121 protein-coding genes, 2 rRNA genes, 2 pseudogenes and 1 riboswitch (1 of these 126 only partly in view) are annotated in these 113,919 nt (G+C 42.5%); of the genes and pseudogenes, 98 read left to right on the forward strand and 27 right to left on the reverse strand.

Annotated elements, in window-relative coordinates; genetic code table 11:
* Together BQ5796_RS00005 and rrf are read left to right on the forward strand one after the other, a co-directional pair.
* A 23S ribosomal RNA gene (locus BQ5796_RS00005) occupies positions 1-276 on the forward strand; the annotation flags it as partial.
* Between the two features lie 113 nt (positions 277-389).
* A 5S ribosomal RNA gene (gene rrf, locus BQ5796_RS00010) occupies positions 390-505 on the forward strand.
* Positions 506-1,609: 1,104 nt separating this feature from the next.
* On the opposite strand, the gene BQ5796_RS00015 is transcribed toward rrf, so the two are convergent.
* Positions 1,610-2,050, reverse strand: coding sequence for a hypothetical protein (locus tag BQ5796_RS00015; protein WP_071458390.1), 441 nt, complete (start codon positions 2,048-2,050; stop codon positions 1,610-1,612).
* Between the two features lie 2 nt (positions 2,051-2,052).
* The gene (locus BQ5796_RS00020; protein WP_071458391.1) at positions 2,053-2,235 is read right to left on the reverse strand and encodes a hypothetical protein; all 183 of its coding nucleotides are present in this window, start codon (positions 2,233-2,235) and stop codon (positions 2,053-2,055) included.
* A 158-nt stretch (positions 2,236-2,393) separates the two neighbouring features.
* Between BQ5796_RS00020 and BQ5796_RS00025 the strand changes: the two genes are divergently transcribed.
* The 13 genes from BQ5796_RS00025 to purD all read left to right on the forward strand — a co-directional run bounded on the left by BQ5796_RS00025 (position 2,394) and on the right by purD (position 15,880).
* The gene (locus BQ5796_RS00025) at positions 2,394-2,591 is read left to right on the forward strand and encodes an NETI motif-containing protein (RefSeq protein WP_071458392.1); all 198 of its coding nucleotides are present in this window, start codon (positions 2,394-2,396) and stop codon (positions 2,589-2,591) included.
* Between the two features lie 132 nt (positions 2,592-2,723).
* Positions 2,724-2,825, forward strand: a riboswitch (purine riboswitch).
* 149 nt (positions 2,826-2,974) lie between these two features.
* A complete protein-coding gene (purE, locus tag BQ5796_RS00030) occupies positions 2,975-3,463 on the forward strand; it encodes a 5-(carboxyamino)imidazole ribonucleotide mutase (RefSeq protein WP_071458393.1) in 489 nt (162 codons plus the stop codon).
* Positions 3,447-4,607, forward strand: coding sequence for a 5-(carboxyamino)imidazole ribonucleotide synthase (gene purK / locus BQ5796_RS00035; RefSeq protein ID WP_071458394.1), 1,161 nt, complete (start codon positions 3,447-3,449; stop codon positions 4,605-4,607). The genes purE and purK overlap by 17 nt, the downstream gene beginning before the upstream one ends.
* Positions 4,607-5,899 (forward strand): adenylosuccinate lyase, encoded by a 1,293-nt coding sequence (gene purB / locus BQ5796_RS00040; protein ID WP_071458395.1) that lies wholly within the window; start codon positions 4,607-4,609, stop codon positions 5,897-5,899. The genes purK and purB overlap by 1 nt, the downstream gene beginning before the upstream one ends.
* Positions 5,900-6,039: 140 nt before the next feature.
* Positions 6,040-6,765, forward strand: a complete 726-nt coding sequence (gene purC, locus BQ5796_RS00045) for a phosphoribosylaminoimidazolesuccinocarboxamide synthase (protein WP_071458396.1) — start codon at positions 6,040-6,042, stop codon at positions 6,763-6,765.
* Positions 6,753-7,007, forward strand: a complete 255-nt coding sequence (gene purS, locus BQ5796_RS00050) for a phosphoribosylformylglycinamidine synthase subunit PurS (protein ID WP_071458397.1) — start codon at positions 6,753-6,755, stop codon at positions 7,005-7,007. Before purC ends, purS begins: the two co-directional genes overlap by 13 nt.
* A complete protein-coding gene (gene purQ, locus BQ5796_RS00055; RefSeq protein WP_071458398.1) occupies positions 7,004-7,690 on the forward strand; it encodes a phosphoribosylformylglycinamidine synthase subunit PurQ in 687 nt (228 codons plus the stop codon). Before purS ends, purQ begins: the two co-directional genes overlap by 4 nt.
* The gene (purL, locus tag BQ5796_RS00060) at positions 7,674-9,890 is read left to right on the forward strand and encodes a phosphoribosylformylglycinamidine synthase subunit PurL (RefSeq protein ID WP_071458399.1); all 2,217 of its coding nucleotides are present in this window, start codon (positions 7,674-7,676) and stop codon (positions 9,888-9,890) included. Before purQ ends, purL begins: the two co-directional genes overlap by 17 nt.
* Positions 9,875-11,287 carry an amidophosphoribosyltransferase gene (purF, locus tag BQ5796_RS00065; RefSeq protein ID WP_071458400.1) on the forward strand — a complete coding sequence of 471 codons (1,413 nt, stop codon included), beginning with the start codon at positions 9,875-9,877 and terminating at the stop codon, positions 11,285-11,287. The genes purL and purF overlap by 16 nt, the downstream gene beginning before the upstream one ends.
* A 128-nt stretch (positions 11,288-11,415) precedes the next feature.
* Positions 11,416-12,459, forward strand: coding sequence for a phosphoribosylformylglycinamidine cyclo-ligase (gene purM / locus BQ5796_RS00070; protein ID WP_071458401.1), 1,044 nt, complete (start codon positions 11,416-11,418; stop codon positions 12,457-12,459).
* Entirely contained in the window at positions 12,456-13,043 is a 588-nt protein-coding gene (gene purN / locus BQ5796_RS00075; RefSeq protein WP_071458402.1) for a phosphoribosylglycinamide formyltransferase, read from the forward strand. The genes purM and purN overlap by 4 nt, the downstream gene beginning before the upstream one ends.
* Positions 13,040-14,575: a bifunctional phosphoribosylaminoimidazolecarboxamide formyltransferase/IMP cyclohydrolase gene (gene purH / locus BQ5796_RS00080; RefSeq protein ID WP_071458403.1), complete on the forward strand. Its 1,536-nt coding sequence runs from the start codon at positions 13,040-13,042 to the stop codon at positions 14,573-14,575. The genes purN and purH overlap by 4 nt, the downstream gene beginning before the upstream one ends.
* Positions 14,576-14,599: 24 nt before the next feature.
* Positions 14,600-15,880 carry a phosphoribosylamine--glycine ligase gene (purD, locus tag BQ5796_RS00085; RefSeq protein WP_071458404.1) on the forward strand — a complete coding sequence of 427 codons (1,281 nt, stop codon included), beginning with the start codon at positions 14,600-14,602 and terminating at the stop codon, positions 15,878-15,880.
* A gap of 722 nt (positions 15,881-16,602) precedes the next feature.
* Here the strand turns inward: purD and BQ5796_RS00100 are convergent.
* Positions 16,603-16,869, reverse strand: a complete 267-nt coding sequence (locus BQ5796_RS00100) for a YgaP family membrane protein (protein WP_071458407.1) — start codon at positions 16,867-16,869, stop codon at positions 16,603-16,605.
* A 140-nt stretch (positions 16,870-17,009) separates the two neighbouring features.
* Here BQ5796_RS00100 and BQ5796_RS00105 point away from each other — a divergent pair, with 140 nt between their 5' ends.
* The 7 genes from BQ5796_RS00105 (at position 17,010) to BQ5796_RS00135 (ending at position 26,579) form a co-directional block, all read left to right on the forward strand.
* On the forward strand, positions 17,010-18,749 hold the full coding sequence (locus BQ5796_RS00105; protein WP_071458408.1) for an adenine deaminase C-terminal domain-containing protein: 1,740 nt from the start codon (positions 17,010-17,012) through the stop codon (positions 18,747-18,749).
* 50 nt (positions 18,750-18,799) lie between these two features.
* Positions 18,800-19,816, forward strand: coding sequence for a DUF3048 domain-containing protein (locus BQ5796_RS00110; RefSeq protein WP_071458409.1), 1,017 nt, complete (start codon positions 18,800-18,802; stop codon positions 19,814-19,816).
* Between the two features lie 102 nt (positions 19,817-19,918).
* Positions 19,919-20,230 carry a YerC/YecD family TrpR-related protein gene (locus BQ5796_RS00115; protein WP_071458410.1) on the forward strand — a complete coding sequence of 104 codons (312 nt, stop codon included), beginning with the start codon at positions 19,919-19,921 and terminating at the stop codon, positions 20,228-20,230.
* Between the two features lie 148 nt (positions 20,231-20,378).
* Positions 20,379-21,071 (forward strand): heptaprenylglyceryl phosphate synthase, encoded by a 693-nt coding sequence (gene pcrB, locus BQ5796_RS00120; protein ID WP_071458411.1) that lies wholly within the window; start codon positions 20,379-20,381, stop codon positions 21,069-21,071.
* A 23-nt stretch (positions 21,072-21,094) separates the two neighbouring features.
* The gene (gene pcrA, locus BQ5796_RS00125) at positions 21,095-23,344 is read left to right on the forward strand and encodes a DNA helicase PcrA (protein WP_071458412.1); all 2,250 of its coding nucleotides are present in this window, start codon (positions 21,095-21,097) and stop codon (positions 23,342-23,344) included.
* 24 nt (positions 23,345-23,368) lie between these two features.
* Positions 23,369-25,375, forward strand: coding sequence for an NAD-dependent DNA ligase LigA (gene ligA, locus BQ5796_RS00130; protein ID WP_071458413.1), 2,007 nt, complete (start codon positions 23,369-23,371; stop codon positions 25,373-25,375).
* A gap of 13 nt (positions 25,376-25,388) precedes the next feature.
* A complete protein-coding gene (locus tag BQ5796_RS00135) occupies positions 25,389-26,579 on the forward strand; it encodes a CamS family sex pheromone protein (RefSeq protein WP_071458414.1) in 1,191 nt (396 codons plus the stop codon).
* 423 nt (positions 26,580-27,002) lie between these two features.
* On the opposite strand, the gene BQ5796_RS00140 is transcribed toward BQ5796_RS00135, so the two are convergent.
* A complete protein-coding gene (locus BQ5796_RS00140) occupies positions 27,003-27,785 on the reverse strand; it encodes a 2OG-Fe dioxygenase family protein (protein ID WP_083412995.1) in 783 nt (260 codons plus the stop codon).
* A gap of 912 nt (positions 27,786-28,697) precedes the next feature.
* Here BQ5796_RS00140 and pruA point away from each other — a divergent pair.
* The 6 genes from pruA (at position 28,698) to gatB (ending at position 36,105) form a co-directional block, all read left to right on the forward strand.
* The gene (pruA, locus tag BQ5796_RS00145; RefSeq protein ID WP_071458415.1) at positions 28,698-30,245 is read left to right on the forward strand and encodes an L-glutamate gamma-semialdehyde dehydrogenase; all 1,548 of its coding nucleotides are present in this window, start codon (positions 28,698-28,700) and stop codon (positions 30,243-30,245) included.
* A gap of 408 nt (positions 30,246-30,653) precedes the next feature.
* The gene (gene aceA / locus BQ5796_RS00150; RefSeq protein WP_071458416.1) at positions 30,654-31,937 is read left to right on the forward strand and encodes an isocitrate lyase; all 1,284 of its coding nucleotides are present in this window, start codon (positions 30,654-30,656) and stop codon (positions 31,935-31,937) included.
* A 352-nt stretch (positions 31,938-32,289) separates the two neighbouring features.
* On the forward strand, positions 32,290-32,745 hold the full coding sequence (locus BQ5796_RS00155) for a YueI family protein (RefSeq protein ID WP_071458417.1): 456 nt from the start codon (positions 32,290-32,292) through the stop codon (positions 32,743-32,745).
* Between the two features lie 160 nt (positions 32,746-32,905).
* On the forward strand, positions 32,906-33,196 hold the full coding sequence (gene gatC / locus BQ5796_RS00160) for an Asp-tRNA(Asn)/Glu-tRNA(Gln) amidotransferase subunit GatC (RefSeq protein WP_071458418.1): 291 nt from the start codon (positions 32,906-32,908) through the stop codon (positions 33,194-33,196).
* Positions 33,197-33,210: 14 nt separating this feature from the next.
* On the forward strand, positions 33,211-34,665 hold the full coding sequence (gatA, locus tag BQ5796_RS00165; protein WP_071458419.1) for an Asp-tRNA(Asn)/Glu-tRNA(Gln) amidotransferase subunit GatA: 1,455 nt from the start codon (positions 33,211-33,213) through the stop codon (positions 34,663-34,665).
* Between the two features lie 12 nt (positions 34,666-34,677).
* Entirely contained in the window at positions 34,678-36,105 is a 1,428-nt protein-coding gene (gatB, locus tag BQ5796_RS00170) for an Asp-tRNA(Asn)/Glu-tRNA(Gln) amidotransferase subunit GatB (RefSeq protein ID WP_071458420.1), read from the forward strand.
* Positions 36,106-37,465: 1,360 nt separating this feature from the next.
* Here gatB and putP read toward each other — a convergent pair.
* Positions 37,466-38,959 (reverse strand): sodium/proline symporter PutP, encoded by a 1,494-nt coding sequence (putP, locus tag BQ5796_RS00175; protein ID WP_071458421.1) that lies wholly within the window; start codon positions 38,957-38,959, stop codon positions 37,466-37,468.
* 334 nt (positions 38,960-39,293) lie between these two features.
* Here putP and BQ5796_RS00180 point away from each other — a divergent pair, with 334 nt between their 5' ends.
* The 3 genes from BQ5796_RS00180 (at position 39,294) to BQ5796_RS00190 (ending at position 42,422) form a co-directional block, all read left to right on the forward strand.
* Positions 39,294-40,208: a diacylglycerol kinase gene (locus BQ5796_RS00180; RefSeq protein ID WP_071458422.1), complete on the forward strand. Its 915-nt coding sequence runs from the start codon at positions 39,294-39,296 to the stop codon at positions 40,206-40,208.
* Between the two features lie 135 nt (positions 40,209-40,343).
* Positions 40,344-40,895 carry a cysteine hydrolase family protein gene (locus BQ5796_RS00185; protein ID WP_083412996.1) on the forward strand — a complete coding sequence of 184 codons (552 nt, stop codon included), beginning with the start codon at positions 40,344-40,346 and terminating at the stop codon, positions 40,893-40,895.
* 60 nt (positions 40,896-40,955) lie between these two features.
* Positions 40,956-42,422: a nicotinate phosphoribosyltransferase gene (locus BQ5796_RS00190; RefSeq protein ID WP_071458424.1), complete on the forward strand. Its 1,467-nt coding sequence runs from the start codon at positions 40,956-40,958 to the stop codon at positions 42,420-42,422.
* Positions 42,423-42,489: 67 nt separating this feature from the next.
* Here BQ5796_RS00190 and BQ5796_RS00195 read toward each other — a convergent pair whose 3' ends face one another.
* Positions 42,490-42,669, reverse strand: coding sequence for a hypothetical protein (locus BQ5796_RS00195; RefSeq protein ID WP_071458425.1), 180 nt, complete (start codon positions 42,667-42,669; stop codon positions 42,490-42,492).
* A 137-nt stretch (positions 42,670-42,806) separates the two neighbouring features.
* On the opposite strand from BQ5796_RS00195, the gene BQ5796_RS00200 reads away from it, so the two are divergent.
* From BQ5796_RS00200 to BQ5796_RS00235, 9 genes are all read left to right on the forward strand, one after another.
* Positions 42,807-43,184 (forward strand): DUF5412 domain-containing protein, encoded by a 378-nt coding sequence (locus BQ5796_RS00200; protein ID WP_071461078.1) that lies wholly within the window; start codon positions 42,807-42,809, stop codon positions 43,182-43,184.
* Positions 43,185-43,207: 23 nt separating this feature from the next.
* Positions 43,208-43,393: a hypothetical protein gene (locus BQ5796_RS00205; protein ID WP_071458426.1), complete on the forward strand. Its 186-nt coding sequence runs from the start codon at positions 43,208-43,210 to the stop codon at positions 43,391-43,393.
* A 121-nt stretch (positions 43,394-43,514) separates the two neighbouring features.
* Positions 43,515-45,647: a DNA helicase RecQ gene (gene recQ / locus BQ5796_RS00210; RefSeq protein ID WP_097678006.1), complete on the forward strand. Its 2,133-nt coding sequence runs from the start codon at positions 43,515-43,517 to the stop codon at positions 45,645-45,647.
* A gap of 38 nt (positions 45,648-45,685) precedes the next feature.
* Positions 45,686-47,068 (forward strand): 23S rRNA (uracil(1939)-C(5))-methyltransferase RlmD, encoded by a 1,383-nt coding sequence (rlmD, locus tag BQ5796_RS00215; protein ID WP_071458428.1) that lies wholly within the window; start codon positions 45,686-45,688, stop codon positions 47,066-47,068.
* A 758-nt stretch (positions 47,069-47,826) separates the two neighbouring features.
* Entirely contained in the window at positions 47,827-47,955 is a 129-nt protein-coding gene (locus tag BQ5796_RS18610) for a hypothetical protein (protein WP_282956843.1), read from the forward strand.
* A gap of 225 nt (positions 47,956-48,180) precedes the next feature.
* The gene (locus BQ5796_RS00220) at positions 48,181-48,396 is read left to right on the forward strand and encodes a hypothetical protein (protein ID WP_071458429.1); all 216 of its coding nucleotides are present in this window, start codon (positions 48,181-48,183) and stop codon (positions 48,394-48,396) included.
* Between the two features lie 36 nt (positions 48,397-48,432).
* Entirely contained in the window at positions 48,433-48,885 is a 453-nt protein-coding gene (locus BQ5796_RS00225; protein ID WP_071458430.1) for a hypothetical protein, read from the forward strand.
* Entirely contained in the window at positions 48,882-49,067 is a 186-nt protein-coding gene (locus BQ5796_RS00230) for a hypothetical protein (protein WP_071458431.1), read from the forward strand. The genes BQ5796_RS00225 and BQ5796_RS00230 overlap by 4 nt, the downstream gene beginning before the upstream one ends.
* 98 nt (positions 49,068-49,165) lie before the next feature.
* Positions 49,166-49,486, forward strand: a complete 321-nt coding sequence (locus tag BQ5796_RS00235; protein WP_071458432.1) for a hypothetical protein — start codon at positions 49,166-49,168, stop codon at positions 49,484-49,486.
* 980 nt (positions 49,487-50,466) lie between these two features.
* On the opposite strand, the gene BQ5796_RS00245 is transcribed toward BQ5796_RS00235, so the two are convergent.
* Positions 50,467-50,712, reverse strand: a complete 246-nt coding sequence (locus BQ5796_RS00245; protein WP_071458434.1) for a hypothetical protein — start codon at positions 50,710-50,712, stop codon at positions 50,467-50,469.
* Between the two features lie 262 nt (positions 50,713-50,974).
* On the opposite strand from BQ5796_RS00245, the gene BQ5796_RS00250 reads away from it, so the two are divergent.
* The 8 genes and pseudogenes from BQ5796_RS00250 to BQ5796_RS00285 all read left to right on the forward strand — a co-directional run bounded on the left by BQ5796_RS00250 (position 50,975) and on the right by BQ5796_RS00285 (position 59,627).
* Positions 50,975-51,412, forward strand: a complete 438-nt coding sequence (locus BQ5796_RS00250) for a helix-turn-helix domain-containing protein (protein WP_071458435.1) — start codon at positions 50,975-50,977, stop codon at positions 51,410-51,412.
* 81 nt (positions 51,413-51,493) lie between these two features.
* Positions 51,494-52,057 (forward strand): hypothetical protein, encoded by a 564-nt coding sequence (locus BQ5796_RS00255; protein WP_071458436.1) that lies wholly within the window; start codon positions 51,494-51,496, stop codon positions 52,055-52,057.
* Between the two features lie 1,263 nt (positions 52,058-53,320).
* Positions 53,321-54,049 carry an IS21-like element helper ATPase IstB gene (gene istB, locus BQ5796_RS00265; protein ID WP_071458437.1) on the forward strand — a complete coding sequence of 243 codons (729 nt, stop codon included), beginning with the start codon at positions 53,321-53,323 and terminating at the stop codon, positions 54,047-54,049.
* 49 nt (positions 54,050-54,098) lie between these two features.
* A pseudogene (locus BQ5796_RS18615) lies at positions 54,099-54,221 on the forward strand (TnsA endonuclease N-terminal domain-containing protein); the annotation flags it as partial.
* Positions 54,198-54,524, forward strand: a complete 327-nt coding sequence (locus BQ5796_RS00270; RefSeq protein ID WP_071458438.1) for a TnsA endonuclease C-terminal domain-containing protein — start codon at positions 54,198-54,200, stop codon at positions 54,522-54,524. The pseudogene BQ5796_RS18615 and the gene BQ5796_RS00270, both read left to right, overlap by 24 nt.
* An 18-nt stretch (positions 54,525-54,542) precedes the next feature.
* Positions 54,543-56,639, forward strand: coding sequence for a cell envelope integrity protein TolA (locus BQ5796_RS00275; protein ID WP_071458439.1), 2,097 nt, complete (start codon positions 54,543-54,545; stop codon positions 56,637-56,639).
* Positions 56,632-58,122 (forward strand): ATP-binding protein, encoded by a 1,491-nt coding sequence (locus BQ5796_RS00280; protein ID WP_071458440.1) that lies wholly within the window; start codon positions 56,632-56,634, stop codon positions 58,120-58,122. The genes BQ5796_RS00275 and BQ5796_RS00280 overlap by 8 nt, the downstream gene beginning before the upstream one ends.
* Positions 58,122-59,627, forward strand: a complete 1,506-nt coding sequence (locus BQ5796_RS00285) for a TnsD family Tn7-like transposition protein (protein WP_071458441.1) — start codon at positions 58,122-58,124, stop codon at positions 59,625-59,627. The genes BQ5796_RS00280 and BQ5796_RS00285 overlap by 1 nt, the downstream gene beginning before the upstream one ends.
* Positions 59,628-59,712: 85 nt before the next feature.
* Here the strand turns inward: BQ5796_RS00285 and BQ5796_RS00290 are convergent, their stop codons facing one another.
* From BQ5796_RS00290 to BQ5796_RS00300, 3 genes are read right to left on the reverse strand one after another with little or no spacing between them, the layout of a single operon-like run.
* On the reverse strand, positions 59,713-60,588 hold the full coding sequence (locus tag BQ5796_RS00290) for a hypothetical protein (protein ID WP_071458442.1): 876 nt from the start codon (positions 60,586-60,588) through the stop codon (positions 59,713-59,715).
* Entirely contained in the window at positions 60,585-61,526 is a 942-nt protein-coding gene (locus tag BQ5796_RS00295) for an MvdC/MvdD family ATP grasp protein (RefSeq protein ID WP_071458443.1), read from the reverse strand. The genes BQ5796_RS00290 and BQ5796_RS00295 overlap by 4 nt, the downstream gene beginning before the upstream one ends.
* Positions 61,523-61,726 (reverse strand): hypothetical protein, encoded by a 204-nt coding sequence (locus BQ5796_RS00300; protein WP_071458444.1) that lies wholly within the window; start codon positions 61,724-61,726, stop codon positions 61,523-61,525. The genes BQ5796_RS00295 and BQ5796_RS00300 overlap by 4 nt, the downstream gene beginning before the upstream one ends.
* A 319-nt stretch (positions 61,727-62,045) precedes the next feature.
* Between BQ5796_RS00300 and BQ5796_RS00305 the strand changes: the two genes are divergently transcribed.
* From BQ5796_RS00305 to BQ5796_RS00350, 9 genes are all read left to right on the forward strand, one after another.
* On the forward strand, positions 62,046-62,420 hold the full coding sequence (locus BQ5796_RS00305; protein ID WP_071458445.1) for a hypothetical protein: 375 nt from the start codon (positions 62,046-62,048) through the stop codon (positions 62,418-62,420).
* A gap of 129 nt (positions 62,421-62,549) precedes the next feature.
* Entirely contained in the window at positions 62,550-62,723 is a 174-nt protein-coding gene (locus BQ5796_RS00310) for a Fe3+ hydroxamate ABC transporter substrate-binding protein (protein ID WP_071458446.1), read from the forward strand.
* 55 nt (positions 62,724-62,778) lie between these two features.
* Positions 62,779-63,846 carry a DUF1835 domain-containing protein gene (locus tag BQ5796_RS00315; protein WP_234969279.1) on the forward strand — a complete coding sequence of 356 codons (1,068 nt, stop codon included), beginning with the start codon at positions 62,779-62,781 and terminating at the stop codon, positions 63,844-63,846.
* 12 nt (positions 63,847-63,858) lie between these two features.
* Positions 63,859-64,341 carry a hypothetical protein gene (locus BQ5796_RS00320; RefSeq protein WP_071458447.1) on the forward strand — a complete coding sequence of 161 codons (483 nt, stop codon included), beginning with the start codon at positions 63,859-63,861 and terminating at the stop codon, positions 64,339-64,341.
* Between the two features lie 36 nt (positions 64,342-64,377).
* On the forward strand, positions 64,378-65,031 hold the full coding sequence (locus BQ5796_RS00325; RefSeq protein WP_071458448.1) for a hypothetical protein: 654 nt from the start codon (positions 64,378-64,380) through the stop codon (positions 65,029-65,031).
* 602 nt (positions 65,032-65,633) lie between these two features.
* A complete protein-coding gene (locus BQ5796_RS00335) occupies positions 65,634-65,972 on the forward strand; it encodes a hypothetical protein (protein ID WP_071458450.1) in 339 nt (112 codons plus the stop codon).
* Positions 65,973-66,006: 34 nt separating this feature from the next.
* The gene (locus BQ5796_RS00340; RefSeq protein ID WP_071458451.1) at positions 66,007-66,519 is read left to right on the forward strand and encodes a YcxB family protein; all 513 of its coding nucleotides are present in this window, start codon (positions 66,007-66,009) and stop codon (positions 66,517-66,519) included.
* Positions 66,516-66,905 carry a DUF5071 domain-containing protein gene (locus BQ5796_RS00345; RefSeq protein WP_071458452.1) on the forward strand — a complete coding sequence of 130 codons (390 nt, stop codon included), beginning with the start codon at positions 66,516-66,518 and terminating at the stop codon, positions 66,903-66,905. The genes BQ5796_RS00340 and BQ5796_RS00345 overlap by 4 nt, the downstream gene beginning before the upstream one ends.
* An 18-nt stretch (positions 66,906-66,923) precedes the next feature.
* On the forward strand, positions 66,924-67,355 hold the full coding sequence (locus BQ5796_RS00350; RefSeq protein WP_071458453.1) for a DUF4279 domain-containing protein: 432 nt from the start codon (positions 66,924-66,926) through the stop codon (positions 67,353-67,355).
* A 484-nt stretch (positions 67,356-67,839) separates the two neighbouring features.
* Here BQ5796_RS00350 and BQ5796_RS00355 read toward each other — a convergent pair whose 3' ends face one another.
* A complete protein-coding gene (locus tag BQ5796_RS00355) occupies positions 67,840-68,511 on the reverse strand; it encodes a DUF3885 domain-containing protein (RefSeq protein ID WP_071458454.1) in 672 nt (223 codons plus the stop codon).
* An 85-nt stretch (positions 68,512-68,596) separates the two neighbouring features.
* Here BQ5796_RS00355 and BQ5796_RS17605 point away from each other — a divergent pair, with 85 nt between their 5' ends.
* The 11 genes from BQ5796_RS17605 to BQ5796_RS00410 all read left to right on the forward strand — a co-directional run bounded on the left by BQ5796_RS17605 (position 68,597) and on the right by BQ5796_RS00410 (position 78,534).
* A complete protein-coding gene (locus BQ5796_RS17605) occupies positions 68,597-69,292 on the forward strand; it encodes a hypothetical protein (RefSeq protein WP_083412998.1) in 696 nt (231 codons plus the stop codon).
* 31 nt (positions 69,293-69,323) lie between these two features.
* Complete coding sequence (locus BQ5796_RS00365) at positions 69,324-69,701, forward strand: CPCC family cysteine-rich protein (protein ID WP_071458455.1); 378 nt, start codon at positions 69,324-69,326, stop codon at positions 69,699-69,701.
* Between the two features lie 43 nt (positions 69,702-69,744).
* Complete coding sequence (locus BQ5796_RS00370; RefSeq protein WP_071461080.1) at positions 69,745-70,176, forward strand: DUF4275 family protein; 432 nt, start codon at positions 69,745-69,747, stop codon at positions 70,174-70,176.
* Between the two features lie 68 nt (positions 70,177-70,244).
* Positions 70,245-71,012, forward strand: coding sequence for an SIR2 family NAD-dependent protein deacylase (locus BQ5796_RS00375; RefSeq protein WP_071458456.1), 768 nt, complete (start codon positions 70,245-70,247; stop codon positions 71,010-71,012).
* Positions 71,013-71,113: 101 nt separating this feature from the next.
* Positions 71,114-72,136: a hypothetical protein gene (locus BQ5796_RS00380; protein WP_071458457.1), complete on the forward strand. Its 1,023-nt coding sequence runs from the start codon at positions 71,114-71,116 to the stop codon at positions 72,134-72,136.
* Positions 72,137-73,309: 1,173 nt separating this feature from the next.
* Complete coding sequence (locus tag BQ5796_RS00385; RefSeq protein WP_234969280.1) at positions 73,310-73,882, forward strand: DarT ssDNA thymidine ADP-ribosyltransferase family protein; 573 nt, start codon at positions 73,310-73,312, stop codon at positions 73,880-73,882.
* A gap of 33 nt (positions 73,883-73,915) precedes the next feature.
* A complete protein-coding gene (darG, locus tag BQ5796_RS00390; RefSeq protein WP_071458459.1) occupies positions 73,916-74,953 on the forward strand; it encodes a type II toxin-antitoxin system antitoxin DNA ADP-ribosyl glycohydrolase DarG in 1,038 nt (345 codons plus the stop codon).
* A 171-nt stretch (positions 74,954-75,124) separates the two neighbouring features.
* A complete protein-coding gene (locus BQ5796_RS00395; RefSeq protein ID WP_071458460.1) occupies positions 75,125-75,832 on the forward strand; it encodes a B3/B4 domain-containing protein in 708 nt (235 codons plus the stop codon).
* 89 nt (positions 75,833-75,921) lie between these two features.
* On the forward strand, positions 75,922-76,632 hold the full coding sequence (locus tag BQ5796_RS00400) for an AAA family ATPase (protein WP_071458461.1): 711 nt from the start codon (positions 75,922-75,924) through the stop codon (positions 76,630-76,632).
* Between the two features lie 119 nt (positions 76,633-76,751).
* Positions 76,752-77,183 (forward strand): VOC family protein, encoded by a 432-nt coding sequence (locus BQ5796_RS00405; protein ID WP_071458462.1) that lies wholly within the window; start codon positions 76,752-76,754, stop codon positions 77,181-77,183.
* A gap of 367 nt (positions 77,184-77,550) precedes the next feature.
* Positions 77,551-78,534, forward strand: coding sequence for a DUF4003 family protein (locus BQ5796_RS00410; protein ID WP_159430962.1), 984 nt, complete (start codon positions 77,551-77,553; stop codon positions 78,532-78,534).
* Between the two features lie 181 nt (positions 78,535-78,715).
* On the opposite strand, the gene BQ5796_RS00415 is transcribed toward BQ5796_RS00410, so the two are convergent.
* Complete coding sequence (locus tag BQ5796_RS00415; RefSeq protein ID WP_234969359.1) at positions 78,716-79,528, reverse strand: hypothetical protein; 813 nt, start codon at positions 79,526-79,528, stop codon at positions 78,716-78,718.
* A gap of 414 nt (positions 79,529-79,942) precedes the next feature.
* On the opposite strand from BQ5796_RS00415, the gene BQ5796_RS18620 reads away from it, so the two are divergent.
* From BQ5796_RS18620 to BQ5796_RS00425, 3 genes are all read left to right on the forward strand, one after another.
* Positions 79,943-80,074 (forward strand): hypothetical protein, encoded by a 132-nt coding sequence (locus tag BQ5796_RS18620; protein WP_282956844.1) that lies wholly within the window; start codon positions 79,943-79,945, stop codon positions 80,072-80,074.
* Between the two features lie 116 nt (positions 80,075-80,190).
* Positions 80,191-80,481, forward strand: coding sequence for a hypothetical protein (locus BQ5796_RS00420; RefSeq protein WP_141769912.1), 291 nt, complete (start codon positions 80,191-80,193; stop codon positions 80,479-80,481).
* Positions 80,482-80,523: 42 nt separating this feature from the next.
* Positions 80,524-80,814: a hypothetical protein gene (locus tag BQ5796_RS00425; protein WP_141769913.1), complete on the forward strand. Its 291-nt coding sequence runs from the start codon at positions 80,524-80,526 to the stop codon at positions 80,812-80,814.
* Between the two features lie 127 nt (positions 80,815-80,941).
* Here the strand turns inward: BQ5796_RS00425 and BQ5796_RS00430 are convergent, their stop codons facing one another.
* Positions 80,942-81,430, reverse strand: coding sequence for a GNAT family N-acetyltransferase (locus BQ5796_RS00430; protein ID WP_071458467.1), 489 nt, complete (start codon positions 81,428-81,430; stop codon positions 80,942-80,944).
* 366 nt (positions 81,431-81,796) lie between these two features.
* On the opposite strand from BQ5796_RS00430, the gene BQ5796_RS00435 reads away from it, so the two are divergent.
* The 8 genes and pseudogenes from BQ5796_RS00435 (at position 81,797) to BQ5796_RS00460 (ending at position 89,612) form a co-directional block, all read left to right on the forward strand.
* On the forward strand, positions 81,797-83,722 hold the full coding sequence (locus BQ5796_RS00435; RefSeq protein ID WP_071458468.1) for an endonuclease MutS2: 1,926 nt from the start codon (positions 81,797-81,799) through the stop codon (positions 83,720-83,722).
* Between the two features lie 93 nt (positions 83,723-83,815).
* Positions 83,816-83,944, forward strand: coding sequence for a hypothetical protein (locus tag BQ5796_RS18625; protein WP_282956845.1), 129 nt, complete (start codon positions 83,816-83,818; stop codon positions 83,942-83,944).
* 188 nt (positions 83,945-84,132) lie between these two features.
* Positions 84,133-84,276, forward strand: a complete 144-nt coding sequence (locus BQ5796_RS17995; protein WP_159430963.1) for a hypothetical protein — start codon at positions 84,133-84,135, stop codon at positions 84,274-84,276.
* A 360-nt stretch (positions 84,277-84,636) separates the two neighbouring features.
* Positions 84,637-85,440 carry an EcsC family protein gene (locus BQ5796_RS00440; RefSeq protein ID WP_071461081.1) on the forward strand — a complete coding sequence of 268 codons (804 nt, stop codon included), beginning with the start codon at positions 84,637-84,639 and terminating at the stop codon, positions 85,438-85,440.
* 48 nt (positions 85,441-85,488) lie between these two features.
* Positions 85,489-85,740 (forward strand): DNA polymerase beta superfamily protein, encoded by a 252-nt coding sequence (locus BQ5796_RS00445; protein WP_071458469.1) that lies wholly within the window; start codon positions 85,489-85,491, stop codon positions 85,738-85,740.
* A 559-nt stretch (positions 85,741-86,299) separates the two neighbouring features.
* The gene (locus BQ5796_RS00450; RefSeq protein ID WP_071458470.1) at positions 86,300-87,292 is read left to right on the forward strand and encodes an ADP-ribosylglycohydrolase family protein; all 993 of its coding nucleotides are present in this window, start codon (positions 86,300-86,302) and stop codon (positions 87,290-87,292) included.
* Positions 87,293-87,309: 17 nt separating this feature from the next.
* Positions 87,310-88,701: pseudogene (locus BQ5796_RS00455) on the forward strand (purine-cytosine permease family protein).
* A gap of 2 nt (positions 88,702-88,703) precedes the next feature.
* Entirely contained in the window at positions 88,704-89,612 is a 909-nt protein-coding gene (locus BQ5796_RS00460; RefSeq protein WP_234969281.1) for a PfkB family carbohydrate kinase, read from the forward strand.
* Positions 89,613-89,718: 106 nt separating this feature from the next.
* Here the strand turns inward: BQ5796_RS00460 and BQ5796_RS00465 are convergent, their stop codons facing one another.
* Positions 89,719-90,159, reverse strand: coding sequence for a cell wall hydrolase (locus BQ5796_RS00465; RefSeq protein ID WP_071458471.1), 441 nt, complete (start codon positions 90,157-90,159; stop codon positions 89,719-89,721).
* Between the two features lie 411 nt (positions 90,160-90,570).
* On the opposite strand from BQ5796_RS00465, the gene arcD reads away from it, so the two are divergent.
* The 5 genes from arcD to BQ5796_RS00485 all read left to right on the forward strand — a co-directional run bounded on the left by arcD (position 90,571) and on the right by BQ5796_RS00485 (position 94,514).
* Positions 90,571-91,992 (forward strand): arginine-ornithine antiporter, encoded by a 1,422-nt coding sequence (gene arcD, locus BQ5796_RS00470; RefSeq protein WP_071458472.1) that lies wholly within the window; start codon positions 90,571-90,573, stop codon positions 91,990-91,992.
* 41 nt (positions 91,993-92,033) lie between these two features.
* The gene (locus BQ5796_RS00475; protein ID WP_071458473.1) at positions 92,034-93,155 is read left to right on the forward strand and encodes an aminotransferase; all 1,122 of its coding nucleotides are present in this window, start codon (positions 92,034-92,036) and stop codon (positions 93,153-93,155) included.
* A gap of 169 nt (positions 93,156-93,324) precedes the next feature.
* Positions 93,325-93,630, forward strand: a complete 306-nt coding sequence (locus BQ5796_RS00480; RefSeq protein ID WP_071458474.1) for a hypothetical protein — start codon at positions 93,325-93,327, stop codon at positions 93,628-93,630.
* Positions 93,631-93,825: 195 nt separating this feature from the next.
* Positions 93,826-94,002: an HAD family hydrolase gene (locus BQ5796_RS17205; protein ID WP_083413001.1), complete on the forward strand. Its 177-nt coding sequence runs from the start codon at positions 93,826-93,828 to the stop codon at positions 94,000-94,002.
* Positions 93,999-94,514 carry a hypothetical protein gene (locus BQ5796_RS00485; protein ID WP_071458475.1) on the forward strand — a complete coding sequence of 172 codons (516 nt, stop codon included), beginning with the start codon at positions 93,999-94,001 and terminating at the stop codon, positions 94,512-94,514. The genes BQ5796_RS17205 and BQ5796_RS00485 overlap by 4 nt, the downstream gene beginning before the upstream one ends.
* Positions 94,515-94,579: 65 nt before the next feature.
* Here BQ5796_RS00485 and BQ5796_RS00490 read toward each other — a convergent pair whose 3' ends face one another.
* Positions 94,580-94,936, reverse strand: coding sequence for a hypothetical protein (locus BQ5796_RS00490; RefSeq protein ID WP_071458476.1), 357 nt, complete (start codon positions 94,934-94,936; stop codon positions 94,580-94,582).
* A gap of 313 nt (positions 94,937-95,249) precedes the next feature.
* Between BQ5796_RS00490 and BQ5796_RS00495 the strand changes: the two genes are divergently transcribed.
* Positions 95,250-95,834, forward strand: coding sequence for a hypothetical protein (locus tag BQ5796_RS00495; protein ID WP_071458477.1), 585 nt, complete (start codon positions 95,250-95,252; stop codon positions 95,832-95,834).
* Between the two features lie 73 nt (positions 95,835-95,907).
* Here BQ5796_RS00495 and BQ5796_RS00500 read toward each other — a convergent pair whose 3' ends face one another.
* The 3 genes from BQ5796_RS00500 to BQ5796_RS00510 form a co-directional block, all read right to left on the reverse strand.
* The gene (locus BQ5796_RS00500) at positions 95,908-96,573 is read right to left on the reverse strand and encodes a DUF3885 domain-containing protein (protein WP_234969360.1); all 666 of its coding nucleotides are present in this window, start codon (positions 96,571-96,573) and stop codon (positions 95,908-95,910) included.
* A gap of 30 nt (positions 96,574-96,603) precedes the next feature.
* Complete coding sequence (locus tag BQ5796_RS00505) at positions 96,604-97,002, reverse strand: GyrI-like domain-containing protein (RefSeq protein ID WP_071458478.1); 399 nt, start codon at positions 97,000-97,002, stop codon at positions 96,604-96,606.
* A 177-nt stretch (positions 97,003-97,179) separates the two neighbouring features.
* Complete coding sequence (locus BQ5796_RS00510) at positions 97,180-97,716, reverse strand: NADPH-dependent FMN reductase (protein ID WP_071458479.1); 537 nt, start codon at positions 97,714-97,716, stop codon at positions 97,180-97,182.
* A 221-nt stretch (positions 97,717-97,937) separates the two neighbouring features.
* On the opposite strand from BQ5796_RS00510, the gene BQ5796_RS00515 reads away from it, so the two are divergent.
* The 3 genes from BQ5796_RS00515 (at position 97,938) to BQ5796_RS00525 (ending at position 99,094) form a co-directional block, all read left to right on the forward strand.
* A complete protein-coding gene (locus BQ5796_RS00515; protein ID WP_071461084.1) occupies positions 97,938-98,489 on the forward strand; it encodes a hypothetical protein in 552 nt (183 codons plus the stop codon).
* Positions 98,490-98,622: 133 nt separating this feature from the next.
* Positions 98,623-98,838 (forward strand): DUF1659 domain-containing protein, encoded by a 216-nt coding sequence (locus tag BQ5796_RS00520; protein ID WP_071458480.1) that lies wholly within the window; start codon positions 98,623-98,625, stop codon positions 98,836-98,838.
* Positions 98,839-98,875: 37 nt separating this feature from the next.
* The gene (locus BQ5796_RS00525; protein ID WP_071458481.1) at positions 98,876-99,094 is read left to right on the forward strand and encodes a DUF2922 domain-containing protein; all 219 of its coding nucleotides are present in this window, start codon (positions 98,876-98,878) and stop codon (positions 99,092-99,094) included.
* 507 nt (positions 99,095-99,601) lie between these two features.
* Here the strand turns inward: BQ5796_RS00525 and BQ5796_RS00530 are convergent.
* Positions 99,602-99,919: a hypothetical protein gene (locus BQ5796_RS00530; RefSeq protein WP_141769914.1), complete on the reverse strand. Its 318-nt coding sequence runs from the start codon at positions 99,917-99,919 to the stop codon at positions 99,602-99,604.
* Between the two features lie 69 nt (positions 99,920-99,988).
* Here BQ5796_RS00530 and BQ5796_RS00535 point away from each other — a divergent pair, with 69 nt between their 5' ends.
* From BQ5796_RS00535 to BQ5796_RS00545, 3 genes are all read left to right on the forward strand, one after another.
* On the forward strand, positions 99,989-101,074 hold the full coding sequence (locus BQ5796_RS00535) for a Tle-like phospholipase domain-containing protein (RefSeq protein ID WP_071458483.1): 1,086 nt from the start codon (positions 99,989-99,991) through the stop codon (positions 101,072-101,074).
* A gap of 219 nt (positions 101,075-101,293) precedes the next feature.
* Positions 101,294-101,482: a hypothetical protein gene (locus BQ5796_RS00540; protein WP_071458484.1), complete on the forward strand. Its 189-nt coding sequence runs from the start codon at positions 101,294-101,296 to the stop codon at positions 101,480-101,482.
* A 191-nt stretch (positions 101,483-101,673) separates the two neighbouring features.
* The gene (locus BQ5796_RS00545) at positions 101,674-101,892 is read left to right on the forward strand and encodes a DUF2922 domain-containing protein (RefSeq protein ID WP_071458485.1); all 219 of its coding nucleotides are present in this window, start codon (positions 101,674-101,676) and stop codon (positions 101,890-101,892) included.
* Between the two features lie 143 nt (positions 101,893-102,035).
* Here BQ5796_RS00545 and BQ5796_RS00550 read toward each other — a convergent pair whose 3' ends face one another.
* The 4 genes from BQ5796_RS00550 to treP all read right to left on the reverse strand — a co-directional run bounded on the left by BQ5796_RS00550 (position 102,036) and on the right by treP (position 106,687).
* On the reverse strand, positions 102,036-102,713 hold the full coding sequence (locus tag BQ5796_RS00550; protein ID WP_071458486.1) for an SOS response-associated peptidase: 678 nt from the start codon (positions 102,711-102,713) through the stop codon (positions 102,036-102,038).
* 93 nt (positions 102,714-102,806) lie between these two features.
* Positions 102,807-103,520 (reverse strand): trehalose operon repressor, encoded by a 714-nt coding sequence (gene treR, locus BQ5796_RS00555; RefSeq protein WP_071458487.1) that lies wholly within the window; start codon positions 103,518-103,520, stop codon positions 102,807-102,809.
* 13 nt (positions 103,521-103,533) lie between these two features.
* A complete protein-coding gene (treC, locus tag BQ5796_RS00560) occupies positions 103,534-105,201 on the reverse strand; it encodes an alpha,alpha-phosphotrehalase (RefSeq protein ID WP_071458488.1) in 1,668 nt (555 codons plus the stop codon).
* A 61-nt stretch (positions 105,202-105,262) separates the two neighbouring features.
* Complete coding sequence (treP, locus tag BQ5796_RS00565; RefSeq protein WP_071458489.1) at positions 105,263-106,687, reverse strand: PTS system trehalose-specific EIIBC component; 1,425 nt, start codon at positions 106,685-106,687, stop codon at positions 105,263-105,265.
* A 342-nt stretch (positions 106,688-107,029) separates the two neighbouring features.
* Between treP and BQ5796_RS00570 the strand changes: the two genes are divergently transcribed.
* From BQ5796_RS00570 to BQ5796_RS00580, 3 genes are all read left to right on the forward strand, one after another.
* Entirely contained in the window at positions 107,030-107,245 is a 216-nt protein-coding gene (locus BQ5796_RS00570; RefSeq protein WP_071458490.1) for a DUF1659 domain-containing protein, read from the forward strand.
* Between the two features lie 37 nt (positions 107,246-107,282).
* Entirely contained in the window at positions 107,283-107,501 is a 219-nt protein-coding gene (locus BQ5796_RS00575; protein WP_071458491.1) for a DUF2922 domain-containing protein, read from the forward strand.
* 74 nt (positions 107,502-107,575) lie between these two features.
* On the forward strand, positions 107,576-107,719 hold the full coding sequence (locus tag BQ5796_RS00580) for a YvrJ family protein (protein ID WP_071458492.1): 144 nt from the start codon (positions 107,576-107,578) through the stop codon (positions 107,717-107,719).
* Between the two features lie 62 nt (positions 107,720-107,781).
* Here BQ5796_RS00580 and BQ5796_RS00585 read toward each other — a convergent pair whose 3' ends face one another.
* The 4 genes from BQ5796_RS00585 to BQ5796_RS00600 all read right to left on the reverse strand — a co-directional run bounded on the left by BQ5796_RS00585 (position 107,782) and on the right by BQ5796_RS00600 (position 110,928).
* The gene (locus BQ5796_RS00585; RefSeq protein WP_071458493.1) at positions 107,782-107,994 is read right to left on the reverse strand and encodes a hypothetical protein; all 213 of its coding nucleotides are present in this window, start codon (positions 107,992-107,994) and stop codon (positions 107,782-107,784) included.
* Positions 107,995-108,181: 187 nt separating this feature from the next.
* Positions 108,182-108,772, reverse strand: a complete 591-nt coding sequence (locus BQ5796_RS00590) for a DUF421 domain-containing protein (protein WP_071458494.1) — start codon at positions 108,770-108,772, stop codon at positions 108,182-108,184.
* Between the two features lie 424 nt (positions 108,773-109,196).
* Positions 109,197-110,558 carry an IS4 family transposase gene (locus BQ5796_RS00595; protein ID WP_071458495.1) on the reverse strand — a complete coding sequence of 454 codons (1,362 nt, stop codon included), beginning with the start codon at positions 110,556-110,558 and terminating at the stop codon, positions 109,197-109,199.
* A gap of 181 nt (positions 110,559-110,739) precedes the next feature.
* Positions 110,740-110,928 (reverse strand): hypothetical protein, encoded by a 189-nt coding sequence (locus BQ5796_RS00600; RefSeq protein WP_071458496.1) that lies wholly within the window; start codon positions 110,926-110,928, stop codon positions 110,740-110,742.
* A 756-nt stretch (positions 110,929-111,684) separates the two neighbouring features.
* On the opposite strand from BQ5796_RS00600, the gene BQ5796_RS00605 reads away from it, so the two are divergent.
* From BQ5796_RS00605 to arsC, 4 genes are all read left to right on the forward strand, one after another.
* Positions 111,685-111,918: a thioredoxin family protein gene (locus BQ5796_RS00605; RefSeq protein WP_428839279.1), complete on the forward strand. Its 234-nt coding sequence runs from the start codon at positions 111,685-111,687 to the stop codon at positions 111,916-111,918.
* 79 nt (positions 111,919-111,997) lie between these two features.
* Positions 111,998-112,315 (forward strand): ArsR/SmtB family transcription factor, encoded by a 318-nt coding sequence (locus BQ5796_RS00610; protein WP_234969282.1) that lies wholly within the window; start codon positions 111,998-112,000, stop codon positions 112,313-112,315.
* Positions 112,316-112,330: 15 nt separating this feature from the next.
* A complete protein-coding gene (locus BQ5796_RS00615; RefSeq protein ID WP_071458498.1) occupies positions 112,331-113,635 on the forward strand; it encodes an arsenic transporter in 1,305 nt (434 codons plus the stop codon).
* A gap of 42 nt (positions 113,636-113,677) precedes the next feature.
* On the forward strand, positions 113,678-113,919 hold the 5' portion of the coding sequence (gene arsC / locus BQ5796_RS00620; protein WP_071458499.1) for an arsenate reductase (thioredoxin). 175 nt of this gene lie beyond the right edge of the window; 242 of the gene's 417 nt are visible here — the first part of the coding sequence; its start codon is at positions 113,678-113,680; its stop codon lies beyond the right edge, outside the window.

The raw sequence follows: 113,919 nt of genomic DNA on the forward strand, positions 1-113,919 counted from the left end.
GGCGCAGGAAATTTGAGAGGAGCTGTCCTTAGTACGAGAGGACCGGGATGGACGCACCGCTGGTGTACCAGTTGTTCTGCCAAGAGCATCGCTGGGTAGCTATGTGCGGACGGGATAAGTGCTGAAAGCATCTAAGCATGAAGCCCCCCTCAAGATGAGATTTCCCATAGTGTAAGCTAGTAAGATCCCTGAAAGATGATCAGGTTGATAGGTCAGAGGTGGAAGCGCGGTGACGTGTGGAGCTGACTGATACTAATCGATCGAGGACTTAACCAAAAAGAAAAGCGGAGGCGAAGAGCCGAAGCTGGACAATTAGGCATACTCATTCTTCTTTACCTTCTGAAACATACATTATCCAGTTTTGAGGGAACAAACCTCAAACCAAATAGTCTGGCGGCGATGGCGAGAAGGTCACACCCGTTCCCATACCGAACACGGAAGTTAAGCTTCTCAGCGCCGATGGTAGTTGGGGGTTTCCCCCTGTGAGAGTAGGACGCTGCCAGGCAATCAAAGAACAGCTCAGTCGGGCTGTTCTTTTTTATGTTTTAGATCACGATGATTTGTTCCCGTTTTCCTGTAAGCAGCTCGCAACCCATCAGTTAGTCCTGAATCATTAGAACAACAAACTGCAAGCGACACTTTTAAGCACCCCGATACCAAAAAAAGGCGCAGGGACAGCGCTTGGTTGATTTATCGAAAAAGTTGGTTGATTTCTTCCGCGAGATGAGCGATTTCTCCCCAAAGTTGGTTGATTCTGCGCTCAACTTGGTTGATAACTCTTCCAATGTGAGTGATTCCGCCCCCCAGGCCGCCCGCTCGCCCTCAAAAGAGTAACTGCAAGCGACTTTTTTAAGCAACCCCATACCAAAAAAAGGCGCAGGGACGGCGTTTGGTTGATTTATTGAAGAAGTTGGTTGATTTCTTCCGCAAGACGAGCGATTTCTCCTCAAAGTTGGTTGATTCTGTGCTCAACTTGAGTGATAACTCTTCCAATGTGAGTGATTCCGCCCCCCAGGCCACCCGCTCGCCCTCAAAAGAGTAACTGCAAGGACACTTTTAATCACCCCGATACCAAAAAAAGGCGCAGGGACGGCGTTTGGTTGATTTATTGAAGAAGTTGGTTGATTCTGCGCTCAACTTGGTTGATAACTCTTCCAATGTGAGTAATTCCGCCCCCCAGGCCGCCCGCTCGCCCTAAAAAGAGTAACTGCAAGCGACACTTTTAACCACCCCGATACCGGAAAAAGGCGCAGGGACGGCGTTTGGTTGATTTATAGCAAAAGTTGGTTGATTTCTTCCGCAAGATGAGCGATTTCTCCCCAAAGTTGGTTGATTCTGCGCTCAACTTGGTTGATAACTCTTCCAATGTGAGTGATTCCGCCCCCCAGGCCGCCCGATTACCCTTGAAAGAGTAACTGCAAGCGACATTTTTAAGCACCTCGGTACCGAAAAAAGGCGCAGAGATGCCGTTTGGTTGATTTATTGAAGAAGTTGGTTGATTTCTTCCGCAACGTGAGCGATTTCTCCTCAAAGTTGCTTGATTCTGCGCTCAACTTGGTTGATAAATCTTCCAATGTGAGTGATTCCGCCCCCAGGCCACCCGCTCGCCCTAAAAAGAGTAACTCCAAGCGACACTTTTAACCACCCCAATACCGGAAAAAGGCGCAGGACGGTGTTTGGTTGATTTATTGAAGAAGTTGGTTGATTTCTTCCGCAAGATGAGCGATTTCTTCTCAAAGTTGGTTGATTCTGCGCTCAACTTGGTTGATAACTCTTCCAATGTGAGTGATTCCGTCCCCCAGACATTCCGCTCGCCCTCAAAAGAGTAACTGCAAGCGACTTTTTTAAGCAACCCCATACCGGAAAAAGGCGCAGGAACAGCGTTTGGTTGATTTATAGCAAAAGTTGGTTGATTTCTTCCGCAAGATGAGCGATTTCTCCCCAAAGTTGGTTGATTCTGCGCATAACTTGGTTGATAACGCCCCCGGTATGAATGATTCCGCCCCCCAGGCCACCCGCTCGCCCTCAAAAGAGTAACTGCAAGCGACACTTTTAACCACCCCATACCGAAAAAAGGCGCAGGAACAGCGTTTGGTTGATTTCTTCCGCAAGATGAGCGATTTCTCGCCAAAGTTGGTTGATTCTGCGCTCAACTTGGTTGATAACTCTTCCAATGTGAGTGATTCCGCCCCCAGGCCACCCGCCCGCCCTCAAAAGAATAACTGCAAGCGACACTTTTAAGCACCCCGATGCCGGAAAAAGGCGCAGGAACGCAGCTTGGTTGATTCTGCGCACAACTTGGCTGATAACGCTTCCGATGTGGATGCTCGAATTGTGGCAATGACACTTTTGGGGTATATTACAGGTAGGATATTTGGAAGGGAAGGCTGCAAATGGGCAAGGATACGAACGTTTATCATGTAAGAGATGGAGAAACGATAGGCGACTGTCTCGAACGAATGAAAAAAGATGGATTCGTTCCGGTGAGGAGAATGGAGAAGCCGGTTTTCAAAGAAGTGATGAAGGATGGGAAGATCGCTTATGAGCCGGCTGGCAGGGAGATTATTTTTGAGGCAAAGCCAGAAGCTTGAATGGAACTGCAGAATATTTTAACAGAAAATTCAGAAACATAACCCTAAACACGAACATTATATAATTGATTTTCCATATTGTTCGATTTTCATTTGACAATGATAATGGCAGTTGTTAATATGAAGGTGTTGAAAAAAATAATTTATTTCTCTCGTATAATAATGGGGATATGGCCCATAAGTCTCTACCTAATGACCGTAAATCATTGGACTATGAGGGAAAGTAGTATCCAAAATGGAAGGGAAGGAATTTTGTTCTTGGATTATTTAGCCAAGAGTGAAGTTTCCTTGCGATACAGCCCGGACAGACTACTTTCTTTTCATAATGGAGAAAGTTGGTCTATCCGGGTTTTCATTTTTTCAAAAGAAGGCGGGGATGTTGGATGGATGCTGCTGTTGCAGTCATCATGGGGAGCAAGTCGGATTGGGATACAATGAAGCATGCGTGTGAAATGCTGGAAGAACTCGATATTCCGTATTTAAAAAAAGTGATATCGGCGCACCGGACTCCTGATGCAATGTTTTCCTTTGCGGAAGAGGCGAGGGAGAAGGGCATAAAAGTAATCATTGCAGGAGCTGGCGGTGCTGCGCATCTACCGGGAATGGTAGCTGCAAAAACAACGCTTCCTGTCATTGGCGTGCCTGTGCAGTCAAGGGCGCTAAATGGGCTCGATTCGCTGCTTTCCATTGTACAGATGCCGGGTGGGGTACCGGTTGCAACAGTGGCAATCGGAACGGCGGGAGCGAAAAATGCTGGCTTGCTGGCAGCGCAAATTTTATCGATTCATGAAAGCTCGATTGCTGTTAAATTGGAGAAGCTAAGGAAAGATACCGAAACTGCTGTTATGGAAAGTAGTGATATTCTTGGTTAAGCAGATTTTACCAGGGAAGACGATCGGGATTATTGGAGGCGGCCAGCTGGGAAGGATGATGGCCCTTGCTGCAAAGGCGATGGGATACCGGATTTTCATCCTGGACCCCGGAGCGGATTGTCCGGCAAGCCAAGTGGCGGATGGCCATATCATAGCGGATTACGACGACCTCGACGCGCTTGGAAAGCTTCAGGAAAATAGCGATGTGATCACCTATGAATTTGAGAACATTTCCGCTGAGGCGCTGGAATGGATTGCTGGACATGCGTATGTGCCGCAGGGAACGGAACTGCTGAGCAAAACGCAGGACAGAATCAGCGAAAAGACCGCGATACAAGCGGCGGGGCAAAGAGTCGCACCGTATAAGGTGATCAAGGGCAAAGAAGATTTAAACTGGGCGATCAGCACAATTGGATACCCTGCAGTACTGAAGACCTCAAGGGGAGGATACGATGGCAAGGGACAGCATGTCATCAAGACACCGGAAGACCTTGAAGGGGCAGATGCGCTCATCGAGCAGGGGCTTTGTGTCCTAGAGAAATGGCTTCCATTTGAAAAAGAAATTTCTGTCATTGTTACAAGAAGTGTGACAGGAGAAACGAAAGTCCTTCCGGTCGCAGAGAACATTCATCATGAGAACATCCTCCATGAAACCATTGTTCCTGCGCGTATTTCAAAAGGTGCGGAACAGAATGCTATAGAGGCGGCAGAAACATTGGCAAGCGAGTTTGCACTTGTCGGAACGCTCGCGGTGGAGATGTTCCTTGCAGCGGACGACGGGATATACATCAACGAACTTGCCCCGCGTCCGCATAACTCAGGGCACTACTCCATCGAGGCTTGTGAAACCTCCCAGTTCGAACAGCACATCCGCGCCGTTTGCGGCTTGCCGCTTGGGACGACAAGACTATTGAGTCCAGCAGTTATGGTGAATATTCTTGGACAGCACCAAGCTCCTATTGTTGATAAGCTTCCGAAGCTTCAAGACTGGAAAATTCATTTCTATGGAAAAGCAGAAGCGAAACATCAACGAAAAATGGGGCACGCAACCCTCCTTAGAAACAGCGCAGAAGAAGCGCTGGCAGAAATAGAAGCAACAGGAATATGGGAAAAGACAGCAGAAAAGATTGGGGGAATTAAATAATGATCGATCGTTATTCAAGACCTGAAATGAGTGCCATTTGGACAGAACAAAACAGGTTCCAAGCATGGCTTGAAGTAGAAATCCTTGCATGTGAAGCATGGGCGGAGATTGGAGATATCCCCAAGGAAGACGTGGCAAAGCTCCGTGAAAATGCATCATTTGATATCGCTAGGATCAAGGCAATTGAAGAAGAGACAAGACATGATGTCGTTGCTTTCACCCGCGCTGTTTCTGAAACGCTTGGAGAGGAGCGCAAATGGGTTCATTACGGGCTGACATCAACGGATGTTGTGGACACAGCATTATCCTTCCTGCTGAAGCAAGCGAATGAAATCCTCCTGAAGGACATCGAGCGTTTCATTGAGATCTTGAAAAATAAAGCAGTGGAACATAAATATACAGTCATGATGGGACGAACGCATGGCGTCCATGCAGAGCCAACGACTTTCGGTTTGAAGATGGCGCTGTGGCATGAAGAAATGAAGCGTAACCTCGAAAGGTTCAAGGATGCAGCAGAAGGCGTGGAGTTTGGCAAAATTTCCGGCGCTGTCGGCACATATGCAAATATTGACCCGTTCGTTGAAAGCTATGTATGCGAAAAGCTAGGCATCAAGCCTGCGCCGATTTCCACTCAGACTCTCCAGCGTGATCGCCATGCGCATTATATGGCAACGCTGGCGCTGATTGCAACTTCAATCGAAAAATTTGCAGTGGAAGTTCGCGCACTTCAAAAAAGTGAAACACGCGAAGTGGAAGAGTTTTTTGCAAAAGGCCAGAAAGGTTCATCTGCAATGCCGCATAAGCGCAACCCGATTGGATCGGAAAATATGGCTGGTCTCGCACGCGTTATCCGCGGCTATATGTCGACTGCGTATGACAATGTTCCGCTCTGGCACGAACGCGATATCTCGCATTCTTCCGCAGAGCGCGTGATTTTGCCTGATGCGACGATTGCCTTGAACTACATGTTAAACCGCTTTGGCAATATCATCAAGAACCTGACTGTCTTCCCTGAAAACATGAAGCGGAACATGGACAGGACGCTAGGTTTGATTTACTCGCAGCGCGTGCTGCTGGCGCTGATTGAAAAAGGCATGTCGCGTGAAGAAGCTTATGATACAGTTCAGCCTCGCGCAATGGAAGCATGGGATAAGCAAGTGCATTTCCGCAGCTTGATTGAAAGCGATGCGAAAATTACGAACATGTTGAATGAAGCTGAAATTGCTGACTGCTTCGACTATAACTATCACTTGAAGCATGTCGATACTATTTTTGACCGTCTCGGACTGTAATCCAGGCATGTATAAACTAAAAAGGCAAGGTACAGGTCACCTTGCCTTTTTTACAAAATATAAAGTTTGAATCTTTTGATTAGAGCCGGAGCTGTATCTATCCTTAACATTCCTAATATTCATGAAACGGGGTCGTTGAAATGGAAAAGAAAGAGCTAATGTATGAAGGAAAAGCGAAGAGAATATACGCAACAGCAGACGAAGAAATCGTTTTGGTAGCGTACAAGGATTCTGCCACTGCTTTTAATGGCGAGAAGAAAGCAGAAATTAACGGGAAAGGCAGACTCAATAACGAAATCTCGAGCCTGCTGTTCACGATGCTACATGAGTGCGGAGTGCCATCGCATTTCGTCCGCCGCTTGTCAGAGACGGAGCAGCTTGTAAAAAAGGTAAGTATCATCCCGCTTGAAGTTATCGTTAGGAATGTAGCTGCTGGAAGTTTTTCCAAGAGGCTTGGCGTGGAAGAAGGAAAACCGCTGAAAAAGCCGCTTGTGGAGTTTTGCTTAAAGGATGATACCCTTGGAGATCCGCTAATGACAGAAGCCCAAATCGATGTGCTCGATATTGCAGACGAAGCAGAAGTGGCACTGCTGAAGGAAAAGGCGCTCTTAATCAACGAGATTTTAATAAAGTTTTTCAAAGAAATTGGCGTAAAATTGATAGATTTCAAGCTTGAGTTTGGAAAGGACAGTGAAGAGAACATTCTCCTCGCTGACGAGATTTCACCTGATACATGCCGGCTGTGGGATATCGAGACAAATGAGAAGCTCGATAAAGACGTATTCCGCCGCGACCTTGGCAATTTGACTGATGCATATCAAACCATTTTTGAAAGATTGGGAGGACAAACAACATGTTCAAAGTAAAGGTATATGTCACTTTAAGAGAAAGCGTGCTAGATCCTCAAGGAACTGCTGTAAAAAGCTCTCTTGCTAAAATGGGCTATGAAGGCGTAGAAGACGTTCGAATCGGTAAATACATGGAGCTGATGATCGAGGATAAGGGCCAGGATATCGAAGCAGCGGTAAAGGATATGTGCGGCCGGCTTCTTTCCAACCCGGTTATTGAGGATTACCGCTATGAGATCGAGGAGGGCGTTGTTTCGTGAAATTCGCGGTGATTGTGTTCCCAGGTTCCAACTGTGATGTGGATATGTACCATGCGATCAAAGACGAGCTGAAGGAAGAAGCAGAGTATGTCTGGCATGATACGGAAAGCCTTGAGGACTATGATGGCATTCTTCTCCCAGGAGGCTTTTCTTTCGGTGACTATCTCCGGACAGGTTCCATCGCTCGTTTCAGCCCGGTGATGAGGGAAGTAGAGAAAGCGGCAAAAGCGGGCAAGCCAGTATTTGGCGTATGCAACGGTTTCCAGATCCTGCTTGAGGCAGGTTTGCTTCCTGGAGCGATGCACCGCAATGAAAGCTTGAAGTTCATTTGCCGCCATGTCGAGCTCAAGGTTGAAAACAATGAAACGATGTTTACGTCAGCATATGAAAAAGGTGAAGTAATCTCTATTCCTGTCGCGCATGGCGAAGGCAATTACTACTGCGACGAAGAAACGCTTGCGATACTAGAGCAAAACGGTCAGATTGTCTTTACTTACAACGGCGAAAATCCGAACGGCAGTGTCCGGAACATTGCTGGAATCATGAATGAAAAAGGAAATGTCCTTGGCATGATGCCGCACCCTGAACGTGCGGTCGATCCGCTGCTTGGCGGTGCTGACGGACTGAAGCTATTCCAATCAATTTTGAAACAATGGAGGGAATCACATGCGGTTAATGCTTGAGCCATCTCCCGAGCAGGTGAAAAGTGAAAAAATTTACCGGGAAATGGGACTATCCGATGAGGAGTTTGCCCAGGTTGAGAAAATTCTTGGCCGTACCCCGAATTACACGGAAACTGGTTTGTTTTCCGTCATGTGGTCCGAACATTGCAGCTATAAAAATTCCAAGCCTGTTCTGAAAAAGTTCCCAATCACTGGTGAAAGAGTTCTTCAAGGACCGGGAGAGGGCGCAGGAATCGTCGATATCGGCGATAACCAGGCAGTTGTGTTTAAAATCGAAAGCCATAACCACCCTTCTGCGATCGAGCCATACCAAGGCGCTGCTACTGGAGTCGGCGGAATCATCCGCGATGTGTTCTCAATGGGTGCGCGTCCGATAGCGCTTCTGAACTCTCTTCGTTTTGGGGAATTGGAAACGCCGCGCGTTAAATATTTGTTCGAGGAAGTAGTCGCTGGAATTGCGGGCTACGGCAACTGCATCGGAATCCCGACTGTTGGCGGAGAAATTCAGTTTGACGCTGCGTATGACGGCAACCCGCTTGTCAATGCAATGTGCGTTGGCCTGATTAACCACGAAGATATCAAGAAAGGCCAGGCGCACGGTGCTGGCAATACTGTCATGTACGTTGGCGCAAAGACAGGACGCGACGGAATCCACGGTGCAACCTTCGCTTCTGAAGAGCTGACGGAAGAGTCTGATGAAAAGCGCCCGGCGGTACAGGTTGGCGATCCTTTTATGGAGAAGCTGCTCCTTGAGGCTTGCCTGGAGCTCGTAAAATCGGATGCACTTGTCGGAATTCAGGACATGGGCGCAGCCGGTCTAACAAGTTCTTCCGCAGAAATGGCGAGCAAGGCGGGTTCTGGAATCGAAATGAACCTCGACCTCGTCCCACAGCGTGAGACAGGTATGACAGCATACGAAATGATGCTTTCCGAGTCACAGGAACGCATGCTGATCGTCGTGAAAAAAGGAAGAGAAGCAGAAATCACGGCCCTTTTTGAAAAATACGGTCTTGAAGCTGTCTCCATCGGTGTGGTAACAGATGACAAGATGCTACGGCTGATTCACAAGGGGGAAGTCGTGGCAAATGTGCCGGCAGATGCCCTTGCAGAGGATGCGCCTGTCTATTACAAGCCTTCCAGCGAGCCAGCGTACTATCGCGAATTCCAAGGTATGGAGAACGAAACACCGCAGGTCGATAATTACGAGGATACACTTCTCAGCCTGTTGAAACAGCCGACAATCGCAAGTAAGGAATGGGTCTACAAACAGTATGATCATATGGTCAGGACGAGCACTGTCGTCGCACCGGGTTCTGATGCGGCTGTCATCCGAATCCGAGGAACAGAAAAAGGACTTGCGATGACAACGGATTGCAACTCTCGTTATCTTTACCTTGATCCGGAAACTGGCGGCAAAATTGCGGTGGCGGAAGCGGCAAGGAATATTGTCTGCTCCGGCGGGGAGCCTCTCGCGGTCACGGACTGCCTGAATTTCGGCAACCCGGAGAAGCCGGAAATTTTCTGGCAGCTGGAAAAAGCAGCCGACGGAATGAGCGATGCATGCCGCAAACTCAGTACGCCTGTCATCGGCGGCAATGTCTCTCTTTATAACGAAACGAACGGGACAGCAGTCTATCCGACACCAGTTGTCGGGATGGTCGGCCTTGTCCATCACTTGGATCATGTCACGACGCAAGCGTTCAAAGAAGCTGGCGATTATATCTATATGGTTGGGGAAACAAAAGCAGAGTTTGGCGGCAGCGAGCTGCAAAAGCTTATGAAGGGCAGCATCTGCGGCAAGGCTCCAGCGATCGACTTAGAAGTAGAAGAGCAGTGCCAGAAGAATATTCTGAAGGCAATCCAGGAAGGACTTGTTTCATCCGCTCACGATGTTTCCGAAGGCGGCGTTGCCGTTGCCCTCGCGGAGTGTCTGATGGATGCGGACGGTCTTGGAGCGGATGTATTGCTTCACGGCGAAGCAACTGTAGCATTGTTCAGCGAATCCCAGACAAGATTTATCCTATCTGTGAAAGCAGAGAACAGGGATGCTTTTGAAAAAATCACAGGCGCTGCCATGATCGGCAGAGTCACAGATAAGGCGAAACTGGAGATCGCGGTCGACGATGCCAAGGCGGTGTCATTGGAAGTTTCTGAAATGAAAGAAGCCTGGAAAGGAGCTATTCCATGCTTGCTGAACTAAAGGGGTTAAATGAGGAGTGCGGAGTTTTTGGGGTATGGAATCATCCTGACGCAGCACAAATAACGTATTACGGACTTCACAGCCTGCAGCACAGAGGACAGGAAGGCACCGGAATCGTTGTGACCGATGGCCTGGATATGAAGACAAAAAAAGGGGAAGGCCTTGTTACGGAAATTTTCACCACGGATGCCATCCAAGAATTGACTGGCACAGGAGCTATTGGGCATGTCCGCTATGCGACAGCGGGAGGAGGCGGCTACGAGAACGTGCAGCCGCTTCTGTTCCGCTCGCAGACCGGCAGTCTTGCGCTGGCTCACAACGGCAATCTTGTGAATGCAGAAGCTCTGAGACATCAGCTTGAATCACAGGGCAGCATCTTCCAGACAAGCTCTGATACGGAAGTGCTTGCGCATTTGATCAGGCGCGGCGGTTATCCTAACTTGAAAGACCGCGTAAAAAACGCGCTCACCATGCTAAAAGGCGCATATGCGTTTTTAATCATGACAGAAAACGAATTGATGGTTGCGCTTGATCCGAACGGGATGAGACCGCTGTCTCTTGGCAAAATGGGCGACGCTTATTTGATCGCTTCGGAAACGTGTGCATTCGATGTTGTTGGTGCTGAGTTTATCCGCGATATAATGCCGGGAGAACTGCTCACGATCACGAACGAAGGATTTGAATCGGAATTTTATTCTTACAACTCGACAACCGCTATGTGCACGATGGAATATATTTATTTTTCCCGGCCTGACAGCAACATCAACGGCATTAACGTTCATACAGCAAGGAAAAACCTCGGGAAGAAACTAGCAGAAGAAGCTCCGATTGAAGCGGATGTAGTGACAGGGGTTCCGGACTCCAGCATCTCTGCAGCAATTGGCTATGCGGAAGCATCAGGAATTCCGTATGAGCTTGGGCTGATTAAAAATCGTTATGTTGGCCGGACGTTCATTCAGCCTTCGCAGTCACTGAGGGAGCAGGGCGTCAAAATGAAGCTTTCACCAGTTCGCGGTGTCGTTGAAGGAAAGCGCGTAATCATGGTCGACGACTCGATTGTAAGGGGTACGACAAGCAGAAGGATTGTCAAAATGCTGAAAGATGCGGGAGCGACCGAAGTGCATGTTGTCATCAGCTCGCCGCCTATCAAGAATCCTTGTTTTTACGGCATTGATACGTCAACAAGAGAAGAATTGATTGCAAGTGATAAATCAGTAGAACAGATTCGTGAAATTATCGGTGCCGACTCGCTGACGTTTTTATCAACGGCAGGAATGGTCGAAGCAATCGGTCGCGATATTGACGGGGAAACGCGAGGACAGTGCCTTGCGTGCTTCACAGGCAAGTATCCAACAGAAATTTATCCGCAGGAGCTTGAAACCGCGGAAAAGTGCTGAAGGAATATATAGCGGATTTGCCGGCAGAGATAAAACAGCTGCAGGGACAAAAATTATGAGCAAGCATTTCGGCTGCATTTTTTGCATAGAACGGTTTTTTAAAAGCAGGGGAAATTGGAGGAATGAAAATGGCAAACGCTTATAAGCAGGCCGGTGTAGATATCGAGGCAGGCTACGAAGCAGTGGAACGCATCAAAAAACATGTGAAGCGGACCGCGAGGCCGGGCGTGCTCGGAGGACTCGGCGGTTTCGGCGGAATGTTTGACCTGTCAGGGCTTGGCTTGAAAGAGCCGGTACTTGTTTCGGGAACAGACGGAGTCGGAACGAAGCTCATGCTTGCCTTCATGGCCGACAAGCATGACACAATTGGAATCGATGCTGTCGCCATGTGCGTGAACGATATTGCTGTTCAGGGAGCAGAACCGCTGTACTTCCTTGACTATATCGCCTGCGGCAAAGCAGAGCCTGAGAAGATCGAAGCGATTGTCAAAGGAATTGCAGATGGCTGTGAACAAGCTGGATGCGCGCTAGTTGGCGGGGAAACGGCAGAAATGCCTGGCATGTATGACGTGGAAGAATACGACCTTGCTGGCTTTGCGGTGGGTGCTTGTGAAAAGTCAAACCTGATTACAGGCGAGAAAATCAAGGAAGGAGATGTGCTGATAGGACTCGCTTCAAGCGGGCTGCACAGCAACGGTTTCTCGCTTGTGCGCAAGGTGTTTTTCGAAAAAGCAGGGTACACACTTGATCAGCATGTGCCAGAGCTTGGAATAACGCTTGGAGAAGAGCTCTTAAAGCCAACAAGGATTTATGTGAAATCATTGCTTGCTGCAGCGAAAAAAGGCTTCGTCAATGGACTATCCCACATCACTGGCGGCGGATTCCATGAGAATATTCCGAGGATGCTCCCAGAGGGACTAGGCGCTGTCATCGAAGATGGCAGCTGGGAAATCCAGCCGGTGTTCCAACTTCTTGAAAAAGCGGGAGAGCTGAATCATGATGAAATGTTCAACATTTTCAACATGGGCATCGGCATGGTAGCGGCAGTTCCGCAGGATAAAGCTGACGCTGCGGTTGCTTTGTTCGAGGAACTCGGTGAAAAAGCGTACAAAATTGGCATTGTGAGCAATACTCCTGGTGTAAAGATGGTCAAAAGCGGTGAAACAGCATGAAAAAAATCGCTGTATTCGCGTCTGGCAATGGAAGCAATTTTCAATCGCTGATTAATGCCTCCAATGCTGGAACGCTTCGTTGTGAAATTTCCTTGCTCGTCTGCGATCGTCCCGGCGCTTTTGCCGAGGAACGGGCGGAAAAAGCAGGAATACGCTGCTTTTCAGTGAGTCCGAAAAATTTTTCCGACAAGGCAGCTTACGAACAGGCGATTCTTGAGGAGCTGCGGAAGGAAGAAACGGAGTTCATTGTATTGGCAGGATATATGAGACTGATAGGACCGACACTACTTCACGCTTATGAAGGACGGATAGTCAACATCCATCCATCGCTTCTCCCGGCATTTCCCGGGAAAGATGCCATCGGGCAGGCGCTTCTTGCAGGGGCTTCGGTGACGGGTGTTACCATCCATTATGTCGACGAAGGAATGGATACCGGGCCGATCATTGCAAGCAGGGAAGTAAAAGTAGAAAAAGGCGATACAAGGGAATCGCTGCAAAGAAGAATCCAGGCGACAGAGCATGCTCTGTATCCGGAAGTGCTTGAAAAATTGCTGAACGGAACGAAGGAGAGAATAGGATTATGAAAAAACGCGCGCTCATCTCGGTTTCTGATAAAAACGGTATTGTCGAGTTTGCTAGGGAGCTTGCAGGCTTAGGTTTTGAAATCGTCTCAACAGGCGGTACGAAGAAAGCATTGGCCGACGGCGGAGTGCCGGTCATCGGTATCAGCGAAGTAACAGGATTTCCAGAAATTTTGGAAGGCCGGGTTAAGACCCTCCATCCAAATATTCATGGGGCCCTCCTGGCAAAAATGGGTGACGAAAGCCACCGCTCAGTGCTGGAGGAGCATTCCATCGTACCGATCGAGCTAGTGTGCGTCAACCTCTATCCTTTTCAGCAGACCATTGCGAAAAGCGATGTGACGGTCGAGGATGCGATTGAAAATATCGATATCGGTGGTCCATCCATGCTTCGCTCTTCAGCGAAAAACCACGATTGCGTTACGGTTGTCGTTGACCCTGCCGATTATGAAACAGTACTTGGCGAATACCGTGCAAGCGGAAAAACAACCCACGAGACGCGCCGCAAGCTAGCTGCGAAGGTGTTCCGCCATACAGCTGCTTATGACGCAATGATTGCGGAGTATATGACAGATCTTGCTGGTGAAGAAAAGCCGGAGAAGCTGACGGTTACGTATGAGCTTAAGCAAAGCCTGCGCTACGGGGAGAACCCGCATCAACAGGCTGCTTTTTACAGAAAGCCGCTCGGCTCTGCTTTTTCCGTTGCCAATGCCGAGCAGCTACACGGAAAAGAACTATCCTATAACAATATCAATGATGCGAATGCAGCACTGCAAATCGTGAAGGAGTTTGATGCTCCGGCGGCAGTTGCAGTGAAGCATATGAATCCTTGCGGCGTCGGTACTGGGAAGGATGTATTCGATGCATTCACGAAAGCTTTCGAAGCAGATCCTGTTTCCATTTTTGGCGGCATAATCGCATTGAACCGCGAAGTGGATGCAGCGACAGCAGATAAGCTTTACGAAATTTTTCTTGAAATCATCATTGCCCCATCGTTCAGTGAGGAAGCGTTCGCGAAGCTCTCTGCCAAGAAGAATCTTCGCCTCTTGACGATTCCGTTCATTCATGAAGCAAAGCCGGAAATGAAGCTGACATCCATTGAAGGCGGGTTGCTTGTTCAGGATGAGGACGCGCAAGGCCTTGATGAAGAGAAGGTCACCGTTCCGACAAAGCGCCAGCCGACTGCAGAAGAGTGGGAAGCGCTCAAGCTAGGCTGGAAAGTCGTGAAGCATGTGAAATCCAATGCGATTGTCGTTTCCGGTTCCAATGAAACATTCGGAATCGGCGCAGGGCAAATGAACCGTGTTGGCGCAGCGAAAATTGCGCTAGAGCAAGCTGGTGCGCGTGCACAAGGTGCGGCGCTTGCATCCGATGCTTTTTTCCCGATGGACGATACCGTCGAGGCAGCGGCAAAAGCAGGAATCACTGCAATCATCCAGCCAGGAGGCTCTGTGCGCGATCAAGATTCAATCGCAAAAGCGGACGAGTATGGCATTGCAATGGTATTTACAGGCATCCGTCACTTCAGACATTAAAATCTAAAATCCAGGGGTGGAGAAATGAAGGTTCTTGTAGTCGGCAGGGGCGGCCGTGAGCACGCTATTTGCCATAAAGTGAAACAAAGTCCGCTTGTAGAAACAGTCTATGCTGCTCCCGGAAATCCGGGGATGGCGGATAGCGCAATCTGCCTCGGTTTGGCGGAGGATGAACAAGATAAGCTGCTTTCTTTTGCAAAAGAAGAAGGCATTGGCCTTACGATCATCGGGCCGGAAGTTCCATTGCTGGAAGGGTTGGCAGATAGGTTTGCAGCGGAAGGCCTCCGAGTGTTCGGACCAAAGCAAGTCGCAGCCCAGATCGAAGGAAGCAAATCATTCGCAAAGGAATTAATGGCGAAATACGAAATTCCAACAGGCGAATACAAAGTGTTTACCGATTTTGAAGAAGCGAAAGTTTATGTGCAGGAAAAAGGCGCGCCGATTGTCATCAAGGCAGACGGACTAGCTGCCGGGAAAGGTGTCGTCGTGGCAATGACCGAAGAGGAAGCCATTGCTGCGCTAGAGGAAATGCTTGTTGGCTCTAAGTTCGGCGATGCGTCGCTTAGCGTTGTAGTTGAGGAATTCCTTGAGGGGGAGGAATTTTCCCTGATGGCTTTCGTGAACGGTGAGACAGTGCTTCCGCTTGAAATTGCTCAGGATCATAAGCGGGCGTTCGACGGAGACCAAGGTCCGAACACTGGCGGAATGGGGGCATATTCACCTGTTCCGTTCATCGGGAAAGAAATTGTTGCGGAAGCAGTCGAGACCGTTCTTTTACCAGCAGCGAAAGCATTGGTAGAAGAAGGACGTAGCTTCACTGGAATTCTGTATGCTGGCCTCATTTCAACAGAAGCTGGCCCGAAAGTCATCGAGTTCAATGCAAGATTCGGAGATCCCGAGACTCAGGTTATTCTACCGAGAATGAAATCAGATCTTGTGGAAGTCATTCTCGCATTGCTCGAAGGCGGCAAGCCGGAAATCGAGTGGGATAGCGCTGCTATGCTTGGTGTCGTGGTGGCATCAAAAGGCTATCCTGAAAGCTATGAAAAAGGCAGTGTTCTGGGTGGCCTTGAAGTGCTGGCGAATGTGGAGACGTATCACGCAGGCACGGCAAAAGACGAAGAAGGCCGATTCGTCACAAATGGCGGCCGCGTCCTCCTTGTGGGAGCAAAGGCCGAAACGCTCGGCGAAGCGCAGAAAAAGGTTTATGCGGAACTCGAAAAGCTAGACTGCGACGGAGTCTTTTATCGCAATGATATTGGCTACCGCGCCATAAATTTCGAAGCAAAGCAAGCTGTGAAATAAAATGGAGCCCCGGCAGGAGGAAGTGATGCCGGGGTTTTGTTTTGGCAACAACGGTGGAAAAAATGCTCCAACGTGGCAGAGGCTTTCTCCACCCTACGCCATTTCCGCACAAAAACCTTAAAAATTGTTATTTTGACTTGGTTTTTTTGAGGTTGAAGGGGGAGTTTTCGATGCCCGGGAGCCGTTTTTGGAAAGGTATCGTGTGTGGAACCGATTACACAAGGATTTAGTGTTCCTCCTGAAGTCTCTCTGATAAGGTTATCTACGGTAATCGGCAATTTATCACCGGTAAATGCTGATATATCAACGGTAAAGGTCATTTTATCTACGGTAACTGCTAATTTATCTACAGTAGGTGCCAGTTCAATCCCAATTTTTCATTTTTTCGCTACACCCTCTTTCTAGTTTCCGCTCCGCAATGCATTTAATAGTACCATTCTCTATCCGCCCTCAAGACCTTAAAAATGGTCATTTTAATTGGTTTTTGCGGTTGAAATAGCGGGCTTTTGGGATGTAGGGAGGATTTTTGACAGGAGCTGTTTCTTAAAACCCGTTACACAGCAAACTTTCGCCTTTCCCGACGCTGCTGTAAACAGAATATCTACGTTAACTCTCCATATAACTACAGTACGTTCCTTTAACTGGAAATCGCGGAGCTTCTCGATTGACCCAAGCACACTAAAAAACCGCGACCTTTTACAAAGCCGCGGCTCCTCCACTCATCACGAAGGGTTATAAGGCAAGAATTCGTCTGTAAGCTGAGTGTCGGTGTTCTTGTTGTTTTCCTTCATACCATCCATCAAATCAGTGAGCGGGCAGTAGCGGACGATGCCTTCGCCGACTTTCATGGCGCCGAGCACGGCAGCAAGCAGGTAGCAGCCTTCGTCTTCGTGGCGGGAAAGCTTTGCGGTCGCCCAACTGAGAACAGCGAGACCTGCGGTGATGCGGACAAGGCCGTTTACCATGCCAACATTTGTTTTTACTTTCATGTTCATTCTCCTTTAGTAGAAAAATTCTATTTTGTTGCGATTCTTCACTGCGTTAAAACGTAAAATATGTTATGATTAGTAATCAATAATGTAAGGGCTTCCTTTTTGCCCGTAAGATAGAGAAAGGGGCTAGGAAACAGATGGAACACCGTTACAAATGGAAAAACAGGCAATTGCGTAACCATGCGGCGGTTTTGGACGGCGCCCTTTCACCGACGATTCTTTTGCAAAATGCCATGATACTGAATTCAACCTTCAGGAAGTGGATGACAGCGAATATATGGATTTACAAAGATCGAATCGTGTATGTCGGTGATAAGCTGCCGGACCGTACGGAGGGCTGTGAAATTGTCGATTGCAGCGAAAGCTACATCGTGCCGGGATATATCGAGCCGCACGCGCACCCGTTTCAGTTATATAATCCCCACTCGCTGGCTGCGTATGCATCCCAGCACGGAACGACAACACTAATTAATGACAATATGCTGCTTGCTTTGCAGCTTGATAAAAAGAAAGCGTTTGCTTTTTTATCACAAATGAATACACTCCCTGTATCGATGTATTGGTGGTGCCGCTTTGACGCACAGACAGAAATACATGATGAGGAATTGATTTTTTCCAATTCGAATGTAAAATCGTGGCTGGAGCATGATGCTGTGCTCCAGGGCGGGGAACTGACAGGCTGGCCGAAGCTAATGGCAGGCGACGACATGATGCTTCACTGGATGCAGGAAACAAAGCGCCTCGGCAAAAAAGTTGAAGGGCATTTCCCGGGAGCATCGGAAAAAACGTTGGCGAAAATGATGCTCTTCGGTGCGGATTGTGACCATGAAGCAATGACAGGAGAAGAGGTGCGCACCAGGCTTTTGCAAGGATATACCGTATCCCTTCGACATTCATCCATTCGTCCTGATTTGCCGAAGCTGCTTCAAGAGATTCATGAGCTCGACATCGCGGTATACGATAAGTTCATCATGACAACGGACGGGTCATCGTCCAGTTTTTACGAAAATGGCATGATGGATATGCTGATTTCCCTCGCAATGGAAAACGGCGTCCCGGAAATCGATGCGTACAATATGGCGACCATTAACATAGCGCGCCATTACAATATGGAACATTTGCATGGCTCGGTCGCGACAGGACGCTTTGCGAATCTCAACTTCCTTCATGATAAAAAAAACCCAACACCTGTTTCCGTTCTTTCAAATGGAAAATGGGTGAAGAGAGATGGCCGAGATACAGGGATTTTTCCGAAAATCGACTGGAAGAAGTTCGGTTTTGCGCCACTGAATCTCGACTGGAGCCTGGAAAAAGACGATCTCCAGTTTTCCATGCCATTTGGCATTAAAATGGAAAACTCCGTTATCACAAAGCCTTACTCAATCTCCATTGATATCTCGCCTGACCAATTATCAGAAGAACATGATGAATGCTTTTTCATGCTTGTTGACAGGAATGGGCAGTGGCGGCTTAACACGATTCTAAAAGGCTTCGCCAACACTCTCGGCGGGCTTGCAAGCTCCTACTCGAACACCGGGGACATCATATTAATAGGAAAGAACAAGCACGATATGTATCAGGCCTTCCAGCGAATGAAGGAGCTTGGAGGCGGGATTGTCCTTTGCCAGGATGGCGAGTCGAAAGTGGAAATTAGCTTGCCGCTTATGGGGCTGATGTCCGACCTATCGGTGAACGAACTGATACAAGCGGAGCGCAAATTGTTTAGCATTCTGAGGGAAAAAGGCTATCGTTTTGAAGACCCAATTTATTCGCTATTGTTCTTCTCTTCGACGCATTTGCCGTACATTCGGATTACGCAGCAGGGGGTATACGATGTCATGAAAAAAACAATACTCTTTCCAACGATAATGCGTTAAAATATAAAAGCAAAATTGGTTGTCCATTTCTAGTTGATGAGGTGTAGGCCATGGTGAACAAGGCAATTACTGCCGCAGCTGTTGCAGTACTTCTTTTAACAGGTTGCGGTGGCAACAAGGAGAACACTGCGGAAAAACCGAAAGAGAAGAAAGTGGAACAGGCTGCAGAAAAGAGTCCTTATGTGTATCCTTTGACAGGTATGGGTACAAAGAATGAAGCGACAGGGAGGGCGGTTGCCGTAACCGTGAACAACCACCCGCTCGCAAGGCCGCAGACAGGACTCGATAGCGCGGATATTATTTATGAAGTGCTCGCGGAGGGGAAAGTAACCCGCTTCCTGGCTATTTACGAAAGCCAGAAGCCGGAAAAAGTAGGGCCCGTCCGAAGCGCAAGGGATTATTTCATCGAGCTGGCAAAAGGCTACGATAGCCTCTATATTGCGCACGGATACAGCGACGAGGCAAGGTCCATGCTTTCTCGCGGGGAAATTGATTCCTTGAACGGCATGCAGTACGATGGGACTTTGTTCAAGCGTGCGTCTTTTCGAAAAGCGCCGCACAATTCTTATATCACATTTGCCAACATCCTGAAAGGAGCCAAATCCAAAGGGTACGAAATGAAGCCCGCCCCTGAACCTTTGCCTTTCCTTGACAGCAAAGGCTCCGCGGAGATCGAAGGCCAGACTGCAGAGAAAGTTGGCGTATCATATGGTGACCCATCCTTTGAAGCCGACTATCGGTACGACACCAGCAATAAGAATTACAAGCGATATGCCAGTGGAGAAGAAATGAAGGACCTTGAGTCGAAAAAGCCAATAAGAATAGCCAACCTTTTCATTGTGGAAGCAAGGCATAGCGTCGCTGACAGCGAAGGCCACAAAGACATCGACATCAAATCTGGCGGACAGGGATATCTTGTTCAAGGCGGAAAACGGATAGAAGTCGAGTGGAGAAACGAGGGCGGACGCATTTTGCCTTATAAAGATGGAGCAGCAGCACCGCTAGTTCCAGGAATGACCTGGATCTCAATCGTTCCTTCCCTTGATGCAGCAACATTTGAAAACTAAGGCAGCCACACTACAACGCCTTGTTTGTAGCTGTACAACTAGGCGGGACACGCATATAATACGTCTGTATAATAAAAAACAACTATTAAGGAGCTTGATTGGATGCAAATTGATAAATTGAGGGGCAAAGAACTCGACCAGCTTTTCAAGGCCGTTCTTACTCTTAAAGATATGGAAGAGTGCTATCGTTTTTTTGATGATCTGTGTACAGTCAATGAAATTCAGTCGCTGGCACAGCGCCTGGAAGTGGCAAGGATGCTGAAGGAAGGCAACACATACCATAAAATCGAAGCGGATACAGGCGCGAGCACGGCGACTATTTCCCGGGTAAAGCGCTGCCTGAATTACGGCAATGACGCCTATGAAATGGCCCTCGGCCGAGTAAAAGAAGAAAAGCCGACAGAAAAAAAATAAGTGCAGAAGAACCGGGGCGGCGGGCTTCGGTTTTTTTAATGAAAAAGAGAGGATTGGAAGGCTAACTTTTCCTAGCCTTTCCTTTTTTATATAGATAGACAAATGCTATAATGGTGAAATGGAAATATAGATTGGAGGCAGTCCGCTGATGTATGAAATAAAAGAGTGGCGGCATGTGTTTAAGCTAGATCCCAACAAGGAAATATCCGACGCTGACCTTGAGCTTATTTGCGAGTCGGGGACGGACGCCATCATCGTCGGCGGGACGGACGGCGTCACGCTTGATGGTGTTCTCGATTTAATGTCGCGCGTGCGGCGCTATACGGTGCCTTGCGTGCTGGAAGTGTCTGACCTTGAAGTGATCACGCCTGGATTTGATCTTTATTTTATCCCGTCGGTCCTGAACAGCAAGAATCCAAAATGGGTGACAGGACTGCACCATCAAGCCGTCAAGGAGTACGGCGATTTGATGGAGTGGGAAGAAATTTTTGTCGAAGGCTATTGCATCTTGAACAGCGAGTGCAAAGCAGCAAAGCTTACTGAGGCCGATGCTTCGCTTGACGCTGATGATGCTAGGGCATACGCCATGATGGCGGAAAAAATGTTCCATCTGCCGATTTTTTATCTGGAATACAGCGGGAAGTACGGCGATCCGGAAGTGGTCCGGAGCGTAAAATCGGTGCTGGAAGAGACGATTCTTTTTTACGGAGGCGGCATCGAAAGCCGCGAACAGGCGAACGAAATGGGCAGTATCGCAGATGTCATCGTTGTCGGGAACTCCCTTTATGAAAACTTGGATAAAGCTTTGTTGACAGTACAAGCTGTGAAGAATGAAAAGTAATGTACCTATGGTGGTGAGCAATCATGCAATTTTTAACAGATAGATTATTAAAAGGCTTGAACCCGGAGCAGCAAAAAGCCGTCAAGACAACAGATGGCCCCCTATTGCTGATGGCAGGGGCGGGAAGCGGAAAGACGAGGGTGCTGACCCACAGGATCGGTTACCTGATTGTCGAAAAGGGAGTCAATCCCTACAATATCCTCGCGATCACCTTCACGAACAAAGCTGCCAGGGAAATGCGCGAGCGGATCGGGGGAATCATGGGCGGGGCAGCCGATGATATTTGGATCTCCACGTTCCACTCAATGTGCGTCCGCATCCTCCGCCGCGACATCGACCGGATTGGCTTCAGCCGCAATTTCACAATCCTTGATTCAACCGACCAGCAGTCGGTCATCAAATCCATATTGAAAGAAAAGAATATGGATCCGAAAAAGTTTGACCCGCGTGCGATTCTTGGCACCATTTCCTCGGCGAAAAACGAACTGATTACGCCGGAGGAATACAGCAAGACAACAGGGGATTACTTTGCCAATATGGTGAGCGAAGTATACACCGAGTACCAGAAGCGCCTTCGGAAAAACAATGCGCTCGACTTTGACGACCTCATTATGTCGACAATCACGCTGTTTCAGCGCGTGCCAGAGGTTCTCGAGTATTACCAGCGCAAATTCCAGTACATCCACGTCGATGAGTACCAGGATACGAACAGGGCACAATACATGCTCGTAAAGCTGCTTGCAGCAAGATTTAGGAATCTTTGCGTTGTCGGTGACTCTGACCAGTCTATTTACCGCTGGCGCGGAGCCGATATCGCGAACATTCTTTCTTTTGAAAAAGACTACCCGAACGCCAGTGTCATCTTGCTCGAGCAAAATTACCGTTCGACGAAGAAAATTTTGCTGGCAGCAAACAAAGTAATCGAAAACAACTTGAATCGCAAGCCGAAAAATCTTTGGACAGAGAACAGCGATGGCAATAAGATTGTCTACTTCCGGGCAGACAGCGAACAGGGAGAAGCGCAGTTCATCATCGGAAAAATTCAAGAGCTTATTAGGACAAAAGGGCGGAAGCATTCAGATATCGCCATTCTGTACCGCACAAATGCGCAGTCCCGTGCAATCGAGGAAGCGTTCCTGAAATCCAATATCGAATACTCCATCGTCGGAGGCATCAAGTTCTATGACCGCAAGGAGATCAAGGATATCTTGGCGTACTTGCGCCTTATTTCCAACCCGGATGACGATATCAGCCTGCAGCGTGTCATTAATGTTCCGAAGCGGGCGATCGGCTCGACTTCCGTTGATAAAATCGCTAATTTCGCGGCAATGCACGATATGTCCATGTTCCAGGCGCTCCAAAGCCTTGAGCTGATCGGTCTTAGCCCGAAAGCGGAAAAGGCTGCAGCGGAGTTCCGCTCGCTTATCAGCAATTTTACGAATATGCAGGAATTCCTGTCGGTAACGGAGCTTGTTGAGGATATTCTCGACAAATCGGGTTACCGCGAGATGCTGAAAGCGGAGAAATCGATCGAAGCGCAAAGCAGGATGGAGAACTTGGATGAATTTTTAACCGTAACAAAGAGCTTTGAAGATAGCAGCGAGGACAAAAGTCTCGTTGGCTTCCTGACAGATCTTGCGCTTGTGGCGGATATCGACCGTTTGGATGATGACGGCGAAAAGAAAACCGATACTGTCACATTGATGACGCTCCACTCGGCGAAAGGCTTGGAGTTTCCTGTCGTCTTCCTGATTGGAATGGAGGAAGGAGTCTTCCCGCACAGCCGCTCCCTTATGGAAGAAGCGGAAATGGAAGAAGAGCGCCGGCTTGCATATGTCGGCATCACAAGGGCAGAGGAAGAATTATTCATCACCAATGCCCAAATGCGTACATTGTACGGCCGCACGAACATGAACCCGGAATCCCGCTTCATTAAAGAAATTCCATCAGACTTAATCGAAGATGCCGTTCCGAAGAAGAAGGGCTCTCCATTCGAATCATCAGCTTCTGCATTCAGCACGGGAAGCAGGAAATCTCCGTCCACCTATGGAGAGCGGCGCGGGATGAGGCCGGCGGTTAGGCGGCCCGAAGCGTCATCGGCAGCTCCAGGAGACTGGAAGGTCGGCGATAAAGCGAAGCATGGGAAATGGGGAACAGGGACGGTTGTCAGTGTTAAAGGCTCTGGCGAAGGAATGGAGCTCGATATTGCCTTCCCAAGTCCAACAGGTGTGAAGCGCCTCTTGGCGAAATTCGCGCCGATCGAAAAAGCATAAATTTATCTTGAAAGGGCTGGATATATGGACTTTCAGACTGCACAGAAAAAAGCGGCAGAGCTGCAAAATCTGTTGAACCAATATGGCTATGAATATTATGTTCTCGATAAGCCTTCCGTGCCTGATGCGGAATACGACAGGCTGATGCGCGAGCTTACGGACATCGAGGACGCTTATCCTGAATTGAAAACGCCGGATTCGCCGACACAGCGGGTAGGCGGGGAAGTATTGGATATGTTCCGGAAAGTAGAACATGCCATCCCGATGCTTAGTCTCGGCAATGCTTTCAATGAGCAGGACCTTCGCGATTTTGACCGCAGGGTGCGCCAAGCGGTCGGCGATACAGCTACTTATGTGTGCGAACTGAAAATTGATGGACTAGCCGTTTCCCTCCGCTATGAGAATGGAATGTTTGTCCTTGGTTCGACGAGAGGGGACGGAACAATCGGCGAGGATATTACTTCCAACTTGAAGACGATCCGCTCGATACCGCTCCGATTGAATGAACCTGTTACAATGGAAGTGCGCGGCGAAGCCTTTATGCCGAAAAAATCGTTCATGGCATTGAACGAGGCAAGAAGCAAGCGTGAAGAGGAGCCTTTCGCGAACCCGCGGAATGCGGCGGCAGGTTCCTTGCGTCAGCTCGACCCGAAGATTGCAGCATCAAGGAATCTTGATATTTTCCTTTATGGCATCGGAAACCCGGATAATATAGGCGTCGAGTCGCACAGCGAAGGCCTCGATTACTTGGATCGACTGGGCTTCAAGACAAATAAGGAACGCCGCAAGGCAAAGGACATTGATGAAGTCATCTCCTTTGTCGAGAGCTGGGTGGAACGCCGCCCAGATCTGCCTTACGATATTGACGGCATTGTTATTAAGGTTGATTCGCTTGCACAGCAGGACGAGCTTGGCACGACGGCAAAAAGTCCGCGCTGGGCAATTGCCTATAAGTTTCCTGCAGAAGAAGTCGTCACAAAGCTAATCGACATCGAGCTCAACGTCGGCCGCACGGGCGTTATCACGCCAACTGCGGTCCTCGAACCAGTTCAGGTGGCAGGAACGACGGTACAGCGGGCTTCCTTGCACAATGAAGATTTAATCCGCGAAAAGGATATCAAAATCGGCGACCTTGTTGTCGTAAAAAAAGCTGGTGACATCATCCCTGAAGTCGTGAACGTTCTTGCAGAACAGCGCAGCGGGGCAGAAGAAGATTTTCATATGCCGACACATTGCCCGGAATGCGAAAGCGACCTTGTCCGGCTTGAAGGGGAAGTGGCATTGCGTTGCATCAACCCGAAGTGTCCAGCGCAAATTCGCGAAGGCTTGATTCATTTTGTATCAAGGAATGCGATGAATATCGATGGTCTTGGGGAAAAAGTGGTCAGCCAGCTTTTTGGTGAGCGATTGATCACAAATGTAGCCGATTTATATAAACTGACGAAAGAGCAGCTTCTAAGGCTTGAACGAATGGGTGAGAAATCAGTCAACAATCTTTTAGCAGCAATCGAAGCATCGAAGAGCAACTCGCTTGAAAAGCTTCTTTTCGGTCTTGGCATCCGCCTTGTTGGCGCGAAGGCAGCGAAGACGCTTGCGAAGGAATTCGGTACGATCGATGCATTGCGGAAAGCATCCGTGGTAGAACTGACCGCAATCAACGAAATCGGCGAGAAAATGGCTGATTCTATTGTCACTTATTTTGACAGTGAAGAAGTGGAAGAGCTGCTGCGGGAATTGGAAGCGGCAGGAGTCAACATGGAATACAAAGGTCCTCGCACATTGGCCGCGGCTGACTCAGATTCTTTTTTCGCTGGAAAAACGGTCGTTCTGACTGGAAAGCTGCATAGGCTGACCAGAAACGAAGCTAAGGAAAAAATTGAGGCGCTTGGCGGCAATGTCGCTGGAAGCGTCAGCAAAAAAACGCATCTTGTCATTGCCGGCGAGGATGCCGGCTCGAAGCTGGATAAAGCAGAAAGCCTTGGCATCGAAGTATGGAATGAAGAGAGGCTTCTGGAAGAATTAAATCAATAGGGGGGGAACCGGCATGAGGAAGCTCTTCATCGCCACTTTTTCCATCGTTCTGCTCCTGGCGGGCTGTGCTCCTAACTTTCAAAAAGAAGAGCAGGTCGTCCAAAAGCGCGATAAAGATTCAAAGGAAAAAGCGATTATTCCTAAGTACAAAATTTCAGAGAAATATTACCGTTCGATTGTGCCATTTGAGCCAAGCGCCGCACGCGGCCAGGTTGTAAATAATCTGAATACACGCTATGACATCAATGAGTTTGAGACCGGCTTGATGCGGATTGCCCAAAACTCATTCGATACAGAGAAATATGTCTTCCAGGAAGGCCAGTATCTCAAGGCAAAAACAGTGCAATCATGGCTAAACCGCAAGCTTACAGCAGAGCAGCTAAAGGCGAACGCTGAAAATAAGGAGGAACCCTCCACCGAGGAGGATAATGTTGGACTCAATCCGGCTATCGAAGGCGGGGATGTTGCGGTAATGAACAAAAAGAGCCCAATTTACCTTTCGCACATCCTGGAGCATGATTATCTTATAAAGGCGGATGACAAAGGGACATACAAGCTGGGCGGCGTAGTCATCGGCCTTGCGCTCAACTCGATCCATTACTACCAGAAAGAAGAGTTTGGCGACACATTTGAAGTGAAAATACCACATGCGGAAATGGAACAGGAAGGGAAACGGATTGCACAGGAAGTAGTCAACCGCCTCCGCAGGATGGACGAATTGAAGAATATCCCGATTACGCTCGCTTTGTTCGAGCAAAAAAGCCGCTCTTCCGTTGTTCCCGGTAACTTCATTGCCTATTCAGAAGTAGATCAAGGAGGCTCCAACATCAGCAGCTGGGAAAAGGTGAAGGAGAAATACGTTCTCTTCCCGTCAGATGAAGCGAAGCGCGACCATCGGGACGACCTTGTTTGGTTCGAAAACTTCAAGCAAGATGTCGAGAAATACTTCCCGAACTATAACGGCGTTGTCGGCAATGCATTCTATCTGGACGATCAGCTCCAGAACATCAGCATCGATATCCCCATCCAGTTTTACGGAAAAGCAGAAGCAGTGAGTTTTACGCAGTATGCGACAGGCCTTGTCATGGACCAGTTCCCAGAACATGTATCCATCCAGGTCAGCATCACATCCGTCAATGGGCCGGAAGCGCTGATATTGCGCAAGCCTGACCAAAAAGAGCCAACTGTTCATATTTATCAATAGACGGGAAAACCAGGACTTCTTAGGTTCTGGTTTTTTGTGATGTGATTGGAGAGAGTGGGGGCCTTTTTTTGCGGGGGGCGAGCGAGAGTCTAATATATTTTTATAATAAAAGTAATGCAGAAAATAAATATTACAATAATTCACAGAAAAGGTTTTTATCTAAAAAAAGAATAGCGGAGAAGAGTTTTAATGAATAAAATGGATCGATTTTCCTTCTAAAAAAGAAATTTTTGCAGTCTACGGTTTCCCTAGGCTTTATTTATCATATTTATTAATAAACCCAAAGAAGACGATTAGAGTATCTTTCATTGTAATCCTTATGGTATTGTTTATAACTTGGCTGTTAACTTCATTTAAGTAAGAATCCGGAACTCTTTCGTGAACCTAAAAAGACTGCCGAGGTTTGGCAGTCTTTTTCACTATTTAAGTGATCGCAATCGTGAGTGGTGTGTAATCGATAAGGAGAACGCCTCTTTCAGCGGGACGGGATTCTGGTCCTTTTTTAATTCCACTAACATAGTGGCTCACTTTCTTATCGCACACCCCGTAGGAATCGAGCGGCTCCGTAAGGTCGAATTCATCGAGAATCAGTTTTTCGTTTGCTTGCTCCCGGTTGAGGCCGGCACAGCTTGGATGCGCGACAGTACTGCGGCCACCGTGTACATTTTTATACGTGATAAGATGCACAAAGGTAAATGGCTCTCCATCCTGATGAATCGTATTCGGTGATGCGACGGATTCCTGTGTTTCATCCTCCACCATATATTTCACAAAGTGAACGCCAACATGGATTGGCAGAATTTTTTCATAAGGATTCCAGAATGTTTCGTTAAAATCATATTTGATGATTTCCTGCAGCAAGGCGTTTTCTTTTATTTTTTCGCTGAGGGCAGGGAACGCGCGATATTCTTCAAGGTATTCTGCGTTGAAAGTTCCTTGAAAATACAGCGATTTCGCTTCTCCGTCTTCATCAATAAAGTCAGGCAGCCACTGCAGGGCACCGTCCCAAGGATTGATGATCGCTCGGGAATATTTTCTGTAACGATGGCTTTCAGGGGAATATGTATCCCGCGGAAGATGGTCGAATTCCTCGGCCAGTTCGCGAAGATCCGCTTCAAGGCTTGGCACAGGGAGAGTCATCAATCCAAACTTTTTGTAGCCATAGGCTTCAAGGTCTTTCTTTTTGTTCAATAATGCATGTTCCATATGTAATGCCTCCGATAATTGAGATGACCGCCGCAGAATCGGGCGGGTTCCATTTGCTCATTATACGATAAGCGAGGCTTGTCAGGGAAATGATTGCACGGGTGGGAAAAGGATTGATTTCCATTCTGGTCTGGCAAATAAACGGTTATGAACGGACAATAAAATGCCGGAACCGGACAATTAAAAGGTTCAATCGGACAATAAAAGTATTAGAATGGCAAATAGGGCAGTGCCCTATGCTTGACCGTTAAGCAAGGAAGCAAAAATAGTAGAAATCGAAGAATAATGGGCATAATTGTATATCGAGGTCATACCAATTTTTTCTGTATAATGGAAGAAACGAATAGCAAGGAGTGAAGATATTGATTGTAATACCAAGGACAAAGCCGAAAATAATGAAGGCAGAGGAAAGTGAAACTGTCAAAAAAGAAGCTGGAAAAATTGATTCAATTTCTTATAAGGGAGAATATTAGCCATAACCCTTCTGTATGGACGCTTTTTGAATTGAAAAAAGGTGATCTCATAACTGGTGTGCAATGTCCTAGTTATGGATGTATTTTCATGCGTTGGCACAGAGGCCATTGTCATTGTGAAAAATGTCTATGCCAGTCAAAAGATGCTCATAAAGAAGCGCTCAAGGATTTTTTTACCTCTATCAAACTCCACTATCTAATAGAAAATGCCGCACGTTTCTGCATTTATCCTCTATTTCAACTACATCTAAACTTCTAAAAAAACTCCCGTTTTCTTTTTCAGGAAAAAATAAAACAAGGATTTATCACCAATCTATAGAGTGAATGTTACAACGTCTCATAATTTAATGAACTATCAAATAATTATCTTTGAATACTTTCCCCATGTCATGATAGAATAATAGTTGGGCAAGAAAGCATTTTCATAGGAGGGGATTGGATGGTTCAGCCATATAAACACGAGCCTTTTACAAATTTCAAAGTCGAAGAAAATAAGAAAGATTACCTTCAAGGTCTAGAAACGGTAAAAGGTTATCTTGGCCAGGATTATGATTTATTGATTGGCGGAGAGCGTGTTTCGACAGAGGATAAAATCATTTCCTATAACCCAGCTAATAAAGAAGAGGTTATTGGCCGTGTATCCAAGGCAACTCGCGAGCATGCAGAGCAAGCGATGCAAGCTGCGGTGGAGGCATTCAAAACTTGGAAAAAAGTAAAACCTGAAACTCGTGCTGATGTACTTTTCAAAGCAGCAGCGATTATTCGCCGCCGCAAGCATGAATTCTCAGCACTTTTAACTAAAGAAGCTGGAAAGCCATGGAATGAAGCAGATGCTGATACAGCGGAAGCTATTGACTTCCTTGAGTACTATGCACGCCAAATTCTATTAATCAAAGACGGTGTTCCAGTGAATAGCCGTCCGAATGAATATAACCGTTATGATTACATTCCGCTAGGCGTGGGAATTGTTATTTCACCATGGAACTTCCCGCTTGCAATCATGGCAGGCACAACCGTTGCGGCGATTGTGGCAGGCAACACTGTTCTGTTGAAGCCAGCTTCTACAACGCCTGTTGTTGCGGCTAAGTTTGTGGAAGTAATGGAAGAAGCAGGCCTTCCTAAAGGCGTGTTGAACTTTGTACCAGGAAGCGGCGCGGAAGTCGGCGACTATCTTGTTGACCACAAAGATACTCGTTTTATTTCTTTTACAGGATCCCGTGACGTCGGTCTGCGCATTTACAAGCGTGCAGCTGAGTTGAACGAAGGTCAAATTTGGCTGAAGCGTGTTATTGCAGAAATGGGCGGAAAAGACACAATGGTAGTTGACAGCGATGCAGACCTTGAGCTTGCAGCTCAATCTATTGTTGCTTCTGCGTTTGGCTTCTCTGGCCAAAAATGCTCGGCATGTTCCCGTGCAGTAATTGTGGAAGATGTCTATGATCAAGTATTGAACCGTGTGGTGGAACTGACAAAAGAGCTGACTGTTGGTAATCCGGAAGAGCAAGGCACTTTCATGGGCCCTGTCAATGACCAAAATGCATTCAATAAAATTATGGAATACATTGAAATCGGCAAGCAAGAGGGTAAGCTGATGGCAGGTGGCGAAGGAGACGACAGCAAAGGCTATTTCATCAAGCCAACTGTTTTTGCTGATCTTGATCCGAAAGCACGCATCATGCAGGAAGAAATCTTTGGCCCAGTTGTTGGATTTACAAAAGCAAAGGATTTCGACCATGCACTTGAAATTGCCAACAATACGGAATACGGTTTAACTGGTGCGGTCATTACTAGAAACCGCGAACATATCCAAAAAGCACGTGAAGATTTCCATGTTGGAAACTTATACTTCAACCGCGGCTGCACAGGCGCTATCGTTGGCTACCAGCCGTTCGGCGGATTCAACATGTCCGGAACAGACTCCAAAGCAGGCGGTCCAGACTACATCCTGCTTCACATGCAAGCAAAGACAACATCCGAAATGTACTAAGAGATAGGACCAATTCGGAAAAGTACGACATATAAGACAGACCCTAGCCTCCTTCCACTTTGGAAGGAGGCTATTCCAATTAACAAGGTACCTTAACAAGGTGCCTGACCCCCAGTGCGGTGGAGTGGTAAAGGACAGCAGCGTGCCTGACCCCCGGTGCTGCACAGTGCTAAAGCGTGCCTGACCCCCTCTGCGTGCGTACTCCTTGAAGCTTCAAATTTTGTCGAAATAAAATTTCAGAAAAATCCATCAAAAGTATTGCAATTCATCCACCCTGTTATATAATACAATCATAAAAATAATTTACTGTATTATAACAAGGGTCAACCGAAAACGGGATAGAGCTAAACCAGTAAGGTACAGCCTCCACCCGAAAGATTACTATTTTGATAGGAGGAAACAGCAAACATGACAGATTCAAGAGTAAAGCAGTTGCAGGAAAACTGGGAAATGGATTCACGTTGGAAAGGAATTGAGAGACCATATACAGCGGAGGATGTCATCAAGCTCCGCGGTTCCATTGATATTGAGCATACGCTCGCCCGCCGCGGCGCGGAAAAGCTGTGGAAACTAGTAAACGAAGAGAATTTCATCAATGCGCTTGGTGCCTTGACTGGAAATCAGGCTGTTCAGCAGGTGAAGGCCGGCCTAAAAGCAATCTATCTCAGCGGCTGGCAGGTTGCAGCCGATGCGAACCTTTCCGGACATATGTATCCGGACCAAAGCCTTTATCCAGCGAACAGCGTTCCAGCAGTAGTAAAGCGAATCAACCAAGCATTGCAGCGTGCTGACCAAATCACTCATTCTGAAGGAGATCAATCCGTCGACTGGTTTGCGCCGATTGTCGCGGATGCAGAAGCAGGGTTTGGCGGACAGCTTAATGTATTTGAACTGATGAAGGGCATGATTGAGTCGGGTGCTGCCGGCGTTCACTTCGAAGATCAGCTTTCCTCTGAAAAGAAATGCGGCCACCTTGGAGGCAAAGTTCTTCTGCCAACACAGACAGCTGTTAAGAACTTAATCTCCGCTCGCCTTGCTGCTGATGTGATGGGCGTTCCAACACTTGTTATTGCAAGGACAGACGCCAACGCAGCTGAACTGATCACAAGCGATGTCGATCCAGCAGATGCGCCGTTTATCATAGGCGAGCGTACGCCCGAAGGCTTCTTCCGCACAAATGCGGGTCTTGACCAGGCAATCGCGCGGGGTTTGGCGTATGCGCCGTATGCGGACCTCATCTGGTGTGAAACTTCAGAACCCAATATCGAGGAAGCGCGCCGCTTTGCCGAAGCAATTCATGAAAAATTCCCTGGGAAACTGCTCGCATACAATTGCTCGCCTTCCTTCAACTGGAAAAAGAAATTGGATGACGAGACGATTGCGGAGTTCCAGATGGAGCTCGGAAAAATGGGCTACAAGTTCCAGTTCGTCACACTTGCAGGATTCCATGCCCTTAACCACAGCATGTTTGAACTAGCAAGAGGCTACCGCGATCGCGGAATGGCTGCTTACTCTGAACTTCAGCAAGCAGAGTTTGCCAGCGAAGAGTACGGCTACACCGCAGCAAGACACCAGCGCGAAGTCGGCACAGGCTACTTCGATCAAGTTTCTATGGTCATCACTGGCGGAACCTCTTCAACAACTGCCCTCAAAGGCTCCACGGAAGAGGAACAATTCACTGCCGCAAAGTAACCGGAGCTTCTTAGCAGCTCACCGTAATGGACATAATGTTTCAACCCTAACGAAATCGGATACGCATCATTACGCTAAAGGCGTATCGCAACAACACGCACAAGCACAACTAGCTACTGATGCAGCACTATGTTTGATTAGTAACTTCACTGATCAGCACGCAATGCACTATGTTTTATCAGCATCACGAACGGAATTACCTTGTCACCAGCAAGGGCTGTTTGATTCTTTCACCTAATCCTAATTCGTCTTCCCTGTCACAAGGGAAGGTTTTTTTTCGCCAGAAAAGGTTATGCTTAAATTGGCACAGAAAAAATGAAGCAGTCATACATAATAGCAGCGGGGTGATAATATGGGAAATCATAGTGTGGATGATTACTTGCAGCAGGGGATTCATGGAGCAAAGGTGACAAAGCCTGATGAAAGGCGGCGCTTCCTCGGTACCATCCGGGAGCGAGTGGCTGTTGCGCTGACTCAGGCTCAGATTGGAGACGATAGCCTCCTGCCGCAGCTAGAACAAATTATGGATGAACATGCGTCAGCACATCTTTACTTGAATGGAAATATTTCGTATTCCGCGTTCTCTCACTATATCGAAGCCGCGAAAAAACGGGGTATTACTTACACAATGGTGACAAATAAAGAACACGATTCGGATCTTGGGCTAGTTTTGGCGCATGACCAGGCAATCGACAAAGAGGAGATTTTCCTAGAGAAAAAACCTGAGGCGCCCATAACTGGTAAAAAGGCGAGTGAAATTAGCCTGCTTTCACAGCTCAAGAATAAATTGTTCAAAAATGATGATTAAGAAAAAGCTCCGGTTTTCCGGGGCTTTTTCCACTTGCGTCCCAACGGAGGAAAGTGTCATGTTAAAATAGCGATAAGGCGCAATCGTATTGCTTTAAAGTGAAAAAGTTTGCTATTATCAATATTATTGCCTTTTTTTATAACTTATTGGAGGTGGCTTTATGTCAAGGATTTCGGAAGAACAAGTGAAGCACGTCGCACATCTGGCACGGCTTGCTGTCACCGAGGAAGAGGTCCACACATTTACAGAGCAGCTCGACAAGATTATCACCTTCGCCGAGCAGTTAAACGAACTAGATACAGAAAAAGTGGAACCGACATCGCATGTGCTTGATATCCGGAACGTCCTTCGCCAGGATAAAGCAGCGATGGGACTTCCGCGGGAAGAGGTACTGAAGAACGCGCCGGAACATCAGGACGGCCAAATCAAAGTGCCATCCATAATGGAATAGGAAGGAGCAGAGATATGAGCTTATTGGAACATAAGGTATCAGAGTTGAAAGCCTTATTACATAAAAAAGAAATTACCGTATCAGACCTTGTGGACGCATCATTCCGGCGGATCAGCGAAGTCGACGGGAAAGTGCAGGCATTCCTGACCCTTGACGAGGAACAGGCGCGCCTAAAAGCAAAAGCGCTCGATGCAAGGCTTGGAAAAGAAGAAAGCGGAGTGTTATTCGGTATGCCGATCGGCATCAAAGATAATATCGTGACGAAAAATCTCCGAACAACATGCGCAAGCAAAATTCTCGAAAACTTTAACCCTATTTATAATGCAACGGTCATGGAAAAGCTACATCATGCTGATACGGTCACAATCGGCAAGCTGAACATGGATGAATTCGCGATGGGATCATCTAACGAGAACTCTGGATTCCAAAAAACTTTTAACCCATGGAATCTGGAAACTGTCCCAGGGGGATCTTCAGGTGCTTCTGCTGCAAGCGTTGCGGCGGGCGAAGTGCCATTTTCCCTCGGGTCCGACACTGGCGGCAGCATCCGTCAGCCAGCAGCATTCTGCGGCGTTGTCGGCATGAAACCAACCTACGGCCTTGTTTCACGTTATGGTCTTGTCGCGTTCGCCTCCTCGCTTGACCAGATTGGCCCTATTACTAATACGGTGGAAGATAACGCAGACTTGCTGCGCACTATTGCCGGTCATGACCGAATGGACTCTACTTCTGCCAATGTGGAGATTCCCGACTACAACAAATCGCTCACTGGAGATGTCAAAGGCTTGAAAATTGCAGTGCCGAAGGAATACCTTGGTGAGGGTGTCAGCCCTGAAGCGAAGCAGGCTGTGCTCGACGCTTTGAAGGTGCTCGAGAAGCTTGGCGCCGAGTGGGAAGAAGTATCGCTTCCTCATTCGAAGTATGCGCTAGCAACTTACTACCTGCTGTCCTCCTCAGAGGCATCCGCCAACCTTGCACGCTTTGACGGAGTGCGTTATGGATACAGAACGGAGGAAGCAGAAAACCTCATCGATATGTATAAAAAAACAAGAGCGGAAGGCTTCGGGGACGAAGTGAAGCGCCGAATCATGCTTGGCACTTTCGCACTCAGCTCTGGTTACTATGATGCCTATTATAAAAAAGCGCAAAAAGTCCGTACACTGATTAAAAAAGACTTTGACGATGTGCTTGCAAAATTCGATGTAATTGTTGGGCCGACTACTCCAACACCAGCATTCCGCATCGGTGAAAATATGAGTGATCCAATGACGATGTATGCCAACGATATTTTAACAATTCCAATGAATCTTGCCGGCGTTCCGGCTATTTCCGTTCCATGCGGCTTCGCATCAGGCCTCCCGCTTGGTTTGCAGATCATCGGAAAGCATTTTGACGAATCGACCGTTTACCGCGTTGCCCATGCGTTTGAGCAGGCAACGGAATTTCATAAACAAAGACCACAGTTGTAAGGGGTGAAAAAGATGAAGTATGAAACAGTGATTGGGTTGGAGGTCCATGTAGAACTCAAGACCGACTCCAAGATTTTTTCGGCAAGTCCAAATGCATTTGGTGCGGAGCCGAACAGCAATACATCGGTCATCGATCTTGGTTATCCCGGCGTATTGCCTGTATTGAACGAAAAAGCAGTTGATTATGCGATGAAGGCTTGTATGGCGCTGAACTGCGAAGTAGCTTCGCATACGAAATTCGACCGCAAGAACTATTTTTATCCGGATAATCCGAAGGCATATCAAATTTCTCAGTTTGACAAGCCAATCGGCGAGCACGGCTATATTGAAATAGAAGTAGATGGCGTGAAGAAGAAAATCGGCATCACCAGGATTCATATGGAAGAGGACGCGGGCAAGCTGACGCATGGAAACGGCTATTCTCTTTGCGATTTCAACCGTCAGGGAACCCCACTTGTAGAAATCGTCTCTGAGCCGGATATCAGCTCTCCCGATGAAGCATACGCTTATTTGGAAAAATTAAAATCGATCATTCAGTATACTGGCGTTTCCGACTGCAAGATGGAGGAAGGTTCGCTGAGATGCGATGCGAATATTTCCTTGCGTCCTGTTGGCCAAAAAGAATTTGGCACAAAGACGGAGCTGAAAAACTTGAACTCTTTCAACTTTGTCCGCAAAGGGCTGGAGTACGAAATCAAGCGTCAGGCGGAAATATTGGATGCTGGCGGCGAAATCAGGCAGGAAACAAGACGTTTCGACGAAGCAACAGGCGCAACGCTGCTCATGCGTGTAAAAGAAGGTTCTGAGGATTATCGCTATTTCCCTGAGCCGGACTTGATGGATATCTATATTGATGAAGAATGGAAGGCAAAGGTGCGCGCTGAGATTCCTGAGCTTCCAGACGTGCGCAAAAAACGATATATTGAGGAAATGGGACTCCCTGCATATGATGCCGCTGTCCTGACTGTCACAAAAGAAACTGCAGATTTCTTCGAAGCAACTGTATCTGCAGGCGCTGACGCAAAGCAGGCTTCCAACTGGATCATGGGAGATGTATCCGGCTACCTGAATGCTGAGGGCAAGGAGCTGCACGATATTCCACTCACGCCTGAAAGCCTTGCAGGATTGATAAGGCTGATTTCCGACGGCACTATCTCTTCTAAAATTGCAAAGACCGTGTTCAAGGAATTGATGGAAAACGGCGGTGACCCTGCGGTGATTGTTAAGGAAAAAGGACTTGTCCAAATTTCTGATGAAGGCGCATTGCTGGCAATCATCAACGAAATTATCGACAACAACCCGCAATCTGTTGAAGACTTCAAAGGCGGCAAGGAAAAAGCAAAAGGTTTCCTCGTCGGCCAAATCATGAAAGCGACAAAAGGGCAAGCTAACCCGCCGCTTGTCAACAAACTCCTGTCGCAAGAATTGCAAAAAAGATAAAGCAGAAGCCGACGGAAATCCGTCGGCTCTTGTCGTTTTATTTCCCGGGAAAAATTTCGCAAAGTAAGAGCTGAAGACTCATTGAAAAGGAAATAATGGGATATACTGTAGATAAATTGCTGTTTACCGTAGATAAAAGCTGATTTACCTGTAGATAAATTGCTGTTTACCGTAGATAAAAGCTGATTTACCTGTAGATAAATTGCTGATTACCGCAGATAAATGTACCGTTACCGTAGATAACCTTATCCAAGTGTCTTCCGGAGGAGCTTCACGATCATGTGTAATCGGTTCCATAAGCTCGCTATTTCAAAAAACACCTCCCCAGGCACCAAAAACGCTCTCATAAACCTCAAAAACCAAATCAAAATGACAATTAAGGTTTTGTGGAAGAGCGGAGGATTGTGGGGTGTTTTACAGAAATTATCTAATATGGATTCTGTTATATAGCTACTGTAGATAAATTGTGGTTTACCGTAGATAAAAGCTGATTTACCTGTAGATAAATTGCTGTTTACCGTAGATAAATGTACCGTTACCGTAGATAACCTTATCCAAGTGTCTTCCGGAGGAGCTTCACGATCATGTGTAATCGGTTCCACAAGCTCGCTATTTCAAAAAACACCTCCCCAGGCACCAAAAACGCTCTCATAAACCTCAAAAACCAATTCAAAATGACAATTTTTTAAGAGCGGAGGATTGTGGGGTGTTTTACAGAAATTATCTAATATGGATTCTGTTATATAGCTACTGTAGATAGATTGCTGTTTACCGTAGATAAAAGCTGATTTACTTGTAGATAAATTGCTGATTACCGTAGATAAATGTACCGTTACCGTAGATATCCTTATCCAAGTGTCTTCCGGAGGAGCTTCACGATCATGTGTAATCGGTTCCACAAGCTCGCTATTTCAAAAAACACCTCCCCAGCACCAAAAACGCTCTCATAAACCTCAAAAAACCAATTCAAAATGACAATTTTTAAGGTTTTGTGGAAGAGCGGAGGATTGTGGGCTGTTTTACAGAAATTATCTAATATGGATTCTGTTATATAGCTACTGTAGATAAATTGTGGATTACCGTAGATAAAAGCTGATTTACCTGTAGATAAATTGCTGATTACCGCAGATAAATGTACCGTTACCGTAGATAACCTATTGCGAGAGGGTTGTTCACTTAAAATGTAACTGGTTACACACGAGTGGAAGGCTCATATTCACTAAAAAGAAGCAGTTTTTGCGAAAAAATCCTATATTTCTGACCAATTATACTTGCCCGTCTTCTGGGATTGCAATCAAGTCTGCTTCAAACACGTAAAAAAGCACCCACCATAATATAACGGGGTGCCTTAATAGGAAGCTTACTGTTCTTTCAGCAGCTTGACGCTTTCGTCAAATTCTTTTTCAATTTCTTTATTATGCTTAAAGGTTGCCAGGCTGACAACAATCGAAACAAGGAGGTTGATCAGGAAGCCTGGAACGATTTCGTATAGCGTTTCCCCAAAAAGGAAGTGGTCTAGCTTGAAGTTTGACCATACTATTACCGTGACGGCACCTGCGATCATTCCCCATAGCGCTCCTTTTCCAGTCATCTTTTTCCAGAAGAGGCTGAGAAGGATGACTGGCCCAAAGGAAGCTCCGAATCCGGCCCACGCATAGGCAACCAGGTCGAGAATCGTGCTATCTGGGTCTAGAGCGAGTACCAAAGCGACAACGGATACGACAAGGACTGCCATTCTTCCGAAGAAGACAAGGTGGCGGTCGGATACTTCTTTTTTCAATAGTACTTTATAAAGGTCCTCTGTCAACGCGCTCGATGTGACGATGAGCTGTGAGGAGATGGTGCTCATGATGGCTGCAAGCACTGCTGCGAGCAGGAAGCCTGCAAACAGCGGATGGAAGAAAATTTGTCCTAGTTCAATGACAACGGCTTCGGGGTTGCCTAGCTTCATATCCGGATTTTGTTCAAAGAAGGCAAGCCCGATAAAAGCAGTTAAAATCGTTCCTAAAAGGGAGAAAATCATCCAGCTCATCCCAATGCGGCGGGCGCTCTTCGTTTCTTTAACGGTTGTGATGGCCATAAAGCGGACAATGATGTGCGGCTGGCCGAAGTAGCCAAGCCCCCAGGCTGCCGCCGAAATGATGCCGATGATAGTCGTTCCTTTGAGGAAATCCAATAATGCTGGGTCGATGGCGCGAACCGTTTCGAATGTTTCCGCAGGTCCGCCTGTTTTGGCGAATCCTAGGATTGGCACAAGCAATAGAGCGACAAGCATCATCATACCCTGAATGAAGTCAGTGTAGCTGACAGCAAGGAAACCGCCGAACAAAGTGTAAGCGACAACAACGCAAGAAACAATCAGCAATCCTGTTAAATAATCAAGGCCGAAAGAATTTTCAAAAAATACCGCGCCGGAAACCATTCCGGATGATACATAGAAGGTAAAAAAGACTAAGATGACAATGCCGGAAACAATTCGCAGCATTTTCGTTGTATCTTTGAAGCGATTTTCCAAGTAGCTTGGAATAGTAATAGAGTCATTGGCGACTTGGGTGTACGAGCGCAGGCGCGGTGCAACGAGCACCCAGTTCAGATAGGCTCCAACCGTTAATCCTACGGCAATCCACGCACTGGCAAGCCCTGTTACGTAAATACCTCCAGGCAAGCCCATCAACAGCCAGCCGCTCATATCTGCAGCGCCGGCGCTGAGTGCGGTAACAGCTGGGCCGAGCGAGCGGCCGCCCAGCATATAATCGGTTAAGTTGCTTGTCTTACGATACGAATACCAGCCGATGAAAAGCATCGCCGCCATATATATACCGATTGAAATGAGTTGTAATGTCTCATTTGACATGTTTCATCCTCCTTTTATTTATTCATAATATATAGAATATTTTATCATTAGACACATTATTGTGACAATTATTTTTCTCGTATTTTACTATGTAAACAAAAATTTATTATTTTATCAATATATAAATTTTGACGATTATGAGGCTGTTTCTTATATTTTATTCTATCGGAGAATATTACTCTGCATATTATTCTATAATATGGTTTCAGGCAACCACATGTTCATTTATGCAGTAATTGTTATTAGCATATATTGCCTGCCGGAAACATTTAGGCTATGATGTAAAAGGATGTAAAAAGCAACACAATCATATTCATTATAGGATGATGGGGCAATGAAAAGAGCAAGAATTATCTATAATCCAACATCAGGGCGCGAACTTTTTAAAAAGAGCCTTGGGGAAGTGCTGATGAAGCTGGAGGACGCTGGCTATGAAGCTTCCTGCCATGCGACGAAAGGAGAAGGGGATGCGACAATAGCTGCGAAAATAGCTGTGGCGCGCCGCTACGACCTTGTCATTGCAGCAGGGGGAGACGGAACGATCAACGAAGTCATCAATGGTATCGCTGAACAGGAATACAGGCCGAAAATCGGGATTATTCCGACAGGTACGACGAATGATTTCGCCAGAGCCGTCCATATTCCGCGGGACATTGAGGCTGCGGTGAACATTATTGTACGAGGGGAGACCATCCCTGTTGATGTCGGGCGGATTAATGATAAATATTTCATCAATATAGCAGGCGGCGGAAGGCTGACAGAACTGACCTACGAAGTGCCAAGCAAGCTGAAAACAATGCTCGGCCAGCTCGCCTATTACTTGAAGGGCATCGAAATGCTGCCGTCCTTGAAAGCGTCCAACGTGACAATCGAGTACGACGGCAAGCTGTTCCAAGGCGAAGTGATGATGTTCCTTGTCGGCCTGACAAACTCTGTCGGCGGCTTTGAAAGGCTGGCGCCGAACGCGTCCATCAATGATGGGCTGTTCTCGCTGCTCGTATTGAAAAAGACGAATCTGGCGGATCTCATCAGGATTGCTACGCTTGCAATTCGCGGTGAGCATGTCAATGATCCGAATGTGCTTTATACAAGTGCGAACAGAATAAAGGTTCATTCCGATGAGAGGGTTCTGCTCAACCTCGATGGGGAATACGGCGGAACGCTCCCAGCTGAATTCGAGAATTTGTACCGCCATATCGAGGTTTTTGTACCATACGACAAGCTTCGCCCTGAAGACAGGCCGGAATAATAGCATGCAATAACAAGTGGCCGGGAATCCCGGCTCTTTTTCTATCCTCATAAGTTAAAAAATTTGCACAATAACGAACGATGAATGAAAATAGGGATAATACAAGTTTGCTTTTTCACAAAGGAGGAATGGGCAATGGGTAAAAGGGCTTTGATCAATGTTGATTATACGTATGATTTCGTTGCAGATGGCGGCGCTTTAACATGCGGTGTGCCAGGGCAAGAAATCGAGGAGAAAATCACTGCGATAACAAAGGAGTTCATGGAGGCTGGCGACTATACCGTTTTTGCTATCGATGTTCACGATGAGGGGGACGAGTGCCATCCTGAGACAGCGCTTTATCCGCCGCATAATATTCGGGGGACGAAAGGCCGGGACCTATATGGAAGCCTTAAAGCACTCTATGAGGAAAAGAAAGACAAGGATAACGTCCTTTATCTTGATAAAACAAGGTACTCGGCTTTTGCCGGAACAGACCTTGAGATAAAGCTTCGGGAACGGGGTATCGAGGAAGTGCATCTCGTTGGCGTCTGCACCGATATTTGTGTCCTTCATAGCGCTGTTGATGCGTACAACAAAGGGTTCAAGATTGTCATTCATCGTGATGCTGTCGCTTCCTTCAACCTAGCCGGTCATGACTGGGCGCTTGGACATTTTGAAAGTGCATTAGGCGCTAAAGTGGTATAAAAGCCGGCTTATCAAAGGGTAAAAGAAGATTTTCGCTGAAGACATTCGGAGGGTTTTTATATGGAAAAGAATTATCGTGATGACAGCCTCATGCTTCACACCGATCTTTATCAAATCAATATGCTTGAAACGTATTGGCGCGATGGCCTCCATAACCGGAGAGCAGTGTTCGAGCTTTTTTTCAGGAAGCTTCCTTTCGGCAACGGATTTGCCATCTTCGCTGGTCTTGAGCGGATTATCGATTATATCCGCCAATTCCGCTTTACCGAAGAAGATATCGCCTATTTGCGCGAGGAAGTTGGCTACAGCGATGACTTTTTGTCGTATTTGAAAAATCTGCGCTTCACTGGAAAAATTGCTTCGATGCGCGAAGGAGAGGTCGTATTCGGCAGCGAGCCGCTCATCAGGGTGGATGCCGCGCTAGGCGAAGCGCAGCTGATTGAAACGGCGCTGTTGAATATTGTGAACTACCAGACGCTGATTGCAACAAAAGCATCGCGAATCAAGCATGTAGTCGGCGACGAAATAGCAATGGAATTCGGCACTCGCCGCGCCCAGGAAATGGACGCAGCCATCTGGGGGACACGTGCGGCCTATCTGGCGGGTTTTGACTCGACGAGCAACGTCAGGGCTGGAAAGCTATTCGGCATCCCTGTTGCCGGCACGCATGCCCACTCAATGGTACAGGCGTATCGCGACGAATATACGGCTTTCCGAAAATATGCCGAGACGCATCGCAACTGCGTCTTCCTTGTGGATACGTACGATACTTTGCGCTCGGGCGTCCCGAATGCCATCCGTGTGGCGAGGGAATTCGGCGACCGAATCAACTTCATCGGCATCCGGCTCGACAGCGGCGACCTTGCCTACCTGTCGAAGGAAGCGCGCAAAATGCTGGATGAAGCGGGATTCCCTGATGCAAAAATCGTTGCATCAAGCGATCTTGACGAGTATACGATCATGCATTTGAAATCCCAAGGTGCAAAGATTGATACATGGGGCGTCGGAACAAAGCTGATTACAGCCTACGACCAGGCTGCACTTGGTGCTGTCTATAAAATCGTCTCCATCGAAAATGATGCAGGAGAGATGGAAGACACGATAAAAATCAGCTCGAATCCGGAAAAAGTTACGACGCCGGGACTAAAGAAAGTATACCGAATCATCAGCAAAAAGCGCGGAAATGTGGAAGGCGACTACATCACGCTTGAAGGGGAGAACCCAGCTGCTGAAAAAGTGCTGAAAATGTTCCATCCAACGCATACGTATATCAAAAAATACGTAAGCAATTTCGAGGCAAAAGATTTGCACACCGATATTTTTGTCGATGGCAAACTTGTCTACAATCTGCCGACGCTGGAAGAAATCCGCAGCTACGCAAGAGCATCACTCGGACAATTCTGGGAAGAGTACAAGCGTTCCTTAAATCCAGAAGAATACCCTGTTGACCTAAGCCAAAAATGCTGGGACAACAAGATGCGAAACATCGAGGAAGTGCGTGCGAAGGTCGAAAGCATTAGTGAATAATGGGAGGGGCCGGGCTTTTGTCCGGCCTCTGTTATTGAAATAGAGCCAGGAGATTTAATCTCTGGCTCTATCCTTTTTTTACACGTAAAATATAAAATATTATTAAAAGGATACCTGCGATGATGAAGCACAAATAGCTTGCAGATTGTTTGTCTAGAACCTCAAAAGGAAAATCTAACCCAGTCCAAAGAGTTGCAATGCCAGTAACACTGAATACAAGAAAAAAGAAAAATATTATTGATTTCAAAATCGCCCATCCTCCTTTTATAAAAGGATATCACAAGTGGATATATCTGTTAAAATAAAGAGGGAGTCTTAAAAATTAAGAAATGAAGCTAGGGACGGAACCATGTGAGCGAATATATAGATGCAAATGTTACTAGCATGAAAAAGAAAGCAAAGAGAAATGTACTTGGATGTTTTTCGACTGTTGTACTATTATTTTTAGCTTTCATTGGATATGGAGTTTATTGGGCTTTTTATGATATGGAGCGATTGCCAACAGGGGAATATCTGACAGAAGAAACCTCACCAGATGGAAAATATACTTTAAAAGCTTACGTCACTAATGGCGGTGCCACAACCTCTTATTCCGTTCGTGGTGAGCTGGTTTTTAACGAAAAAAGTCATAAAACGAAAAATATTTATTGGAATTATAAAGAGGAAAGTGCGGAAATTTCTTGGAAACACAATGATACAGTAGTGATAAACGGAAAAATCTTAAATGTACCACATGACAAGTTTGATTTTAGACATCAGTAAAAAGTGGAAAGGGGGCGAATTCAGTGGACAGAGACGGTCAAGTTAAAAAATCCAAGCAAATTAAGGCTCAAGCTTTTTATAGAACAATGCACCGACTGAATGGAGAAAATAAAGATAGAAATGATCATAAAACAGGAGTAAGAATTGCCGGGGGAATCGTTTTTTTATGGTTTGTTGTTTTAATCCTAAATGCAATTTTTGATTTGTAGGTCCGTTTATGAGTCCGATTTTACCGGTCAGTCTACGTCCGGCCTCTGTTTTTTCCTAGTGATTATGCTAAAATGAAGGAGCATTTCATCCGCTATTCTCATTATGAAAGGAGCTTCCGTCTTGTTGGAAAAAGCCAAAGAATTGTTGCGAACGTATTATGGTTATGACAACTTCCGCCCAGGGCAGGAGAAGGCGATCTCGTTTGCGCTATCCGGGCAAAACACGGTGGTCATCATGCCGACAGGCGGCGGTAAGTCCATCGTCTACCAGATTCCCGCACTACTCTTCAAAGGGACAACCCTAGTCATCTCCCCATTGATTTCCTTGATGAAAGACCAAGTGGATACGCTGAACCAGCTTGGGATTTCTGCCGCTTATATCAATTCCTCGCTTTCAGCACAGGAAGCGGCAGAAACGCTTGAGGCTGCAGTCTACGGCGAATACAGGCTGCTCTATGTCGCGCCGGAAAGGCTGGAGTCGTTTGATTTCCGCGAAAAACTGCAATATATGAGCATCCCGCTAATCGCTGTCGATGAAGCGCACTGTATTTCGCAGTGGGGCCACGATTTCCGGCCAAGCTATCTACATATCGCGCGCCTCATCCAGTCATTGCGGAACTCCCCAGTGGTACTCGCGCTTACTGCCACGGCAACTCCTGTCGTGCAGCAGGATATTTGCACCTCGCTTGGAATCGATCCTTCTCATGCCGTCATTACTGGCTTCGCACGGCAGAATTTATCTTTTTCCGTGGTGAAAGGCCAGGACAAGACACTCTATCTGAAAAATTATGTAAAAAAGAACAGCAGGGAAGCGGGCATCATTTACGCTGCGACAAGAAAGAATGTCGACCAGCTTTATGAGTGGCTGCAAAAGCAAGGAGTTGCCGCTGGAAGGTATCATGCTGGCATGAATGATATGGAGCGGAACAGCGAGCAAGATAAATTCCTTCGCGATGAAGTTTCCGTCATGGTGGCGACATCGGCGTTCGGCATGGGAATCGATAAATCGAACATCCGCTATGTCATCCACTTTCAGATGCCGAAAAACATGGAAAGCTATTATCAGGAAGCGGGCCGTGCGGGCAGGGACGGCATGGACAGCGAGGCTATCCTGCTCCATTCTTCACAGGATGTGCAAATCCAGCGCTTCCTTATTGATCAGTCGACGGAAGGAGAAAGGATTACGCAGGAGCTGGAAAAACTGCAAAGCATGGTCGATTACTGCCATACAGAGGATTGCCTGCAGCGCCATATCCTCCGCTATTTTGGGGAGGATGGCGGAGAGCCTTGCGGGCGTTGCGGAAACTGTACGGACAGCCGGGAGAGCATCGATGTCACAAAGGAAGCGCAAATGGTGCTAAGCTGCATCATCCGCATGGGCCAGAAATTCGGCAAGGCGATGACAGCGAGTGTTCTGACAGGCTCCCGCAGCAAGAAAGTTTTAGAGTTTGGCTTCGATAAGCTTTCCACCTACGGCATCATGCAGGATAAAAGCACAAAGGCTGTGAGCGATCTGATTGAATTTCTCATTTCGCAAAATTTAATCGGTGTGCAGCATGGCGCTTACCCAACAATATTTGTCTCCCCTGGCGGCAAGGATGTGCTGACAGGCAAAGTGAAGGTGATGCGGAAAGAAGCAGTGAAGACGGCAACAATCGCGGCAGACGATCCGCTGTTTGAAGAGCTGCGCATCTTGAGGAAGTCTATCGCTGATTCGGAAAAAGTGCCGCCGTTTGTTATTTTTTCCGATACGAGTTTGAAAGATATGGCAGCGCGGCTGCCTGTGGATGAGGCGGAATTTTTACAGGTAAGCGGTGTAGGTCAGCATAAGCTTGAAAAATACGGGAAGCCTTTTATGGAAGCGATCTCCGCTTTCATGGAAGCGCACCCTGAGCGAGAGCGGGTCGCGTCAGTCGCGGAAGCTGCCAAAAAGCCGCCGAAAAAGCCGCCGGGTGAGACGCGGATGGAAACGTACAGCATGCATAAGGAAGGTTTGAAGGTGGGGGAAATTGCTGAAAGGCGGGAGCTTTCACCGGCAACGATTGAGAACCATCTTGCGACCTGCATGCAGGAGGGAATGGAGTTGAATGATTCCTTATTGCTCCCAGAAGCGTACCGTCCTTTGATTGAAAAAGCCGTGGAAGAGGCTGGCCGCGATCGGCTGAAGCCAATCAAGGAGCTTTTGCCAGACGAAATCAGCTACTTCATGATCAAAGTATATTTACGAAAAATAGGCAGCGGCTCTTCGTTGTGATAAAATTCAGCTTAGTCTGAGTGTAAAGGAAGTATATAATGGAAAAAATAATTCCCGTGAAAAAAAATGATTCAATAGAGACGATTTTTCAAGACTTGACCCATGACGGAGCCGGAGTGGCGAAAGTTGATGGATATCCAATATTCGTTCCGGGAGGCCTTCCGGGCGAAAAAGCAATCATCAAAGTGATCAAGGCAAACAAAGGCTATGGGTTTGGCCGCTTGATCGAAATCTTGGAGCGAAGCCCGTTCCGTGTTGAAATGAAGAAAGAAGATGCGCCAAGCTACGGCGGCTGCCAGCTGCACCATATGTCATACGAAGGCCAGCTGAAGTATAAGGAAAACCTTGTGCGCCAAGTGATGGCCCGCATCGGAAAGCTTTCTGACGTGCCGATTGAGCCTGTGATTGGCATGGGCAATCCATGGAATTATCGAAACAAGGCACAGGTGCCTGTTGGAGAGAAGGATGGAAAGCTTGTCGCAGGTTTTTTCAAGCCGCGCAGCCATGAAATCATCGACAGTGATGAGAGCGTCATTCAGCTGCCAGAAATTAACGAGGCAGTTAAAGCAGTGAAGGAAATTTGCCGCGATCTTGGAGTCGTGCCTTATAACGAGGAGCGCCACACCGGCGAGCTCCGTCATATTATGGCCCGATACGGAAAAGAAACCGGCGAGCTCTTGATTGTCCTTGTTACAAGGACGAAGGAGCTCCGCAAGCGCGGCGAACTCGTGGAGAGAATCGTTGCAGCGCTCCCGAAAGTGAAATCTATTGTCCAAAATATCAATAGCAAGAAAACGAATGTCATCCTTGGAGAGAAAACGAGGGTGCTGTGGGGAAGCGGCGAAATACACGATTATATCGGTGATGTGAAATTTGCGATTTCACCTTTGAGCTTTTTCCAAGTGAACCCGGTGCAGACGAAAGTGCTGTACGATAAAGCGTTGGAATATGCCGATCTAACCGGTGAAGAGACTGTAATTGACGCCTATTGCGGCATCGGCACTATCTCCCTTTTCCTCGCGCAGAAGGCCAAGAAAGTGTACGGTGTCGAAATCGTGCCAGAAGCAATCGATGACGCACAGCACAACGCCGAGCTTAACGACATCACCAACGCGGAGTTCGAAGCGGGCGAAGCAGAAGCTGTCATTCCTAAATGGTACCAGGAAGGCATTCGCGCCGACGTACTTGTCGTCGACCCGCCGCGCAAAGGCTGTGACGAAGCTTTGCTCAAGACCATTCTAGAAATGAAGCCAAAGAAAGTCGTCTACGTCAGCTGCAACCCAGCCACCCTCGCCCGAGACCTGCGAATCCTCGAGGACGGCGGCTATAAAACAAAGCAAATCCAGCCAGTGGACATGTTCCCGCATACGAGTCACGTGGAAGCAGTCGCTGAGATTGTGCTCGCATATGTAACCCAATAATAAACCCTTGTGCGACATAACAAACCCATAGGATAATGAATTTAAAGTTTTGATATGCCTGTGAAAAACGTGTGGACAACGGCAAGAAGAAAAGCAAGAAAGAAAGGGTGGGAACAGGAATCCCATCCTTTTTTGCCCGAATAAAAAAGCGAGAGAAAAGACAGGATAAACCTTACGGTTTCAACGTTTTATTAAAAGTGTGAGGGGTTCGTAAGAACCCTCCAATCCTGATAAAGAGTGAGAAAAAGCAGGAGAAAAAGGTAGGAAGAAAAGCAAGAAAAAGCACGATATTATTTTAACAAATAATAAAGTTGTGGGAGAAAAAAGTGAGAAGAAAATTGGGAAAATGTGTGATTTGTGTAGGACTCTATTTTAAATGGTAGAATTTAGGTAACGTAGGAATGCGGGTTGAGAAGGTGTGGAGTAGCAATACATTAATATTACTGAACATAGTTAGAACAGTTTCAAGAGAAACAGAAAAAAATAGAAATTCTTATGAGAAATGGGACAACTTCCTGTTTCTCTTCTTTTAGGTTTTAGGGGGAAAGGAAACCTATTGAAAATGTCTTGAAATTAATGAATAGAAAGTTTATGATGAACTTGAAAAAATACAATTACTAAATATAGGGAATGGAACAATATGATTAAATACAGTGGTATTGCTATAATTCCATATTGCATAAATTAACGCTCAGTCACTCGACTGGGCGTTTTTCATTTTGTTTGTTTCCAAACTCTATTTGAAAGGGGAAAAATGAATGCTACTGAATAAAACAAAGCTGAAAGAATCAATGCTGAACCTTTCGATTGAGATGATTGGAGATTTGCTAATGATAGCAATTTCTTTATTTGTCGGGTATTATACAAAAATTTTATTTCTAATGTAGTTATGGTAAGTAAATAACCAATTTAAAGGGGGGCTTATTACGGATGAAATATTTGCTTTATCAATTGTCCGAGCCATCATTTGGTATAAATATAGATATGACATAGAGCAATAATTAAGACTCTATGAACCTCTAAATGTGGTTGGAGTGAGTTTCGTGGATGTTACAAACAGGACTGTTTATTACTTAATGGATGATGAATAAAGGAATAAGGGGGATTTAAAAATGAGAAAGAAGTTTGAGCAGGAAAAGGATATTGATATAACCGAATTGGTAGAGGCTTTTTCACTTGATGATGAAATAGAACTGGACAATGACATTCGTGAATGGTTGCAGACTCCGTCAGTTCAATTAAAGGATTACGGATATGAACCTGACAGCGAACGGGAGTATTTTGCATTCCTTAATGAAATATCAGACTACCATCTGACGGAGAGGTGATGACATAACAACCATAAATAAAGGGGAGGTGACTTAGTGGAACAAGATTGGAAGGAAAAGTTTAGAGAAGAGCTTATTGAGGATATGAAAAAGGAAGCAAAGCAAGAGATAGCGGAGGAAATGGTGAGAGTTTTTGTTCAACTTGAAGAGGAAAAGTATAGTAATGAATGGATTTCTGAAAAGTATGGAGTTCCTATTTACAAAGTCGAACGATTCAGAGAAGACCATAAAAAGTGGGATTTTGCGAAAAAATTAGAGATAACGGTCGAACCTGCTTACGTTGAAGATGAACATCCTTCCCAGTGTTTACATGGTGAGATGTACGTAAAGAGGGGGAAAATGAATGGTACTGAAAATATGCTTTTATTTGGTTTATATGCGACAGGTTTAAAACGGTTCTTGGAGATTATTTCAGATGAAACTAAAGAAACCTTGCGAAAGATGTTAAATGAACAAAATATAGTTGTTGAGAGGGAGGATGAAGCGTGAATTACTATCAAATGTTGGATAATGTACATGTTTTCATCCGTAATAGAGACCAAATCAATTTTTGGGAACAAGAGCTGTATAGAAAAATAGATTTTTCAGAAGCCTGTATAGATGTAAGTTTTCTTCTTAAAGAAGGGCTATGTCGTATTGTTAAAAGTGATGAAGAAAAAAATGAGGAATGAGCAAGAAGTACCAAAAGAATATTGCCCGTTTTGTGGCAAGAATTTGATAAGAGTCCTCTCGGAACAAGAACAAAAGAAATACAATCTAAGATATGTAAATGAAAAAATCGGTATTTCCAATTGGGATTCAGTATTTGCTTGAAAATGCCCATATTGTTCCAAAACATGGAGGAGGGAATGTTGACCTTATGTTAATCCCCAAGAAAGAACCTCAACCGATTAATTACAAAATTTATGAGGAATATACGCCAGGTAAGTTAGAAATGGTTAGAGGAAAATTTCTTCCTTTTGATAATGACTTAGAGAACATGCTTGTGCTGTGCTTATATAATATGGGCATCAGAGAATTTATCAGTATTCTTCCACAGGAATCAAAAGAAGAATTATTGGAGTTGCTTCAACAAGATTTGAAGGAATAATATAACTAACGAAATTTTCTGCAGTTGTTCCCGAATAACTCCAATGTCTGGTAATATATATTTGTCGGAGCTTTGGGGTTCTGGCATCGAAAGGATAGAGAGCGACCACCTTTTTTGCCTTTGCGGAGCTTTGGGTGGTTGTTTTCATTTCTGTCTTAACTATTGATTTTAAGAAGGTGGGTGAGGAAATGAAAGCTAATGTAAATTTGATTAAGGAAATTGAGGAGTTTGACAATGCCTTTGCTGACGGAATCTTTGCTGTTCCTCGAAACCCGAATGATAAGGGTAAAGGTTAGACCCTTGTTCGATTATTGTCAGAAAAAAGGTGTAGAGCCGAGTGAATTATCGTCTGAGGAGATGGAACAGTTCCTTCAATACTAAAAAGAGAGTGTTTTCCACTCTCTTGATACTACACTCGAAACTCTTTTAGTAAATCTGATTTAGCCTCATTCAAAAGCCTAACCGCATTAATATCATTCTTAAAATTTTCATCATGCCATTCAACAATTACATTCGGTAAAGGAGAATTATATATTTCTGCAACCCTAACTGTAACAATATCATCAACATCACAATCGTCATCGTCTTTATACCAGGTCACTTTTAAAACTGTGGCTTCCGCAAAATTAATTTAGTTCCCATTTTCGTCTTCATCGTATCCGTAGCCAACTTCATCATATACTAAAAAACAACGTTCAATAGATTCGTCATTTACTACTAAATCAAATTCCATAAAACAAACCTACTTTCTATAAAGTGAAATTTTAATCGCTTGGGGGATTAGCTTAATTTAGAAGCCAAGACATAGTGTTCAAGGAAGAGTTCTTTGATTATTTACCGAGCGTTTCACCTGTCATTAGAAAGTACAATTCTTCTGATTTTCCTTTTGATAGCTTCCCATACTTGCTCTCCGCATCTTTAACCACTTCAAATTTATCACCTGATGGAGTAATCCATAGGAAGTAATCCGTATCGTTTATTTAAAAATCTGCTGGTCGTGCCATACTTACTTGCATTTGACCATGTTCCCAATTTGTACTTTCCGCCAGTTGAATAATATCATTTATTTCCTCGCTGTCCGTTACGGTTTTAATGACTTCATAGGTGTCATTTTCACTGTTGATTCTCTCAATCACAATTTTATCAGGCATTTCTACTGTCTTTTGCGAACAACCCCCAATTACAAAAAGAGCCAATAAAAGCATGAACGTACTAATCATCCTCATAGAGTTATAGTCCCCTTTTACCAGTATTGTACTATAAGGCAATTCCATTAACAGCATTATTTAAGAAGATAAAGAGTAGCCTGTTAGATTGTTCAATCGTGTTCTATCATTCTTTAATTCTGCTATAGCGTTGAATAATTTGAAAAGGTCGAATCTATAATATAGCAGGTTTCTAATAACAAAGGATTCTATTTGGAAACTATTACAACAGGATGTTCTAATCTATCAAACAGATTAGGCAGATTATACAGGAGGAAATAGTATGGGAAAAGACAGAGAGATGTCTCGAAATTTTGCGGAGAAACTCAAGTTCTATAGGCTTCAAAGGTCATATTCTTTGAAAGATGTTCAACACATTACTGGAATTGATGCTGGATATATCAATAAATTGGAGAATGGAATAAGACGTGCTCCTTCATATCCAATTCTCCAAAAGTTGGCATATGCTCTAAAAGTCGATATTACAGACCTTATCGACATTGAATTGCCAGAAAACGAACCGTTACGAAGTGTTCAAGAGGTGCTGGTATTCACTGAGTATCTTATCAATGGCAAGTTACCTTCTTCAGAGGTGCGAGAAAACTTATTATCGGTTATCCAAACGATGCTGGACTGCGATTGGGAGGAACATTGTAAACATATGGACAGTGTCAAAATATTAAATAAGATTGACATTTTTTTAAGGTCACTGAAAAAATAGTACATCAAAAAGGTTGGAAAAGGAGAACTGTAATTTTTTTATGGTTCTCTTTTTCTATCTAAATGTAATAGGAGAATGGATATGTCAAAAAACGGTAGCATAAAGGAAGATATTTTTACAGTATTCATGAAAATGAATTTGAATATTATGGAAAGGGAGTTGAGTCTTCATCTTTCCGAAGTTGTATTGGAACAAAGTTTTGATGTTACGGAAGAAAATGATAGCCAGAATAAAAAGGTTTTAATGTTGGATATGTATGGAATTGAGCAAAACTCTAATGTCGAAGTTATCGTTGAAAATGTATTAACTAAATCAAATAATGACCATCAAAGGCGATTGCTAAAAATTATTGAAAGATTAGAAAAGGGAATAATCATTTACCAAGCATTAGGATTCAGACCAAAGGATGTACAGCAGTTGAAAAATGCAGTAACAGGAAAAGACATTAATCTATACTTTGTGGAAATTAACGAGGACATGATTCCGTTAATTAACAAGCTCAATACGGATACGCACAAGTTAAGGATTTATGAGAACTTAAATACGCTGAATACCATTGCAAATCCTATTAAACTTCTAAAGGATATTAGTGTTATAAAACCAATACAAGGCAATGTGGCATTAATGAGGGAAGAGGTAGTGTAAACGCTAAAATAAAAGTTGACCACTAAAGTACAATTCGCTAATCAAAAAGTTGACCACCCTTAACACCAAATCCCTTATCATAGAGTTTGTCGAGAACTTCATGATTTGGGAGGAAAAAAGGATGTTAAAGATGGCTAATATAGAGCTTATCAGAAAATTGCACTTTAAAGAAGGTCGATCTATTCGGCAATTATCAAAAGATCCCAAACTATCAAGGCAAACCATTCGCAAGGCATTACAACAGAATGAAATTCCAACCTATCAACGCTCAAAGCCAGCTGCCAATCCGGTCATCGATCCCGTTAAATCAACCATTATCCAATGGTTAATGGATGACGAAACAGCCCCAGTAAAACAGCGTCATACAGCTGCTCAAATCTTCAGNCTCTTTCGTCAATCCGGAGGAGTACCTCTTAAAATCCGAATCGATAATTTGACTCCGGCAGTGAAGAAGACCCGTTCAAAGGTGGAAGAGGCGCAACTGACAGATGCATTTATACAATTTCAAAACCATTATGGGTTTGATGTTCAAGTGTGTAATCCCAGAAGCGGCCATGAAAAAGGGAATGTTGAAAATAAGGTGGGATATATCCGCTACAACTTCTTTAGCAAGGCCCCCGTTATGAAAGACTTTGATGATCTCACATCGAAACTGGAAAAGAGATTAGCAGAAGACAGGGATCGCGTTCATTATGAAAAACAGGTCAGAATAATAGATTTATGGGAGGAAGAGTCCAAGCATCTTTTGGCCCTCCCTGAGCAAGATTATCCCGTTTTCAAAGAAGAACAGGTTAAGGTGAATAAGTATAATGAAATAAGGCTTGATCAGACTTTGGTACATGTCCCTAAAGCAGCAAACTATGGCATTCTATATATTCAATGCACTTGGGACTCCTTTAAAGTGGTAACACCAGATGGCGAAATTCTGCTCGAGGACTTTCGTCCTTACATGAATAAAAGAAAGGCCTTGCCTTGGCAGTCCATTGTAAAGGGATGGATTCAGAAACCCCGAGCACTTCCCTACTCGCGTTATCATGAATATTTACCAGGAAGGATTCGAAATTACTTAATGGTGGATAATTTGTCCATTCGTCAGGAACGTCTGAAGGCTTTGGCAGCTCTGCTTGTTACACATGATATGAAGGGAATTAACTTGAATTTTTATGAACTAATAGAGGAAGAAAAGCTTGGAACACAAGCCAATCCTTTTGATGTGGAATGGTCCAAATATGATAATTTGGCCGGAACTAAGGAGGCTATGTCATGACTTTCGATCTCAGAAGTAAGTGCAAGTCTCTTCGTTTGGCCTACATTCCAGACATTTATGGCAAGATCCCTTTTGATAATCCTGAACAGTATGTAAATGATTTATTTGAGGAGGAATTGAAGCTAAGGGAGAGAGCGAAAATAACACGTTTAATAAAGAAGGCTGGATTCTTGGATCGGAAAAGTCTTGAAACATTTGAATGGCATGAACAGCAAATGAGGTTGCCTGGTCAGATGACAAAAGAGAGACTTTACAGTCTGGATTTTATTGAACAAAGAGAGAACGTAGTTCTAGTCGGAACACCTGGAACCGGGAAAACCCATTTAGCAACAGGGCTAGGAAGAAAAGCATGTGAATTGGGGTTTGAAGTAGGTTTTTATCGAGTTTCTCATTTGGTAGAAGAGTTAGAGAACGTCTTGAGGTTGAACCGGTTATCCGCCTTCCGAAAAAGAATCCAGAAACTAGACTTAGTGATTCTGGATGAAATGGGGTATCTTCCCTTCGGAAAAGAGGGATCAGAGTTATTGTTCCAGTTAATATCTGAGTGTTATGAGCAGAAAAGTCTAATTATAACCTCAAACTTGGAATTCAGCCAATGGAACAGGATTTTCACCGATTCCAGGTTAACCGCCGCTTTGGTGGATCGTTTGATTCACCATGCCCATATCATCTCATTCCATGGGGAGAGTTACCGTCTATCTCATGCATTGTCAAAAAGAAGGTAATAGATAGGGCTGGCAAAGTTGTGCATTTTCCTTTGCATTCTTCTGCACTTTTTCCTTGCAAAATACAATTGCAAGAACTGTTAAGAATACTACCGAATTAAATAAGAAGATTACTTTAGAAAAACTTGAAATAGAACGGAGATATTGGATGCAAAGAGGAATTGAATGGAAAATAGTCACCGAAAAACAGTTACCAAAACAAACTGCTAAAAATATCGAGTGGGTTAGAGAAACTCTATTGGAAGATGGAGTAGCAGATAAAGAGTCATTATCCCAAATTCTGCTTAATTTTTTGCTGAATAATATAGAAACTCCTTTAAAGGAGTTGCTGAAGGCTTTTGATAAATCAGAAGAAGGGGTTGCCACTGGAACAGGGCTATATCTCTTTCGTTACTTGATTGCAAAGAAAGACATTAGAGTTAATATGACAGAAAAAATTAACCTTGCTCTAAAAGTAAAAAATATTCTTTTGTAGAGAACAGGAGGGGATATTGTGAAATTAGTTCAGAATGCTTTGTTTAAATATGGAAGTGGAAAAGTAATACGAATTTTATATATTAACGAGCTAACTTCCGTTTTATATGTAATTGACATGGACAGCAACAGATGGTCATATCCAATGCTCAAGAAAGATTTTCTTACTGCGTACCAAAGCAAACAAATAATCGAATTAAGTGAGGACATTTATAGTCGAGTTATTCCAGAAGAAGAGTTGAGTGAAATTGAAATTCAAAAGAGACAACATGCTTGGGAGATAGTAACTTTTTTTAAAAGTAAGTTATCAGATGATGAACATATGTTTATTAGTAAGTATCGACAAAAGGCGATGAAGGAAACAATGACAGTTTGCAATATTAGTTACAACGCATTGAAGAATATCCTAATCAAGTATTTTAAAGGCTGTCAAACAAAATACAGTTTGTTACCGAACTACTTTAGATGTGGAGCAAGAGGGAAAGAACGAAAAGTAGGAGATAAAAAGCGGGGTCGCCCTCGGAAAAATGGACAAAATACAGGAGTTAATATTGATGAAAATATTAAGAAGGTCTTTAATGTGGGATTAAATCGATATTTTTATAATGAACGTAACAACTCCCTCAAAATGACTTATGAATTGATACTTAAAGATTTTTTTACAAAGGAAGTAGTTGATGAAGATGGCCTTAAAATACCGTTGTTGTCCAATTCGATACCAACATATCACCAGTTCCTGTACTGGTACAAACAGTTGAACGATGGCAAAAAAGAAATCATAAAAAGGAGGGGGACAAGAGCTTACCAGCAGAATTATAGAGCGATTATTGGAACGTCAACGGAAGATGTCTGGCAAATTGATAGTACCCAAATGGATATTTACCTCGTTAGTAGTGCAAAGGGAAAAAGAGACTTAATTGTTGGAAGACCGACATTGCATCTGGTGATATGTGCTTATACTCGTTGCATTATGGGCATGAGTATTAGTTATGAATCACTAAACAGTTATTCAGGGGAAATGATTGCTTTAGCAAATAGCATGACATCAAAAAAAGGATTTTGTGAGAAATATGGAATTACAATAGAAGATTCTGAATGGCCGTATGCTGTTCCGACAAAGATACTGGCGGACAGAGGAGCATTAAATGGAAAGCAAATTGAAAATGCCATTACTAACTTAGGAATCACGATTCAGCAGACTCCACCCTATCATGCCGACTATAAAGGAATCATAGAACAAGCATTTAATCAGCTAAATTTAAAATTTAAACCTTTTGTGGATGGTGTTGTTGTAAATGGAAGCAGAGCAAAGGAGCGTGGACAGCAGGATTATCGGCTGAAGGCTACTTTAACAATCGAAGAATTCACTAAAGTTATAATAAAATACATCCTGTTCTATAATAACCACCATGTTTTGACTGATTATGTGTTAGATGAAAGTATGTTGGAAATAGGTGTCAAAAAAATTCCGAACGAAATATGGAAACATTATAGAAATTATAGTAAGGGGCAATTACGAATTTTACCAGAAGAAGTAATCAGAACTTATCTACTTCAAAAAGATAAAGCATTAATCACTCCAAAAGGTCTTTCTTATAGAAAACTCCTCTTTGCTGGGGAGTATGCACTCCGAAATTCATTATTTCAGAAGGCTCGTATCGGGGGGAATTACCGAGTAAACATCTGCTACAATCCGATGGACCTTTCCGAAGTTTATATGTTTGATGAAAATGGAGGTTTACATAGATTTACCCTTTTAGAGCATTTAACATCGTACTCTAATATGGGAATAGACGAAATTGAAGCATTAAAAAAGTTGGAACAAGAAATGGACAATAAGAATCAAGAAAAGGAACTGCAAGAAAAAATGAAACTTTACTCTGAAATAGAGGATATCGTAAAAGAAGCGAGAGAAAAAACCGAATCAGAAAGGGACTATAGCAAGAGCAAATCCCAAAGGATTAAAGGAATTAAAGAAAATCAAAAGAATGAACGATTGTTGCAACGTGAGATGGCAAAAAAGGAAAGAGAAACGGAAAGCATTTTAGATGAATCTATAGATGAAGAAGACGAGTTTGCTATGTTCAGAGATTGGGAGGAAGATAACGATGAATAAAATTTATTTAGATAATGGAATGGAGGCTGTTGAGGCATCTTATAATGAATTTCCACTTGAAGAATACAACAGTAATCCACTAATTCAGGCATTGCCACCATTAATGGATAAGCAAACAATTATTAAGAAGCTAATGTATCCAATACATTTTAAGGAAGAAGAACGGGATTTAGATGGTTCGTATAGACTTCACATGGTTTATAGACTGTACAAATTGTTTCAGCCTTTGCCGATTCATATTGACATCTGGAATATGGTATTTTCATTGATTTATCAGGGCTATGTGGCTCGAAATCCTTTTGATGCCGATTATAGAAGATATGTAAATCAAACGGGTAAACAAATTATTAACCGTACCTTTGATATTAATACAAGGACTAATTTTAGAACTACAGCAAGTTGTGCCACATTAATAGGTTACAGTGGTATGGGTAAATCCTCCAGTATTAACCGTATTCTTAGCCAGATACCACAGGTAATTGTTCATAACCGATATAATGGTCAGCATTTTAACCAAATACAATTGACGCATTTAACATTACAGACACCACATAATTCAAGTCTTAAATCATTAACCCTTCAATTTTTTATGAAAGTGGATGAATTGCTTGGGACTAATACATTCCAGAAGCATGTATCTCGTAACCTATCAACTGATGCCATGCTACCTTTAATGGGGCAAGTTGCTCAGAATTTGGGAATTGGGTTGCTATGCCTCGATGAAATTCAGCACATCCAACCAAGAGGATTACAGCAAATGATGAATTACTTTGTTACATTAATGAATTCTTTTGGTGTTCCTATTCTTTTCATCGGTACTCCAGCATCCTATGTGATTTTTCAAAACGAGTTTAGAATCGCTCGAAGGGTAACAGGTAACGGAGAGGTGATATACAATAACATGAAAGATGATAAAGAGTTTCGTTTCTTCTTAGAATCAATTTGGAAATATCAATGGAATAGAAAATTTGTCTCCTTAACTGAAGAAATGGTAAAGGAATTCTATGAAGACACACAAGGCGTGTCGGATTTAATTTTGAAGTTGTTTATAAATGTGCAAAAAGAATGTATCTCTAATGGGAAAGAAGAATTTACAGTAAATATGGTTAAAAGGGTAGCGAAAGAGCAGTTTAAGTTAATGAAACCAATGATTGAAGCCATAAAATCTAAAAATCCTTATAAAATTGCACAATTTGAGGATTTAAGAAGACTTGAACTTACCGATACTTCTGCACCAAGAAAAGAGATATCAACGTCAACAATAGAGAAAGTCAGTATGGTTCAACAAGACACAAAAGAGATTCCGAAAGCTACCATAGCCTCAACAGAACCAAGAGTAAAACAAGTTTTAAATTATGCAAAAGATGATTTGAGAAGACTGTGGAAAGAAGCGAGTAAAAATGAGGAAACTATTTATCAACTATTAGTGGATAATGAATATGTGGATGACATGAGTTTGTGGCAAGAAGAAGGTAATATATAATGCTGAATTTTTTTCCAATAATCTTTCAAGATGAATTATTAGTTTCAATTTTTTCCCGATATAAAAATATCTGTGGAATGAGGAGCAGACAGGCTTTTGAAAAAGATTTATTTGATAGGTTAGAGGGAAGAAAGTCAGTTTGGTTGCCACAAAATTTAAGTGCATTAGTAGCCAATCTTCCTCCAAATTCTAAGATAACGGTTGAGGAACTCATACAGAATCATACAATGTATCCATATTACACTGCTTTTTTATCCAATGAAAAATCTAAGTTGATATTTGATTGTATGACGAGAAAAAGCGGAAAAGCAATTGAAAGTATGGTTGGATTAGGTGGGAGCAAAGTAAAGCCGAACAATGTATTGAGATACTGTCCCTTATGTTTTCAGGATGATATGAGAAATGGGGAAAGTTGTTGGCGTAGACTACCACAAATTCCAGGTGCGTTATATTGCCCAACACATGAAGTTCTTTATAAAGATAGCAATGTTTTAATAACAGAAAGTAGAAATGCTTATATATGTGCAGATGAAGATGTATGTGATTCAGAATTGGCAGAAGATGTTTACCCAACTAATTTCAAAGAACTTAATTTAAGGTACATGGAAAATGCCTCTTATTTGTTATTTCATAATCAGAACAGGCTTGATTTGTCTTTTATTATCCAGTTTTATATTGATAGGTTGAGAGAGAAACAATTAGCTTCAAATAGTGGTAGTCTCTATATAGAAAGGTTGGTAGAGGCTTTTATGCAATACTATCCTTCAGATTATTTAGAGCTTATGCAGAGTGAAGTGAATTTGGAGCAGAAAGCCAATTGGTTAAGGTTATTTGTCAGAAACAATAACAAAAATAGAAGTCCACTGCGACACCTTCTTTTTCTACAGTTTCTAAATTTCGATGTTCAAGAACTGTTTGTTGCTAATAATGTGATTGGTAAACGTTCTATAACCATGAACCGTAGACCTTTATTTTCTATTGAAGAAAGAAGAGAAGCATGGTTGAAGTTAATTGAGGAGAATCCAGGAGCGAATAGGAGTCAATTAAAAGAAAAAGGTAAGAGCATTCACACTTGGATTTGTGCTCACGATTGGGATTGGTATGACCAGGTAACTCCTAAAGTTACAAAAAGAAAGAAAAGAATTGGAACGGTAGATTGGGAAAAAAGAGATGAAGAATATTTGGAACTGGCTCAACAAGCGGTGCAAACAATTCTAAAGGGAGAGGGAAAACCAATAAGAGTTACTCCAAGGAGTATCCGATATGCAATTGGTATTAAGCGAAGTTTCCAACATCCAAACCTCGTTAAAACTGGACAATATCTAAAAGAAGTAACCGAAGATATACAAAGTTATCGGATAAGAAAGATAAAATGGGCGATAGACGAAATGATAAAGACTGGACAAAGGTTGACTGTATATAAAGTTCAATTATATGCAGGATTTGGAGAGGGAAATAAGGAAATAAAGACTTTAATCCAGGGGTTATTAGAGGAGATTCAATAGAATATATGGGAAATAGAAACTTGTAAAAGTTCTATTATCCCATTAAATATTCTTTGGCTGTATATTATCATTAGAGATAGGATGGCTAATTTTGTTCTTTGTCATCAATAAGGCTCTTCTCTAATAACAAGTTTAACTTTTCTATTTCAGAATTGTTTCCAGCATTAGCATCTTTATTAGATTTATCTAAGTCAGATAAGTTTTTTTGCATAACTTTTAATTCTTCCTGTAGAATGTTTATTTCTTTTTGTAAATCCTTTATTAGTTCTATTTGTTCAGTTAAAACTTTTGATTGTTGTTCCAATTGATTAGAACTGTTAGTGGCCATTGTAAAGCTAAGACATATAAGGGAAAAAAAGATACCAAGCGATATTAACGCATTTCGTAGATTATTGTTACTACAGTCCACATAATTGTTAAGAACGGTGTTTTGAAAAGTAGTCATTTTATATTGAGTACCTATCATTAATAGCTTTTCTTCCTTTTTCTTTTCATTTGTTGAAAGCTGTTCCAGATATACAAAGTCTTTCGGACTAAAATCATATTTAGGTCTTGAGTTTAAGGTTAATAAAGAATAAAAGCCAGAAACAATCAAATAAAAACAACTTGCAATGACGAAAGAGACAAGAATTGCTGTTATCCACTCGTTAGCATAAAGTTTATCTTTTAAGTTTAAAATATAGCTGGATATTCCACCAACCATCGAGAACGCCAGAGTTACAGCGACTGCAGTTACTTTGGCTTTATCTTGTAAAGAACCTATTTTTTCATGTATGCCTTTCAATAAATCTTTAGCATCATCTTCCTCAATACCAGCAAACATTTCTATGTCCTCAATAGCTTCTTCCTGTACAATTTTATTCCAGGTAGTATTTTGCTCTTGTTTAACCAACTTATTAGCGGAGTTGCATTCCACCATCGGAAGTAAGGCATATAAAAACCTTAAAAGATTTCCTTTCATTGCATCACCAACATATTTGCAAAAGATTGAGGAATTGGTTGCCCAGTAGTATGCACTAACCATGCCCATTCACCAGTAGGATTTATTTCTAAGAATATATAGTCATTTTTATCTGTTTTTAATAAATCAATTGCACCAAACTTCAATCCCAGTTGTTTAACAATTTCAATGCAATTATTTTTAACGGTAGTAGGTAAGCTGACCGTATTAAACTGGACATCATCTTTAGCTTTTCTCCAATCAATATCCACGCCTTTTCCACTGATTGTGATGTCAGTTGCAAAAACCTCGTTTCCAACAACTGTAACTCTAATATCCGTTTTTGGAAAAACATAGTCTTGTATTGTAACAGGGGCCAACTTAAGATTAGCTTCTTGCAGTTCTTTCTTGTCAATTATATTGGAATAGACAAACCCTTCATTTCCACCAATATTGAAAAATGCAGTATCTAACGATTTTATTATATATTTTTCATTGTGGAGTTCGGGAGGATAATTGGTTACTGTAGTGTTAGGAATACTAAACCCAATTTTTTTTGCATATTTCAATTGCACTATTTTGTTTTCAGCTTTATATGTCTTTTCTGGATTGTTTGCCCAAAGAACATTTTCAAAGATTAATAAGTTCCTTATAAAAGACATCCATTGCTCTTTATATAGCACACTTTCTAAAGTACTTTCAGCTTGATTTAATTCCCTTAAAAAAATAGGTGCTCTAAAATAGATACTTTTGAGGTGTTTTTCAGAAACTAAATATTCGTTTTCACCTACAGTAATCAGCATATCAAAATAAGATGAATTTATTTGTATTTTATAATTATGGAATTCATCACGATTAAGTCTAAGATAGTTTGTTTCTTTACGTTCCAATTCAATACAAATAAAATCAGTAGTAAAATCATATTTATCCGAAATTAAGAGAACATCCACAATTATCACTTTTGGTCTTCGCCTCTTTCAACATCATGTTTTTTAGTCGAAGGAAGTGGTCTTTTTGGATTTAGAACCAGCGGTTTAATTGTGCTATTGTCTAACCAATAACCTTTTTCTGTTGAATACATAGAGTCTTCAGTTCCTGACCTTTTATCATAGTTCTTTTCGTAGATATGAATTTTATCAAGCAATATATGTTTTGCCATAACGTTATCCCCTTTGTAAAAATTATCTAATAACATGATAAGGTAGACGATAGAATAAATAAAGTATTTATGGAACAATAATATTTTAAAGACTATAACCCTCTACCCCTAAGCCCTGTTACTATGTAACCAAATAATAATCTCCTGTGCGACAAAACAAACTCCTATCATAAAGATAACCTTATTTTGGGAAAAATGATATAATGGAATCTACAAGAATAGAATATCCAAGCGGTTCACCAAGAGAAGACCACCTTACTGGACAAGGGTGGTCTTTCTTGCTTTATATAATTTCTATTTGAGAGTAGGAGGCAAACGGTTGAAAAAATGGATTATCATTATTGTAGTTTGTATTGGAATTTCATTGGGGGCTTTATTTTACTCCAAAATCTATTACCCTTCCTTGCCGATAGATTCAGTATCCAAACGTGAGGTTGTTCAAAAAGTGAATAAATCAGATGAAAGTTTTGTATATCTGACAAAAGAAAATGGCTACGAATGGTACATATCAAAAATGAATCAAGGAAAAGCGTATGAGCATCTAAAACAAGTGATGAAAGAAGATAGCTGGAACTTTAAAGAGCAAATGGGGGCTGGATTCATTTTTCAAAAGGAAAATAAAGAAATAATTATTGGAAGTCAAATGTGGACAGGAAAGTATGTAATATTTCAAATTCCTAAAATGAATAGATGAAAAAACAGGGAAACATTTTGTGGGAATCAACCGTATATAAACAAATGGTTACTTTGGATAGATGGTAATGTAGATTTGCTTGACCAGATTAATATTGAATAGCTGGAAAAATTTTAGGGAGGAAAATTTGTGTTCAAAATTACGCCTAAATGTTTAAAGTGCGAAAAAGAAATACAAGGAAATGAAGTGGTTTATGTAAAGATGCGTTATCCAGAGAGAAAAGGAATGACGGAAATAAAAGCATATCTGCAAAATGAAGGGAAACTAATTTGCGAAGATTGCTTTAATAAAAGGGATAATTAGTTTTTCCCAAGTAGATGTATTGCTTTATAGAGTGAAGAGAATAAAGGGGATGCTTATGAGTAATATGCAGGAAATTGAGGAACTGAAAAAATCCATTGAAGAACTGCCTGAAAGAGAAGCAAAGTCACTGCTATTTCATGTTTTATTCCGATTGAATCTTGTAAAAGAAACGGATTATTCAGAGATAGATTTTGTAAATGACGTTGGAAATATATATAAAACGGTACTTAAACTATCGAAAGAACGGTCAAAAGCGAAGGAAGAAGAACATTTTCAAAAGGTACATATTGTCTTTGGGCTTTCGGGTGCAGGGTCATTAAAAGTGGCTCTGAAGGAAATGGGAGTATATCCAGTAGAAAAGGTGATTTCCTTTTGGGACATATTTTCGATTGGGCCTATTAAGAGACTACATGAAAATGATGGTCAAGAAGCAAGATTTCAATGGATGAAAAATGTGATGAATGATGAAGATGGAGATTTTCAAGAATATCAACAAGGCTTTTATAACACTGTTAATCAAATAAATTCTATCTCAGAGAATGTACCGATTACAATATGGGTGGCTGATAATTCTCATGAGCAGACAGGATTGCAATATATTTTATATTTATTGCGGAATAAAACGAATGAAATCCAAGTGATTAACACAACAAGGGCATATGCTGAACATTTTAATCTACCAGATATTCAATATACCGTTTTGAAAACAGGAGAAGCCTCCCCTGAAAAATTGCAAATTATATATGAGAAAAGTCATCCAAAACCTTTATCAGAACATGAAAGAAAGAAACTTGTAGGAGAGTGGATGGCTCTTGCTGATACGAAGGAAACCTTACGTATTTGGAAAAATGGAAAGATACAGAACGTCAGGGAGGATTATTACGACCAGTATATGATAAATATGGCGAAAAAACTTCAGATTGAGCGAGAACGAGCAAAAGAACCTGAACCTCTCATGAAATCCGCAAGATTAATAGGAGAAGTGATAGGGCATTTAGACCAATATATGGGGGATGCATTCTTCGAGTATCGGCTAAGAAAGTTGATAGAAGAGGGTGTTTTTGAGATGGAAGGCAGTTTGAAGGCGATGCGTTATTATAGTGTGAGGTTGACAAAGGTCTAAGGAGGCATTCAAATGAATAAATGGGTTTTGCCTTTTATCATTTTGATAGCGATAACGATTGCTGGATGTTCAAAAGGTGAGATTTCAACTGATAATAAGATGATTGGAAGCAAACCACCCATAGCCAAGATTAAGATTGGCAAGGATACCTTTTCAACAAAACTTGGTTCATATTGTTGGACAGTGAAAAACAAAAGTACCTGTGTCGATACTGCTGGACCAGTTGAACTGTTAAAGAACGAGAATCCTATTCAAGTAAAAGCTGGTGAAGAAATAGCGTTTGAGATGTATTATGAACCAAAGCCAAATGAAGTCCATTTACTTCAAATAAATAGGAACAAGGAAACAGAGGTAGTAGTGGAAGATAATCATTTTACCACACCTATGGAAAAAGAAATCTATTATTATTCATACGGTGTGTGGTGGATGGACAAAGAGGAAGCTAATGTATCAAATGGTGATGCTTCCTATGCCTTTGTTTTGGAAGTAAGATGAATGGTTGGAAATGAAACTAAATAATGGAGGGATATGATGACTAAAAGTAAAGTGGCTCTGATTAGTTCAGTTGTTATTTTAGGTATATGTATGAATTTATATTTCCCGTTTCCTAATAACGTAATGTTGGAAGCACGTTCCACATTCATGTCGTTTCCAATCAGTAATCAAGATGGATTTATCCCTCTTGGTATAATTGGGTCTGTTTTATTTATAGTTGCTATGATTTTAGTTTTTAATGGTATGAAGAAATCCCGTCTTAGGTCAATTTTAATAGTTGCGATTATATATGCAGTTTTACCCAATTTTCTAATTACAATGTATCAGGAAACATTAGCCAGTGGCATTAAAGCTATCTCATACGATGGGAATGGTAATTGCAATTTTGAGAATGTAGGCGAAGGCGTATTGAATGGGGAATGTAATTTTGTGTTACATAATCGAAGTGGTAAAGAAGTATCATTTGAATTGGAATTTCTGGATTCCCACTTCATGGAAGATGGGGTACGAATGGAGTCGTTAATGAATTTAACTGGTCCATATAGAATGACAATAGAAGCAAATCGTAAAAAGACCATCCATTTGAAGGAATTACTTGATTTATCAGATGTTCCTAAACATATAGATGGAGGAACATCGAATGGTATTCATTTTAAATTAATTGATGAGGCGAATATACGTACTTTATAGGTGAGTGTTTCTTTTTACTTAAAAGGTGTCATAACGGTTGATTGAAGATATTCAGTTATTAGAACAATGTCCATTACTGAATATCCAATTTGGCGATATCTTTTTAGATGTGTTTCATGCAAGTTTTCTTTGAAGGCTGGACTTTAACCGATGATACTGAATTCTATATGTTTTCGATACATGGTGGAGTTATTACGTAAAAGTGGTTGAATGTTGTACACGAGGAAGTTTTCTTCTTGTAGATGTAGAACAGATGAATTAAGAAGAACAAATATTATGAATGAGAGGAGAATATTTTTTGATTCATTTATTGGAAAACATCTTCCAAATTACAGCAATAATCCTACTCCTATGTTCAATCTTTTACTATAGACATTTTAAAAAGATTAAGAGAGAAAGAAAACTAACTGCATTTGAGTTGTCAATTTATATTATCACTCGAATTGCACTATTTCTTTGTGCAGGTAGTTATCTACTACTTTTTTTAGATAGAAGTTTTGGATAGAAATTACAGGAGCGTTTCTGTAAGGAACAGGACCTATTTTTCTAAGATAAATAGTTTAGTTGAATGTTAAGCTAATGGTGGATGGGAGACGTAAGTATTGAGCGTAAATAGCGATTCACTTGTACCTTTTATCATTATGTGGGGAATACCAACTTTCATGGTTGTTAGGGCTTATTTAAAGATGAATACGGATGATAGAAAATCAGCAATCAATGATTTTAAGTCAACTCGTTTTATTTTTACAATGGGTTTTATTGTAATAGGAGCTTTTTTGGCACATTTAGGTTTTTTATTCTCAGTAAGTATAATTGAGATTATTGGACTCGTTTTCTTTGCTTTGGGCGGAATCTTTTCAGCATTTGATACGTGGAAGAAAAGCAAAATCAAGAGTGTGTTTATTCTTGTTTTAATATCAGTTGCCATTTCCTTAAGATAGTGGATAAAGGGATATTTATAAGAGGAGATTTGGAATGGAGATAAATTACAATTTAACAGAAGAAGATTATTTAAACTTTAATATGTTTCACGTTAAAAATTCAAAAGCGGTCAAAAGAACATTAAATATGCAAAGATTTTTAACGCCTATCATCTTTATCATTGCATCCTTTGTATTTTCAAAAGTCGGGAACATGTCTTTTCTTGGGGTATTCATTACCTTTTTAGTAGTGAGTATTCTGTGGATTATTTTCTATCCCAAATATTTCTATTCCTATGTTATCCGAAATACTAAGAAAATGATAAAAGAGGGAAAAAATGATGGCTTATTAGGTGAACATCATATGATTTTATCAGAAGAAGGAATCATCGATGCGACTTCTAATGGTGAAACAAAGGTAAGTTGGTTGGGTATTCAAACTCTATGCGAGGATAAACATAACATCTATCTTTATAACAGCTCGGTAAGTGCATACATCCTTCCAAAAAGAGAGTTAGATGACGTAGAGGAAATAAAGACTTATCTTAAATCGAAGGTGCGAAAATGAGTATTTCCGATGAATACTTGCCAAGAAATAAGCATGACTTTGAACGAGTGAACCAATTAAAAAAATTGAATAGAAAAGAACTTTTGCCTTTGTTACCTGGTCTGCTGGAATGGATTCAGGACATGAACTGGCCGATAGCAGAGGAAGTGGCAGAACTACTACTTACGTTTCCGAATGAAATCGTTCTTCTAATTAAAGAGGTTTTAGCCACGAATGATAACGTCTGGAAGTATTGGTGCTTGGAAATTTTGGTCAAGAGATTACCAAATGAATTAAGGAAGTCATTTAAAGGTGATTTAATTAGGCTGATTGAAAGTCCAACAACAGGAGAAAAGTTAGAAGAACTTGATGGAATTGCACTGGAGATTTTACAGATGATTGAATGAATTTTAGGGAGCTTATGAATGGAGAAAACGAATGTAAAGGTTTATTTTTCAGTGAAGGCAGATGATTTTTTTCTTGAGGATTTTACAAATGAGTTAGGAATCAAGCCTACAAGAGCATATAGAAAAGGCGAGGCGGTAAAGAGACCGTCTAATCCTAATGTGACTTCTAAAGGAACACATTACAGATTACATACCAGTTGGGAATTAGGAACGGATTACGAAGAATCTCTGGACATTAATGAACAGTTGAATTCCGTTTTGAGTCAATTGGAGGATAAGGCAGAAGAGTTAAATAGATTAAAGAGGAAATATGGTTTAGATTATAGGTTTGTCATAGTGATTCAGATTGAAAATAATGAAAAACCAGCCATGTACTTGGATAGAAGATTTATTCATTTTGCTGATTCCATAGGGGCAGAAGTGGATTTTGACCTTTATGTTTATAGCTGATGGAGACGTAAGATTACAAAATAATGAAGGAGCAGGGGAAGAACTATCACCCTGCTCTTTAAACGATTAAAATACCCTTTTGCTAAAGTAATCATATAATTGACTGTTCAAGCGTTTCAATTGAATGTTTTGTGAATGAGGAAATCCATCTTTTTTCGTCTTTTGGGAACACATCCAGCACGAACAATGCACTTTCCCTTTTGCGAAATATCCAGTAAAGCGAGATTGCCAACCTGAATATTTGGCAATCTTTGTTTTACGCTGAATCACTCTTTTCCGATGATGTCGAAAATAGGAACGACTACGATTTTTTTGATGTGGTTTCATTTGCCATCACACTCCTTGGGAAATGGCTTAGCCTGTAAAAGTCCCCCAAAGGAAAATTTGACTCTTACAGGCAGAGCCTGATAGCAAGAAATGTGGTGAGAAGGTCCAAGTTAATCACCTCTTGTAGATGTTTTTCTTTAATTATACAGCAAATAGATTATTTGAATATCTTATCAATCTGTTCTCGGTCATAGTCTAAAATCCAATCATTTAGTTCTTCATAAAGCGAACGTAAATCCTCTTTATTTGATGCAATAACATCACAGCCTCGGTCATCATATAGGTGGTAAATCATTTTCTTTGTAACATTTACAAAATAAATATCAATACCAGGTCGGTAAAACCCTTTTAGAATTTGGGATGGATGTGGAAAATCTTCATAACTAATAGCAGTTAAGAGCGGTTTATAACGAATGTCGCTCTTTTCACAGGACAGAGCAAATCGGTGCGTGACCATTTCTTCATAATCTTCACCGTCTTCATCTTCCCAAAAAACACTTGGTAACACCCTATGTTGCAGTTTTCGTCTTAATTCCTTGTCTTTTATATATTTTTGATAGACCTTTGTTGGTCTCTTTTGTAAAAAGGTATCGTTCTTCTCACAATGAATGTCTGTGACCAGTAACATTTCATCGGTATCATGAAAAACTTTATTGAATATGCCATTAATTCTTTCTTCGATTTGCTGAAGATTGTTCTTATCTTCATGTTGTACCCAGGGCATAGAAATTTCAAAACGGATACCATATTCCCATGAATAAAATAGGGGCGGTCTTAGAGTAAGGTTATCAAAATGCTCTTTCATAAATTGGGATAAAAAGTTTATCATATTGTTCCTCCAAATATATGGTTAATAATTGCGTACTTTGTAAAAATAGGATTTGAGGTAATATTGGTTTAGGAGGTATCTATAAATGTCAGATGTAAAATTGTTCACAGCTATTTATATTCCAGAAACACCATTTGTAAATGGGGGATTAAAGCCTAAGAGTACAAAGAAAAATAATTTTGATTTGCTGGAAAGCGAAAAAATAGCGGATACTCTTTATCATTTTATTTATAAAAAGGATGAAATACAAATACACAGCTATTATTATATTGGGGATTTAGAAGATGCCTTGGAAAGATATTTATTTGTGGAGAACAATGATTTATATGATGACTTTGTTTCACAGTTTTGGGGTGGTGGACAAAGGTATTGGGAAAGTGGTATGGATACCTATTTAGATTTTTATAGCCCCGAAACCGTACTTGAACAGCTAAATCAAGCATATAAGAATCGTTTTTATGAAGAGGATGAACCGACCCCTTTGTGCCATATATTTGGACAACAGATGTGGCATAGTAATGCCTATCTTATTGCCAATCGAACAGCTTTAATGGAACTTAAAGAAGCGATTGATGTTGCATTAAAGCATAAAGAAATAAGGTTAGGGTTATCCCCTTCAGATGGTGAGGGTTACGATTTATTTATTAAATGTGTTGAGGATGATTTTGAATGGGAAGAGTTAGAAATGCCATATCACGATAGAGATTGTTATGTACCTGATGAAACGGTAGGGATTCCACCACACAAGGCATTTAAGCAGTATAAACGTCATTTGCGTTAAAAACTTTATCTGATTAAAGGGAGAGATTAGATTGAAATGGGAAAAGTGTCCTTGTTGTGGTTTTCCAACAATTGAAGAACGGGGAATATTTGATATATGTGAACTTTGTTATTGGGAAGACGATGGACAAGACGACCCAAATGCGAATGAAGTATGGGGAGGTCCAAATGGTGATTATTCTCTTACAGAAGCGAGAAAGAATTTTAAAGAACACCTCATTATGTACCGAGATAGGAGAAATATAGAAAAACAAACCGATAAAGAAGTTGAATTAAAAAAATCTTTAATAAGTATGTTTGTTGAATTAGACAAGTGCAAACCTGATTCGTCAGAATATGAGGCACTTTGGAGGAAGATAAAGTCATACGAAAATATTTTAATGGAGATTTCTTATGAAACATACGGTTAGCAATTTGATTATATAAAAAGTGGGTGTCATGTTGGAAAATATGATGGATTTAGTATCTTTACTAAGAATGAAAAAAGTAAGAGTGATAGAAATACCTAAGTGGGGGACATATCTGCGAAAGCAATGGGAAGATAACTTTGTCAATCATCTTAGCGATAAAGAAAAGAAATCTATTTATCTTTATGATGAAGATGGTTGCTGTGGCTACCTATGGCATGTATTTAGTTATGAAAGAAGGAAATGCTTAATAGAAGAACAAGCTGATATAACATTTAACAAACAATCAAAACAATCTTGCTATGTTTTTTATCAGCATACCGATGATGCTTTTATCCTTGAAAATGCTTCACCTTTAACAGCCGAGGACTTTGTAAATGAAGAAGATGTTTACGTAGTAGATAAGGAGTTTAATTGGACTTATGTAAAAACTCATGAAACAGGCTGGTGCGGTCCATATTTTAGCCGAAGAGTTTAAGAAACTTTAGAGTAATTGAAGAATTAATGGTACTCTTTTTGATATATAGAAACTATAGGAGGGTTCTTATGAGCTTTGAGAGATTAGTCGAAAGAGTGAGGGGAAATGATGTAGTTTTATGGGTGGGAGCTGGTTTCTCCCTATATGCAGGTATGCCAAGTGCAAATACTTTAAGGGATTTAATAATTGATAGCTGTACAGAAGATGAAAAAATCTTTTTTGAGAATAAATCCCTTGGAGAAGTTGCAAATACATTTGTAGAATTACGAAATGGGTCTCGTAATGAACTACATAAACTATTACAAGATGTTATTGATATTGAGCCTACATCAATTTGGTCACATCAACTAATTGCTGAAATTCCTCAAATAGACTTAATCGTTACAACTAATTACGATAAATTGTTTGAAGAGGCTTATGGTCGAGATATTTCTCCAATAATTACTGATATACATTTACCGTTAGCAACGAAAAGAACAAAGTTATTTAAAATTCATGGAGATATTAATATACCTGAATCGATTGTTATAACAAGTAGCGACTATACGGATTTCTTTAGAAACCAAGATAAACCTTTATGGAATAAAATAAAGACTTTAATAGCTGAAAAAACAGTAATTTTTTTAGGATATAGTCTTTCTGACCAAAACATCAACTATTTATTTGAAAATGTGATTAGTGATATGGGGAGTTTCCAGAAAGAGCCATATTTAATTGCACCTAAACTTCCTTCGCATACAAAAAATCGTTTAACACAAAAAGGAATTCATTATATTGATATGAATGGTGAAGAATTTACTGAAAAGCTACATAGTGAAGTAAAAAAAAACTTTTAGAAGATATTCTTGATAACAAAATCGATAAAGAAGTAGGATTAGATATTTTAAAAAACAAATATGCTTTAAAAGCTACTATTCAAACAACTTCTGAAGGTTCTATGATAAAGTCTCTCGGCTCTTTTGACCGCCATAAAAAGATGAATTTAAATGTTAAATTTGACGGGATAAATTTTTTTCAATTATTTAAAGAATCCCCTTTTGATGCCTTTGAAATTTCAGGGGAAAATATTAAAGCAATGAATTCAAATTTTGAAGGAATTTCTATACCTAATAGCGGTAAAATTTCTTCTCTAAAAATTATTCCATTGCCTTCAAGAAAGTTGAATGTTGATTTATATTTCAAGGGAAGAGACATTTTCCTTTCTGACGTTCGTGCAGAAATTTTCGGAGGATTCAGTTCCACTTTATTAAAACTTACACATGAGTCAGCTTTATTTAAATTTGATTTTGAGAAAAAGGTTTTTCATTTTACATTAAAGAAATTTAAGCGTTTAAGAGATTTGGAGGAAATTATTGAATTTTTGATTTGTTTAGTTTCTGGAGAAGAACCACTCATTTTTTATATAAAAGATATAATTGAGGGTGATATTACAATTAAAGAAAGGGAAATTGAATTTTTAAAAATGAGTCCAGATGAAAATATTGCTATTAGAGAAGAACTATTAGAAATTCAGCAAATAGTGATATTGCTAAAAGAAGTTCAAAAACAATACCGTATTGCTTTTAGGGATTTTGAGTTTAATTTAACAGAAGATATTTTAAAAATTTTAGATATTCTTGAATTACATATGAGTAAAGATGTACAACTTATCAATAAACTTCATTTTTCCTCAAATGATATTAAATTTTATGAAAACACAATGAATCAAGAAAGATTTGTTGAAGAAATAAATACAAAACAACAGCAGTTCGTATTTGAATCAAAAAGAAAAGTCGGTACTATCAACTTATTGAACCAAGAAATTGAAATTAATGATGAATTAATTGTTAAATGTAATGATGCCTATATTACACAAGTGCAAAAAAGTTCAGAAGTTATTCTAAATGAGAATTTTAACGTAGAATTAAAAAGTGCTAATGAAGGAATTAAAATGGGCTTTTTAAAATACTTTAATGAATGATAAAGGTCGATAGGAAAAGAAAGACTTAGTACCTAAAACATACACTATGGACAATCCAGGCTTTTCGGAACGGATTATTTGATATCGTTCTTGATGGATTTGACGATAAATATGATATTACGGTTCAGAATGTCACGTTTGAAGGACCGAGAATGCCACCATATGGTTTTGATACAATCACCATGCGAGTACCAAGATTTGAAGTAATAAAATATGAGTATAAAGATGTTTCGGATATAATAAAACTGCCATTGGAAGCAAATTGAACTCATAGCGAAAAGAGGTCTTGGTAGGAGGAAATTTAACCCTTAACCCTTAACCCTTTATGCCTAAGCCCTGATACTATGTAAAGCCAAAATAAACCCTTGTGCCACATAATAAACCCATAGCAAAATCAGAACAAAGTTCTGATATGCCTGTGGAAAACGTGTGAACAAAAGCAGGAACAAAAGAAAGAATAAAGAGGGTGGGAACAGGAATCCCATCCTTTTTTGCCTGACTAAAAAAGAGAAGAAAAAGACTGATAAGACCTGTTCTATCAATACTTGAATGAAAGTGTGAGGGGTTCGTAAGAACCCCAAAAGCCTGAAAAAGAGTGCGAAAAAGCAGGAGAAAAAGGCAGGAAGAAAAGCAAGAAATAGCAGAACATTATTATCATAAATAATAAAGTTGTGGCAGAAAAAGTGGAGAAAAAAATTGAGAAAATGCCTGATTCGTGCAGAACTCTATTTTAACTGTTTGAAAATTCTTAAAATATGAACGTAGGAATGACAAGGGTTTGTGGAAAATGGGTGTAGCAGGACATTAATATTACTGAACAGCATAAATAGGAGAGTCTTATCCTTTGTGGATAAGGCTCTTTTAACAGTAGGAATTTCACTAATTGAAATAATATTTTAACTCCTAAATGATATTCAAGATCCGACTCTTTCTCCCTATGACTTCCTAGAACGTAACGGTGGTTAGGTATCCTTGATCCTGGTACTGGTCCGAGCAATTACAATTGAGATTAGAGAGTGTGTTTAAGATGATCGAGTGATATTTATAATGGGTTTTCGCCAAGATATTGCTAATGAAGTAATCCATAATATGGTATTATAATATAATAAAAGTCACGGTTTGCTAAATTGGCAGTATTATATTAATTCAAACATGGCGATGGAAAATATAAAAATGCGCAAACTCTTATATCATTTGACAAGATTGTCGAACTTAGACTCCATATTAGAATACGGTTTAGTATCAAGGAAAATAGTTAAAGATAATGAAGTTCGCTTTTTTGATGTTGCAGACCAAGAGATTATTGCTAAACGGACTGAACTTGGGCTTGATGAGTATATACCTTTTCATATTCATCCGTATTCTTCAATCGATGTTGCAGTAAAAAATACATACCCTGATGAAGAATTCATTTATATTTGCAATTCAAGGGAAAATGCTAAGAATAATAAATTTAAAATATTGCCGCGACACCCCCTAAGTAATGAAGAGGCATACCAATTGTATGAGTACTTTGAAGGCTTTGATGCCATTGATTGGGATACGATGCACAAATTAGGAATAGAAGATCGTTATACAAAGAGTGTGAAGATGGCAGAGTGTCTCACAAATCTTATTGTTCCGCCAAAGGTATTTCAAATTATTTATGTAAAGAGTGAAGAAACACGAAAAATCGTTGAAGAAAAACTAAAAGCTAAAGGTATCACCCAAAATCCACCCTATATCTATATAGGACCATGGCTTTAAGAATAACCGTATAAAAGAAAGGGAGGTGAAAACGTGATTATTTATACAACCGGTGATTTGTTAAGTTCTTCAGCTGAAGCTCTAGTTAATACCGTAAACTGCGAAGGCTATATGGGAAAGGGAATTGCTTATCAATTTAAATTAAAATTCCCTGAGAACAATAAAGATTATGTAAAGGCTTGTAAAACAGGTGAACTACAGATTGGAAAGCTTCATTATTATAAAGAAGACGGTAAGATTATAGTGAATTTCCCGACTAAAAACAAATGGAGAGCAAAGTCTAAGATGGAATATGTAGAGAAAGGACTGGATGAACTCTTATTTTTAATTGGAACGTTGGGGATTCAATCAATTGCCATACCTCCTCTCGGAAGTGGGAATGGCGGACTTGTCTGGAGCGAGGTAAAGAAACTGATTGAAGAGAAGCTAACAGCAGTCGATGAGAAGGTCCAAATTTTCGTTTACGAACCATCTCAAAATTATGTAGCACAACCGAAAACAGAACCTAATTTAAGCCTATCAGCCCTTGTATTAATGAATATCAAACACCACCTGAATAAATTTAATACGTTACGACTTCAAAAAACAGCTTTTTATATGGATATTTTTTCTAATGAAGACTATTTCAATTTCACAAGACATAAATACGGTCCATATGATATTTCAATTTCCATCATCAGCAAGAATATTAAAGAGTTTCAGAAGTATCATGGCGTAAATAATACCGATGAGGCATACGGAATTCTCTATAATAAAATTGTTAGCGGTAAGGTAGAATTAAAATTAGAAACCTTAGAGCCTTTTATTGAAAAAGCGGCAGAATATGTGAACACTCTACGTTCTAACCATGAATTGGAATGCTTATCAACCATTACCTATCTATTGAAAGAGAAAGAGGAATTATCTCAGGAAGAAATTGTTGATGAGTTTAAGCGCTGGTCAGAAGATAAGGCAAATAGGTTTTCTGAAAAAGAAATCATCAATGGAATTGAAAAGTTATTCGAAACAGATATCATTGAAAAAACATTAATGGGTTACACGCTTAGCCAATTCCGTGCAATTCATAGCTAATTACCAAAAATTTCGCAGCATCTCACATGGAGGTGCTATTTTTTATGCTCTTTTTTAGGAGGTTAGCAAAATAAGAATTCACAGAAAAAATGACTGCCCTTGCAAGGCAGCACGAGTTGAATTAAAGTATTATGTAAACCATGGAGTCAGATTTTCTTCAGGAGGATTAGAATGAAAAAATTTATTGTGGAAGATGATTTTTGGGAACTGTTCCCCACGGCCAAGATTGGTGTCGTTATTTTTCAAAATATCGATAACACGGTAAAAAATCCGGACGAGTATCAAGAGATGCTTTCCCACGCAGAAGAGCAAGCGCTCCAACACTTGACGGATGCTGAGTTCAGCAGCAATGAAGTGATTAAAGTATGGAGAGATGCTTTTCAAAAGTTCAAAACGAAAAAAGGTGCGCGCTCCTCGATCGAAGCATTGCTCAAGCGGGTACATAAGGGAAACCATATTGGCACCATTAATCCACTTGTTGATATTTACAACTCAATTTCATTGAAATATGCGCTGCCATGCGGGGGCGAGGATATCGACACTTTTGTTGGTGATGTCAGACTGACAAAAGCCGTTGGAAGTGAGGATTTCGTTACATTAGGTACCGATAAAAGTGAACCGCCGTATGAAGGAGAAATCGTATATAAAGATGATGAAGGTGCGATTTGCAGATGCTGGAATTGGCGAGAAGCGGTAAGAACCATGCTAACGGAAAATACGAAGAATGCTTTCTTGTGCATGGAATTGGTGGATGACAGCCGACTTCCTGAATTCGAGAAGGCACTAAGCGAACTGGCAAAACTAGTGCAGGATAACTTAGGCGGTACATTTAAAACGTCCATTCTGACGATCGATAACAAAGAGGTTTCTATATACTAGTGTTGCTGATTTTCTACAATAATTTCTAATTTTAATATAATAAACTAAATAAAGAGGAAATTTCCACAGCGATGATAGGATGTGATCTTATGTTTTTAAGAAATATAAAACTACTGCGTGAGGAGATTGAAGATTTCAGCAGCTATCCTTTTTCGATTTCGCCGATAAAAACACTGAAAGAGCTTAAGTTGAATAGGAACGTTACCTTTTTTGTTGGTGAAAATGGGTCGGGGAAGTCTACTTTGTTAGAAGCACTGGCTTTGAAGTGCGGCTTTAATACAGCGGGCGGCGGTAAAAATAACTATTATAATGCACCATCGTCCGAGTCCGCGCTTGGTGATTATATAAAACTATCCTGGCTGCCGAAAGCAACAAGCGGTTTTTTCCTTAGGGCGGAGTCTTTCTATCATTTCGCTACACATATCGATGAGATGGGGGATTATGAGCCATACGGCGGACGTTCGCTGCATAGCCAATCACATGGCGAATCTTTTCTATCGTTGTTCGCAAATCGCTTTCAAGGTAATGCCATATATTTATTAGATGAGCCAGAGGCTGCGCTTTCACCCCAAAGGCAGCTGACTTTCTTGAAAATTATCCATGATTTAGCAAATGGAGGCAGCCAATTTATCATCGCGACCCATTCTCCTATTATATTAGGCTACCCGGGTGCAACCATTTTGAGTTTTGATGGAGAGGAGATTGCGGAAGTAGATTACGAGACCACGGATCATTTCCAAATTACGCAATACTTTCTCAACAACAGGGAAAGCTTCCTGCACAAGCTTCTAGACGATTGAAGTCTTTAGAATTGGAATAAATTAAAGGGATATTCGATTTCTTGAAGAAATAGGGTGTTAGATACATTGCGAACAGTCCGTTAAGTACCAAATATAAAAATTCCAGAGGAGGAATTTGCATGTTACCTCAGCGGGTGTCATTAGTGACGATTGGGGCAGTTGATCTGCCGGCATTGCGTGCTTTTTATCAAAAATTAGGGTGGAGCGAATCGAAAAAGAGTTCGGATAGCTATGCAATATTTATGACAGCGGGAGTTATTCTATCTCTTTTTCCAATATCAGAATTAGAGAAGGATGCCTGTGTCGAAATCGACAGATCACTAGAGGCCTTCAATAAAATAGCATTAGCAATAAATATGAATCTCCCGGAAGAAGTCGATTCTGCAATTGATCATATTCGTAATTGCGGAGGGAAAATACTCCGCGAGCCAAGCGATGCATTCTGGGGCGGACGGACTGCTTATTTTGCCGATGTCGAGAATAACCTTTGGGAAGTGGCTTGGAACCCTGACTCGATATTTGATGAGCGTGGAGCAATGCTGGATTTTTAAAAATTAAGCGGAAAAACCCCTTCTCGAAAAAAAGCATTATATACTGTATCTCTGTTTGTAGTAATCCTTCATCAGCGCTCTCCTTCTATATGGTGGATGTACACGCACGTGGAGGATGGAACATGCCCATTCACGACAATAAGAAAGCTGGAGCTACGTCTATTTCGTTTATTTTTATGGCAGCAAATATGATGCGGTAGCTTCCGCAACATTTACAGCAGCTGCAGTCAGCAGCGGGACAGAACTTATTCCTAGTGTAATATAAAAAAGGCTTTTTATTATTATTCTGGAAATACTTCTAATTTTTTGATAGTGGGGAAACTTTTCCGCCTGCTTTTCGTATGAATGGAGAATGGAGGGAAAGGAAATGATAGAAAAAAAGCTTGAACTGTATCGCGATATTTATTCGGAATTAAAACCGGCATTAAGCTGGAAGGTTTCGGACAAGCGAATGATCATGCTCATTGCTTCAATTTACGCGATTTCTGATAAGCCGTTTAACCTCAACCGTTTTATGAAAATCAGCGATTATATCAAAGGAAGCGTCGGGTTTTTTAACACTTTAAAATCAGAGCCGCGCTTTTCCATCGCCGCCATGCTGGATGTCCGCTACCACGACTCAGAGGAGAAGTTTCAGGAGCTATTAAGCGTTTATGAACAATTAGTGGAGAATCAGTTTAGCAGAGGCGGGCCTACCTACATTGCTGCAGGAGTACTGATGAATCAGTGTCAAGACATGGATCAACTAAATATTCCGCGCATGATGGAAGTTTACAAGGGTATGAGACGCCATCACTTTTTCCTAACATCGAGTACTGATTATCCTCTCGCAGCATTACTCTCAGGCCGAAAGGGAGAGGTGGAGGACATTTTGGAACGTGTGGAGTATTTTTATCGGGAACTGAACAAGAACGGGTTCTATAAAGGCAATGACCTGCAGTTTTTGAGTCATATCCTTGCCATAGATGAGCATGGTGATGCAGATCGGTTAATCGAGCAATGCATAGCTGTTTACGATGCTTTTACAATGGCAGGAAGAAGGCCGAAAACCATTCATTATCCTACTGTCGGCCTTCTTGCCCTTCTGGAAGACGGAAGCAAGGAAGTAGGAGCTGTTATGCGGGGAGCCGAAAGTTTGAATACGCAGAGCCATTTCAGATGGCATAAAGACATGAACCTCCTTATGGCGGCGAACCTGCTTGTGAGTGAGAGAATCGATAATGCATCTTTGCTCGAAACAGGAATGTACACCACGATTGATACGATCATCCAGGCGCAGCAAGCTTCCACCATCGCCGTCATGGCGAGTGCTGCAGCAGCTTCCTCCTCCTCATCCGATGGAGGGAATTAGGCTGCCGAACTTTTTTCGTCTTCAACCGAGTGACGAACACAGTCACTGCTACTGTTCCATGTTTCTTTTGTCCGATCGGAGAGCTAACCGCTCCGTAATCAGGGGGTGGATTCATCCTGCCTCAGCAATTTTTCCACCATTGCGATCACTATAGCGGCGGCCTTATGGCTGCCTTTTTTGCTTATTCGTCGGCAAACTCCATCGCATAAAGCTCCTCAAAGTACATCTCCTGATATTTTTTGTTCAAAATGCCGGTGAAATAGGCGATAGGATTTTTGACAGGCATCCTCGTTTTAATTTTTCGAATCAGCTGCTTGAAAGCATCGAGAGACGTTTCCAGAACGGTGTTTTGTTCGTTTTCTCGGCAGTTGCGGTAGGCAATGATCCCGCTCATCCTCCAGAACTCCTCAATCGTCTTGGCGTTAGGGTAAAAGCATTTAACGAGTCGGGTAAAATCCTTTGGCACTCGATCGCTGACAAATTCATAGTCCTTTGGCTCAAAGTTATCCACAGGGGGTGGTTCATTTTCACTGAACCGGGGTTCTTCACGTTTTTTTATGTTTGATATTTTAGTTTTAAAAGGAATGCTAGTTTTATTATGGTGGTCCATTATTTCCTCTTTGGGTGGTTCAGTCTCGGCAAAAGGAAGAAAAACATAAAGATTGCTGGACTGGGAGCCGTTTTTTCGCTCGGTTTCGTGGACGGTAAAAATGCCAATTTCCTTTGCCTTAAGGATCATCCGCTTAAAAGTAGAACGTGAAATACCGCATTCGCCATAGTCCTCGTGAATGGCTTTCAGCACAGTGGCGATTTTTGCATTGCATACGCCGGGGATTTTGGCCGCAAAACGAACAAGTCGCTTCAATCCAACCAATTCTCCCTTTGTGAATTTCTCTTTATATGCTGCCATCCACATTTCCATACTGTTATTGAATTCTTTCAAACTCTCGAACTGAGAGTAGCCTGCAAAGTTTCCGATGCTTCCCGACTTCATTGTCACAATAATGCACCGCCCTTTCACTAGTTAAATATAGAAAAAAGGACAAAACGGACAGGGTGGTTAAGGGGAAATTGTGAAAGAGTTTTGACAGTTGAGGTAATCTCGAATGGAATAAAGAGAAGTTTGGTAGTTTGGCACCGAAATCTTATGGCGATTATTCTATTATCCCTAGTAGGTTGCACCGCTCGAACTGGCCGGTGCCGTTGTGCTGAAAGAAATAAAGAATGGCGAGGCGCATTTTAAGCAGGACTTCGTTGCGTTAGCGGAAACCAGAATTGAAAGACTGCCTTCCCCTTGTAAGCAAGCGAGTAGAGGGAGCAAAAGTGACCATCAACGGGGAGGGGGGCTGTAACCGCAGACGAAGGCAGAGGATTTAAAAGGAAGCGGGGTCAAAATAAGAGCATTGATGTGAAAATTGAACTGTCTGAGGAAAGTGGTAGTTCATTTGTTGAAGGATTCATTCGACTGGTTTCAACAGGAGAAACAAGCAGTGCGGCAGTGCTAATTTCTGTTTCATTTATGAGCTATGATGGCAAGTGAGACAAGCCATTAAACCTTGGTTCAGCAGGATAGAAAGCCTCCCCCATCCCAAAAACTCGCCATGTCACCCTTAGAAAACCAATGAAAATGACCATTTTTAAGGTTTTGCGGGCGGAATGGGATTGGTGCTTTACTGGCAGATGGATCGGGCATCAAATAATAGAGAGGAGAAAGGAGTGGTTGGAAATGAACTGGAAGATACTGTAGATAAATTGAGGTTTACCGTAGATAACTGGCGGATTACCGTTGATAAAATGCTGTTTACCGTTGATAAATCGGCGATTACCGTAGATAACCTGCTTGCAGGAGCTGCAAGATTGCCGAAAGTCTGCTGTGTAACCGGTTACGGAAGCGGCATGATTCAAAAAAACCTCGCCCCATCCCAAAAACTCGCCATGTCACCTTAGAAAACCAATCAAAATGACCATTTTTAAGGGTTTTCGGGCGGAATGGGATTGGTGCTTTACTTGCAGATGGATCGGGCATCAAATAATAGAGAGGAGAAAGGAGTTATTGGAAATGAACTGGAATCTACCGTAGGTAAATTGAGGTTTACCGTAGATAACTGGCGGATTACCGTTGATAAAATGCTGTTTACCGTTGATAAATCGGCGATTACCGTAGATAACCTGCTTGCAGGAGCTGCAAGATTGACGAAAGTCTGCTGTTTAACCGGTTACGGAAGCGGCACGATTCAAAAAAGCCTCGCCACATCCCAAAAACTCGCCATGTCACCTTAGAAAACCAATGAAAATGACCATTTTTAAGGTTTTGCGGGCGGAATGGGATTGGTGCTTTACTGGCAGATGGATCGGGCATCAAAACATGGCTTGATGAGGGGGGAGGAACTACCCTCATCAAGCCATATCACAAGGTTTTTACCAACACGAATTCATCCCGGATCGGAATGTGATTGTCTGGGTTCACGAGCGGAATCTGCGGCTTCACTGCTCGCGCTTTTTCCACGGCATTTGGCAAGACCTCCACGACTTGATATCCTCTCTTTTGATAGAAGGAGAGCGCACGAATATTATCATTCGTCGTAATTAAGGTCACCTTCTTACACTCTTGTTTCTTGGCCTCTCGCTCTGCAGCTTGGAGAAGCCTTGTCCCAACCCCTTTATTCTCTTGAATGCTGTCAAGAGAAACGATTTCACAGATTTCCCTTTTAATAATGAAGGTGACCAGTCCTTTAATGGAGCCGTCGAATAGAAAAACAAAGCCGTCGAGCTCGCTGCAGTCATATTCACCGAAGCTAGTTACCATCGTAGTGCCACCCCAATTTTCCTCGAAAAAATCACGGAGCAGTCTTTTGTCTAGTTGCTTTATCGGAAAAAACAAAGCCTTCCCCTCCATTCATAAATTAGTTTGACTTTCAAGCAAGCACTATCATATAATGACAGTGTACCTTAATTTGGATATAAAAGGGAGTATGTTATATGTTAGGTGTCGTTCTTAACTAACCGTAAAAGAATACGGACATTCGAAGGTTTATTTAAGTATGCCTTTCTGAATGTAGTTAAGAACAATGGTCATAGCATACTCATCCTTTCTTGAAAGGGGGCTGTGGGATTGTGCGCAGCCCTTCTTTAGTGTATGGGCGCGGGCATTGCCTACCTCTTCAAGCAGGAAGAATATATTGTCTGCGCATAACTGCAGCCAAAAGGCCACTTAGAACATTGTTCTTTGTGGTCTTTTTATTTTTTACAGGAGGGATAAAAATTGAACGAAAAGACGTTGGAAATATTGGAGTTTCATAAGATTATCAACACGCTTTCTGGATTTGCGCTGACGGAAGAAGGAAAAAGGGAACTGGCGAAGCTTGCACCGTCAACGAATAAAGTGCAGATTGAGATGCAGTTGGATGAAGTGACCGAAGCAGTAAGGATACTGGAAAAGAGCAGCAGTGTGCCGATTCACTCGCTCGATGGCCTTGAAACGGTGCTGTCGGGGATGAACAAAGGAGTACCACTGCGGGTAGACCAACTGATGAAGCTTTTCTATTTCCTAGAAGAGTGCCGGAAGCTGAAGACTTTTATGAAAGATAAAATCTATGCTGCGCCGAGAGTGGCAACGTACGTGGCTTCTATTCAAGAACTGCCGCAGCTTGCCGAGGCGATCAGCACGTGTATCAGACAAGGGAGGGTGGACGATTATGCTAGCAAGGAGCTGCAGCGGATTCGAAAACAGCTTTCCATCCAAGAGGAACGCTTAAAAAACAAAGTTCAATCGCTGTTAAAATCGCCAAAATATAAAAGCTGTCTGCAGGAGAGCATTGTCAGCACTCGGCAAGGGCGTTACGTCATCCCTGTGAAAAAAGAGCATAGAGGAAAAGTTCGCGGGGAAGTGCTTGATATGTCTGGTTCCGGTGCAACGCTCTACATCGAGCCAGAAGAGTTGAGAGCACAGCAGGAGCAGCTGATGTTCATCAAGATGGAAGAGGAAAAAGAAGTCGAACGCATTCTTTGGGAGTTGACAGGTCTTTCCGAGGAGCATGAACCACAGCTAAAGCTGGCCGTGGAAACGATGATCTATTATGATGTGCTTTTTGCGAAAGCCAAATACAGCCGCAGCATTGGCGCAATTGCGCCAGCGATAAATGAGTCCCAGCGGATTTTGCTAAAAAACGCTGTCCACCCGTTGTTAGGAGCGGGTGCAGTGCCGCTGAATTTTTCGATCGGACACGATTACCATGCGCTTTTAATTACGGGTCCGAATACGGGGGGAAAAACGGTCACGCTTAAAACAGTCGGATTGCTGACGCTCATGGCTCAATGCGGGCTTCACATTCCATCAGGGCCTGGAAGCGAGATTAGCATTTTTCAGCAAATTCTCCTCGATATCGGTGATGGGCAAAACCTACAGCAGAATTTAAGCACATTTAGCTCGCATATCACCAATATCATTGGCATTTTAAAAGAAACAAATGACCGCACGCTAGTATTGTTGGATGAACTCGGTTCTGGCACTGACCCTGGCGAAGGGATGGGGCTTGCGACCGTCATTCTCGAACAGCTTTATGAAAAAGGGGCCACATTGCTCGCTACGACGCACTTCAGCGAAATCAAAGCATTTGCCGAAGAGCGAGAAGGCTTTGTCAACGGCTCCATGGAGTTTGATTTGGAATCGCTGAAGCCAACGTACCGGCTGATAGTCGGAAAAGGCGGGGAAAGCCAGGCATTTTCCATCGCATGGAAGCTCGGCATGCACCCAGAACTGATTCAAAAAGCGCACCGCATCACATATGGAGCGGAGCAGGAGTACTCGGTTCCATTTACTGATCCTGCCTCCATCAGCGATATGGAAAAACAAATCATCGTGAACAAATATAAAAAGCGGAATCATGCGAAAAAGGAAGCATCGCGAGAGAAGCTGTTTGAAAAAGGCGATAATGTGAGGGTGTCCTCAACAGGAGAGTTTGGCGTTGTATATGAAGGTCCTGACGAGAATGGCCACTATATGGTGCAAGTAAAAGGAACGAAGCAAAGCATCAGCCATAAACGCCTCGACTTGCACATTCGGGCAAGCGAACTGTACCCGGAAGGCTACGATTTTGATATTATTTTCAACAGTAAGGAAAATCGGAAAAAGTCTAAACTTATGTCAAGGAAATACGTCGAGGGTTTAACAATTGAGCATGAAGAATAGAAGGGAACCTGCCATGGGTGTGGCAGGTTTTTCGTTTGTTCTGTGCTCAATTGTTCTGTGCTCAATTATAAAAGTGGTGCGATTGGAAGTGGCATGGAAGCTACTGTAGATAAATTGGGATTTACCGTAGATAACAGGCGGATTACCGTAGATAAAATGCTGTTTACCGTTGATAAATCGGCATTTACCGTAGATAACCTTCTTCAGGGGACCTCCAACTGAGCTGCAAAGCACGATATAACGCGTTACAGAAGCAGCACTTTTCAAAAAAACCTTCCCACATCCCAAAAACACACTATTTCACCCAAAAAACCCAATCAAAATGACAATTTTTAATGGTTTGCGGGCGGGAAGAGTATTGGTGCTTTCCTGGCAGATGGGTCGGACATCAAATAATAGAGTGGAGAAGGTTGATTGGAAACAGACTGGAAGCTACTGTAGATAAATTGGGATTTACCGTAGATAACAGGCGGATTACCGTTGATAAAATGCTGTTTACCGTTGATAAATCGGCGTTTACCGTAGATAACCTTCTTCAGGGGACCTCCAACTGAGCTGCAAAAGCACGATATAACGCGTTATAGAAGCAGCACTTTTCAAAAAAGTCTTCCCATATCCCAAAAACACACCATTTTACCCAAAAAACCCAATCAAAATGACAATTTTTAATGGTTTGCGGGCGGAATGGGGTTTTGAGGATTAGCATGCAGGAGAGCGTATTGTAAATTTTTTTATCAAAACGGTTGATTAGGAAAGAAAATGAACCTACATGCTAGAGTTATCTAGGGGAAAACAATTGATACAACTCAAAATAAACTTTAAAATACATATATTGGCACGATAAGAGGACAATCTAATTGTCTCTTCTATCAGAAACAATGAAGAACAACGGGGATAGGGTGGGTGGAAAGAATATGGAAAATAGGGCGGAATTGCTCAGTGAGCTGAAGGAAATTGAGAAATGGGAGAAGGATCAGAAGGGTCTCTGGTTTTGGGAGAAAATCGGCCGTCTGCCTTTCAAAATGCTCGATAAAGTAACACCAAAATTTTTGCAGGATAAGATTGGCGTGCTGCTCGATGAACTCGGCAGCTATATCCAAACAGGCGGGCAGTATCTATCTAGCGAAAAATCGGTATATCAATATGTCGGAAAAAAAACCGGAGTGCTTGTTAGAAATCGTACGGATTTACAGGGTATTTCTGTGGCGAAGATGAAGGAGCTTTCCGAGGATTTGGCCGGACAGCGGAAAGCGGCGGCAACAGTGCAAGGAGCAAGCACGGGGATTGGCGGTATTTTTACCCTTGCAATCGGTATTCCGGCCATCTTAGCTATTTCTCTGAAGACATTGCAGGAAATTGCCATCATCCACGGCTATGACCCGAGCGACAAGCAGGAAAGGGTATTTATCCTCAAGTGCCTGCAGTTTTCTTCTGCTGACATTGTCGGCAAGCAAGCAATTCTGAACGAGCTGTCGGAATATAGCAGCGGCGATTTAAAATCTCGGGAAGTTATTTCACAAATGCAAGGCTGGCGAGAAGTCGCGCTGTCTTATAAAGACTCTTTCGGTTGGAAAAAGCTGTTTCAAATGATTCCAGTCGCTGGTATTCTCTTCGGTGCGTTCGCGAATCGTTCGTTAATCAACGACCTTTCCGAAACAGGAATCAAGCTTTACCAAAAGCGGAAAATCATTGAGCGGCTTGAAACAGTCGTACCATGAGCAAGGAATTTGCAATGAAGCAGCATATAAAAGAGGCATTGGCAGCGGTTGAGAGAGAATTTGAAGTTAAAATACTGTATGCTTGGGGAACTGAAAGATAGTATAGCGGAACTATTGCGGCGAAAAATGGCCGGAAATGAGTTGGACTTGGAGCCTCGTTTAGGCATCCTCCATGATTTTATTGAAAAAGAAATTGCACATCTTGAGAACTATGTGAAAAGCACTGACAGTAGTATTCCCGACCCAACAGCAGAACTCGATGTGCAGTTCAGGGAAACGCTCCAAGAAGTTTGGGGATAAGTAAATGCTTAGAAATGCCACACTGTTTATAAAAAAATAAAATATAAGGCTGCCGGGAGAAACGCCTACTAATACCTATATTTCGTTTTTGATACCACCCTATTGCCAGAATCAAATATAAGGTAAGTATTCTCGATAGAGACATTCCTAAGCAGTAGTTTAGGAATGTCTTTTTTCTACCTTTAGAAATAGTGGTAACTCTTTACATTTAAGGGAAACGCGTCTATAATTGGGCGTGGAACTTGTACGGACAAGTTGTTGTTTTTTTTAATGTTGAAACTTTACCATAGCCACGCTGTACAGAACGATGACCATATCAATCCGAAAAGCGCGTCCTTGCAAGTAAATAAATCCATGGGAATGAAAGGACGAAGCGTTATTTCCAACACGATGATGGAGCACCTTTGCTGAAAGCAACCGGATCTGTGCAAATGGCAGCCGGGACGGAAATTGAAACCGTGGAAGTCATTTACGCACCAATGATAGACTTCAAGATTGTGGCAGGCATTTAATTTTTACATCATGCTAGTGTAAAAGCGTATAAGGAAAGGTGTTGGATATGCGCGATAAAATACTCGGAACGCTTTACGGCATGGCAATTGGCGATGCGATGGGAATGCCCTCAGAATTATGGGGACGGCGGAGGATCAAGCAATACTTCGGAAAAATCGAGACGTTCCTCGACGGGCCAGAAGACAACATCATCGCGAAAAATTATAAAAAAGGGCAATTTACCGACGATACATCACAGGCGCTCATCATTCTTGATGCCCTCATGGAAACCGGCTTTGTTCCGGATTCGGCTGTCATCGCAAGGCGGCTGCTCGAATGGGCGGAACGCATGGATGCCTTTGATAAAGAAATATTGGGACCAAGCTCGAAAGCGGCCCTCGGTGCCATCAAGCAAGGAAAGGACCCTTCGCCATTTACGAAGAAAGCAGAAACAAATGGATCTGCCATGCGGATTGCACCAATTGGCTGCCTGTTTTCAAGCGACAGAAAAGCTGAGCTTGTAGAGTATGTATATAACATCAGCAAGGTGACGCATCAAACAGAAGCGGCCATCACAGGAGCCGCGATGGTTGCAGGTGCTGTCAGTTCCGCAATAGAGGACAAAGGCTGGGATGAAATAATGGCGGATGCCATGGAGATTTCCGACATCGCCTTTGGTTGCGGGGAGGAAACGTTCAGCGCAAGCATTCCCGAACGGCTGAAACTCGGACTTCAATTTGCCCGTGACCTTGAGGGAGACGAAATCGCCTTCATTGAAAAAGTGTATAACGTCATCGGCTCAGGAGTGCTTGCATGTGAATCCGTTCCTGCCGCTCTTTCCATCGCTTATTTTGCAAAAGAGCCGGAGCGGTGCAGCCTTCTATGCGCAAACATGGGCGGCGATACGGATACGATTGGCGCAATGGCCACAGCAATTTGCGGCGCAAAAGCAGGTATTGGAACGCTTCGCCTCGAATGGATTAGGACAATAGATGAAAGCAACGAGATTGATTTTGAACCTTATGTGAATGCGATCATGAATGCCAGGAAAGGATTGTAAAACAGGGGGGGTTTCAAGTGGAGATCAAGCGCTCATCAGTATTTTTGCCTAACACCGAAAGAATAGGAAAACCAAAGGAACTGTTTACGATTTGGTTTGCCAGTAATATTGGAATCATGGGTGTTGTATACGGGGCGATCATTGTCGCGTACCAGCTTAGCTTCCTGCAATCGATCCTGGCGGCAGCGTCCGGAGCGCTTTCCTTCGCGCTAGTCGGCTATCTCAGCCTTGCCGGCCGGGATTCCGGAGCGACGACATTCGTGCTGTCGAGGGCAGCCTTTGGCTCAAGAGGGAACTATATACCAACATCCATAGGCTGGCTGAATCTTGTCGGCTGGCTCGCTGTCAATGTCGTGACAGGGACGCTGATCTTGCTGACCCTTTTCGCTTCGTTCGGCATTGGCCAAACGAAAACCCTCACCCTTCTTTCCCTGTTTGTGTTTGCGGGATTAATCCTTGTTTCCAGCTTGTTTGGTCAAGGAACTCTTGTGAAAATCCAGACATTCTTCTCCTATGTTTTTGGCGCTTTAACCTTATTTGTCCTAATGATTCTCATCCCGAAAACGGATTGGGCACAGCTTTTACAGATGGATAATGGGGACTGGCTTTCCGGCTTTTTACCGGCAGTATCAATTATCGCCGCTGGGACAGGCATCAGCTGGGCGATTGCAGCAGCGGATTACAGCTGCTATCAAAATCCAGAAAATTCCCCTAAATCAATTTTCTCAAGTGTAACATTTGGCGCGTTTATCCCTTTATTTGTTATCATGGGTGTTGGAGTGCTGATGAGCACATCGGTTCCGAATCTCGCGAGCTCCGCGAATCCGATTCAGGCAATCAGCAAAGCGCTGCCTTCATGAGTAATGGTACTTTACTACATTACCGCACTGGGCGGAATTTTACCTCAATGCATTATCAGCCTGAAATCTGCGAGAGTGAATTTGGAAACGCTGAATATTAAGGTAAATGATTCGAAGGCAATTCTCATCCATGCTGCTTTCATGATTCTCATCCCAATTTACATTCTCTTCGTATCAGAGGACTTTCTCGGAAACTTTCAAATGTTCCTTAGTTTGCTTGGAATTGGATTGGCAGCGTGGGCAGCTGCTTTCATGATGGATTATATCCTGATTAGAAGGGATGCTGGTTATGAAGAACGCCTCCTTACTGATGACACGTATAACGGGGTGAACGTAAAAGGTGTTCTCAGCTGGATTTTAGGTGTAGCAGTCGGCCTCCTTTTTACAAGTTCTCCATTTTTCAACGGACCGTTCGCAACAGGGATTTTTGAAGGGAACAGCATGGGACTATTTTTGACCTTTATCGTAAGCGCGGCTGTTTTTTACTTTTTAACAGTAGCGGTGAAAAAGGATTTCAAAATGGATAATAAAAAAGGAACAGAGGTTTAAGCATGATGGAACAGGCTTATCATACATTTCAGTCAGCGATGAAACAGAAGAAAGTGTTAGTGCTGGGCGCCGCGATTGTGGATATGATTGTTGGTGTGGAACGTCTTCCGAAAAGCGGGGAGGATGTATCCGCCAAGGTTTTGGAGACGCTCGTGGGCGGCTGTGCCTACAACGTATCCGCAGCGCTTAAGCACCTGGAAATTAATCATGACTTGGCTGCGCCAATCGGAAAAGGGAAGTTTGCCGATACCATCGCCAAACAGCTTGAAAAAGACGGGATTCCCATCGTAATCAGGGACGAAAGCGAAGACAATGGCTGGTGTTTGTCTACAGTGGAAAGCGGGGGTGAACGATCTTTCATTACTATAGCGGGCCTTGAAACCCGCTGGAAGCAAGAGTGGTTCGACCTCCTACCAATAGAGTCTTATGACATCATCTATGTGAACGGCTATGAAATAGAAGCATCCGGAGAGCTCATCCTCCAAGCGCTGGAAAGAAAAAACGAACTGTGCAAGCTGCTGTTTGATCCAAGCCCGCGCGCTGCATTCATTCCGGACGATGTGCTGGATAAACTTCTATCCATGGGGACGATTGTACACTGCAACAAACCTGAGCTCGTAGCGCTGACGAAATCGGAAGATCCGCGTGAAGGTCTGCTCGCTATTCACGAAAAAACAAAAGAACCTGTCGCAGTGACACTCGGCAAGGACGGCTGCGCCTATTATAATGGAAAAGAACTAAAACATATTCCTGTGAAAAAAGTAGATATCGTCGACACCATCGGAGCCGGCGACTCTCATACAGCAGGCTTCATTGCAGGCATTACCGCAGGCATGTCCCTCCGGGGCTGCTGTGCTCTCGGAAACCATATGGCAAGTCTCGTCGTTCAGCAGCAGGGCGGGAAAATGTAATGCTTGCTCATCTGCTGAAAAAAACGAAGCTTCAGTGAAATGCCGTTGAAAAACCCCCAGTTTTTCATTCCTGGGGGTTCGCTATTACATTTTACAAAAGAGCCGCCTACCAAATATAAGCCCCTTCACATGTATTAGGCTGCGGTTCATAATAGCAATGCTTTTTAAATTGTCCTGCTATTGGTTGGTCGTACCATGTGGGAGGACACGCAGCATACGGATTGAAATACCATAACGAATGCTTGGAAGGGTGCTGTCGCCAGTAATCCAGGTTTTGCTTCGCTAATCTTTTCTCAACACTCCTTGCTCTGTTATAAAAGACATTGCCTTTCTGAACTGCTTCGAAAGAATAATTTCCTCCTTGGACTTGGTATATCACTTGCGGTACTGTCCTTAAATTCCTAAAGTCCAGGCAATTGGCTTTTAGGCGATTTACAATAACATTGCCAACCATAAGCATTCCGAGCCTGCCTTCCCCTTCTGCTTCCGCCCTCATCATTCTTGCCATTAAAGAGACATCTTTGTCGGTATATTTTACTCTCGGCATTATTATCACCTCTAAAAGAAGTGTATGAAGAATTTTACGGAAAATGTTAACTGATACACTTCATCGAAAAAAATATGAGTCATATCGACGCATGCCTCCTCTTCACCGAAGATAGATGATAAATCCTAGCACAAAAAAACTATTCTAATATCATTGTAAACAGTATGACATACGTTGGTATGATAGGTTCATACAGTAAGGTAAACTAGCAATACCTGCAAATTAATGCATGAATAAATAAACAACTCCAGATAATCTCCACTTTATAATTATATCCACAAAATTCCATATAAAAAAACCATAATTGGTTTTTCAAAATAGAATTATTTGACACAAAACTGTATGATTTCATATCTTTTCCTGTAAAAATGAGAGCTATAATTGGGGTATAAAAGGTAAGGAGTGATTAGAATGTCTGATAGAGCAAAGAAACTAGGTTTATTCTCGTTAATAGCACTAGTAATAAGCTCCTCCATCGGCGCAGGAATCTTTGGCATTTCCTCTGACCTCGCTTCTGGTGCAGCTCCTGGACCAGCGCTTGTAGCATGGGCCATCGTGGGCGTGGGCATCTTGATGTTATCGTTATCATTCAACAACCTTCTTTTGAAAAAACCTGAACTTAACGGTATTTTCAGCTATGCTGAAGAAGGGTTCGGGAAGTTTGGCGGCTTCATATCCGGCTGGGGTTACTGGCTGTCTGCTTGGCTTGGAAACGTTGCTTTCGCGACCATGTTAATGAGCACGCTTTCATACTTCTTTCCTGTATTCGGCAATGGACAGAATATACCTTCCATCATTGGCGCAAGTATTTTAATGTGGGCTCTCACCTTCTTTGTCAACAGAGGGGTGGAAGAAGCAGCAGTCATTAATACAATTGTTACCTTATTCAAATTGATTCCAATTTTCCTTTTTATCGTTATTGGCATCATTGCATTTAAAGTAGATTTGTTCACTGCGAACTTCTGGGGCGGCGTCTCCAAGAATTTCACGATGGCAGATGTGTTTACTCAAATAAAAAGCTGTATGATGGTTATGATGTGGGTATTCGTCGGGGTAGAAGGCGCCTCCATGCTGTCCTCTCGTGCGGAAAAGAAATCGGATGCTGGTAAAGCAACCGTACTAGGACTTATTGGTCTTTTAACCATTTACATACTGGCGTCTATCGTCCCTTATGGCCTTATGTCCCAAAAAGAACTGACAGGTCTAGCAACGCCATCCATGGCCTATATTTTTGAAGATATTGTTGGTCCTTGGGGCGCTACTTTCATTAACTTTGGTCTCATCATTTCTATTCTTGGTTCTTGGTTAAGCTGGACAATGCTTCCTGCTGAAACAACACTGCTGATGGCAAAAGCAAAACTGCTGCCGGAAATTTTCGGAAGAGTCAATAAAGCAGGCTCGCCTACATTCTCTCTTATGCTGACAGCAGGCTTGACTCAATTGTTCATCTTTACCTTCTTATTCACTGATAAAGCTTACAATTTCGCATACTCTCTCTGTACCGCGTCTATCCTGATCTGCTACTTGTTTGTAGGTCTTTATCAGACGAAGCTTTCTTACAAGAACAGAGGTCAAGCTGGTGAAGGCAAACAGATGGCTATCGGTATCATCGCAGCGGTATTCCAGCTGTGGGCAATCTTGGCTTCCGGAATTTCGTACACTTTGCTAGTCTTTATTGCTTACATTCCGGGTATCATATTCTTTGTAATGGCAAGGAAGGAAAACGGCGAGAAGAAGCTGATGACGAAGAATGAACTCGTGTTCGCTTCTCTGATCGTTATCGGTACCGTTTATGTTATCACCCAATTGGTACTTGGCAATATTACGGTATAAAATTTTACCATATCCATCGTCGAAAAGAGGTTTCCGAAATAATGAAGATCGCTAATTTTGGTGTTGAAGAATGGTTGAACGTTTGGGAAAATGACGCTATTTATGATATTGCAGGCAGTTCGATCGCCTCGTTCTCACTAGAGGAAATTATCAGGATTGACGGAACGACTTCAACGGAATTTTTCGATGGGCTGCTGCACAAAAAAATGAACTATGGCTGGATCGAGGGGTCCCCAGAGTTCAAGACGGCAGTGAGCAAGCTCTATAAGAATGTTCCTGCGGATAACATCCTGCAGACAAACGGCGCAACCGGCGCGAACCTTTTGGCTCTTTACGCTTTGATCGAGCCGAATGATCATGTCATTGCGATGCATCCAAGCTATCAGCAATTATATGATATTCCTAGGTCATTTGGTGCGGAAGTCGATTTATGGGAAATCGACGAAGAGCATGAGTGGGTTCCGGATTTGGAAGAGCTGAAAAAGCTAATCCGTCCGAATACCAAAATGATTTGCTTGAACAATGCGAATAACCCTACAGGCACAATCCTAGAAGATGACTTTATGAAAGAGATCATTAAGATTGCGGAAAGCGTCGGCGCCTACATTCTTGTAGACGAAGTGTACAAGCCGCTCGATCCGAATGTCAAAGTAACTTCTATCGTCGACCTGTATGACAAGGGAATCTCGACAAACAGCCTTTCCAAAACATACTCAGTGCCTGGCATCCGTGTCGGCTGGACAGCAAGCAACAAGGAGTTGGCAGACATTTTCCGCAAATACCGAGACTACACCATGATTTGCGCAGGCGTCTTCGATGACTATCTTGCGGTCCATATCCTGAAAAACAAAGAGCGCATTCTGGAAAGGAACAAGAAAATCGTCAGTACAAATCTTGAAATTCTAAAGGAATGGGTAGATAACGAGCCGCGCGTTTCGCTCGTTTGTCCGAAACATGTGTCCACTTCCTTCATTAAATTGGACATTCCTGTGGAAATCGAACAGTTTTGTATCGATATCCTAAAAGACAAAGGCGTTCTCCTCGTACCAGGAAACCGCTTTGATGTCCCAGGACATGCCCGTCTCGGCTACTGCACCCAAACTGAAGTATTGAAGAACGGCTTGAGAGAGCTTTCCGCATACCTAAGACAGTTTGATATGTAATGTGATACCGACATGGCCCGGATTTTCCGGGCTTTTTTTTGTGCTGAGCAGTTATGAAAGCGAGGTGCTTCTATTCAACTATAGAACTAGTTATGAAAAAGACTTTAACTTCTCTTCTAAATGGTATAATTGGAACATATTGTTTGTATTTAACCGGGGAGTGAGGTTGTTGAGGAAAGCTCATGTTTTTTTACTTTTAAGTCTGATTTTAGCAACAATACTTGGAATATTTGGTCAGGATATTGCTTATTTTATAAATGGGAATATTAGGGAGATAAACCCTATATCCTATTTGACTGGAATAACTATGGCAAGCATTCTCTTATATTTAATTGCTGCTTTATTAACGTTTATCTTCACTAAAAAGCAAATGATTAGAAAGGGTAATATGGGTGTATATCTCCTTGCAATTTGTTTGATAGGTGCACCGACTTCCCTTTGGTCATTATTTGTTTTGATAATGTGGCGGGGTTAATGCAGGAATGATGAGCCCAATCATTCCTTATTCGAGCAAGGAGATTTTGATTGATAGCTTTATTTTCTAAATGATCAGTACGTGTCGGACCATATAAAAAGGTTAATGGGTACCCAGTTAAAGTAAAACGAGGAGCCCAAGAAAAACATATTCTTAATACTCCAAATTATAAACAAGAATTAGCAATAGGATACTATGGTATTCGGGGATGATTATAACGATTTAGGTCTTTTTGATATGTGTGGTTATCCGATTGCGATGGGAAATGCGGTGGAAGAGTTAAAAAATAAGGCGATGATTACAACGGAAACCAATGATGAAGACGGTGTAGCAGTTGTATTGGAAAATTACCTACGGAGGAACATTAAATGAAAAAAAACATGCTGCTCATCTTATTGTTTCTTTTTGCCTTGGCTGGCTGCGGAGGGGCGAATGATGACTCAAAAGAAAGGGAAGCGGAAGAAAGAGAAGATATAAAACAGTATGTTGGGAAAGCAAAATTCATCATCAAGACTGCTAATCATGAGGTGAAATTTAAAACAAAAATTTCTACTTTTGCTGCGGAGGATCCGTTTCTTCTCGATACGGAAGATTTTCAACAAATGATGATTGACAGTTCCTTGGACCTGGAACAGCTAGCAAAAGAGATAAAGGATCTTGACTATAAAACGGATAAACTTGATGACCTGGATGAGGTGATGTACAGGATGGCGGACGAACTTGAATACATTGCTTCGCACTATCCTGATGCCACAAATAATAATGATGCCAAAATGTTAACTTATGTGGATGAATCGGTTGAAAAATTTAAGGGGCTTTCGGCTGATGCTTCCAAAAAAATTGAGCAATTGACAAATCATATAGAAGCAAGCCCTGCTCCATAATAATGGATAAGGGCTTATTGATTTTCCAATAGTTGCGCTTCATCTGGTCTCACTCGCTTGCTAACTCAATCTCTGCTAATCTCATAATCCGTGACTTTTTCTTTGTCATCCAACCAAATGACCAGCCATTCACTATCAATCCTTATAAAACCTCGCTCAGGGCCTAAATAATATACAATGTTGTTTGGTTCTTTGTAGTATGCATTTTCTTCAACTTTTCCCAAAAGGTCCACTATTTCTGCTTTGGTCATGCCTTTTAAGTTTTCTTCAGCAAGCAGATGATCCACCATATCCACTCTTTTATCGGGATTTTTCAACCATTTCTCTTGGTCAAATTTATCTGGTAAAAGTGAAAAGAAAATGATGCCAGCCAAAGATATACCGGTGGCCAATAAAACTAGTAAAACTCTTAATTTGGTCATATAAAATGCTCCTAAATGATTGATGACTTTACGAAGTAATGAAGAGTAGAAACCTAATAATAGCCACACTGAGAAAAGTAGTGCCAATAATATTGCTATCTGTCCTTTACTTTTTTAAAGATGAGAAGCCCAGGGATTCCAATACCTAATCAAAAAAACAATTTTAACGCCAATAGGATGGACACTAGCTGTTGAAGGCATTCCTTTTATACAACTTCTTATATTGTAGTAACATTAATAATCTGTAAAATAATTCTAGAAATGTTATGATTAATTAAAATAAGATATGAAGTAGGTAGAATGGAATCTAATTATGTATAAACGACTATTTTCTTTATTTTCTGTTTTTTTTATTTTGATGATTTTATTTTTGCCATTAATTTTGGTAGATATATTCATTGTTCATCTTTTGGGAGGATATTATTCCAAGTGGATATATTTGATACTATTCTTGGTTGTATTTTATATTGTTGACTTGGTCTTAAGTATCTTTATTGATAGCTTGTTAAAATTCATTAGTGATATTAGTTTTATAACAACAATAATTGGTAAGAAGTTGATTTCTGCCACCTTTGACTTTTTAAGTAGCATGATTGTTATTAATCTTCTTGATTGGCTTTTTAATACAGTCAACCTTTCCGTTGGAATAAAAATGCTAATAGTATTTATACACACACTAGTAGTGTTTTTAATTAATAGTTCTCAAACGGGTGAAAAGGAACTAGTCGATAGTGATCAAAATTTAAATCCTACTATTGAATATGAGATCAGCTACCTTTTACAAAAAGAAGATATGGTTACATGTATTAATCTGATAAAAGAAAAATATCCGGATATCCCTAAAACGAAAATCATAAACACTGTTCGGAAGATTAATAGGGAAAATAAACTTAGCTAATACATTTTCCTAAATTCCAAGCTAGTCCTTGGTGAATGGTTACTCATGACGACGCGAACCTCTATAATCCACCCTACAGAACATCATATTTGGTGTTCTCTTTTTTAAATACTTTTTCAATAGCAATTCTGTCATAGTCTAAAACCCAGTTATTATATCCACTATAAATGTCGCTTATGGCGGCAGGTGAGCTTGCCAACAAATCACAACCTCGATCATCGTAGACGTGAAAGATGGTTTTTCGGTTGATATTAATGAAATACACTCGATGGGAAAATCGCGGTCTTATACCTAAGTCTTGATTGCAAATTGCTTTTAACAATGGCACGTATCGAAAATCGGAAGTTTTGCATTTTAGTGAAAATCTGTGTGTTTTATAGGTACCTTCTTCGTCATCTTCTGGAAAAATATAAGGCAAAGCTTGATGCTTCAATTTATACAATAAAGACTTTTTAACAAAGGGGGAGAAATTCTTTAACTGATGCGTTAAATTTCTCCCTTTATCAAAATCATTAACATCAATAACAACAAAAATATCTTCTGTTGGAGAATGCAGGGCATCAAACAAGGTGATTGCCCTTTTATGGCATCCCAATATATAGGGGCGGTCAGGATAACTATTTTCACTCGTCCAATCTACCCCAAGCTCAAAACGAATTCCAATATCCCAGCTATAAAACAATGGTGGCCGAAGCTCTAAATTAGGATAATATTCGTGCATAAAGTCATTTAACTGCATTTCCACACCTCAGATCTCTGGCCGAGTCTGTCAATCAGCCAGTGCTATGTATATCTCGATTTTTCCATTAGGATAATACTTTTCAAAATCGTAAGTGTATGCTCTTTTCAATGTACATGAGTCCTCGCATTCCCATATCTTTTTCCAAACGTTTATAATGCCTGTTTCTTCTGCTGTGTCCACATGGAAGACTTCATATGCTGCGTTATCTGGCAGATCCAATGAAGGCTCGCCATTGCTGTCTTCGGTAGCAATGCTTAATGTGTAATCACCTTTGTAGTCACTTTCGTAATCATGATAGACTCCGTAAACAACGTTCTCTTGATTAATGCGAGAAGAAGTCTGCTGCCACAACCTTGTAATCTTTTCTAGCAAAAGTGGATCATTGAAATTATTCGTTCGTACGCTATTGATTATTGTTAATTTCATAAAATCTATCACTCCAAACTAAATTTATTTAATGTGTAAATAACTTCCTTATTATACCATTAAAGTGTATTGCATTTTTACGATTAGAAAAAATAACAAACGACACGGTGAATCCAGGCACTCAATTAATGAAAAAAGCCAGATAGAACCATCCATCTGACTTTTTCTGTGTTGGGATTAAAGAGAACGCTCTGGCATTAGTTGCTTGGAAATAGATGTATAGAATTTGAGTTCGTTTATTAATAGGTCCATGTTGGTTTTAGCAGGTTCTAACAGCTCACCTTGTTCCGTCATATTGCCAGGATCTAATGCGAGCTGCTTTGATAATACATTTGCATAAAGGGCACGTGCTACAGTCCTTACACTGTTCAGCGCATTAATCCCGCCTTTTCCGCCGCCGCATACCGCAAGGAGAGCGACAGGCTTATGGATAAAATAGCTATTATCAATAAAATCCAATGCGTTTTTTAATGCGCCGCTCATGGATCCATGATATTCAGGAGTAGCAAGAATAATGGCATCTGCAGATTTGATTGCATCAAGCGCTTTTTGTACATCAGTATGATTACGAGTTTCTTCTTCGCCATTAAAAATCGGCAGTGTTAATTCGCTTAAATCGAGCAAGTTTGTTTGATAGTTTTGGCTCATCCACTTTGTCAATTTTGTCGTTCTGCCAAGCTTCCTTGGACTTCCGTTTATGACTAGTAAGTTCATATTATTTTCCCCTTAAATGATGATGTGTTAGTAAAACTTTCCCTTAGATGTTATCATAATATTCATAAATATTACAGCAATGGAAATTCCGTCTTTAAAAGTGGGGATGTATGACTTTCACAATATGGAATAAGGATGTAAATGAGAGTTGATTTAGGGATCTTTTTATGGTTTGTCCTCATAAACCAATAGGCTTCTTTATGAAGAAGGGAGAATGTGCTTTGAACTTAAAACATGAGAAACAGGTGAATTCAGAAATAGCGGGTAAAACCTCATCGACGAAAGGTTGGGGCTATGTTGCAGCTTTTGCGCTGCTGCCGTATGCGATATTAAAATCGCTTTGGGCATGGGGATTGACGATAGGACTAACAACAGACCAAGCTGTACAAGAGGTAGCGGGGTTTGGTGAAAGATTAAACGAAGGATCTGCTTTTCTATATAAGTTATATACCATCGGAATAGACTTCACAGCAGTCTTGGCGATTCTGGCATCACTATTTGCACTAGCTCTCGTGACTTCCTGGGGAGAGAAACTGCCAAAATGGCTATTGATCATACCAGGGTGGTCAGTTGGAGTGTTGACCATTCTCATTAGCTTGTTGACAGTTCTTCAATTTTTAGGAGTGCTTCCAAAAGGGTACAGCGAAGGATTAGCACCATGGGTTTATGTGGTGACGTACGGCGGATTGTTCTTGTGGGGAGTAACCGTCTTTATAGCCACTCTGTCGTTCCAGCAGCGTATGAAAAACAAACAGTCTCTCAACAATGGGTAATCCGCTTTGAATGCTCAACACCCGCGCTAATAGGGAAGTCCGAGAACATTTCAGGTGTTCTCTTTTTTTGTGCTCTCACCCTGTCCTTTTCGCCCATAAAACCATATATATAGGGTGAAAGGAGGTGAGGGACATGGCAATGGCACTCTTGAAGGGGACAAGCATCAGGCTGAATTTTGAAGCTGGCATGAATGCGGAAGGCAAGGTGATCGTGAAGGGCAAGACTTACGGCAACGTGAACAAAGACGCGACCGCTACGCAAATCCAGCAGGCAGCACTAGCACTTTCCAGCCTTAGCGCTTACCCGCTAATCACCGTTGAACGCAACGACAGCCTGGAAATCGTTTAATGAAAGCCGTCACTAAAAGAGGGAGGAGGTGAAAATCATGGCAAAAGTGTTGGAACTTCAATTCGTCACGAACCTTGGCAAGAACGTCAAGCTTTCCGTCGACAATCCGAAGGAGCCGGTTGACCCGGCAGTGGTGAAGCAGGCGATGGAGCAAATCATCGCAGCTAACGCATTCCTGACAAAAGGCGGATCGCTCGCCTCAGTCGGCGAAGCGCGCGTTGTAGAACGAAACGTCACACCGTACGAACTAGCATAATGCACACAGCCGGTTGCCAGCGCGGGGCCGGCTTTCTTCTATAAAAAAATAAGCATGGAGAGGAGGAAGGAAAAGTGGACCAGCATATTATTGTTTTGTGCAAGTAGAAAATGAATAGATGTGCAACGGAAGTACAGAGAAATGTACTTTGCACGTAGACTCTACGGGTATGATTCCAAAACCAAGAAGCCAGCTTTATCTAGGGCTGGCTTTGTTTCAATCGCTATCACACCGTCTCTCTATATAAAGTAGGCCTTATGCAGATTCTCTGCAACATTGTATATCTTTCATGTTACAAAAAAGCCTTTGTTTTCTTTTTCAAAAGCTTTAGTTGGCGGTTTGCTGTATCTTCCCTGTTGTTGAATTTCGGTTATGATAGATTCGGTCTTTCATAGAGAGTGTCCATTGAAAATGGCCATATCACAACCAAGTATGCTGTCAAATTCTTTCCCAACTAACATATTAATAGTTTTATTATATTGCTCTCTTCTAATCTTATTTTTCGCTCTAATCATCTGGCGACGGCGTTCCAGTGTATTCCACCTCAGGATTCTTGCCGCCTTTGTCATACGAGATGGCAACTGTTACTTTTTCTGATGGCTTATCTTTATAGTGGCCTGTAACCCAACAACTGCCTCCGCCAACCGCTGTCGTAAACTCCACTTTGTCTGGGACGAGCGTCCTGCCTTCTTCTTCGTGAATATATTCTACTGCAACTTGCTTTACTTTTTTTATGATCTCAGGATTGTCGCTATCGGTTTTGCCGCATCCGACAATTAGAATAGATAAAGTCAGAGAGAGTAAGATCAAAAGTTTTTTCACCAAAATCTTTAACCCCATTTCTTGAATTTTCCATATATTCCTATTATATTAAATAGAGGGAGGTTATGCAAGATGAACAAGATAAGTCCAGTCAAGGATAAAACCTATCATAAAATGAGTGATGCCGCATACTCAGAAGATGACATTAACATTAACTTGAAGTATAAATCAGGCAAAGAAGAATGGGAAGTAATTCATGGACTTGAGACATCCAATCCTTATACTGGCTTTGATTCAAAGGTTTATCAGGATAAGAACGGAAATATCATTATTGCCTATCGTGGTACAGAGGGTAGTGGAACACTTCCTCGGAAAATAAAAGACATCGCGACAGACATGAAATATATTGCAGCAAAACAAACTCCTTTTAACGTTAACATGGATAATCAATTTATTGACGCTTTAAAGTTAGTTGCAGAGGTGAAGAAAAAATATCCCAAAGCGAAGATTTCCACTACCGGTCATTCATTGGGTGGAGCACTGGCTGCATTTGTTGCAGCTTTTCATGATTGGAATGCGGTCACGTTCAGTGCGCCTAGTGTTATTGATATCCTTCCGCCTTTTTTGAAGAATAGAGCATTAGCTGGTGAGTTTGATGAAACCATCATTAACTACATTCACCCTAAAGACTCCATAGGGGCAGGAGCTTTTGGACCTTATCCCCATCACATTGGCTCTACTTATATGATTGGCGCAAGATTTGTAATTGAGAATTCGGATTACAAATCTTTCATAGAAATGGTCCATTCTTTACCGGTGATTTCAAAAATGGCCATATCCAATTCATGTGTGCTATCGAATTTTTTCCCGATTAACGCATTCATAGTATGTTCCATTTTATTCATTCCTCTCTTATTTTTCATCCTCTTCCTCTTTGGATGGTGTTCCTGTATGCAACACTTTAAACTTTTCTCCACCTTTGTCATAGGACATCCCAACCACTACTTCTTCGGATGGTTTGTCCTTGTAATGACCGGTAACCCAGCATGCTCTCGCGCCCACCCCTGTGCTAAAATCAATTTCTTTCGGAACAAGGGTCCGGCCCTCTTCTATTTGAATATACTCAACCGCCACTTGCTTTGCCTTTTTAATAAGCTCAGGATCTTCACTATCTTTTTTTCCACAACCGACAAGAAAAATAAAAAAAGTAATAGTTAGCAAGATAAGCATTTTTTTCAAAAGCTTTAACCTCGTTTCTTGAATTTTCCATCTATTCCTATTATATTGGATAGGGGGAGGTTATGCCAAATCGCATCTTAGTTTCCTTTTCTTTTGACATTGGATACCATCGCTTAGAAATTTTTAATTTACCCTTTTTCTATATAGAATAGAATACTGGGTAGTTGTTTTTATTCGTAAATTAGGGGAGTTAAAAAAATGAAAAAGCCTTATTTCCTTACTGTTATTCTAGCCTTTACGTTAGCTTTGGGAGCAGTGGAATTTTCTGTTTTTGAGGGTTGGAAGTATTCCCTTTACTCTTTGATGGAAGCGCTGATTCTTGTTCCAATTGGGATGTTGGTTATATCCCTTGCTGTTGGGGGGATTGGTCAGTTTGCTAAAAAATAGATAACAGGATATTTTCCTTTTTGATCCAGGCAAACTATTCGTTAGAATCGAGAACATCTCAGGTGTTCTCTCTTTTTTTTTGCGCTCTCACCTTGTTCTTTCGCCCATAAAACCATATATAGGGTGAAAGGAGGTGAGGGACATGGCAATGGCACTCTTGAAGGGGACAAGCATCAGGCTGATATTTAATCATGCCAAAAGTGTTGGAACTTCAATTCGTCACGAACCTTGGCAAGAACGTCAAGCTTTCCGTCGACAATCCGAAGGAGCCGGTTGACCCGGCAGCGGTGAAGCAGGCGATGGAGCAGATCATCGCAGCTAACGCATTCCTGACAAAAGGCGGATCGCTCGCCTCAGTCGGCGAAGCGCGCATCGTCGAGCGAAACGTCACTCCGTACGAACTAGCATAATGCACACAGCCGGTTGCCAGCGCGGGGCCGGCTTTCTTCTATAAAAAAATAAGCATGGAGAGGAGGAAGGAAAAGCATGGGAGTATCCATCAAACAAGCCATCCCGATGGTAAGGGATAGCTTGTTTTGTGGAAACGACAAATTTAGCAAATTTTTTGGATTAGCTCGATGGAGTTATTCTTTGGCGAGTTGACCAATGACGAGACTTCGTATGCTTCCATTCTGTTATGATCAAGTGGAAGCAATAATTGCGACAATGCTTTAGCATCTGAATTCTCTGGGTTCAGCCATGTTTGTTCATCCTCCGGCTTTAAGATGACCGGCATGCGGTCATGAATTCCTGCCATTAATTCGTTGGGAGTGGTGGTAATCACCGAGCAGGAGTAGATCGATTTTCCCTCGGGGGATTTCCATTGCTCCCACAGACCGGCCATCGCAAACAAATTCTCTCCCTTTAATGTTATTCGCATTGGTGTTTTCGTTTTGTCCTCGTTTCGCCTCCACTCGTAAAAGCTGTCGGCAATAATGAGACAGCGTTTCTTTTGAAAGGCTTTGCGAAAACTTGGCTTTTCCGCAATCGTTTCGGCGCGAGCGTTGATCATTTTATAGCCAATCGACTTATCCTTGGCCCACGGCGGAATCAGGCCCCACTTCAAAAACCCCAAACGGTTCGCTTTCCCATCGTTAATAATAGCTAATACCGATTGGGATGGAGCAATATTGTAACTCGGGGAATAGATTTCTTCCTCCAGAAAAGCCTGAGCATCAAAACGGTCAAGAATTTCGTCCATCGACGCAGTCAATGTAAAACGCCCGCACATCATGATCACCTCGCGAAATTATTTTTAGCAAAAAATCCAAAGATAGAGCGGGGACGATTCGCGCGCAGAAGCACCATAACCGTCCCCTCCTTTCTAGCGTGTCCGCCTCGCAAAGTCAACGAAGCGGAATTTATCAGGCCGATGCCGCGATTCTGTGTATTGAAACAGGCTGGCGTCTTCCAAGTAGACATGGTTTTTAATGACAACAATGTTGTGGAAACCGTCGAGATCGAGAAGGGCGCGGTCTTCGGCTGTTGGTTCTTCGACGACAATTTCTTTTTTCGCAAAGCTAATCGTTAGGTTCAGCTCATTTTCCAAATACGAATAAATCGAATCGGCACAAATTTCCTCGGTCAATTCAGGGACGTATTTTTTCACGAGAAAGTCCCGGTCCAAAATGATTTTTTCCCCGCCGATTTCCCGTGTGCGAATCACTTTCCATACTTGATCCTTACCCGATAGCTTCAGCTCCTGGCGAAGATAGCCATCAGGCTTCAGCAACGTCAGCTCATTGACTATTGTTCTTGGTTTTTTGTCCATTTTTTCCGCCAGCTCTTTGAAGCTTGTCAGCCCTGAAACCGGGAAATCGAACTTGGAAGTGTCGATGACAATCGAGCCTTTGCCTCTAACCTTTTGAATATAACCGTTCTGCGCCAGCAAATTGAGCGCCTTGCGGATCGTTTCTCTCGATGTGCTGAATTGTTCCGTTAATTCATGCTCGGAGGGAAGGAGGGTTCCCGGCTGAATGTGTTCCGTTTTTATTCTATCCACAATATCGTTATAGATGGTTAAATATTTGTTCGTCATCGAGCAACACACTTCATTTCTTTAAATAATAAACAATCGACTCATACGGCCGCAGCTGAATTTCATTTGCCGGCAGCCCGGAATCCTGATAATTAGAGATTAACACTTCACTTCTATAACCATCAAGGTTTATATGAGAGGGGAGAGATACTGTTTTTTCCTTGCCGTAAAAATTGTTAAGGACGAGTAATTTCTCCTTTCCATCGTTTCTCGCATAGGCAAAAACTTCCTCGTCATTTTCCAATAGCAGCTCGAAATCGCCTTTCGTAATCACTTCATATTGCTTTCGCAATCTAATCAGTTTTTGGTAGTGATAGAAAATGGAATCTGGATCTTCCGCGGCTTTCTCTGCATTAATGTGTGTGAAATTGGCGGCAGTTCCAATCCATGGCGTTCCGCTCGTAAACCCGGCATGAGCAGTTGCATCCCACTGAACTGGCGTCCGCGAATTATCGCGAGATTTCTGTTTTAGTATTTCCATAATCTCTGCTTCATGCATGCCGTTATTTTTCATGATGTCAAACATGTTCAATGATTCAACGTCACGGTATTGCGAAATCGAATCAAAGGCAGGGTTTGTCATCCCGAATTCTTCTCCCTGATAAATGTAGGGAGTGCCTTGCATCATATGCAAGGCGGTTGCGAGCATTTTAGAGGATTCTTTATGATAGTGGCCGTCATCACCAAACCGTGATACGGCTCGAGGCTGGTCGTGGTTGCACCAGAATAGGGCATTCCAGCCGCCGCCCCTGTTCATTTCCACCTGCCATTTGGAGAGAATTTTTTTCAGCTCACGGAAATCAAAGTCAGCATTTGTCCACTTTTCCCCATTTTGATAATCGACCTTCAAGTGATGGAAGCTGAACACCATGTTTAACTCTTCTCGGTCAGGCTTTGTATAATCGATGCAATGATTGATGGACGTCGACGACATTTCACCGACGGTAATTAAATCATATTTTGAAAAAACTTCTCTGTTCATCTCATGCAAATACTCGTGGATTCTTGGGCCGTCTGTATAAAATTTTCGGCCGTCACTATCGTCCTCGGGAAACTGCTGGTTTTTTGAAATGAGATTGATGACATCAAGCCGGAATCCGTCGACGCCTTTTTTAAGCCAAAAATGCATCATTTCGTATAAAGCTTGGCGTACCTTTTCGTTTTCCCAGTTGAGATCGGCCTGGGTGACATCGAATAAATGGAGGTAATACTGGCCAGTTGTATCGTCATACTCCCATGCGGGACCGCCAAATTTGGACTGCCAATTGGTTGGAGGCTGCCCATCTTTGCCGTCTCTCCAAATATAGAAGTCCCGGTACGGATTATCTTTCGATGACCTTGCCTGTTTAAACCATTCGTGTTCAGTCGAGGTATGATTGATGACGATATCCATCATGATTTTCAAGCCGCGTTTGTGGGCTTCTGAAAGCAATTGTTCAAAGTCTTCCATTGTTCCATATTCTTCATAAATTTGATAGTAGTCGCTAATATCGTATCCATTATCACGCTGAGGCGATTGATAGATGGGGGTGAGCCAGAGAACGTCGACACCTAACTCTTTCAAATAGTCCAATTTTTCAATGATGCCTTGAAGATCCCCAGTTCCGTTGCCGGTAGTGTCCTTGAAGCTTTTCGGATAAATCTGATAGACAACTGAGTTCTTCCACCATGCTGATGACATTTCCTACACCTTCCTCATTAGATAATATGGAAAAGGAGGGATGCATCTCCCTCCTTCATGATTATTTTTTAAAAGCAAATTTCTTCATGCCGGTTTTTGCAAAAGTAAGCGTTAAGATGAAAGGCACAACAATAGCTGTGACCATAGCGACGGCGAACATCGCCATATGCTGCGGCTGAATCGACAGGATGCCTGGCAGGCCGCCGACACCGATTGAGTTAGCCATAACATCGCTGCCGACTGAGATTACTGCTGCGCACAGCGAGCCAAGCATAGCGGCCAGGAATGGGAAGCCGTATTTTAAGTTAATCCCGAACATTGCCGGTTCCGTTACACCAAGGTAACATGATATGGCAGCTGGAATCGAAACTTGCTTTTCTTCTTCGTTTTTACGATTAATGTAAATCATCGCAAGAACGGCAGAACCTTGAGCAATGTTGGATAATGCAATCATCGGCCATAGGTTCGTTCCACCCAATTCACTCATTAATTGAAGGTCGATCGCATTTGTCATATGGTGCAAACCGGTGATGACGAGCGGTGCATATGCAAAGCCGAAGATTGCTGCAAACAGCCAGCCGAATCCTGAGGTTAAGCCGGAATATACAACATTCGAAATCCATGAACCAATGGTCCAGCCGATAGGACCGAGAACAGTATGTGCAATCAATACTGTTGGAATTAACGCAAAGAATGGGACAACAATCATCGAAATGGAGTTAGGCACAATTTTTCGCAATCTAGTTTCTAAGAATGATAGCAATAATCCTGCTAAAATCGCTGGTATCACTTGAGCCTGGTAACCTATCATTTCAATTTTCGCAAAGCCGAAATCCCATACCGGAATGTCTTTTGCATCGGCAACGCCGTAGGCATTCAATAATTGAGGAGATACTAGCGTAATCCCAAGCACGATTCCAAGAATCGGTGAGGCACCCATTTTCCTGGCAATCGACCACGTGATGCCGACAGGGAGAAAGTGGAATACTGCTTCTCCGATCAGCCATAGGAAGGAATGAACCCCAGCCCAGAATTGCGATACTTCAATAATGGTTTTCGTGCCGTCTTCCATTAGTTTAATATCGCCGATGACGTTGCGGAAGCCGAGGATAAGACCGCCAACCACTAGGGCAGGGATGAGCGGGGTAAAGATGTCAGCGAGGTGAGCCACCATTCGCTGCAGCCAGTTCATGTTTTGTTTTGCGGCAACTTTCGCCTCGTCCTTGGATGTTTCGTCGACACCCGATAACTTTTTGAATTCGTTGTAGAAGCTTGCTACTTCGTTTCCGATAATAACCTGAAACTGGCCGGCTTGCGTAAATGTTCCTTTCACAAGCTTGATCGCTTCAATTTTTTCCATATTTGCTTTGTTTGGATCATGTAAGACAAAACGCATTCTCGTTGCACAATGAGTGACCGCTGCAATATTTTCTTTCCCGCCAATGTGTTCAAGAAGTTCTTTCGCTGGTTCAGTGTACTTTGACATTTGGTTTCCCCCCTGTGTTCGGTTTTGTTCTTCATTGGTTTATCAAGGATTTGTTCAAAATACAGATAATGTTTGCGTTTACATTTTAGTTTATGCTGCATCATGTATATACAAGTATGACTACTTTTTTATTCTAACTTGTATATACATGTTTGTCAATCAGGGAATTTTTTCCACCTTTTCGGTTTGTTTCTAGGATTAGAGAAAGCGGCTTATGGAGAAGGCCCCATCTGGTAATTGACGAAGGAAATAGAAATATACTCGAGAACATCTTTTTTTCTCTCACACCCTGTCCTTTTTGCCCGCAAATCCATATATATAGGGTGAAAGGAGGTGAGGGACATGGCAATGGCACTCTTAAAAGGGACAAGCATCAGGCTGAAGTTTGAAGCTGGCATGAATGCGGAAGGCAAGGTGATCGTGAAGGGCAAGACTTACGGCAACGTGAACAAAGAGGCGACCGCTACGCAAATCCAGCAGGCTGCACTAGCACTTTCCAGCCTTAGCGCTTACCCGTTCATCACCGTTGAACGCAACGACAGCCTGGAAATCGTTTAATGAAGGCCATCACTAAAAGAGGGAGGAGGTGAAAATCATGGCAAAAGTGTTGGAACTTCAATTCGTCACAAACCTTGGCAAGAACGTCAAGCTTTCCGTCGACAATCCGAAGGAGCCGGTCGACCCAGCGGCGGTGAAGCACGCGATGGAGCAGATTATTGCGGCTAACGCTTTCCTGACAAAAGGCGGCTCGCTTGCCTCAGTCGGCGAAGCGCGTATCGTCGAGCGAAACGTCACTCCGTACGAACTAGCATAATGCACACAGCCGGTTGCCAGCGCGGGGCCGGCTTATTTTTATAAAAAAATAAGCATGGAGAGGAGGAAGGAAAAGTGGACCAGCTCATTCCATTCATCAGCGATGTCGGCTTCCCGATTGTCGTAACGCTGTATTTGCTGCACCGCATTGAAGCAAAGCTCGATACAGTCGTCCAATCAATCCAAGGCCTGCCCGACAAGCTGCAAGGAAAAGCATGAGAAAAAATAGAGAACAAGCCATCCCGATGGTAAGGGATGGCTTGTATAGCGGAATCAGTTGTTCAGGAAATTGTATCCTGGGTTTCGTCCTTAGTCGGATTGACTTCTTTCCCCGTCAAATCGATGGTATCTAACTTGCTCACGAGCTCTTTCATGAGTTCTACTTTTTGTTTTTGCAATTTAATAAAGGTCAGTATCGCCCAGATTACAAAAGCGATAGGCAATACATAAAATAATAGTAGAGGAATAAATCCATATCCAAACCACATCATCATACCCCTCCTCCTTCTCTATCTAGTTCTATGGAGATAGTATAACATTTTTTGTTAAAGGCAAAATGTGGGTGGTTTGTTGCGAGGGAGGGATTGAAGGGTTAGGATGAAGCTTTCGGCATGGTCTTTTTTTCATTTTGTGAAGGACGGTTTTTATAGAATATTTAAGAATAAAAAGTCGTTTTAGAGTCTATTGTAAACGTTTTGGTACATCGTCATTTGTTTCATTGAAAATTTCTGTAAAAATACTATCTTGCGATTGGTTAACAATATTTAGCGGGTTTCCTTGTTGAATTGCTTTAATAAGGTTTTGAATATCTTCTTTTGTTGCAGGTTGTTTTTCTGGTTTTAAAGTATATCCTAATTGCCCATTGGATTCTATTGTAGCATATTGAACATCCCTTATACTCGAAATGCCTGCTTGCCTTAATCGTTCTTCTAATTTATCAACGGGTAACCGCAGTTTTTTTAAATTATTTTCCATTATTTTGCCTTGTTCAATTACTGCTACTGCCATCCCGGATATTGCTGTTTCCGCTTTGTTTAATTTTAATTGAATAAACTCCGTTAAAATTAGACAAAGCGCCAATATTCCAGCGATTGCCAAAGTGGCCCAAAGTCCATGGCCTGAGACAGGCTGGATAAGTAAAGTGCCTACAGCAATCATCATAACCGTCTGCGGAATTGTCATTTGGGAGATTGTTTTTCTTCCACCAATTCTTAAAATAATGGTTCCCGCAATAAAAATAAGTATCGTTTGCCAAATTAATGTAAGATCCATATGATGATACCCCTTCTGCTCTTTGCCTTTTATTGTTTGTCCAAGCTCCCATCTTATACATATTAGAGACCGGCTTGTGAAACAAGTTATTTTAAAGAGCAATCGCATTCATAATAAAAGGCGGAATAAAAAGGACGAGGAAAAAATAAAAATGAAAATTTCGAGGTTTTGCTTTAAAATCGTTCGTTGCCAATAGAAAAACCGCTTCTATAATGAGGAATCAAATATGTAATCTATATATGTTGAATTTGGAGAGGAAGGCGCCGACCCCCGGCGGGATCAGCGTGACAGTCGGGACCCCATAGGCTTAAAAAGCGCTGAAGCTGGACAGGCTTGACGCACGCCCCGCAGAAAGCATGCGCCTGGTTCGGAAATCAACATTCTTATTATGAGGCAATTATTTTGTGCAACTAATATAATTATCTCAACTTTCGCAGAGTGAAATCGGCAAATAAGCCTTGATATAACTGGGCAGATTGGCCAACCAAAGTTGTAATTGACATTCAATGTGCTTTTTCATTTTCGTATTGGTCTGCTTCAGGACATCATTAAGAAGCTCGATCAACTGCTGGAGCGCAACTGCCCAATCGAGTTCATTTACTTCATCACAAAATTCATAAAAAAGGCCGCCGAGTGTGCGTTGGTCGGTGTTGCAGCGATTTTGCCACGACAAAACAATATAGCGGGCAAATACTATCGTTGTATGGCTAATTAACCCATCATAGGAACGCCCTTGGAACTCCTTCTGGAGTTTTAACAGCGATTTGGTCGTCTTGAAGAAAACCTCGATGTCCCAACGCATGCCGTAGATCTGGATAATCTCCCGTTCGGTCAAGGTTTTGTCGGTGCTGAGGATGGCCAGCCATTCGCTTCTCTTGTTGCGATTTTGGACGAAGACAATCTTGACGCACGTTCCGTTAGCCATGACACAGTGAATGGAACGAAGAATTCCTTTTTTACCCTGGATAGGTTGCGCCAAACTATACAATTGCTTCAACGAAACCCGTTGTCCACCCGCTAGGTACCGCTGCTTCGTCTCTTTGACCATACCGATTACATCCAATCCCTGTCCTTTAATGGCTTGGACAAGCGGAGGTAAGGTGAACCAGGAGTCCATCAGAACATAGCTTGCATCGATACCATTCGCAAGCGCACGGCGGATCATGTCCGGAATCTGTTCAGGCGCCGTTTGAAGCGCATTCATCCGGCGTTTGTAACCAGACGTACGTTTATCGATGTCCGATGAGATGCCGTTAATCTGTGCTTTCTTGGAACTGAGCAGGGAAAAATCGATTGGCATGAAGGTGGAACCGTCCGACCAGCCGAGCGTTAACATCCGGAACCCTTTGTAGAATTTCATTTTCAATGATGCGTGGTCAAAACAACGGGCAAGTAGTTCAACCTTTTTACTGCGGTTCCGGTCGAACGCCGAATCATCGACAATGAAAACCTTTGGTCGTGTGTGATCGGTCAGACAATCGACCTTCTGGATGGTTGAAGCGCTGAACGACAAAAGGAATCGCTGCCAATTGAATGTTGGCTGATTAAGGAATCGATAAATGGCATCCTTCGCAGGATAACAGTCCGCTTTTTTCGAATTCAGCAGCGCAAACCAATTCTTATGTTGAAAGATTAGGCAGAAGACCAGTTGAAATAAGTACGAACAGGAAAAGCCGAAGGCTTTGGTGATACCAGCCTTCCGAAGATGCCTAAAGATATCTAGCTCGGAAAAAACCGAGCGCAATTCATTCGGGAGTTGATTGTTTGATTGGTTTTGATCTATCATATAGGAGGCACCTCTTCTATTGGTAGTGGTTTTTCGACAATTCTACTTTACCATAGGATGAGGTGTTTTTCTTTTGTCCAATTCAATTGTCAAGGTACCTAATGAATTGCAGAAACACATAATTACGATGCCGGTTGGATCGATTTATATCGGTGCGAAAGTTGAGTAATTATCGAAATGCTTATTTTTCTTTCCTTTTTATCATTAGTGACAATGCCGCAATAGCCAATGTGATGAGACTAACAGCAGCGAATACCACACATGGAACTAGCTTGGATTCGTTATAGCTTTGATAAGCAAATGTAGCCATTGCAATAGCGATGATTGAATTGAAAATGAGTTGCAATGAATCGGTTTTAATTTTTTTCATCGAATCTCTCCTCGATTGAATACTTCCTTACCTATTGGCAAGAGTTCCTATGTATGTCTTCATTTCTCTATGGAGGCGATATTTCTCAAAATCGTATGATTACTATATACGGAGGAGTCTATAATACTTGATTGAATTAATTTCATAATTGCTCTTACTAAAAAAGCTAAAACGACTCCTGATAGGGAATAAGCTTTTTTTAAAATGATTTCCATAAATGTGAGCGGTTGTTTGCACTCCAAATAGTAGGTGAAACAACCAACCATATACCATCTTATACCATAATAGAAAATAATACTGCAAATATAGTTATGTATTACTAAAATATTGAAATTTCCCTCTGGAAACAAAATGTTAAGTGCGACTCTGACATCCCTTTCAGGATAGGAAGAGAAAAGCCCATGGAAGTTTCGCTCAAAAAAATAAGGGGGAGAACCAAACTCCATATAAACTTTATTTGGATGAAAACACTTGCTTTATCAATTTACACAAAAGTCAGGACTTGACTACATGCAGACCCGAACGGATAATAGCATCTTCTTTAGATTCGAATGGAAATAGTCACAGTATCTCCATAATCCAAATCTATAAAACAAGAATAGTAGTTTTACAATAAAAGAAAAGGGGGGGCCTAATGGCGGATAAATTGTTAGAAATCGCACTGGCGTTGCGGTATTCGCAGGAGCCTTAACGGTCGGCATTATCATTATCATAATAGGATAAGGGTTTCATATTATTTTATCGAGGGAGGGAATCATGGTGATCATCAAAGTATTAGGAGCAGGATGCAAAAAAGGTAAAGAGCTGGAAGAGAATGTCCTTGCTGCAGTAAAGGAAGCGGAACTGGAGGCAGAAGTGAAAAAAGTCGAAGATACCCGGGAAATCATGAGCTATAAAGTGATGAGTACACCTGCGCTCGTGGTCGATGAAAAAGTGGTTTCCGCAGGGAAGCTATTATCGCCAATCCAGATAAGGGAACTTCTGATCTAGGACCGCTTGATTGAAGCGGTTTTTTTTTACGTTGTGCATATAAGCAAATTCTTATATACTGATGTTCGGAGGTGGGAGAATGGAAATAGAAAGAGGGGCAGTACTTCTAAAGCTTCTAGGAGACCGCACAAGATTGTCAATGTTCAAAATCCTGGAAAGCCGCGATTGCTGCGTGTGTGAGTTCACTGCCATTTTTGAAATGAGCCAGCCTGCTGTGAGCCAGCATATCAGGAAATTGAAGGATGCGGGGCTTGTCACTGAATCGAGAAAAAGCCAGTGGATTTATTACTCGCTGAACAAAGAGTCGGAGTTTTATCCTCTTATGCAGGATATCCTGAGCCATTTTCCAAGCCAGGAAGAGAACTTGAAAAATAGTCTGCAAATTACTTGTGATTGATAGGAGGAGTACAGTTTGCTTTCAACAGTGCTCGCATCATTGATATTTTTACTCACTCTTGTGCTCGTCATTTGGCAGCCGAAGAAACTGTCGATTGGCTGGTCAGCATGCGGCGGGGCAGTGCTTGCATTGATTGCTGGAGTGGTCGATATTGGAGACGTGCTTGATGTAACAGGCATCGTCTGGAATGCTACACTTACATTTATTGCAATTATTATTATCTCGCTTATTTTGGATGAAATTGGATTTTTTGAATGGGCTGCTCTACATATGGCCCGTGCCGCCAAAGGGAATGGCATCAGGATGTTTGTTTATGTAACGGTCCTCGGGGCGATTGTGGCAGCATTTTTTGCGAATGACGGTGCCGCATTGATTTTGACGCCGATTGTACTGGCGATGGTTCGCGCTTTGAAGTTCGATTCCAGGATGGTCTTTCCGTTTATCATGGCGAGCGGTTTCATTGCCGATACTACATCACTGCCGCTAGTCGTCAGCAATCTTGTGAATATTGTTTCGGCAGATTTCTTTGATATCGGGTTCATCGAGTACGCAACAGTGATGATTGTGCCGAATTTGTTCTCGCTTGCTGCAAGTATCCTTGTCCTCTATTTGTTCTTTCGGAAAAGCCTTCCCGGACGTTTTGATCCAGTCCAGCTGAAAAAACCTGCAGAAGCCATCAAGGATCATGCCATGTTCAAGCTGTCATGGGCGGTGCTCGGATTTTTGCTCGCTGGCTACTTTATCAGCGAAGCGCTTGGAATCCCAGTCTCGTTTATTGCTGGCGCTGTAGCGATTTTCTTTTTAACAATGGCGAGAAGAAGCGCAGCTGTTAACACAGGCGCAGTGATAAAAGGGGCTCCATGGGCGATAGTGTTCTTTTCAGTCGGGATGTATGTTGTTGTGTACGGATTGAGAAATGCAGGTTTGACAGATGTGCTAGCGAATGTCATCCAGTCGGTTTCGGATCAAGGCTTGTTTGCGGCCACCATTGGGATGGGATTCGTCGCGGCGATTCTTTCCTCTGTGATGAACAATATGCCGACTGTTATGATCGATGCGCTCGCAATCGCGGATACGAATACAACTGGCATCATCAGGGAAGGGCTTGTATACGCGAATGTCATCGGTTCCGACCTTGGCCCGAAAATCACGCCAATCGGCTCGCTTGCGACGCTGCTCTGGCTTCACGTGCTTTCATTGAAAGGTGTAAAAATTTCTTGGGGGACATACTTCAAGACAGGTGTCATTCTTACGATACCAACATTGCTGATTACATTATCCGGCTTGTACCTTTGGCTGATGATCGTTTCATCATATTAGTTGGATGTGCCTTTTGTTTCATAAAAGAGGAGGTTTTTTAGTATGGCAGATAAAACAATTTATTTCTTATGCACAGGAAACTCCTGCCGCAGCCAAATGGCAGAAGGCTGGGCGAAAAAGCATCTTGAAGGCTGGGAGGTAAAAAGCGCAGGCCTTGAGGCGCATGGATTAAACCCAAGCGCAGTAAGGGCGATGGAAGAGGTAGGAATTGATATCTCGAAACAAACATCGGATGTGATTCACCCAGCAATTTTGAATAGCGCAAACCTTGTAGTGACGCTCTG

Source organism: Bacillus massilinigeriensis (assembly GCF_900111815.1).
Taxonomy (GTDB): Bacteria; Bacillota; Bacilli; order Bacillales; family Cytobacillaceae; genus Mesobacillus_C; species Mesobacillus_C mediterraneensis.

What these genes read in the sequence shown, in the direction of transcription:
- BQ5796_RS00025 (WP_071458392.1), top strand. Translation starts at nt 2,394, where the DNA reads ATGGGCAAGGATACGAACGTTTATCATGTAAGAGATGGAGAAACGATA.
- purE (WP_071458393.1), top strand. Translation starts at nt 2,975, where the DNA reads ATGGATGCTGCTGTTGCAGTCATCATGGGGAGCAAGTCGGATTGGGAT.
- purB (WP_071458395.1), top strand. Translation starts at nt 4,607, where the DNA reads ATGATCGATCGTTATTCAAGACCTGAAATGAGTGCCATTTGGACAGAA.
- purC (WP_071458396.1), top strand. Translation starts at nt 6,040, where the DNA reads ATGGAAAAGAAAGAGCTAATGTATGAAGGAAAAGCGAAGAGAATATAC.
- purS (WP_071458397.1), top strand. Translation starts at nt 6,753, where the DNA reads ATGTTCAAAGTAAAGGTATATGTCACTTTAAGAGAAAGCGTGCTAGAT.
- purL (WP_071458399.1), top strand. Translation starts at nt 7,674, where the DNA reads ATGCGGTTAATGCTTGAGCCATCTCCCGAGCAGGTGAAAAGTGAAAAA.
- purF (WP_071458400.1), top strand. Translation starts at nt 9,875, where the DNA reads ATGCTTGCTGAACTAAAGGGGTTAAATGAGGAGTGCGGAGTTTTTGGG.
- purM (WP_071458401.1), top strand. Translation starts at nt 11,416, where the DNA reads ATGGCAAACGCTTATAAGCAGGCCGGTGTAGATATCGAGGCAGGCTAC.
- purN (WP_071458402.1), top strand. Translation starts at nt 12,456, where the DNA reads ATGAAAAAAATCGCTGTATTCGCGTCTGGCAATGGAAGCAATTTTCAA.
- purH (WP_071458403.1), top strand. Translation starts at nt 13,040, where the DNA reads ATGAAAAAACGCGCGCTCATCTCGGTTTCTGATAAAAACGGTATTGTC.
- purD (WP_071458404.1), top strand. Translation starts at nt 14,600, where the DNA reads ATGAAGGTTCTTGTAGTCGGCAGGGGCGGCCGTGAGCACGCTATTTGC.
- BQ5796_RS00100 (WP_071458407.1), bottom strand. Translation starts at nt 16,869, where the DNA reads ATGAAAGTAAAAACAAATGTTGGCATGGTAAACGGCCTTGTCCGCATC.
- BQ5796_RS00105 (WP_071458408.1), top strand. Translation starts at nt 17,010, where the DNA reads ATGGAACACCGTTACAAATGGAAAAACAGGCAATTGCGTAACCATGCG.
- BQ5796_RS00110 (WP_071458409.1), top strand. Translation starts at nt 18,800, where the DNA reads ATGGTGAACAAGGCAATTACTGCCGCAGCTGTTGCAGTACTTCTTTTA.
- BQ5796_RS00115 (WP_071458410.1), top strand. Translation starts at nt 19,919, where the DNA reads ATGCAAATTGATAAATTGAGGGGCAAAGAACTCGACCAGCTTTTCAAG.
- pcrB (WP_071458411.1), top strand. Translation starts at nt 20,379, where the DNA reads ATGTATGAAATAAAAGAGTGGCGGCATGTGTTTAAGCTAGATCCCAAC.
- pcrA (WP_071458412.1), top strand. Translation starts at nt 21,095, where the DNA reads ATGCAATTTTTAACAGATAGATTATTAAAAGGCTTGAACCCGGAGCAG.
- ligA (WP_071458413.1), top strand. Translation starts at nt 23,369, where the DNA reads ATGGACTTTCAGACTGCACAGAAAAAAGCGGCAGAGCTGCAAAATCTG.
- BQ5796_RS00135 (WP_071458414.1), top strand. Translation starts at nt 25,389, where the DNA reads ATGAGGAAGCTCTTCATCGCCACTTTTTCCATCGTTCTGCTCCTGGCG.
- BQ5796_RS00140 (WP_083412995.1), bottom strand. Translation starts at nt 27,785, where the DNA reads ATGGAACATGCATTATTGAACAAAAAGAAAGACCTTGAAGCCTATGGC.
- pruA (WP_071458415.1), top strand. Translation starts at nt 28,698, where the DNA reads ATGGTTCAGCCATATAAACACGAGCCTTTTACAAATTTCAAAGTCGAA.
- aceA (WP_071458416.1), top strand. Translation starts at nt 30,654, where the DNA reads ATGACAGATTCAAGAGTAAAGCAGTTGCAGGAAAACTGGGAAATGGAT.
- BQ5796_RS00155 (WP_071458417.1), top strand. Translation starts at nt 32,290, where the DNA reads ATGGGAAATCATAGTGTGGATGATTACTTGCAGCAGGGGATTCATGGA.
- gatC (WP_071458418.1), top strand. Translation starts at nt 32,906, where the DNA reads ATGTCAAGGATTTCGGAAGAACAAGTGAAGCACGTCGCACATCTGGCA.
- gatA (WP_071458419.1), top strand. Translation starts at nt 33,211, where the DNA reads ATGAGCTTATTGGAACATAAGGTATCAGAGTTGAAAGCCTTATTACAT.
- gatB (WP_071458420.1), top strand. Translation starts at nt 34,678, where the DNA reads ATGAAGTATGAAACAGTGATTGGGTTGGAGGTCCATGTAGAACTCAAG.
- putP (WP_071458421.1), bottom strand. Translation starts at nt 38,959, where the DNA reads ATGTCAAATGAGACATTACAACTCATTTCAATCGGTATATATATGGCG.
- BQ5796_RS00180 (WP_071458422.1), top strand. Translation starts at nt 39,294, where the DNA reads ATGAAAAGAGCAAGAATTATCTATAATCCAACATCAGGGCGCGAACTT.
- BQ5796_RS00185 (WP_083412996.1), top strand. Translation starts at nt 40,344, where the DNA reads ATGGGTAAAAGGGCTTTGATCAATGTTGATTATACGTATGATTTCGTT.
- BQ5796_RS00190 (WP_071458424.1), top strand. Translation starts at nt 40,956, where the DNA reads ATGGAAAAGAATTATCGTGATGACAGCCTCATGCTTCACACCGATCTT.
- BQ5796_RS00200 (WP_071461078.1), top strand. Translation starts at nt 42,807, where the DNA reads ATGAAAAAGAAAGCAAAGAGAAATGTACTTGGATGTTTTTCGACTGTT.
- rlmD (WP_071458428.1), top strand. Translation starts at nt 45,686, where the DNA reads ATGGAAAAAATAATTCCCGTGAAAAAAAATGATTCAATAGAGACGATT.
- BQ5796_RS18610 (WP_282956843.1), top strand. Translation starts at nt 47,827, where the DNA reads ATGCTACTGAATAAAACAAAGCTGAAAGAATCAATGCTGAACCTTTCG.
- BQ5796_RS00220 (WP_071458429.1), top strand. Translation starts at nt 48,181, where the DNA reads ATGAGAAAGAAGTTTGAGCAGGAAAAGGATATTGATATAACCGAATTG.
- BQ5796_RS00235 (WP_071458432.1), top strand. Translation starts at nt 49,166, where the DNA reads ATGAAAAAATCGGTATTTCCAATTGGGATTCAGTATTTGCTTGAAAAT.
- BQ5796_RS00245 (WP_071458434.1), bottom strand. Translation starts at nt 50,712, where the DNA reads ATGAGGATGATTAGTACGTTCATGCTTTTATTGGCTCTTTTTGTAATT.
- BQ5796_RS00250 (WP_071458435.1), top strand. Translation starts at nt 50,975, where the DNA reads ATGGGAAAAGACAGAGAGATGTCTCGAAATTTTGCGGAGAAACTCAAG.
- BQ5796_RS00255 (WP_071458436.1), top strand. Translation starts at nt 51,494, where the DNA reads ATGTCAAAAAACGGTAGCATAAAGGAAGATATTTTTACAGTATTCATG.
- istB (WP_071458437.1), top strand. Translation starts at nt 53,321, where the DNA reads ATGACTTTCGATCTCAGAAGTAAGTGCAAGTCTCTTCGTTTGGCCTAC.
- BQ5796_RS00270 (WP_071458438.1), top strand. Translation starts at nt 54,198, where the DNA reads ATGCAAAGAGGAATTGAATGGAAAATAGTCACCGAAAAACAGTTACCA.
- BQ5796_RS00280 (WP_071458440.1), top strand. Translation starts at nt 56,632, where the DNA reads ATGAATAAAATTTATTTAGATAATGGAATGGAGGCTGTTGAGGCATCT.
- BQ5796_RS00285 (WP_071458441.1), top strand. Translation starts at nt 58,122, where the DNA reads ATGCTGAATTTTTTTCCAATAATCTTTCAAGATGAATTATTAGTTTCA.
- BQ5796_RS00290 (WP_071458442.1), bottom strand. Translation starts at nt 60,588, where the DNA reads ATGAAAGGAAATCTTTTAAGGTTTTTATATGCCTTACTTCCGATGGTG.
- BQ5796_RS00300 (WP_071458444.1), bottom strand. Translation starts at nt 61,726, where the DNA reads ATGGCAAAACATATATTGCTTGATAAAATTCATATCTACGAAAAGAAC.
- BQ5796_RS00315 (WP_234969279.1), top strand. Translation starts at nt 62,779, where the DNA reads ATGAGTAATATGCAGGAAATTGAGGAACTGAAAAAATCCATTGAAGAA.
- BQ5796_RS00320 (WP_071458447.1), top strand. Translation starts at nt 63,859, where the DNA reads ATGAATAAATGGGTTTTGCCTTTTATCATTTTGATAGCGATAACGATT.
- BQ5796_RS00325 (WP_071458448.1), top strand. Translation starts at nt 64,378, where the DNA reads ATGACTAAAAGTAAAGTGGCTCTGATTAGTTCAGTTGTTATTTTAGGT.
- BQ5796_RS00340 (WP_071458451.1), top strand. Translation starts at nt 66,007, where the DNA reads ATGGAGATAAATTACAATTTAACAGAAGAAGATTATTTAAACTTTAAT.
- BQ5796_RS00345 (WP_071458452.1), top strand. Translation starts at nt 66,516, where the DNA reads ATGAGTATTTCCGATGAATACTTGCCAAGAAATAAGCATGACTTTGAA.
- BQ5796_RS00350 (WP_071458453.1), top strand. Translation starts at nt 66,924, where the DNA reads ATGGAGAAAACGAATGTAAAGGTTTATTTTTCAGTGAAGGCAGATGAT.
- BQ5796_RS00355 (WP_071458454.1), bottom strand. Translation starts at nt 68,511, where the DNA reads ATGATAAACTTTTTATCCCAATTTATGAAAGAGCATTTTGATAACCTT.
- BQ5796_RS17605 (WP_083412998.1), top strand. Translation starts at nt 68,597, where the DNA reads ATGTCAGATGTAAAATTGTTCACAGCTATTTATATTCCAGAAACACCA.
- BQ5796_RS00370 (WP_071461080.1), top strand. Translation starts at nt 69,745, where the DNA reads ATGGATTTAGTATCTTTACTAAGAATGAAAAAAGTAAGAGTGATAGAA.
- BQ5796_RS00375 (WP_071458456.1), top strand. Translation starts at nt 70,245, where the DNA reads ATGAGCTTTGAGAGATTAGTCGAAAGAGTGAGGGGAAATGATGTAGTT.
- BQ5796_RS00380 (WP_071458457.1), top strand. Translation starts at nt 71,114, where the DNA reads ATGATAAAGTCTCTCGGCTCTTTTGACCGCCATAAAAAGATGAATTTA.
- BQ5796_RS00385 (WP_234969280.1), top strand. Translation starts at nt 73,310, where the DNA reads ATGCGCAAACTCTTATATCATTTGACAAGATTGTCGAACTTAGACTCC.
- BQ5796_RS00395 (WP_071458460.1), top strand. Translation starts at nt 75,125, where the DNA reads ATGAAAAAATTTATTGTGGAAGATGATTTTTGGGAACTGTTCCCCACG.
- BQ5796_RS00400 (WP_071458461.1), top strand. Translation starts at nt 75,922, where the DNA reads ATGTTTTTAAGAAATATAAAACTACTGCGTGAGGAGATTGAAGATTTC.
- BQ5796_RS00405 (WP_071458462.1), top strand. Translation starts at nt 76,752, where the DNA reads ATGTTACCTCAGCGGGTGTCATTAGTGACGATTGGGGCAGTTGATCTG.
- BQ5796_RS00410 (WP_159430962.1), top strand. Translation starts at nt 77,551, where the DNA reads ATGATAGAAAAAAAGCTTGAACTGTATCGCGATATTTATTCGGAATTA.
- BQ5796_RS00415 (WP_234969359.1), bottom strand. Translation starts at nt 79,528, where the DNA reads ATGAAGTCGGGAAGCATCGGAAACTTTGCAGGCTACTCTCAGTTCGAG.
- BQ5796_RS00420 (WP_141769912.1), top strand. Translation starts at nt 80,191, where the DNA reads ATGGGATTGGTGCTTTACTGGCAGATGGATCGGGCATCAAATAATAGA.
- BQ5796_RS00425 (WP_141769913.1), top strand. Translation starts at nt 80,524, where the DNA reads ATGGGATTGGTGCTTTACTTGCAGATGGATCGGGCATCAAATAATAGA.
- BQ5796_RS00430 (WP_071458467.1), bottom strand. Translation starts at nt 81,430, where the DNA reads ATGGAGGGGAAGGCTTTGTTTTTTCCGATAAAGCAACTAGACAAAAGA.
- BQ5796_RS18625 (WP_282956845.1), top strand. Translation starts at nt 83,816, where the DNA reads ATGGAAGCTACTGTAGATAAATTGGGATTTACCGTAGATAACAGGCGG.
- BQ5796_RS00440 (WP_071461081.1), top strand. Translation starts at nt 84,637, where the DNA reads ATGGAAAATAGGGCGGAATTGCTCAGTGAGCTGAAGGAAATTGAGAAA.
- BQ5796_RS00450 (WP_071458470.1), top strand. Translation starts at nt 86,300, where the DNA reads ATGCGCGATAAAATACTCGGAACGCTTTACGGCATGGCAATTGGCGAT.
- BQ5796_RS00460 (WP_234969281.1), top strand. Translation starts at nt 88,704, where the DNA reads ATGATGGAACAGGCTTATCATACATTTCAGTCAGCGATGAAACAGAAG.
- BQ5796_RS00465 (WP_071458471.1), bottom strand. Translation starts at nt 90,159, where the DNA reads ATGCCGAGAGTAAAATATACCGACAAAGATGTCTCTTTAATGGCAAGA.
- arcD (WP_071458472.1), top strand. Translation starts at nt 90,571, where the DNA reads ATGTCTGATAGAGCAAAGAAACTAGGTTTATTCTCGTTAATAGCACTA.
- BQ5796_RS00475 (WP_071458473.1), top strand. Translation starts at nt 92,034, where the DNA reads ATGAAGATCGCTAATTTTGGTGTTGAAGAATGGTTGAACGTTTGGGAA.
- BQ5796_RS17205 (WP_083413001.1), top strand. Translation starts at nt 93,826, where the DNA reads ATGGTATTCGGGGATGATTATAACGATTTAGGTCTTTTTGATATGTGT.
- BQ5796_RS00485 (WP_071458475.1), top strand. Translation starts at nt 93,999, where the DNA reads ATGAAAAAAAACATGCTGCTCATCTTATTGTTTCTTTTTGCCTTGGCT.
- BQ5796_RS00490 (WP_071458476.1), bottom strand. Translation starts at nt 94,936, where the DNA reads ATGACCAAATTAAGAGTTTTACTAGTTTTATTGGCCACCGGTATATCT.
- BQ5796_RS00495 (WP_071458477.1), top strand. Translation starts at nt 95,250, where the DNA reads ATGTATAAACGACTATTTTCTTTATTTTCTGTTTTTTTTATTTTGATG.
- BQ5796_RS00500 (WP_234969360.1), bottom strand. Translation starts at nt 96,573, where the DNA reads ATGCAGTTAAATGACTTTATGCACGAATATTATCCTAATTTAGAGCTT.
- BQ5796_RS00505 (WP_071458478.1), bottom strand. Translation starts at nt 97,002, where the DNA reads ATGAAATTAACAATAATCAATAGCGTACGAACGAATAATTTCAATGAT.
- BQ5796_RS00510 (WP_071458479.1), bottom strand. Translation starts at nt 97,716, where the DNA reads ATGAACTTACTAGTCATAAACGGAAGTCCAAGGAAGCTTGGCAGAACG.
- BQ5796_RS00520 (WP_071458480.1), top strand. Translation starts at nt 98,623, where the DNA reads ATGGCAATGGCACTCTTGAAGGGGACAAGCATCAGGCTGAATTTTGAA.
- BQ5796_RS00525 (WP_071458481.1), top strand. Translation starts at nt 98,876, where the DNA reads ATGGCAAAAGTGTTGGAACTTCAATTCGTCACGAACCTTGGCAAGAAC.
- BQ5796_RS00535 (WP_071458483.1), top strand. Translation starts at nt 99,989, where the DNA reads ATGAACAAGATAAGTCCAGTCAAGGATAAAACCTATCATAAAATGAGT.
- BQ5796_RS00540 (WP_071458484.1), top strand. Translation starts at nt 101,294, where the DNA reads ATGAAAAAGCCTTATTTCCTTACTGTTATTCTAGCCTTTACGTTAGCT.
- BQ5796_RS00545 (WP_071458485.1), top strand. Translation starts at nt 101,674, where the DNA reads ATGCCAAAAGTGTTGGAACTTCAATTCGTCACGAACCTTGGCAAGAAC.
- BQ5796_RS00550 (WP_071458486.1), bottom strand. Translation starts at nt 102,713, where the DNA reads ATGTGCGGGCGTTTTACATTGACTGCGTCGATGGACGAAATTCTTGAC.
- treR (WP_071458487.1), bottom strand. Translation starts at nt 103,520, where the DNA reads ATGACGAACAAATATTTAACCATCTATAACGATATTGTGGATAGAATA.
- treC (WP_071458488.1), bottom strand. Translation starts at nt 105,201, where the DNA reads ATGTCATCAGCATGGTGGAAGAACTCAGTTGTCTATCAGATTTATCCG.
- treP (WP_071458489.1), bottom strand. Translation starts at nt 106,687, where the DNA reads ATGTCAAAGTACACTGAACCAGCGAAAGAACTTCTTGAACACATTGGC.
- BQ5796_RS00570 (WP_071458490.1), top strand. Translation starts at nt 107,030, where the DNA reads ATGGCAATGGCACTCTTAAAAGGGACAAGCATCAGGCTGAAGTTTGAA.
- BQ5796_RS00575 (WP_071458491.1), top strand. Translation starts at nt 107,283, where the DNA reads ATGGCAAAAGTGTTGGAACTTCAATTCGTCACAAACCTTGGCAAGAAC.
- BQ5796_RS00585 (WP_071458493.1), bottom strand. Translation starts at nt 107,994, where the DNA reads ATGATGATGTGGTTTGGATATGGATTTATTCCTCTACTATTATTTTAT.
- BQ5796_RS00590 (WP_071458494.1), bottom strand. Translation starts at nt 108,772, where the DNA reads ATGGATCTTACATTAATTTGGCAAACGATACTTATTTTTATTGCGGGA.
- BQ5796_RS00595 (WP_071458495.1), bottom strand. Translation starts at nt 110,558, where the DNA reads ATGATAGATCAAAACCAATCAAACAATCAACTCCCGAATGAATTGCGC.
- BQ5796_RS00600 (WP_071458496.1), bottom strand. Translation starts at nt 110,928, where the DNA reads ATGAAAAAAATTAAAACCGATTCATTGCAACTCATTTTCAATTCAATC.
- BQ5796_RS00605 (WP_428839279.1), top strand. Translation starts at nt 111,685, where the DNA reads ATGGTGATCATCAAAGTATTAGGAGCAGGATGCAAAAAAGGTAAAGAG.
- BQ5796_RS00610 (WP_234969282.1), top strand. Translation starts at nt 111,998, where the DNA reads ATGGAAATAGAAAGAGGGGCAGTACTTCTAAAGCTTCTAGGAGACCGC.